The following is a 100,216-nucleotide window of genomic DNA, read 5'->3' on the forward strand; positions in this document are numbered from 1 at the left end:
CAATGCCGTTTAGTTAGCGCTTCAGGCCAGATGTCAAGCCTGTAACACCACCCGCAACCACCCAGCACAAAGAACGGGACCTCCGATAGAAGCAGGAAATCGACCAAGATCCACCTGCGCCCGGAGGCCCCGTTGCCCGACCAGTATGCCACCACCACAACCTCTGCCACCCGCACGATCACCGTGGCCGCTGGAATCTACGCCCCCGGCCACCTGGGCGAGCTCACCCGCTACCTCCCCTTCGACCTCATCGACGCCGCCCTGGAACACACCCGCACCCAGCAACAACGACTACGCCGCCTGCCCTCACGGGTCGGCGTCTACTTCGTGCTCGCCCTCACCCTGTTCCCCCACCTGGGATACGCCCGCGTCTGGGACACCCTCGTCGCAGGCCTGCACGGCCTACCCGTGCCCCGCCCCAGCCAATCCGCCCTCAGCCACCTACGCCGACGTTTGGGAGCCGGCCCGTTCAAAACCCTCTTCGAGACCCTCGCGGTTCCTTTGGCCCAACCCGCGATCCCCGGCACCCGCTACCGGCACTGGCGCACCGTGGCCTTTGACGCCTGCCACTCGATCAAAGCCCCTGACAGCGAACGCAACCTCACCTGGCTCCGCAAAATCCACTACCAGCAAGGCGTGGAAGGCTACCCCCGCCTGCAGATCACCACCCTGTGCGAGACCGGCACCCGCTCCCTGCTGGGCGCCACCCTGACCCGCGCCCCCAGCGGCGAACCCGACCAGGCCCGCACCCTGCTCGACCGGCTCACCCCCCAGATGCTGGTCCTGGCCGACCAGGCCTACCAAGGCAACACCTTCCTGGGCGAGCTCGCCACCACCGGAGCCCAACTCCTGATCCGTTTGCACCCACGCCGCCGCCCCCGGGTGGAAACCCTGCTACCGGACGGCTCCTACCTCACCCACCTGGACGGGCTCAAACTCCGCGTCATCGAAGCCCGCATCACCGCCACCACCCAGGACGGGCAGCAGGCCAGGGGCGTGTACCGGCTGGCCACCACCCTGCTCGACCACCGCACCGACCCCGCCCCACAGCTGCTGGCCCTCTACCACGAACGCTGGGAGATCGAATCGGCCTTCTACTCCCTACGACACACCCTGCTGAACCGTCGCGTGTTGCGCTCCCAGGACCCGGCCGGCCTGGAGCAGGAGGTGTGGGCCCTGTTGGCGCTCTACCAAGCGCTGCGCATGGCCATGGTCGAGGCGGTGGAGTCCCGGCCGGGCACCCACGCCGATCGGGCTGGGTTCACCACTGCCCTGAACACCGCCCGATGTCAGGTCATCACTGCCCAGCAGGTGCTGCCCGACGATGACGATCCCGGCCGGGGCGGAAGCATCGTTCAGGCGGTGTTGGACAACCTGCTCCCGGCCCGCCGTGCTCGGATCAGCTCGCGCAAGGTCAAGTGTCCTCAGTTGCGTTACGGCTACGCCGATCCCGAGCGGCCGCTCGCCACCCACCAGGTGCAGAAAGTGGAGTTGGAGATCTTGGCCCCTGCGCCTGGGGCCGTGGTGGGCCCCAAACAGTCCGCAGCTCAACCGCTGGCACCTGGAATCCGCCCTGGTGGGTCCAAGGAGCGCACGATGCGCCTGTTGGGTTCTGGTCCAGACCGAGGTTGGAGCCCGATCGAGGTGGCTCGGGCTTTGGGTTATCCCCATTACCGGAGTCTGGCCACGCAGATGGGCGTGTGGGTCCAGGAAGGGTTCCTGCAACGGATCGCTCGAGGCCGTTACACCCTGGCGCCACGGTGGGCGAGTTCGGGGTTGACAGCTCAGCCTGTCCCTTAACTAAACGGCATTGCGCTTCGCGCGGTGGGGGAGCTCCACCTTGACCCGCTTCGCTGCGCCGGCGGTTGGCGGCTATCGGGAAACGGGGCAGGAGTGGTCCGGGGTGGCCAACGGGCCCCCAAAGGGGCCCAACAGCAACAACCTCGGCCTTCGGCCGGTCCTCTCCCCACCCCGGAGCCCAACGCCTGAACGTGTCGCGGCCGGTCAAGGAGGGCGACGAACGGCGGCATCGACGGCAGCAGGTTCCTCACCTCTACGCGGACTGGCGGGCCGTGTCGCGGCCGGTCACCCGTGCCAGCGAACACCACCAGCGGCCTGCCAGGCCCCCAGGCCCGGTTTCGGCCCCTGTTTCAAAGATGATCTTGCTACCAGAAGCGAAATCAGCGCCGAACTTGCTTCTGGTAGCAAGATCACCGGGGGTGAGGGGGTTTCGGAAGCAGCGGACAACCCCAGGCGCGGGTTACGGACACCCCGGCTTCCCCAGAGCTGACACCACAGCGCTGAACCCCATCCTCACCACCGCGTATCCGATGGCACGCATGACCGGCCGCGACACGCGATCCGATCTGCGCAGGCCTGGGTAGACCGGGGCCTTCGCTGCCGCTTTTCCGTCCGGGCGAATGACCGGCCGCGACACGTTCAACCGGTGGGCTCAGGGCTGGGGAAGGCACCGGCCGAAGGCCGAGGTCGTTGCCGTTGCTGTTGGGCCCGTTGGGCCCCTTTGGGGGCCCGTCTACCACCCCGACCCCACCTCCCCCGTTTCCCGACAGCCGCCAACCGCCGTCGCAGCGAAGCGGGTCAAGGTGGAGCGCCCCCACCGCGCGAAGCGCTCCGACGGCGACGACCTTGACGCGCGCAGCGCAGACGGCAACCATCGAGCGACGGGAAACGGGGACCGCACACACAGCCCGGACCCCGGCCCGGATTCGCTGACAGCATCCATGTGAAGTGTGGCGGCCCCGCCGTGTGCGCGTCAGCCGCCGATGGTAGCCAGGGTGAGGGGTAGGACCTGCGGGGCGCCCGCTCTGCGGAGCAGGGCGGCGCCGACGGTCAGGCTCCATCCGGTGTCGGCGAGGTCGTCCACCAGCAGGACCGGGCCCGGACGCTGTCCCTGGAGCTCGGCCAGCCGGGCCTCCAGGTCCGCACCGGCCACCAGTTCCGAATACACCTGGCCCAGGCGCATGGCGCTGTTGTGACGGCGCGGGCCCGGTCCGTTCCCGCTCCGGTAGGAAAGCGAGCCGAGCGGGGTCAGGCGGCCGAGTTCGGCGATGCGCGCGGCGAGGTCGCCGACCAGGGTCGGCCGGGTGAGAGAGGGCATCGCGACCACGCCGACCGGGCGGTTCTCCCATCCCCAGGCTGCCAGCACGCGCACCACGCCCTGAAGGAGCCGCTCGTCCACGGGGGCGTCCGGTGCGTCCTCGGCGAGGACGCGGCGCAGTTCGGTGCCCCAGCCGACGTCGGTGAGGCGGGCCAGGGCACGCCCCTCCCCCGCACGCAGGTTCTCCGGGATCTTGCCGGACAGGTTCACCCCGAGGGTGTTCATGCCGGTGGGCCACTGGCGGCGCGGGGTGATGGGGGTGCCCGGCCGGTCCAGGTGGTCGGCGGCGGCCTTGCGGCGCCCGGAGTCGACCTCGGTGGACCAGTAGCGGCCGGTGCACACGTCACAGCGCCCGCAGGCCACCGCCTCGGGGTCGTCCAGCTGCTGGCGGAGGAACTCCATCCGGCAGGTGTCGGCGGCGATGTAGTCGAGCATGGCGCGCTGTTCGCGCTCGCGGGCCGCGCTGACGGCGGCGTAGCGTTCGGCGTCGTAGGTCCAGGGCCGGCCGGTGGCGCTCCAGCCGCCGCGCACCCGGCGCACCGCCCCGTCCACGTCCAGCACCTTGAGCATCTGCTCCAGGCGGGTGCGGCGCAGGTCCACCCGGGTCTCCAGGTTGGCGGTGGACAGGGGTTTGTCGGCCTCGGCCAGGGCCTGGAGGGTCTGGCGGACGGTGTCCTCCGGCGGGAAGGACAGCCCCGCGAAGTACTCCCAGATCTGCACGTCCTCCCGGCCGGGCAGGAGCACCACTTCTGCCCGCTCCACACCGCGGCCCGCGCGGCCGACCTGCTGGTAGTAGGAGATCGGGGACTGCGGGGCGCCCAGGTGGATGACGAAGCCCAGGTCCGGTTTGTCAAAGCCCATGCCCAGGGCGCTGGTAGCCACGAGTGCCTTGACCCGGTTGCCGAGCAGGGCGTCCTCGGCCAGTCTGCGCTCGTCGGGGTCGGTCTGCCCGGTGTAGGGCAGCACCTCCAGGCCCTGTTCACCGAGGAAGCGGGCGGTCTCCAGGGCTGCGCTGACGGTGAGCGTGTACACGATGCCCGAACCCGGGATCTCGGGCAGGTGTTCGGCCAGCCAGCTGAGCCGGGCGGTGGGGTCGGGCAGTTCGGCCACGCCCAGGCTGAGGCTCTCGCGTTCCAGGCTGCCGCGCAGGACCAGGGTGTCGGCGCGGTCGGCCCCGGCCTGAAGCTGTTCGGCAACGTCGTGGGTGACGCGTTCGTTAGCGGTGGCGGTGGTGGCCAGGACTGGGACCCCGTCGGGCAGGTCGTGCAGCAGGGAGCGGATGCGGCGGTAGTCCGGGCGGAAGTCGTGGCCCCAGTCGGAGACGCAGTGGGCCTCGTCGATGACGACCAGGCCCGCCCCGGCGGCAAGTTTGGGCAGGACGCGGTCGCGGAACTCGGGGTTGTTGAGCCGCTCGGGGCTGACCAGGAGTACGTCCACCAGGCCCTGGGAGACCTCGGCGTAGGTGGATTCCCAGGCGGTGGTGTTGGAGCTGTTGATGGTGCGGGCGCGGATGCCCGCGCGCTCGGCGGCGGCGATCTGGTTGCGCATCAGCGCCAGCAGCGGGGAGACGATGACGGTGGGGCCCGCACCCTCGGCGCGGCGCAGGGCGGTGGCCACGAAGTAGACCGCCGACTTGCCCCAGCCGGTGCGCTGCACGACCAGGGCCCGCCGCCGGTCCGCGACCAGGGCGTGGATGGCGGTCCACTGATCCTCGCGCAGGCGTGCGGACTCCCCGGCGAGGGCGCGCAGGTGCTCCTCGGCGCGTTCGCGCAAGTGATCCCGGGTGCCTTCGCGCGCAGGTCCGCCGGGCCGGACAGCCGGGGTTTCGGCCGTCGGATCGGCCGCAGGTCCGTTGGCGGACTCCGGGGAGCCGGTGGGGTCTGCGGGGCCTGTGGAGGCTGTGGCACCGGGGGCGGGGTTCGCGGGATCGGGCGCGGGGGCCTCGGGGTCGGTGGCGGCTGCTGTGTCCGGGGCGGGGACGTCGGGCGGGATGGGTGTGGCCATGAAACCTTGGTACCAGAGGTGACGGGGGTCGGTGCGGTTATCCACAGACCCTCCCTGCCTGCGGTACAAGAACGGCGGAGCGTCCCGCGGGCACCCATAGCCCCCGGTGGAACACGAATACGGTTCGGCACCCGGTTCCACTTTCTCCCCCAAGGCCATCTCGGTAACAGAATGGAAACTTTCCAGATATGTGCCATTGCGCTCTCGCGAAGTCGCCTGAACACTCAGCGTCAAAGCTCACATTTCATGGGAGCGCTCCCGAATGTGAGTAGTTCACCTGAAGACTCATGAAGGGCAAGCGATGGCACAACCACGAGGCCGCCCCTCCCCCGCTCCGACCCCCCACGGGTCCCCACAAGCAGACCCCGGGCACGCACGCCCCCGGACCCGCACCGCCCTGGGCCTGCTCGCCACCGCCTCCGCCCTGGTGGTCGGCGGTGCGACCCTGGCGGTCACCGGTACCGGCACGGGCGCTGTCCCGGCCTCCGCCGACAGTTCCGCCGAGGTGCCGATCGGCTCGGGCAGCTACACCACCACCCGCCCCGCAGGCACCTCCGGCCCTTCCGACCTCAACGGTGCCCCGGTCTCCCCGAAGGTGACCGACGACCACACCGGCCCGGCTCCCACCAACGAGTGGTGGTCTTCGCTGATCTTCCAGCGCTACCCCGACAACCCGCATGGCGAGAACCTCTTCGCCCACCCCCTGAGCTTCAACCCCCACTCGGGCGGGCTCGACATGGGCTACCCCGACTCCCACCGGCTCGTGGGCAACGATCTCAAGTACGAGTACACCGCCGTCACCGACCTCACCCTCGGCGCCGCCGGACTGGACTCCCCCGACACCCGCACCGCCGACAGCGGCGACTGGACGGTCACCGCGCACTGGGAGGGCGGCGGGGCCCAGCTGCGCGTCACCATCGGCCAGGGCCTGCCCTTCGCCTACGCCGAGACCGGAGGTGCCGCCGCCGAGGTGACCTTCCAAAGCTCCCCCGACATCTGGCACGAGGACGGCTCCACCGTCGGCGCCACCGTCAACGGCCGCCACTATGCCCTCTTCTCGCCCTCGGGCTCCCCCTGGACCGTCTCCGGTGACACGCTCACCGCCGACACCGGGGACGACGGGTACTACTCGGCGGCCGTCCTGCCCTCGCCCGAGGACCTGAACGCCTTCGCCCCCTACGCCCACTCCCACGTCACCGGCTCCCTCGTGGAGTACGACTACGACGAGTCCGCGGCCACCCTCACCAGCACCTACCAGCTCCAGACCGAGGCCAGGGAGGGCGAGGAGACCGGCACCCTCACCGCGCTCTACCCCCACCAGTGGGCACATGTCAGCGGCGATCTCACCGACCTCGCCTACGCCTCGCCGCGCGGTGAGATGCGGGTGTCCGAGGGCACCTCCTTCACCACCGAGCTCACCACCCAGGGCATCATGCCCAGCCTGCCCACTGTCGACAGCGCCGACCACGACCGGATGGCCGCCCTGATCGACGAGGTCCTCGCCGGGGAGGAGCTCTTCCCCGAGCCCGGTGACACCTACTGGGACGGCAAGGCTATGGGCCGTCTGGCCCAGCTGATCCCCGTCGCCGACTCCATCGGCCACACCGAGGCCCGCGACGAACTCCTGTCGCTGGTCCAGGGCCGTCTGGAGGACTGGCTGACCGCGGGCGGGACCCGCCAGTTCCACTACGACACCGAGTGGGGCACCATGCTCGGCTACCCCGACAGCTTCGGGGCCGCCACCGAGCTCAACGACCACGACTTCCACTACGGCTACTTCGTCTCGGCCGCCGCCGTTGTCGCCCGCTACGATCGCGACTGGGCCGATGAGGACGCCTGGGGCGGCATGATCCGCCTGCTCATCCAGGACGTGGCCGGAACCGACCCCGACGGCGACATGTTCCCGCGCCTGCGCTCCTTCTCCCCCTACGCCGGGCACGGCTGGGCCTCCGGCCACGCCGGGTTCGCCGCGGGCAACAACCAGGAGTCCTCCTCCGAGGGCATGCACTTCGCCGCCGCCACCGCCCACTTCGGCGCGCTGACCGGCGACGAGGAGCTGCGCGACCTCGGCGTGTACCTGCACACCACCCAGGCCTCCACCGTCGCCCGCTACTGGCAGAACGCGGGCGGGGACACCTTCCCGGAGGACTACCCCGAGGACGTCGTCGGCATGGTCTGGGGCGACGGCGGCGACTACCGCATCTGGTGGGACGGCGGCCACGAGGAGCACTACGGCATCAACTACCTGCCCATCACCGCAGGCTCGCTGTACCTGGGACACGACCCCGAGCACGCCGGTGCGATGTACGAGTCACTCGTGGCCAAGCTCGGCGGGGAGCCCGAGATCTGGCGGGACATCCACTGGGCGCACCGTGCGCTCTCCGACGGCGAGGACGCCCTGCGGATGTTCGAGGAGCAGTGGGACACCTACGAGCCCGAGGCGGGCGGCTCCAAGCCGCACACCTACCAGTGGGTCTCCACCCTCGCCGAGGTCGGCACCGTGGACGTGTCCGTGACCGCGGACACCGCCCACTACGCGGTGTTCGACAACGGCGCTGAACGCGCCTACACGGCCTTCAACCCGGGCTCGGCACCGCTCACGGTCACCTTCTCCGACGGCACAACGCTCCAGGTCGAGCCGGGATCCCTGGGCTCCACCGTGGGAGAGGGCGGCGGAGGCGACCCCGGCAACGGGGACGACCCGGACCCCGGACCCGGACCGGGTGAGGGCAACGTGGGCGAGGGCGCCCTCCACCTGACGGGCACGGCGCTCTCCACCAGCCCGAGCGGCACCGAGAGCACGATCACGGTGCCGGACGCGAGCGGGCAGAACCACGACGGCACCCCGCCTTCGAACAGCGTGGTGCTCGAAGTCGAGGACCTCACCGGGTCCTTCACCGGCGGCTCCACGTCCTTCGCCCTGCCGGTGGACTCCGGAAACGGGATCGGCAACGCCGTTCAGGTGCGGGTCTCCTTCGACTTCGACGGTGACGGCTCACACGACCGGGAGGAGATCTACCACTACTTCGCCACCGACGACCTGCCCGGCTGGGAGAACTACACCCAGGCTCAGGGAGTGAGTTCCAGCGACGGATCATTCGCGGACCTGGACGGCGGATCCGTGCGCGTGGAGATCTGGAGCGCCCTGGGCGGCCAGGCCTCACAGGTCCGCGTCGGCGGCCAGGAGGGCGCCACACTGGGCATTCCCTTCACCGACTGACCGTCAGCGCGTCCACGCGCCCCCGCTTCCTCCCCTTGGGCGGGGCCGCCTCCGAGCGGCCCCGCCACCGCTCGGAGGCGTTCTTCCCCGTCTGGCCACGGGGAGGAAAACCCTCCCCACAGACCGTGCGAAACCCCCCAGTCGCACGACTCACACACGCCCAACCACGCGCCCCCGTACGTTTCAGTCTCTGGCACAGGCCAGAATTACGGACATGGCCCGTACTACTTCCCGTCCCCCCGAGGATCTCGCCGAGAAGATCATCGACATCGACGTCTCCGAGGAGATGCGCGGCAGCTTCCTGGAGTACGCGTACTCGGTGATCTACCAACGCGCGCTGCCCGACGCGCGTGACGGTATGAAACCGGTCCAACGGCGCATCCTCTACCAGATGAACGAGATGGGCCTGCGGCCCGACCGCGGGCACGTCAAGTGCGCCCGTGTCGTCGGGGAGGTGATGGGTCGGCTCCACCCCCACGGCGACTCCGCCATCTACGACGCCCTGGTGCGGCTGAGTCAGTCCTTCGCCATGCGCGTGCCCCTGGTCGACGGCCACGGCAACTTCGGTTCGCTGGGCGGCGACGACGCGCCCGCGGCCATGCGCTACACCGAGGCCCGTCTGGACAGCGCCGCCGAGCTGCTCGTGTCCTCCATCGAAGAGGACGTCGTCGATTTCAAGCCCAACTACGACGGCCAGGAGACCGAACCCGAGGTCCTTCCCGCGGCCTTCCCCAACCTCCTGGTCAACGGCGCCTCCGGCATCGCCGTGGGCATGGCCACCAACATGGCCCCGCACAACCTGGGCGAGGTCATCGCGGCCGCCCGCCACCTGATCGCCAACCCCGAGGCCACCCTGGAGGAGCTCACCGAGTTCGTCCCCGGCCCCGACCTGCCCACCGGCGGCAGCATCGTCGGCCTCGACGGCATCCGCGACGCCTACCGCAAGGGCCGCGGCACCTTCAAGACCCGCGCCACCGTCGCCATCGAGAAGGTCTCCGCGCGCCGCACCGGCCTGGTCATCACCGAGCTGCCCTACAGCGTCGGCCCCGAGAAGGTCATCAGCCGCATCAAGGAGCTGGTGCAGTCCAAGAAGCTCCAGGGCATCTCGGACCTGAAGGACCTGACCGACCGCAACCAGGGCCTGCGCCTGGTCATCGAGCTCAAGAACGGCTTCAACCCCGAGGCGGTCCTGGAGGAGCTCTACCGGCTCACGCCGATGGAGGAGTCCTTCGGCATCAACAACGTGGCCCTGGTCGACGGCCAGCCGCAGACCCTGGGCCTGCGCGAGCTGCTCGAGGTCTACGTCAACCACCGCCTCGAGGTGGTCCGCCGCCGCAGCGAGCACCGCCGCAAGAAGCGCCAGGAGCGTCTGCACCTGGTCGCCGGGCTGCTCGTCGCTCTGCTCGACATCGACCGCGTCATCGCGCTCATCCGCGAGGCCGACGACACCGCCATGGCCCGTGAGTCCCTCATGGCCGCCTACGAGCTGTCCGAGATCCAGGCGCGCTACATCCTCGACACCCCGCTGCGCCGGCTGACCCGCTTCGACCGGCTGGAGCTGGAGACCGAGCGGGACAAGCTCAACCAGGAGATCGAGGAGCTCACTTCCATCCTGGAGTCGGACAAGAAGCTGCGCCGGGTGGTCTCCAAGGAGCTCAACGACGTCTCCAAAAAGTTCGCCACCCCGCGCCGCACCCAGCTGCGCGAGGCCGACGGCGCGGCCCGCGCCGCGGTGATCCCGCTGGAAATGGCCGACCAGCCCTGCCACGTGCTGCTGGGCGTGGACGGCCGCATCGCCCGGACCAAGGGCGCGACCCCGCCGCGCGTGTACGCGGGCCTGCGCGCCCCGCACGACGCGATCGAGGTTTCGATCCCGACCACCTCGCGCTCGGACATCGGGTTCGTCACCGACCTGGGCCGGATGATCCGCGTCCCAGTGGTGGAGCTGCCCGAACTCCCCGAGGACGGCGAGGGCGAACCGGAACGCCCGCCCCTGGCCTCGGGGTTGGACGTGGGTGAGTTCGTCCAGCTCGACGAGGGTGAGCGCGTGGTGTCGGTGGTGTCCATGAACGCCACGGGCCCCGGATTCGCCGTGGGCACCGTGGGCGGTGTGGTCAAGCGCGTCGCACCAGACTTCCCGCCCAACAAGGACGACTTCGAGATCATCACGCTCAAGGACGAGGACCGGGTGATCGGCGTCACCCAGCTGTCCACCGGCGAGGAGGACCTGGTCTTCGTCACCTCCGAGGCGCAGCTGCTGCGCTTCTCGGCCGCCACCACCCGCCCGCAGGGCCGCCAGGCGGGCGGTGTAGCGGGGGTGCGCCTGTCCGACGAGGCCCGCGTGCTGTGGTTCGGCGCGGTCTCCAGTCCCGAGGACTCGGTCGTGGTGACCGTCTCGGGCAGCAGCAGCGCCCTGGAGGGCACGCAGTCCGGATCGGCCAAGGTCACCCCGTTCGCCGCCTACCCGTCAAAGGGCCGGGCCACCGGCGGTGTACGCTGCCACCGCTACCTGAAGGGCGAGGACACCCTGCTGTTCGCGTGGGTGGGACGCGCCCCGGCCCGCGCTTCGCGGGCCGACGGCAAGCAGGTCCGGCTGCCGGACCTGACCGAGCGCAGGGACGGCTCGGGGGAGGCTCTGACGAGTCCCATCGCCACGGTCGGTAGCGGCCAGACCGACTCCGGGATCACCGCTCCCGGGTCGGGCGCCTGAGTTTCGCGCAACATGCCGTGCACACGGGTGTGCTTACCTGTGTGCACGGCATCGCCGCGCACCCGAGACAGACATAGGGAGTTACACGAAGTGAGCGCTAGCACCGACGCCACCCCTCCCCCAGGGCCTTTCAACGACGTCTTCGGCGCCAACGCCGCGTACATCGAGGACTTCTCACTCGGCGGTCTCAAGCCGCTGGCGGCACGCGGCCTCGCCCTGGTGACCTGTATGGACTCCAGGATCGAACCGCTGGACATGCTCGGCCTGAAGCCGGGTGACGCGAAGATCCTGCGGAACGCGGGCGCCCGGGTCACCGACGACACCCTGCGCACCCTGGTCCTGGCCGTGTACCTGCTGGGGGTCGAACGCGTGTTGGTCCTGCCGCACACCCGCTGCAAGATGGCATCGGTGGAGAACGACGACGCCGTGCACGACCTCATCATGAGCGAGTACGGGGTGGACACCCGCAGCCTGGAGTTCCACACCGACAACGACCAGTTGGGCGCGCTCAAGCACGACCTGGAGCGCATCAGGCACCACCCGCTGCTGCCCAAGGGCCTGCCGGTGGCCGGTGCGATCTACGACGTGGACAGCGGGAAGGTCACCCCGGCCGGCCTCTGATCCGGGCTCCGCTCCGTCGGTCAAGGTGTCGTGGCGGTCCGGCGCGGGGATCACTCCTGTGGGTGGTCGAACCACCCGCCCCCGGGCCCCACACCCGCCTCGTCCATCCCCCGGGAATGCGATCACCCCCGTGACCGTTGAGACCCGGGACGGTGTGACACCGTCGAGAGGAGCACCGTGGAAGAGAGCACCTACGACACCTTCAACCAGGCCCGTATGTTCCTGGAGCTGGGCGACCCCATCTACGCCGCCCGCACCCTGGAACCCGTCGTGGAGAACGAACCGGGCAGCCGTTCCCTGTTGGAACTGCTGGGGCGCGCCTATTTCCAGTCCGCGCAGCTCAACAAGGCAGAGTCGACCTTCCGCAAACTCATCGAGCTCGACCCGGTGGACAACTGGGCGCATATCGCTCTGGCCCGCACACTGGAGCGGCAGAGCCGCCACGAGGAGGCGGCCACCTACCGCCGCATGTACTCGGTGATGACCGGCGGTTCCCTGGACTGACCACCGCCGCCGCGAGGCCGGGTCCCCGTGACCCGGCCCTTTGTGTGCGCGGAGCGGTCCGCTCCGGCGGGATCGTCGGGATCGGCCCGGTCGAGTGCCGGATAACCTGCAAGGCATGGCTCCCACCGCAGACAGTCCAGACCCGGGGGTCCCCTGGGTCGACCGATGTTCCGACAGCGTCCGGTCCTGGGCCGACGAGGCCGTCCGGAAGGTGATCGCGGACGACACCCGTTCGGCCGACACCCACCTGCACGTGTTCCCGCTGCCCCCGGAATGGGGCATCGACCTGTACCTCAAGGACGAGTCGGTGCACCCCACCGGCAGTCTGAAACACCGGCTGGCGCGGTCACTGTTCCTGTACGGGCTGGCCAACGGGTGGATCACCGAGGGCACCACGATCGTGGAGGCCAGTTCGGGTTCCACGGCGGTCTCGGAGGCCTATTTCGCCCAGTTGATCGGGCTGGACTTCATCACGGTGGTGCCGCGCAAGACCAGCCCGGAGAAGATCGCGCTGATCGAGCGCTACGGCGGCCGCTGCCACTTCGTGGACAACCCCCCGGACATGTACACCGAGGCCGAGCGCCTGGCCGCCGAGACCGGCGGTCACTACATGGACCAATTCACCTACGCCGAGCGGGCCACGGACTGGCGGGGCAACAACAACATCGCCGAGTCGATCTTCGAGCAGCTCGCCATGGAGCGCCACCCCTGCCCGGACTGGGTCGTGGTGGGCGCGGGCACGGGCGGCACCTCGGCGACCATCGGGCGCTACCTGCGTTACCGGCGCCTGCACACGCGCCTGGCCGTGGTGGACCCGGAGAACTCGGCGTTCTTCCCCGGCTGGGTGACCGGTGCCGCCGACTACGCCACCGGTATGCCCTCCAGGATCGAGGGCATCGGCCGCCCCCGCATGGAGCCGAGTTTCGTGCCCTCGGTGATCGACCTGATGATGCCGGTGCCGGACGCCGCGAGCATCGCCGCGATGCGTCACCTGAACGACCTCACCGGCCGGTGCGCGGGCGGTTCGACCGGCACCAACCTGTGGGGCGTGTGGCACCTGGTCGCCAGGATGCTCCGTGAGGGCCGCAGGGGCAGCGTGGTCACCCTGATCTGTGACGGCGGCGAAAGGTACCAGCACAGCTACTACAACGACGACTGGGTGTCGGAGCGGGGCCTTGACCCCACCCCCTACCGGGCCGCCATCGACCGTTTCTTCGCCGACGGGGTCTGGGAGCCGCCGAAGGCCCCCTGAGGGAGCACTCAGAAACCCCCTCCTCCCCGATGATCTTGCTACCAGGAGCAAGTTCGGCGCCGATTTCGCTTCTGGTAGCAAGATCATCCTCAGGAGGGGGCCTGAGCAGGGTCTAGGCGTCGATGCGCTCCAGATCGAGCTCCTGAGCGCCCTCCTGGATGAACTTGCGGCGCGGGGCCACCTCGTTGCCCATCAGCAGATTGAACACGGCCGCGGCCTCCTCGGCCTGCTCCACCCGGATCCGGCGCAGGGTGCGGTGGCGCGGGTCCATGGTGGTCTCGGCGAGCTGATCGGCGTCCATCTCACCCAGACCCTTGTACCGCTGCACCGGCTCCTTCCAGGAGATCTTGCGCTTCTCCAGGTCCAGCAAAGTGCGCTCGAGCTCGGCGTCCGAGTAGGTGTAGATATAGCGGTCCTCGGGCTTGGCCCCGCGCTTGCGCCGAACGTTGGTCAGCTCGATGCGGTGCAGCGGCGGCACCGCCGCGTACACCCGCCCTGCCTCCAGCATCGGCCGCATGTACCGGTAGATGAGAGTGAGCAGCAGACAGCGGATGTGCGCGCCGTCGACGTCGGCGTCGGCCATGAGGATCAGGCGACCGTAGCGGGCCGCGTCGAGGTCGAAGGTCCGACCCGAACCGGCCCCGATGACCTGAAGGATCGCGGCGCACTCGGCGTTCTTGAGCATGTCCGCGACCGAGGACTTCTGCACGTTGAGGATCTTGCCGCGGATGGGCAGCAGCGCCTGGAACTCCGAGTCGCGGGCGAGCTTGGCGGTGCCCAGCGCGGAGTCACCCTCGACGATGAACAGCTCGCTGTGCTCCAGCCCCTCGCTGCGGCAGTCCACCAGCTTGGCGGGCAGGGCCGAGCTCTCCAGGGCGTTCTTGCGGCGCTGGGTCTCCCGCTGCTGTCGGGCGGCCAAACGCGCCTTGGCGGCGCCCACGACCTTCTCCATGACGGTGCGGGCCTTGGCCTTCTCCGCCTTCTTGGTGGAGGTGAGGAACTCGCGGAGCTCCTTGCCGACCACCTGGGAGACGATCCGGGAGGCCGCGGAGGTACCGAGGATCTCCTTGGTTTGACCCTCGAACTGCGGCTCGGGCAGGCGCACGGTGACGACCGCGGTCAGCCCTTCCTGGGTGTCGTCCTTGGTGACCGGGTCGTCGCTGTTCTTGAGCAGCTTGGTGGCGCGCAGCTGGTCGTTGATCACCCGGACCAGGGCCCGCTCGAAGCCGTTGATGTGGGTGCCGCCCTTGGGGGTGGCGATCACGTTGACGAAGGAGCGCACGGTGGTGTCGTAGCCGGTGCCCCAGCGCAGGGCCACGTCCACGTCCAGGCGGCGCTCGACGTCGGCGGGCACCATGTGGCCGGACTCGTCCAGCACCGGGACGGTCTCGGTGAAGTTGCCCGAGCCCTGGATGCGCAGGACGTCGCTGACCGGGTCGTCCGGGGCGAGGAAGGTGCAGAACTCGCTGACCCCGCCGTCGAAGCGGAAGTCCTCGGTGTAGGCGGGCTCGCCCTCGGCGCGCTCGTCGCGCACCGCGATGGTCAGCCCGGGCACGAGGAAGGCGGTCTGGCGGGCCCGGTCGAGGAGGTTCTGCCGGGTGATCTCGGCGTCCTTGAGGAAGATCTGCAGGTCCGGCCAGAACCGGATGCGGGTGCCGGTGATCTTCTTGGCGACCTTGCGGGTCTGTTCCAGGCCGGAGACCGGTGTGAACTCGGCGTCGGGGCCGTCGCCGGCGAAGCGCCCGGCGATGCCGCGGCGGAAGCTGATGGCGTGGGTGTGCCCCTGGCGGTCGATCTCCACGTCCACCCGGGCGGACAGGGCGTTGACGACGGAGGCGCCGACGCCGTGCAGGCCGCCGGCGGCGGTGTAGGAGGTGGAGCCGAACTTGCCGCCCGCGTGGAGCTTGGTCATGACCAGCTCGACACCGGGCAGGCCGGACTTGGGCTCGGTGTCCACGGGGATACCGCGGCCGTCGTCCTTGACGGAGACGGAGCCGTCGCTGTGCAGGGTCACGTCGATGCGTCCGCAGAAGCCGCCCAGGGCCTCGTCGACGGAGTTGTCGATGATCTCCCACATGCAGTGTGTGAGGCCACGGCTGTCGGTGGACCCGATGTACATGCCCGGCCGTTTGCGCACCGCCTCGAGGCCTTCGAGGACCGACAGGTGCCGGGCGGAGTAGTCCCCGGGATCGTGGACGGCTGCGGTCAAGGCGGTCACTCGGACATCTCCTGCGTATTGAGGGCCATCGTGGCTGTGCGGTGCGTGCCCTTTGTACCGCGCCGCACCGACGGTTGAGGGGGCCAGGCTACGGCCAGCCGGGAGCTTTGCCGTGGCACGGCCGCGTGTGGGCGGGGTCGTGTCCCCCGGATGCGGGTCGCCGGCGTCGTCGCCGGGGCCGCTGTGACGGGCTCCACAGACCGACGTGGGGGTCGGAACGGACCGACGTAAGGGTCGGACGGGCCTGCCCCGCGCGAGACTACCACCTCTGGTGGATGCGACCTGGATACTCCCGTTTTCCGGGGATAGCCGGGCCTTACTTAGGGGTACAACAAGGAGTAGAAACGACGTCCATCAAGAAGGGCCCCAAAGTGCGCCATCCAGGCACGAACCGGGCGGATTCCGCTGTCGGCGTACACGGGACCCGGTTGGGAACGTCTGGGTCGGGTTAGATGTTGTCAGAGGTGACTAACGCCGAGTATTGAGGATGGCGAAGTGACTGGAACCCTTGCCCCCACTCAGCCGCTGACGGCTGCTGACCGCTGCGACCGCTGTGGCGCACAGGCGTACGTCCGGGTGCTGCTTAACTCTGGCGGCGAACTCCTGTTCTGTGCACACCACATGCGTAAGCACGACGACTCACTCCGCAAGATCGCCTCGGACATCCAGGACGAGACGGACAAGCTCATCGAGAGCAAGAAGGACGCGGAAGAGCGTTAGCCACGACGACCACGAAACGTCGACGGCGGTCCCCGGGGTATCGGGGGCCGCCGTCCTCGTTGTGCCGTCCTCATGGTGAGTGTGCGGATGCCCGGCGGGGTCAGGGCCGGTTCGGGGGGTAACCCCCGAGGTCAGTTCGCCAGCACCCGGTTGTGGTAGCGCGAGACCTCCTCGAACCCCGCTCCCCGGTACAGCCGCAGGGCGGGTTCGTTGTCGGCGACCACGCACAGGTAGGCGCGACGGGCGCCCTTGTCGTGCGCCCAGGCCAGCAGGTCGACCAGGATCGCCCCGGCCACCCCTCGGCCCCGTGCGGCGCGGGCGGTGACCATCCCGCAGATCGCCACCGACTCCCCGTCCAGCACCGCGCAGCCGCGGCCGTCCCCGCTCTCGTGGACCCCGTAGGCGGCAGTGACCCCGCTCAGGATGCGCACGACGCCGTCGGCCCACTCCGGGGAGACGCCCGTCTCGGCGAAGAGCTCGGTCCAGCGCTCCGTCGGGCTGTCCGAGATCAGGGTCGTCCCCGGCCCCTGGGGGCGCTCGGTGAGCTCCTGGGCCAGCACCAGGGTGGGCTCCACCACCGCGTAGCCCTGCTCGGCCAGGCGCGCGTCCACGGCCTCCTCCCCTGGCCACACCTGCACGCAGGGACGCAGCCCGTGTCCGCGGTAGAACGTGGTGACCTCCGCGACGTCGGCACCGGGGTCCTCCAGCAGGGCGCAGTTGGCCCGCTTGGTGAACCCCTCCGCGAGCCCGAACCGCCAGCCGCCCCGCGACTCACTGTGGAACGGGGGCCAGTCCCTGGTCACCCGTGCCGCCCATGCGTGCATGTTCGCTCCCTCACTGTCCCTGGTGTCGGAAGCGGCACATCCTATCCAGCCGGGAACGCCCTAACATGGGCACGCCCCCACCGCACACGCCTCATCCCACCCGAGACCGCACCCGCGACCTGGAGAGTTCATGTTCATCCTGCTCCCGCCCTCCGAGGGCAAGGCCACCTCCGGCGAGGGCCCCCGCCTGGACCCGGGGGCGCTGGTCCTGCCGGAACTGGCCCCGGCCCGGGAGCGGGTGGTAACCGCGCTGACCGAACTCTGCTCCGGCCCCGAGGACACCGCACGCGAGGTCCTCGGGCTGTCCGCGGGCCAGGCCGACGCCGTCAAGCGCAACCTCGACCTGACCACCGCGCCCACGCTGCGCGCCGCCGACCTCTACACGGGTGTGCTCTACGACCGTCTCGGCCTGCCCGGGCTGCTGGCCGAGCACGGCGACCGCGCCCGCGAGCGGATCCTGGTCTTCTCCGGCCTGTGGGGGGTCGTAGGCGCCGCCGACCAACTTCCGCCCTACCGCCTGCCCATGGGCGTAAAACTGCCGCCGCTGGGCGCTCTGGGCGCGTACTGGCGCAAGGCGATGACCGCCCCGCTCGGGGAGCTGACGGAGGGGAGCCTGCTGGTGGACTGCCGTTCGGCGGCCTACGCGGCGGCATTCAAGCCCACCGGGGCCGCGGCAGAGCGCACCGTGGCGGTGCGCGTGCTCCGTGAACGCGAGGTGGCGGGCGTGACCAAGCGCTCCGTGGTCAGCCACATGGCCAAGGCCACCCGCGGCGACATCGCCCGGGCTCTGATCAGCGAGAACGTCCAGGCGGGGACGCCCGAGGAGCTGGTCTCGGCGCTGCGCGACCTCGGGCACACCGTGGAGCTGCCGCCCGCGGACAGGCCGGGGACCGCGCGCACGATGGACGTCGTCATCCGCGACTGAGCTCACCCCGGTGATCCCGCACCCGAGCCTCAGACCACGGCCCCGTGCCGGTTCCGGCGGCCGAACCCGTACCAAAAGGGGTTCCCTGGCGCGCGAAACGGGACCCGGGCGACTTTATGCCGCACCTACAGTGCGTGGGGCAGCATGGTTCGCATCGGATGGAGATCGGACTCCGTGCGGGGACAGTGAGTGCCTGATGTCATGCGAGGGACACGCGGGGGTCGCCACACCCGTGAGCAGGCAGGGGGCACAAACGCCAGGCGCGCCCTCCCGAATCACCTTCGGGAGGGCGCGCCTGTTCTGCTTTTCAGCCGTGTTGCTTCTCGGCTGTACTGCTTCAGCCTGGGACGTCAGTCTTCACCGGGACCGGCTGAATCGGTCGCGTGGGGCGGATCGTCGGGGGACCCGCCACACACGTCCTAGTCCAGGTAGTCGCGGAGCACCTGGGAGCGCGACGGGTGACGGAGCTTCGACATCGTCTTGCTCTCGATCTGCCGGATGCGCTCGCGGGTGACCCCGTAGACCTTGCCGATTTCGTCTAAAGTCTTCGGCTGGCCGTCGGTGAGACCGAAGCGCATGGAAACGACGCCGGCCTCGCGCTCGGACAGGGTGTCCAGCACCGAGTGCAGCTGTTCCTGGAGCAGGGTGAAGCTGACCGCCTCGCCCGGCTGGATCGCCTCGGAGTCCTCGATGAGGTCACCGAACTCGCTGTCGCCGTCCTCGCCCAGCGGGGTGTGCAGGGAGATCGGCTCGCGGCCGTACTTCTGCACCTCGACGACCTTCTCCGGGGTCATGTCGAGTTCCTTGGCCAGCTCCTCCGGGGTGGGCTCGCGGCCCAGGTCCTGGAGCATCTGGCGCTGGACGCGGGCCAGCTTGTTGATGACCTCGACCATGTGCACCGGGATACGGATGGTGCGGGCCTGGTCGGCCATGGCACGAGTGATGGCCTGGCGGATCCACCACGTGGCGTAGGTGGAGAACTTGAAGCCCTTGGTGTAGTCGAACTTCTCCACCGCGCGGATCAGACCGAGGTTGCCCTCCTGGATCAGGTCCAGGAACAGCATGCCGCGACCGGTGTAGCGCTTGGCCAGGGACACGACCAGACGCAGGTTCGCCTCGAGCAGGTGCTTCTTGGCGCGCCCGCCGTCCTCGGAGATCCACTCGAGCTCGTCGCGGAGCTCGAAGGTGAGGACGTCGTCCTCCTCGGCCAGCTTCTCCTCGGCGAACAGGCCGGCCTCGATGCGCTTGGCGAGCTCGACCTCCTGCTCGGCGTTGAGGAGCGGGACCTTACCGATCTGCTTCAGGTAGTCCTTGACCGGGTCCGCGGTGGCGCCAGCCGCAACCACCTGCGGGGTGGGCGCGTCGTCGTCATCGTCGTACAGGACGAAGGAGTCGTCGTCCTTGCTCGGCTTGACCGGGGCGCCGACCGTCTCGGGCTTGGCGGGCTTGGTCTCCTTCTCGGAGTCCGTCGAGTCCTCGACCAGCTCCAACTCGGCGCCGGTGTGCTCGAGGTCGTCGTCCAGGCCCTCATCGGCGAACTCGCCGGAGCCCGAAGCGAGCTCCAGGTCCTTCTTCGCCGACTTCTTGGTCGCCGCCGCCTTCTTGGCCGGAGCCTTGGCGGTGGTCTTCTTGACCGCGGTCTTCTTGGGGGCGGCCGCCTTCTTCGCGGTCGCCGCCTTCTTGGCCGGGGTCTTCTTCGCGGTGGTGCCCTCGGCGGAGTCGACGACGGCGGTGACCGTCTCCGGCTGCTCCTGGGCGGCCGCCGCACGGGCGGGCTTGGCGGCCCGGCTCGTGGTCGTGGTCGAGCGGGTGGTGGTCGTGCTGGACCGAGGGGCAGCCGTCTTGCGCCGCGTGGTCTTGCGCCGCGAGGAGGCCGACTCCGGAACGAGGACCGTCACGCCCTCCTTGGCGAGGCTTCGGAGCACGGACTGCGCCTGCGACATCGGAATTTCGGCCTCTTCGAAGGCACGGCGCACGTCCTCGGGCTCAAGAAAGCCCTGGGACCGCCCACGCTCGATCAGCTGCTGAATGACGGGCTCTTGCAGTGACTCGGACTGCTTCGAGCGAGTCGAACTGGCAGATGACACAAACACCTCTCGAACGGACGTGTGGCGAGAATTGATCGGACCCGGTGGTCCGGTTCGGCCGGGACCGGGCACTGCACCCTCTCCCACCTGCGGCCTGGGATCGTCCCCACTGGGCGGGGAAGCCGGATTCACCTCCGCTTCGCGGGGCGCGGCGGCTTCTTCACTGTAGGCAAGGCAATGGACTTGTTCGTACGGTCTACCGCTCCGTCGCGGAATCGATCACCGGAAGCTGAACGGCGAGCAGAGTGACATCATCGTCCTGCTCATACCCTTCGAGCATGCTCTCAACAAGGTACTCCAGCATCTGCTGTGGATCGCCCACCACTTCGGGCTGAGCCGCGGACGCCACCCTGACGAGTTCGTCGAGACCGGCGTCGACGGATCGTTTGCGGTTCTCAACCAGTCCATCGGAGTAGAGGGCGACAGTGTTACCGGGTTGGACGAAGAATTTGTGATGACCCCTCGGAGAGCTGACGCCGAGCGGTGTGTCGGGCTCGGTGTCGAGCAGCGAGGGGCCTGCGTTCCCGGCGACCACGAGCGGCGGAAGATGACCCGCGTTGCTGAGGTCGAGCTGTCCGGTGACCGGGTCCAGGACGAAGTAGACCAGGGTTGTCACCTGGTCCATTCCCTCTGTGGCCGTGAACATGCGGTCGAGTCCGGTCAACACATCGGCTGGTTCGGGCATGGAGAACGCCAGTGCACGCAACGCGTTACGGATCCGACTCATTCCCGCGGCGGCCTGGATGCCCTTGCCCATGACGTCGCCGAGAACCCCGGCGACCCGGCCGTCGGACAGGAGGAAGGCGTCGTACCAGTCGCCGCCCACCTGCACGTGCTGTGAGCCCGACCGGTAGTAGGCGGCCAGCCGCACCCCGCTCACCTGGGGGAGCTCCTCGGGCAGCAGGCTGCGCTGGAGCTCCTCGGCGGTGCTGTGTTCGCGTTCGTAGACGATGGCCCGGCCGATCGCCAGGGCGCACTGCCCGGCGAGCGCCTCCAGGAAGACGTGCTCCTCGTCGGTGACGTCGCGCTGGGCGTCGAAGGAAAAGCGCAGGGCCCCGATGGGGCGGCCCGCGGCCATCATCGGCAGCGCCACCCAGGCGCGCTCCCCGGTGCGTTCGAGCAGGGCCTCGACCTCGGGCGCGTTCTCCGTGAGTTCGCGCAGCTCGGCAGGGCTGGCGGCCAGGCAAGGCGTCTGCTCGGCCACTGCCCTGGCCGCGACGTCGGGGTAGTCCAGCGAGAACCCGCGCTCGGGCAGGCCCACCCAGCCGTCGGCGGAGAGCATCCGCAGGCGCAGCCGGTCCCGGTCGAAAAGGGCCACGGAGGTGTGGTCGGCGCCCACGCCGGAGCGGCCGATCTCGGACATGGCCTGGACGACCTCGTCGGCGGTGAGCGCCTCAGCGAGGTCAGAGGTGGCCTTCTGGAGGCGGGCGGTGCGCATGGCCGCCTCGCTGAGCTGCTGGTTGAGCCGCTGGCGGAGTTCGTCGGCCTCGCGCTCGGTGGTGATGTCGACCAGGGTGCCGACCCACTCGGCGGTCTCCGCGCCGTCCATGATCGGGTTGGCGCGCGCCCGATAGTGGATGTGGCCGCCCGCACGGGTGCGCACGCGGAACATGGCGTCGAAGGGCGTGACGTCCAGGACGGCGTCGTCCCAGGCGCGTTCGACGCGGGGCCGGTCGTCGGAGTGGAGTGCGTCGAGCCAGCCCCGGCCGAGGTAGGCGTCCAGGTCCTGGCCGGTGATGGTCCGCCACTGGGGGCAGTCCTCGCGGATGTCGCCGCCGGGGCCCGCGGACCAGACGATCTGGTTTCCTGCCTGGAGCAGGGCCCGCAGGCGCTGATCCTCGCGGTGGGAACCGTCGTCCTCGTGGTCGCGGGCGGCGATGAGCGCGATGTGCTGGTCCCCGTTGGTGGGGTCGTTGACCGGGAACCAGGTCAGGTGCCAGGTCTGCCCGGAGGCGGTGCGGTGGCGGCCGCGTACGGCGTGGCCGCTCTCACGCACGCTCCGCACCGAGTCGCGGTGGGCGGCGGCTCCGGCGGGGTCGTCGGCCTGCTTCAGAGCTTCGTCGGGGGTGCGGCCCAGGCAGCGGGCGGGGGTGCTGCCGAAGACGGTGGCCATGCGGGGGTTGATGGAGACGAAGACGTCGTCGGGACCCAGGAGTGCGAATCCGATGGGGGCGTCGGTGAGGAGGGATTTCACCGCGTCTGGCAGTTCCGCCACGCTGATCCGGGGTGGGGGAATGGACGTCTCGGCGCTCAACTGCTCGACACCTCCGGAACCGTCGGATTCCCCAGCCGTCTTTCGATGGGGGTTTTTCTGGACCGCGTGGTCCCCTGCGCACCTGTGCCCACCGTCCGTTCGCGACGGCGCTGTGGCGCGGGGTACGCGGCGCCGATTTCGGTCGGGGGCTCCACGGCTCCCAGGAGTCACGCTCCATGACTCCTCTCGGCCGCTGTCACGGCTCAAGCATAAGACACACCGGCTCACACGCAACGGCCGTCGGGGCGGGGGACCTACCGTGGACACGGAAGGTAAATGTTAGGCCACAGGACCCCCTCGACACAGCCGACCGGGGGTTTTGCGGGCGTGTTTTCCCATAATTACCAACGATGAGCAAGGGCGGCCGGTTTGCGGCGAAATCTTCGAAACGGGACTGTTATATGTCCGAAACGTCCTTTTCGTCTTGTTGACCTGCGGTGATGGTGTGACCCGGGTAAACGGCACCTCCCCCAGGTTTTATCAACAGCGTGCCGGGAGAGGGGTTGACAGTCCGTCCAGAACAAGTGGAATGGGTGGAGGTCACCGTCCAGGCCATCTTCAGCTAGGGGTGTGAGCGAGAATGCTCCAGACCTTCCCGGTCCAGGATCTCAGACAGATCTCGGCGAGGCTTCACGACGAGTTCAGCGGGCTGTCCCACCGCTGCGTCGAGCGCTGTGTCAGCGACACCTGGAACTGCGTCGAACACCTGGGCATCACGGTCACACCACACCTCGTCGAGCGGGTCGCCCGCGAGCACCTCGAGGCCATGGTGAACTCCGTGCCGCCCTCAACCGTACGAAAGAGCGTTCGCCGGCCGGGAACCACGCTGTTCACCGGCCACCGAGCGGTTCCCGAACCGCGCTGAGCCAACCGGCACCGAGCCGACGCGCCGAGTCGGGCACGGACCCAGCGGTCCGTGCCCGATTCCGTGCTGTCCGCGGGTTGTCGTCACTCCCGGCTCCGAAGTCACATGGGCCACACGGCCCGATCTCCACAAGCTTTGGTCCCGTTGTCCACAAGCGGGAGCGCACCCTGTTCCAACTGGCATACGCTTCAGACCGTGCCCTCCCCTTCGCCCTCACCCACCGGCCCCGACGTTCCCGCCGCAGCCTTCGAGGAGATGCTGCGCGCGGCCAGAGCGCTGCTCGCCATGCGGCACCCGCTCGACGCCGAGCTGGCCTTCAGCGAACTCCTGGGCACCTGGTGGGGCGAGCGGCTACCCGGGATGGACGTCGAGCGACTGCTCGGCGAGGGGCTGATCACGCACGCCACCGCCTCCGGCAAGCCGGCGGGGCTGGGCGTGCTGGCCGCGATCACCGCGCTGGGCACCTCCGCCTCCCAGCGGGAGCTGGCCGAACAGGGGATGATCGCCCTGCGCGAGCGGGGGTTGCAGGCCCCGGCCTGGGCCGCCCAGCTCGGCGCGGTGACCCCCGTGGCCGTGTACGTCAGCAACGACCGCTTCGGCGACACCGACGACGTCGTGTGCCTGTTCAGCCGGGACGCGCCGGACAGCAGCGGCTCGCTACCGCCCGAGCACGCGCTGATCCTGGTTCTGGACCACAACAGCGGCGGACTGCTGCGCGACGTGTGGGTGACCACCAAGGTGGACCTGCTGCTCGAACAGTGTCGGGAGCGCGCACGCAGCGACGACTTCGCCCACTTCGAACAGCTGGAGCTGAGCGAGGCCAGGGCCTTGCTCTCCCGAGCCCTGGAACGCACCGAACGCGTGGTCACGGGCGCCGCCGCGGATCCTTCCGCCGGGCCCACGGTGGAGCCGGTGGGGATCTCCGCCGCCGACCTGACCGGGGGTTCGCTGGCCGCGCACTTCGCGCTGGTCGCCTCCCGGGTGCAGCGCCTCCCCCACCCGCCCGAGGGAGTGTCGACCTCGCCGGTCCCGGTGTGGCGGCGCGACAGCCGCGCCGTACTGGCCGCCCGGTTCCTCGCCTCGGACCAGGCGGCCGAACTCTCGGACTCCTACGCGGCGAGCCGCTGCGCGGACCACATCATCGCGCACGGCTGCGACGTGGACTCCGGACGGCCGCTGCGGGTGAGCCCGCGCAAGGTGGAGTCGTTCCTGCTGCACTGGCTGCCCGGCCGGGTGGTGCTGCTGCCCGAGGAACAGGAGTCCATGCCGCACGTCCTGGCGGCCTGGGTGCGCTGGGCCGGTTCCCGCACCCAGCTCCCGGAGGCCCTGGTCGGCGCGACCCTGGACGCGGTCTGGGAGACCACCTCGGCCTTCACCAAGACCTACCGCGACCCGGCCCGCCCTCTGGGCCTGCGCCAAGAGGCGGTGCGCCGCCTGCTCCCGGACGGCGACTTCGCCTCCCTGGCCCGCAGGATGTTCGCCTTCCCCCTGTTGGCCAGCGAGATCGTCACGGGTGCGCCGGAGGAGTTCGACCCGGACACCTCCAAGGGCCGCCGGGCGCTGCTAAGGCTGGACCACTACGGCGAGTACGAGGCCGCCACCCCGCACAACGGCCGCCACCACTCCACCGGCCAGGACCGCTGGTACCGCCCGGTCACCGGCAGGGATCCCGAGCGCGAACGCGAACTGGACCGCCACGAACGCCTCGCCAAACGCCTGTGGGACGGCCGCCCGGCCAACCTGTGGGCGGCGGCCCGCCGAATGCTCGACCACGGCCAGGACCGCCCCACGGTCCTGGCCACCCTCACCGAGGTCCTGTTCAGCGCCACCAGCGAAAGCGACCTCCGCCGCCGTCTGGACGCCCTCTGAGAGGCTGCACTAGTTTTCCGGCATGGCGAACTTCGTGTTGGTGACAGGGGCCTGGCTCGGTGGGTGGGCGTGGGACGGGGTGGTTCCTGAACTTCGGGATTCCGGGCACGGGGGCTATCCCCTGACACTGCCCAGTCTGAGTGACGCTCCCGAGCCGGTCGGTCAGCAGGCGCACGTTCAGGACATCGTCGACGCGGTGGAGCAGCGTGACCTCAGGGATGTCGTCCTGGTCGGGCACAGCTACTCGGGCATCCCGGTGGGGCAGGCCGCCGAGCGGATCGGGGACCGGCTCTAGAAACTCCGAGTCGGTTGGCGCCGGGAACCGTATTCTGGACACATTGGCTGAGGTTACTGACTCGACCGGGCCAGGCATGGCTCGTGTCCTTTCAGACACCCACGGAACATGGAGGTCAGACCATGAGTGCGATGCCCACGGAACCCGAGCACGGCCCCAGACTCGGTAGAGACCTCAGCGGATACGTGCTCGTCCCCGCGAGTTGGGTCGAGAACTACGAGAGGCTCCTAGAGGAGCACGACGTAGCCGAAGCCGCACGTATCTCCGAGGACATCAAGCAAGGCCGCGAACCGGTGTTCACCCACGAAGAAGTGTGGGGAACTGATACGTGAACCACCACTACGAACTCCGCTACTCCAACTTGGCGAAGAAGGGATCAAGAACCTCGACAGCCCGATTCGCAAGCGAGTACAGGCAGCGCTCACAGCGCTCTCCAAAGACCCCCGACCTCGCGGATGCGTCAAGATCAAGGGGCAAGCGCTCATGTGGCGCATCCGCGTCGGTGAATACCGGGTCCTGTACGAGATCGACGACGGCGTGCTCACCATCCTGGTCCTGAAGGTGGCTTCGCGAGACGGGTTCTACGACGACCTCTGAGCGGTCAGGCGAGCATCCGGTTCTTGAGGTTCTCGATCGTTCCGCCGGAGATCTTGAGGCCGTTGACGACATAGTTGTCGAAGGAGCCGTAGAGCTCGTCGATGTGGGTGTAGGCCGTGTCGAGGTAGTCGGCGCGGACGCGGGTCATGGGCTGCACGTCCTCCCAGGGCAGGCCGCTGTGCCGGGACAGCTCGCGCATCCAGAAGTCGGTGTTGGCCTGGCGTTCGTTGCTGGTCAGGTAGTCCTTGGTGATCGCCTCGCGCTCCACGCCCAGGAGGTCCAGCAGGAGGGCGGCGCCCCAGCCGGTGCGGTCCTTGCCCGCGCTGCAGTGGAAGACCAGGGCGGTGGGCCCCTTGGCGGCGCGTTCGACCAGGTCGCGGTAGCCCTCCAGGGCCTCGGCGTCGGAGACCAGTTCGCGGTAGACGCCGAACATGAACCGCTCGGCCGCTCCGTCGCTGAACATCGCGCGGGCCCGCTCCGGGTCCGCGAGCGTCTCGACGAAGTTCGCCCCCGCCGCCTCGGCGTTCTGGACGCCCACGGCGGCGTACTCCGCGCCTTCGGGGACCAGGTCCGGGAGGCGGTCGCGTTCGTGGTGGGTGCGCAGGTCGATCAGCTGGCGGATGCCGAAGCCCTGGTAGGTGGGCAGGTCCTGTTCGGAGATGCTGTGCAGGGCGTCGGAGCGGAAGAGGAGACCGTCGCGTACGGTGCGGCCTTCCTTCGTGCGGTGACCGCCGAGGTCACGGAAGTTGGGGGCACTGGGGAGGAGGAAACCGTCATTCTTCACGTCCGTGACGATACCTACCGCCCCGGTGCCCCGCCAGAGCCAGGTCAGGCCTTCCCGCGCATGGCCTCGATCTCGGCCCCCGCCTCCTTGACGTCCTTGGCGGTGTCCACGCCGCGCCAGAAACCGTCGATGCGGTAGGCCGCCAGCTTCCCCTCCTTGGCGAGGTCGGGGAAGGTCGAGGACTCGTGGTCGCCCTTGACCGGCAGGAGCGGGGTCAGACCCGGCTCGAACAGGTAGACGCCCGCGTTGATCCACACCGGTAGCAGGGGGCTCTGGGTGAAGCCCTCGATGCGGTCGTCCCCGTCGACGTCGACGATGCCCCAGGTGGTGCGGAACTGGGCCAGGGCCAGGGTGCCGAGTCCGCCCTTGGCGCGGTGGCGCGCGGTGAGTTCGTCGAGGGGGAACCAGGTGAGGACGTCACCGTTGAGGGCGAAGTACGGGGCTTCGGGATCGCGCAGCCCGGTGGCGGCGTAGCGCAGGGCTCCGCCGCGGCCCAGCGGCTCGTCCTCGACCAGCAGGGTGATCTCTGGACCGCCCTGTCGTGCTGCGAGGTGTTCGCGCAGGACCTCGGCCTTGTACCCGCAGGAGACGACGACCTGCTCGACTCCGTGCGAGGACAGCCACTCCAGCTGGTAGTCGATGATGGGCCGTCCGGCCACCTCCACCATCGCCTTGGGGCGGGTGTCGGTGTAGGGCCGCAGCCGGGTGGCCTGTCCACCGGCGAGGATCAGGGCCTGCTTGACGGGGGACGCGGAGGATGAGGGCGAAGCGGTCATGTACTGGACAGTAGCAGGACGGGGTGCCGGGATCCCTAGCTGTTCTGGGTGGCGTCGGCGTAGGCCCTGCGGACGTCCTCGCTGGTGACCACGGTCAGCTCGGCCGCCGTCGCCGACTCCCCCACCTCCTGGGAGACTCGCAGGTCGCGGTGGGAGCAGGCCCGCTCGTAGAGCGAACGGGCGAAGCGGCCGTTGCCCAGTTCGTCGATCCACCCGGTGGCGCACACGTGCGTGAAGATGCTGTGCAGGTCCTCGCGCGCGGTGTCGTCGAAGACGTCGCCAGTGCGGGCCGCCACGGTGTCCGCGATCTCGGACAGCTCCTCGGGGCTGTAGGACGGGAACCGCACCCGCACGTTGAACCGGGAGGACAGCCCGGCGTTGGAGGCCAGGAAGCGGTCCATCTCGTCGGTGTAGCCGGCCAGGACCACCACGAGGCGGTCACGATCGTCCTCGGCCCGTTTGAGCAGGGTCTGGATGGCCTCGGCCCCGAACGCGTCGCCGCCGCTGTAACCGGGGTTGACCAGGGAGTAGGCCTCGTCGACGAACAGCACCCCGCCCAGGGCGCGGTCGATCAGCCGGTTGGTCTTGACGGCGGTCGCGCCCAAGTGCTCACCGACCAGGTCGGCGCGCTGGGCCTCCACGACCTCGGCCCGGCCCAGCATGCCCAAAGCGGAGAAGACCCGGCCGAGCACGCGCGCGACCGTGGTCTTGCCGGTACCGGGCGGACCGGAGAAGACGAAGTGGCGCATCGGCGGCTGGTGCGGCAGACCCTGTTCCTCACGCAACCGCGCCACCCGCAGCTGCGCCACCAGGGAGCGCACCTGTTCCTTGACCGGTTCCAGGCCGATCATGCCGTCGAGTTCGGCCATCGCCTCCTCCAGGCCCGGGGACTCCCCGAAGCCCGGCAGGCGGGAGGTGAGTTCGGAGTAGGCGGTCTCGACGTCGGTGGTGAGCACGGTGACCAGGGCGTCCGGGCTGGGGCGGAGACCGGGTTCGTCGCCGCTCACCCCCGAGGTGACCACGCGCACGTCACGGGCCTGGGAGGCCTTCTCCACCATGGAACGGGCGAAGCGGCCGTTGCCGAGCTCGTCGATCGCCTCGCGCTGGACCGCCTGTTCGAACCGCTGCCGAAGCGTGCGGGCGGCCTCGGGCTCGAGGAAGTCCCCTCGCTGGGCGACGAGATTCTCGGCGATCCGGAGCAGCTCGGCGGAAGAGTAGCTGGGGAAGCTGATCCGGGTGGCGAACCGCGAGGCCAGACCCGGGTTGGAGGCCAGGAAGGCGTCCATCTCCTTCTCGTAACCGGCCAGGATGACGACCAGCTGGTCGCGGTCGTCCTCGGCCCGCTTGAGCAGGGTCTGGACGGCCTCGTTACCGAACCGGTCAGCCTGGCCGTCACCCTCGTTGACCAGGGAGTAGGCCTCGTCGACGAACAGCACCCCGCCCAGGGCGCTGTCGATGAGCTCGTTGGTCTTGATGGCGGTGGCGCCCAGGTACTCGCCGACCAGGTCGGCGCGCTGGGCCTCCACGACCCGGGATGTGGGCAGGAGCCCGAAGGAGTGGAAGATCGTGGCGAGGGTGCGGGCCACGCTGGTCTTGCCGGTACCCGGCGGCCCGGAGAAGACCAGGTGGCGCAGGGGGCGCTCCACGGAGAGCCCGGCGTCGGCCCGCAGGCGGGCGGCCTCGATGGAGGCGGCGATCCCGCGAACCTGCTGTTTGACCGGGTCGAGTCCGATCATGTTCTCGAGCTCGGCCAGGGCCACGTCGACCGGGACGGGTTCCTCCTCGGCGTCGGCGCCGTCCTCGGCGGTCCTACCCCGGCGGGAGCCGTCGGAGCCGCGGCCGCGCACGTTCTCGGTCTCGCCCCTGCGGCCGGGGCCGGTGCCCTCCCCCGCCCCCGCGGGCCTGCGCTGTGCCCCGCCCGGTTGGGCCCCGCCCGACTGCGATCTGGACGTGCTGGTCCTGCGCTTGTCGTCGTTCTCGCGGCTCTCCTTGGCCACCTGCCCGGAGGCGAGCAGGCGCCACAGCAGGCCTGCTCCCGCGGCGACGTAGAGCGCGGCGATCCCGGCACCGCCGGGGAAGGGTTCGACGATCATGCCGAGCAGTGCCACGGAGAACCCGACGACGAGCCCCGCGGTGAGCGCGAGCAGGGAGGTGTGCCAGACGGGGAACTCGCGGGCACGACTGGCCGCCAGGACCACCAGGAAGGGCAGGGGCAGGACCAGCAGGGTGACCGGCTGGGCGGTCAGCGGGATCTGGAAGAGCGGTACCGCGATGAGCAGCCACACCACCGAGACCACCACGGTGAGAAAGGCGTCAAAGGAACGCATCAGGGCGGAGAACGCCACCAGCAGCAGCACTGTGCCGAGCACGAACCCGAACACGGGCAGGCTCAGGACGAGTGCGACGACGGCGACCACCGTGACGATCACCAGCGCCGCCACCAGACGCCGCCCGAGGGGAACCCGGTGGTAGAAGGCGCGTAGGCGGTCCAGTCCCGAGGCGCGGTCGGCCTGCGCGGCGGCGGAGCGCAGTTCGCGCGTCATCCGTAGCCCCTTCCTGCGTGGGGGTCGCGTGGTCGGCCCGGGGGCGGGCCGAGGTCGGAGGGGACCGACACCCGCGACGCGACCGTGGCTGTGGCCGTGAACGCGGCTGCTCGTGTTCCTTGGGGCAGGTGCGGCCGGCCACCCGTGCGGCAGGCGGGCACACCCCGGAGAACAGCCTTGCCCCAAGTGGGGCCGGATGTCCAGTGCGGAGCGGCGTGTCGCGGGTCCGCTCGGGGCCACTCGGGGCCGCAGGTTCAGGGCGCCCTGGCCGAGGCAGCGGGTTCAGAGCAGCGGGATCTGACCCCCGGGGGCGGGGCGCACCCGGCGCAGGTGGCGCCATCGGGGCAGGTCGTCGAGGTAGGCCCAGCTCATTCGGTGATAGGGGGTGGGCCCGGCCTCGGCCAGGGTGGCCCGGTGCGTGGGCGAGGGGTAGCCCGCGGCCTTCTCGAAACCGTAGCCGGGGTGCTCCTCGGCGATCTCGGCCATGAGGGAGTCCCGGCGTACCTTGGCCAGGATCGCGGCTGCGGCCACGCTCACGCAGGTCAGGTCGCCCTTGACCTGGGTGCGCACCGGCCAGGGTCGGCCGATGAAGTCGTGGCGGCCGTCGAGGAGCACCGCGTCGGGGCGGGGTTCCAGGGCGTCCAGGGCACGGCGGGCGGCCCGGTGCAGGGCCTCGGTCATACCGACCTCGTCGATCTCGGCCGCCTCGGACCAGCCGAAGGCGTGATCGGCCACCCACGGCTCGATCTGCGCGGCGAGCTCGCGGCGCCGTTTGGGGGTCAGGCGTTTGGAGTCGGTGAGCCCGGCGGGCGGTTCGCCCTCACCGGGGACCGCGGCGCAGACCAGGAGGGGCCCGGCCCAGGCGCCCCGGCCCACCTCGTCCACCCCGGCCACCACGCGCGCACCCGCGGCGCGGAGTTCGTTCTCGATCTCGAAGGTGGGCGCGGGCGGCGGGTCGCTCTTGCGGGAGGAGCTGTTCTGCTGGGCGGAGTTGTTCTGTTGGCGAGTCGTCGGCACGCCACAACCCTAGAGCGGGCGGGTGACCTTCCGTGCCGGTTCGGCCGAGGAGCTCCGGGGCCTGCCGGTACCGACGGGCCCAATCCGGTGGGTTTTGCGCGACTCTCCGAGAGTGACACCGGGTAAGTGCACGTTACTTTCGGTAGTTTCCGCTTGTTGGAACCGCCGCGCCGGGTTGCCGGGAGGAATGGACATGCAGCGCACCAGGCCGAGGATGCGGCCCGAACCCCCACCGAAACGCTCCACCCGTCCTACTCGATCCGCCCTGGGCACCCGGTCGGCCAAGCCCGCCATCCTGCGCGGCCGCCTCTACGACGTCATCTCCGCCGCCACCCGTGTGGGCGTGGGCTGGGTGTTCGCCGAGTACGGCCTGGCGCTGCGCGGCCAGGAGGGTCTGGTCGCCGAGCGGCTGTCCGACGCCGGGATGCCCGTCGCCACCTTCGCCGCACCGTTGGCCCCCGCCCTGTTGGTCGCGCTCTCGGTGGCCTTCGCCGTGGGCCTGCTCACATGGCTGACCGGGCCGCTCCTGGCCCTGTCGGCCATGATCGGCACCCTCACCGTCGGGGCCGCGCACCTGTCCCCGTTCGGCTCCTGGGGGGCGACCGCGCTGGTCACGGCGGTGTGCGTCCTGATGGCGGTGGGTGGTGGACGGTGGTCCTGGGACTACCTGGTCCTCTCACCACGACCCAGCGCGGCCCGACCTGTCCGGCGCCGGGCACCATCGACGACACAGGGGAAAGCTCCCGCTATTTCGCCCCGTCGCCCCGAACACGCCCCACCTCTGCTCTATCCTGTGGAACAGGCCGCACAACAACGGCCGTATCGACTGTGACGCGGCCCGTTCGAGCCCTTAGGCTGCCCCGGGGCCCGCGTCACCATGACCCGGATTCGGTGGGGGGAACGTCATGTCCGCCGCAGCTTCCGGCCCGAACCCTGACGGGTCCGTGGCCAAGCTGATAGAGATCGCCGAGAAGCCGACGCTGGCGCAGCGGCTGATCAGTTGGGCCTCGCGCCCGCCCGGTCGGCTCTACATCCCCGCGTGCGGGGTGATCGGACTCGTTCTTCTCTTCGAGGACAGCATGCCAGCGGGGCACCTGCCCACGTTCGTCATCGGCATGGTCGGCGGGCTGCTCCTGGCCGGTATGGGCGCACTGCGCCTGGGGATCGCGCTGGCCGTCGCCCGTCCGATGATCCGCCACTACTGGCTGCGCTGGATCTCCGCGCCACTCATCGCCTTCCTCTCGCTGGGCCTGGCCGTGGCCGACGTGCCCTTGCAGATGCGCGTGCAGGCCTCCGCCGAGCAGCTCCTCGAACTCCGCGACGAGGTCGCTGACCCCACGACCATCCCCCGCAACGGGGAGTGGACCGGGATGTACTCGCTGCGCAGCGTCTCGGTGACCGACGACGTCACCCACTACGAGGTGGAGGACGCCGGACTCTTCTACCCCGCCGGGCTGGCGCACAGCACCGAGGAGATCCCCGTCGGGGTCTTCGTGCCCGGCCAGGGGTCCCGGATCTACGAGCACATCTCCGGTGACTGGTACGTCTGGGTGGACCACTGATCCCCGCGCACCGCGGGCCCTCGCGGCACCCCTGACCCGCCTCTGACTCCACACCGCCTGGCAGCGCTCCTCCCGGAGACGCTGCCAGGCCTCCCTTATTCAGGGCCCCTTTCAGACGGCACCGCCAGACGGCACTGCCCGGGCACCGGCGGCCCGGGCACTTAACCGGCTCTTTGCCGGGCGCTGCCCCGCTCCAACTCTTCTCTCACCCTCGGCGTGTACAGATGGGTGCGTCCCCCGGGAGACACCCCTCAAGGTTCTCCCCCAGGCAGCGCCGCCCCACCCGAGGAGAGGTTCCATGCGCGAGTTCGTGCTCACCCTTCACCTGCGTATCCACGATTCCATCACCGCGCTGCGCCGTGCCCACGCCATCGGCGACGACGACCTGGCCACCTCCCAGGCGGGAGAGATCGAGGACCTGGTGGAGATCGCCGCCCGGCACGGGATCGACATCGCCGGGTACGGTTCCCTGACCCTCAGCGTGTGAGAGCGTTCCCTCCCCAGGCAGACGAGGGGCCCCGCGACACGAGATGTCGCAGGGCCCCTCGCACGTTCCTCCGTTTCCGGCAAGCACCAGGCGGCACGGTCCCGAAGGATCCGGGCGGCACTGAGCTGGAGGTCAGCGACCGCGTCGGCCACCGTCCTGGCTGCCGCCGTAACCCTCACCGCGCTCGAACTGCTGGCGCATCGCGGTGTCCTGCTGGCTCTGGTGCTCCTCGGCCAGCTGCTGCTGGCGGGCGGCGGCCGCGGCCACTGAACCCTGGGCGCTGTCGAAGGCCTCCTGGGCCGCCGAAGCGGCCAGCGAACGGGTGGAGGAGCCACCCCCGCTGTTCATGACCTGCGGCAGCAGCTGCGCGGTGAGCAGGGTGGACAGCGTGGAAGCGTCGCCGGAGCCGCCCTCGGTCTGCACCACGACCGGGCGCGGAGCCCGCCCGGCCAGGATGGCCCCCACGTCCAGGCGGCGTCGGGCCAGCTCGTACTCCAGCACAGCCCGGTTGTCCCGGTAGGCGGTGGCCAGACGCCGCTGTGCCTTGGCCTCGTTCTCGGCGGCGACCAGGTCGGCCCGGCCGCGCGTCTCGATCTCGTACCGCACCCGCTGGGCCTCGGTCTCCTGCTCCTCCAGCATCTGCGCCACGTCCTTGCGCGCCTTGTTGAGGGAGGCGTTGACCTCGACGATCTTGGCGTCGCGGGTCTTCTTGGAACGCTCGATATCCATGAGCAGGGTGTCGATGCGGCGCTTGCGCGTGAGCTCCCACTCCTGCTCGTAGGCGACCAGCTCCTTGGCGACCCGCTCCCGGGTGGCCAGGTGCTGCTGGTACTGGTTGGGCAGCTGCACGTCCGGGATGTTGCAGCCGGTGATCTCGACGCCGTACTTTCTCAACTGGTTGTTGAGCAGGCCGCGCATGTCCTCGACGTTCGAGCCGCGCAGATCGTAGGCGGACTCGGTGTTGACCATGCGGCTGCGCTGACGGATGGCGTCCTGCACCGCGCTGGAGAGCACGAGGTCGAAGTTGCTCGCACCGATGGTGAGGACGAACTTGTGCGAGTTCTTGATCCGGAACTTCAGGAAGAACTCGATCGACTTCAGCGGCACGTTCTCCCGCGTGGGGCAGGCCAGCACCGGGGCCGTGTAAGGGATCTCCGTGCTGGTGTCCACCACGAAGTCCACGCGCTTCCACGGGTGCCACAGGTAGTGCCGGCCCGGGCCGATGACCTCGGTGAACTTGCCGTACTTGGTGAGAATGCCGTCGGTGCCTTGCTCGATCTCCACGATCGCGCCGCGCCACCACCACAGGCCTCCGAGCAGCACGCTGAGCACACCGACGATCAGGGTCGGCACCGCCAGGGCGCCGTAGGCCACGCCGGACAGGCCGCTGCCGAACGCCGCGTTCAGGGTCATCATCAGCGCACTGCTGATCGCGAACAGGCCGAACCACACCAGGATGGTCCAGCGCAGTCCGCGGTTGTCACGCGGTATGACGACCGGGACGATCGCGCCCTGGTCACCGCCGCGCAGCAGACCCGCGAGGTCACCCCACGAGGAGAGGGACTCCTTGATGTTGGAGCCGCCGCCGGGGTTGAAGGACTCACTCATCTACTGACCTCCCGGGTGCTGGCCCTCGGAACCGCCCTGCGGCCACGGGGGCGGCGGCGGGTTCTTCGGGTCCTGCGGGTTATGGAACGGGGCGCCGGAGGGCGGCGGGGCGTCGACCGGGGGCTGCCCTGCCGGTTGGGCCTGACCGCCGTGGGTGGCCGGGCCACCGTGCGGAGCCTGTTCGGCGGGAGAGGCGGGCTCGGTGTCCGGCGACGGAGCGGCCTCGGAGATGCGCTCGTCGATGGCCTCGTCGCTCACCGACTGGCGGATCTCCTCGACCAGGTCCTCGCCCGGGTCCTCGACGGAGGGGCCGCGGCGTGCGTTGGCCTCCTCCTCGATGAGGGCGTTGATCTCCTGCTCGCGCTGGGAGATGCGGGCCTTGATCTCGCCCAGACGCTCACGGACCGCGGCCATGTCCTCATCGGAGAACAGGGCGGTGTCGCTCTGACCGATGATCTCCTGGGCGATGCGCAGGTAGTCGACACTGGCACCGTCGCCCGAACCGATCCGCAGCACCTGCGGCAGGCTGTCCGCGACCGACTCCAGCTTGTCCAGGAGGTTCTCCCGGAACCGGTAGTTGAGGATCTCGGGCGCCTCGGCGGCGCTGACCGCGCGGATGTCCAGGGCCTGGGCCTGCAGCAGCGCGGCGTTGGCGTTGGCCTCGGACTCGGCCTCCACGAAGCGCTGGCGGGCGGTGGCGCGCGCCCGGTTGGTCTCACGCTCCAGGGCGGTGTCCATCTGCGCCTGGTACTGGGCGATGTCGGCCTGGATCGCGGAGAGCGTCTCGTTGAGGGTGGCGAGCTCCTTGTTCAGGTCACCCTCGTTCTGCTCCTTGCGCAGCTGGAGCTCGTACTCGAAGGTGTAGGCGTCCTTGGCCACCCGCACCATTTCCGGCGCCGCCAGGTCCATCCGGTACTCCTGGCTGGAGGGCTCGGCGTGGGTGATGTTGGCGCTGGTCAGTTCGACGATCCCGTTGAACTGGCTGTTCAGGGAGGTCAGCAGTCCCTGGGTGCCCTCGCCGACCATGTCGTAGATCGCCGAGGCCTCCTGCTCGTAGATGAGACTGCGGGTGGTCTCGCTGATGGCGTTGTTGAGCTTCTCCTGGAAACCGTGGACACCGCCCAGGGTGTAGACGAAGTCGTCGGGCTTCTTGATCTTGAACTGCACGAACAGGTCGACCGAGGCCTGGACGCCGCTCTTGGTGGGAGCGGATCGGATCGGCGCGTTGAACGGGTACTCGCGCTCGGTGTTGACGATGTAGGAGACGCGCTTCCAGGGGTTGAACAGCGTGACCCGGCCCGGGTCGAGAAGGCCCTCCATCTTCCCGAACCGCGTCATGATGGCCTTGCAGCCGTCCGGGACCATGACCATGCCCTGGCGCCACCACATGAAGCCGGTGACGGCGAGGGTGATGAGCCAGTAGTGGATCCCGAAGAAGGGGTTGAGCAGTGAGTTGGCGCCGGTGACCATCGCCGTCGCCGTCACCGTCGAGAACCCGATGACACCGATGACCACCAGGGCGATCGCCGGGAGCATCGTGACGAGGGTGCGTCCCCGGGGGGTGACCATCGGACAGATGACGTGGACGGGGCCGCTCCGGCCGCGTTCGTAGTAGCTGCGGTTGAGGGCCTCGCCTGCGTTGTTGAGCGAGGTGGTCTTCTGCTCGATACGGGTGTCGACGGACGCGCCCTGCTCACGTGCGGCGACGAAGTCCTGCGGGTCGAGACCGCTCTCCGAACTCTGACCGGACCGCTGGCCGGCCCCCTGTCCGCCCACCTGGCCCGCGGCCTGTTGGACTGCGTCGGTCACGGCCTGGCGCGGGTCGCCCCCCTGGGCTACCGCACTGGCCGCGCCGCGCACGGTCTGCGCGAACGACATAGGCATTCACTCCTTGTAACGGGACGTCGGGAACTATCAGCTTCGACGTTGCGTACTGTTTTCCGGTTCCAGGTCGGGACGGGAGCGACGCACGAGAAGGCGGTAGTGGTCTGTTCCTACCGTGGCACGTACACCAGCCGAAACCCATGGTTCGTGTCCTGAGCGTGATGCGGAATCAGCCGCTCGGTGACCGGCCGCCCCGGCCGAACCGGACCGGGGAGCACAGCAGCCCTCGGAAACGACCCCGGAGCGGGACACGCGCGCCGAATGGCGCGCCTCTCGGAGCGGAGCTAGCCTCGATCTGACAGATTCACGACAAACGGGGAGTCCTCGATGCCCGCAGTACCCAGCGCTGTCCTGACCACAGCCGGTCTGATCGGCGGCTATTCGGTGGCCCGCGCCACCGGGAACCGCCCCCTGGGCGGGGCGGTCCTGGCCGGGTTCGGCGCCGCGGCCTTCGAGACCACGCGCCGCAGCTCGGGTCTGGGCACCGCGATCGCGCTGACCGGCGTGTACGTGGCCGCCTTCGGCCTGTCGCACCCGCTGGCCAAGAAGGTCGGTTCCTGGCCCGCGGTCCTGGGCGTGACCGCCGCGACCGCCGCCGTCGCCGTGGCGTCGGGCGATCACTGCGACACCTGAGACACCTGAGACACCTGAGACACATGAGACACGGCGCGACGGCGGTCGGAGGAGGCCGGGCCCCGCTACCGGCCGTGGATGTAGGCCTCCAGTTGGGCACGGTCGTCCTCAAGGATCCGTAGACGGCTCTTGACCAGGTCACCGATGCTGACGATCCCCGCCAGCCGCCCCTCGGAGGTGACCGGGACGTGCCGGAACCGGCGCATGGTCATGTGTTCGCTGATCTCCTCGACGGTGTCATCGGGGGTGCAGGTGACCACGTCGGAGGTCATGATGTCGGAGACCGGGGCGGACAGCAGGTCTGGTCCACGGCGCTCCAGGTGTCGGACCACGTCACGCTCGGAGACGATGCCGACGAGCGTGGCGTCCTCCGCGGCGACGACGACGGCGCCGATGTTGTGACGTGCGAGCTCGGTGAGCAACTGCGCGACGGTCGCTTCAGGAGCGACGCTCACCACCTCCGGGCCCTTCGCCCGCAGGATCGCGGCTATCAGCATGGGAACCACCTTCCGCTGGCTGTCACCGGGTGCCGAAGGGTTACCCGCTCCCCTCCCCCGCCAACCACAGGTGTGGACCACGCCCCCGCCAAGAAGCCGTCACGAACTCAGAGGGGCACCACCGCGACCCTTTCTGATCTGGGCCGCTCCGGTTCCTCCACGAGCGCGGCCAGGTCCTCGGGATCGCTCGTCAGTACGAGGACCGGCCTCGGTTGCCGAAGCGCGGTGGCCGCCACCACGGAATCGATCGCGCAACGGTGACCGGACAAACCAGCTCTGCCAAGGAGCTCCCCCGAGGCCCTACCGATCTCTGGCGAGACCGGAACGACCTCGACTCTCGCCAGGACCCGGTGCACGGCGGCGTCCCTCGGACCGCCCCTGAGTACCTCGGTAAGGGTGAGCGCGCTGGTAACCACGCGTGCTCCTCTTCGCCGCGCGGCCTCGAGGTGAGCGCGGGCTCGCTTGTCCCCGTGAGAGAGCTTGGACAGCCCTTCACTGTCGAGGACAAGTGTGCCGCTTCCGGTCACTCGACGTCCGGCCATGCGCCCTCCGCCTCCGCAACCAGATCTTCCGGAACCTCACCGTGCTCCTCGTCGAGCAGCCCGACGAGCTCGGCCAACAGGTCGGACTCCAGTCGTTGGGCGACCGCCTCGGTTACATACTTGCTGAACTCCCCCCGCCCCACTCTCTGCTGGACGGCGGCGCTGAGGTCCTCTGGCATGGAGACGCTGATCTTGCGCGCACGACCGCCGGAGAAACTCGAGTCCTCCCGTGCACCGGACGGGACCAGTTCAGGTGCGGCCCCGCCTAGTTCGCGCAGCGCTTGCGCGAGGGTAACCAGCTGGTCCCTGGACAATCCGCCACCAAGGCTTATAGACCCCGCATGAATCGCCTGAACGGCCGACTGACCGGGCTCCTGCTCGGCGGATCTGTATCCCGATTCCATAAGTTCAGCTCCCATGCAGGTGATGCTACCGGCGGTGGTAACTTCTTTCCCGGTGAATGAGGAAACACACCCGGGCCCCTGGTGCTTCCCGGTTCATCGGTGCCGCCCCAGGACGGCACAGGCTGGATTCGACCACAAAAAAAGGGGCGGCCGGATTGAACTGCTCCCCGGAAGTTGGACTGGGAAATCCAGTTCCATCTACCGGGGAGCAGTCACATCTATCCCACGAGTTCGCTGTCCGAAGATCAACGTCATAGCGCTCTGGCCCTGTTCGAGGCCGGACACGGACCCAAAGCCGTCTCCACCAGACTGGGCGTGTCCAAGCATGCAATGAGACGCTTGCACGATCGATTCAAACTTCGAGGTGCGGGAGCGTTGATGCGCGAGCCGACCAGAGGGTCGTTCACGTTCGAGTTCAAACTCGACCTGGTCCGCCAGGTCATTGACGGGCACGCTTCACCAGCCCAACTGGCCCGTGAACACGCGTTGTCCTCACCCAAACTGGTCGAGAACTGGGTCCGTGCCTACCGAAGCCGGGGAGAACAAGCCCTGCGCCCCCAACGCAAGGGCCGACCACCCCAGGACCCGGACAAGCCCGCACCAGAGCTCAGCGACCTCGAACAGCTGCGCCGTGAAAACGAGCGCTTGGCCGCGGAGAACGCCTACCTAAAAAAATTGCGGGCCTTGAGGGAACAGGGGCGGCGATGAAGGCTGCGGCCGTGGCTACCCTCAAGGCTCACCATCCCCTCACACTGCTGCTTCAGGTCGCGGGTCTGGCCCGCTCCACGTTCTTCTACCACCAGGCCCGACTCCAAGCCCCGGATCCCCACGCTGCGCTCAAAGCCCAGATCAGGCAGCTCTTCGACAAGAACAAGGGTCGTTACGGGCACCGCCGGATCCATGACCAGCTCCTCAAGAAGGGGTGGCGGGTGGCGAAGAAGACCGTACTCAAGCTCATGAACCAGCTGGGCGTGGTCTGTCGGGTGCGCCGCAAGAAGCCCTACAGCTCCTACCGGGGCCAGGCGGGCCAGGTGGCGCCGAACCTGCTGGAGCGTGACTTCACCGCGCAGGGGCCGAACCAGAAATGGGTGACCGACGTGAGCGAGTTCGCCGTCGCGGGCCACAAGGTCTACCTGTCACCGGTCATGGACCTGTTCGATCGGCAGATCATCTCCTACACGGCCGCTCTGTCACCGAACCTGGAGTTGACCAACACCTCCTTGCGGGAGGCGTTGAAGACCCTGCCCCCTGGTCAGAGCCCGCTGGTCCACTCCGACCAGGGGTTTCAGTATCAGCACGTGTCCTGGCGGCGGCTGCTCGCCGGGGTCGACGGTCTTCAGTCGATGTCGCGCAAGGGCAACTGTCTGGACAACGCGGTGATCGAGAGTTTCTTCGGTCACCTGAAGGAGGAGTTCTTCACCCACTCCGAGTTCGAGACCGTCGAGGAGTTCACCACCGGGCTGGATGAGTACATCGCCTGGTTCAACCACGAACGCGTCCATAGCTACCTTGAGGGCCTGAGCCCGGTTCAGTACCGAGCTCAGGCCCTGGCGGCATAACCTTTAGTTAGCCGGTCCAACTATCGGGGACCAGTTCAGATGGCCGCCCCTCGGTTCTCCACCTCTCCCGGTCAGCTGCAGCCGCTGGTGGCTCCGCAGCCCTCGCAGGCGTAGCAGCTGCCGGAGGGCCGCATCTTGGTACCGCAGGTGATGCACAGCGGGGCGTCGGCGATGAACCCCTCGGACGGGGCCACCCGGGGCGCCCGGGGCTCGGAGCGCTCCTCCCGCGGGGACGCCGGGGCCTCGGCCGGGGCCGCGGACTGCGCGTACGACTCCACCTGCACCGCGGTCTGGGCCGGGTCCTCGCCGTTGAGCTGGGCCTCGCGCTCGGCGGCCGACAGCACTCCCAGGGCGGCCCGCTCCTCGTAGGGCAGGTGGTCCAGGGCCAGTCGGCGGAAGATGTAGTCCACCACCGACTGCGCCATCCGGATGTCCGGATCGTCGGTCATGCCCGCCGGGTCGAAGCGCATGTTGGTGAACTTCTCCACGTAGGTCTCCAGCGGGACCCCGTACTGGAGTGCGATGGAGATCGCTATGGAGAAGGCGTCCATGACCCCGGCCAGGGTCGACCCCTGCTTGCCGAGCTTCATGAAGACCTCTCCGAGCCCGTCGTCGGGGTAGGAGCCCGCGGTGATGTACCCCTCGGCCCCGCCCACGGAGAACGAGGTGGTCTCGCTCGGCCGCTTCTTGGGCAGCCTGCGCCGCACCGGCCGAGGCACCTCGATGACCTCGGGGGCCTTCTCGGCCCCGCCCTCGTTCCTGGCCGTGGACAGCGGCTGGCCCACCTTGCAGTTGTCCCGGTAGACCGCCAGCGCCTTGAGCCCCAGGCGCCAGCCCTCGTAGTAGATGTGCTCGAAGTCGGCGACCGTGGCCTCCTCGGGCACGTTCACCGTCTTGGAGATCGCCCCGGACAGGAACGGCTGGGTGGCCGCCATCATCCGCACGTGCCCCATGGATTCGATGTAGCGGCGCCCCATGGCGCAGTCGAATACCTCGTAGTGCTCGGGCCTCAGCGACGGCGCCTCCACCACATGCCCGTTCTCGGCGACGTACTCCACGATCGCCTCGGCCTGCTCGTCCTGGTACCCGAGGTTCTTCAGGGCCCGCGGAATCGCCTGGTTCACGATCTGCATGGACCCGCCGCCGACCAGCTTCTTGTACTTGACCAACGAGAAGTCCGGCTCGATCCCGGTCGTGTCGCAGTCGAGCATGAAGCTGATCGTCCCGGTGGGAGCGAGAAGACTGGCCTGGGCGTTGCGCCAGCCGTGGCGTTCGCCGAGCCTGAGGCACTCCGCCCACTCCCGGGTGGCGGCCTCGTGGACGGGCTCCTCCAGGGCGCCGACGGTACGCAGGTCGTCGTTGGCGGCGGCGTGCTTGCGTATGACGCGCTTGTGGGCCTGCTCGTTGCGCCGGTAGCCCTCGTAGGGACCGACTACCCCGGCCAGTTCGGCGCTGCGGCGGTAGGCGGCCCCGGTCATCAGCGAGGTGATCGCGGCGGCCACGGCGCGGCCGCCGTCGGAGTCGTAGGCGTGGCCGGTGGCCATGAGCAGGGCACCCAGGTTCGCGTACCCGATGCCGAGCTGGCGGTAGGCGCGGGTGGTCTCGCCGATCTTGTCGGTGGGAAAGTCGGCGAAGGTGATGGAGATGTCCATCGCCGTGACCACCAGCTCGGTGAGCCGGGTGAACCCCTCGACGTCGAACGTGTCGTCCTCACGCAGGAACTTCAGCAGGTTGACCGAGGCCAGATTGCAGGACGAGTCATCCAATGACAGGTATTCACTACATGGGTTACTTGCGCTGATTCGCCCGGTTTCGGGGTTGGTGTGCCAGTCCTGAATGGTGCCGTCGTACTGGATGCCCGGGTCCGCGCACTCCCAGGCCGCGCGGGCCATCCGGTGGAAGAGGTCCTTGGCGTCGACGGTGGCGATCACCTCGCCGGTGGTGCGGGAGGTCAGCCCGAACTCCGAGCCGGTCTCGACCGCGCGCATGAAGGCGTCAGAGACCCGGACTGAGTTGTTGGCGTTCTGGTACTGGACGCTGAACATGTCGTCACCGCCCAGGTCCACGTCGAACCCGGCGTCGCGCAGCGCCCGGATCTTGTGCTCCTCGCGGGACTTGGTCTCGACGAACTCCTCGATGTCGGGGTGGTCCACGTCCAGCACGACCATCTTGGCCGCCCGCCGTGTCGCCCCGCCTGACTTGATGGTCCCGGCGGAGGCGTCCGCGCCGCGCATGAAGGAGACCGGGCCCGAAGCCGCACCGCCGGACGAGAGCAGCTCCTTGCTGGAGCGGATCCGGGACAGGTTCACCCCCGCGCCGGAGCCGCCCTTGAAGATCAGCCCCTCCTCCTTGTACCAGTCCAGGATCGACTCCATGTTGTCGTCCACGGAGAGGATGAAACACGCGCTGACCTGCTGCTTCGCCGCTGTCCCCACGTTGAACCAGACCGGGGAGTTGAAGCTGAACAGCTGGTGGGCCAGGGCGTACTTGAGTTCGTGGTCGAAGACCTCGGCGTCCTCCTCGGAGGCGAAGTAGCCGTGGGCGCGGCCGGTCTCGGTGTAGACGCCGACGACGCGGTCGATGAGCTGTTTGAGGCTCCACTCGCGCTCAGGTGTGCCGACGGCTCCGCGGAAGTACTTGCTGGCCACGATCTGGGTGGCGTTCACCGACCAGGAGACGGGGAACTCCACGCCGCGCTGTTCGAAGTTGACGGTGCCGTCGCGCCAGTTGGTCATGATGACGTCGCGGCGTTCCCATTCGAGGGTGTCGTAGGGATGCGTGCCCGCGGTCGTGTTGACCCGCCGCATCTTGAGCCCCTTGCGTGGCCCCTTGCCCTTGCGCCCCACTGGACCGCGCGTGGTTTCCGTCATGGCAGCGTCTCCCCGAAAGTACGTTCATGCGCGGACCGGCGTCGACCGCGCGGGCGTTCATGTGTGTTCGGGGTGGTGCGGGGGTACGGCGGTGTCCTTGGCCGTGCTCCCGACCACCTTCGGGTGGCCGTTCCGGCGTCGCGTGGGCGCCGTTCGGGCTACCCGGTGGAAGCGGTGTCGACCGCGGGTTCGGTGTCGACCTCACGGTCCTTGCGCAGGCTGGCGATCTCCGCCTCGAAGTCGGCAAGGCTCTCGAAGCCCCGGTAGACGCTGGCGAAGTGCAGGTAGGCGACCTCGTCGAGGTCGCGCATCGGGCCCAGGATGGCCAGACCGATCTCGTGGGCGGGCACCTCGGCTACGCCCCGGCCGCGGATCTCCTCCTCGACCTGCTGGCCGAGCTTGGCGAGGGCGTCCTCGGAGACGGGGCGGCCCTGGCAGGCCCGGCGCACCCCGGCGATGATCTTGGTCCGGCTGAAGGGTTCGGTGACCCCCGAGCGCTTGGCCACCATCAGCAGGACGGTCTCCTGCGTGGTGAAGCGGCGCTCACAGACCGGGCAGGACCGGCGGCGCCGGATGGCCGCGCCGTCGTCGGTGGACCTGCTGTCGATCACCCGGGTGTCCGGATGACGGCAGAACGGACAGTGCATCCCGGTTCACCTGGCTTCCCTGTACCCGACCGACAAATCTAGGGGGCCACTAACCCCAGGGGTCTACTAAACCACAACTTCTTGACCGTAGACCCCATTCCAACACCAGATGTTGTGGTCGAACCTAGGCGTCGAGACGGACGCCCGCAACCCTGCCCGCGGCGTGTCCCCGCACCCGACCCGACAGGGACGACCGACCGGCGAGAAACGGGACTCGGGGAGGCAGGGGCGGACAGGTGGGGAATGTGCGGCGGCGGGCGCCGAATCCAAGGATAAGGGGGAGGGTGCCCGTGACTCGCCGGCCGCCACACCCCTCCCGTGACCGAATTCCCTTCCCCGCCGCCCCACCCAGCACCGGGCCGCGGGCCGGCTGTCGCGATGCGGTCCCGGGCGAGACGAACCCCATACCGGAACCCGGCCCGCACACCGCACGCACGCCGCACGAGAGCCCGCCCCGCCCCCTTCCGCGGACTTACAGGCCCCTTCCTCGGACCTCTTCGCACATTCGGGGGACAACGTCGGGTGAACACGTGTACACACATAAGTGGGGACCGCGGGAATCGGGACCCGAAAAAACACAAAGCGAAATCCCCATGCAGCATCGACCACCCGTTCTCGAACGCTTGTTTGATATCACCGTGTGCAACGACTAATGTTGACCTTGATTTCACGCCGGTTTCGCCGCCGGAGTGGCCCACCAGGTCGGCGCGGTCGCGGCCGGTGACTGGCCACACGAACAGGCCCTGACCGAACCGAACACCGAGGAGGCCCGGCCGTGCCGGAGGAGAATCCCGGAGCCGTCGGCTCCGGACCCACCACCGTTCTTTCGCCCGTCGGTGACACGGGCGCGACCACGCCCGAACCCCCCAAACTCACCGCACGCCAACAGAGTGTTCTGAACTGCATCCAGCGTTACGTCCGGGAACGGGGTTACCCGCCGTCCATCCGGGAGATCGGTGACTCGGTCGGCCTGTCCAGCCCGTCCAGCGTGGCGCACCAGCTCAAGGTGCTCCAGCGCAAGGGCTACCTGTACCGGGACCAGAACCGGCCGCGCGCAGTCGAGCTGCGCACGCCGGGCAAGGAGGGCGCGCAGGCCATCACCCGGGAGGAACTGTCCGCCGACTCCACCCGGGCCGCCTCAGTGCCGCTGGTCGGCCGGATCGCCGCCGGCGGTCCGATCCTGGCCGAGGAGGCGGTCGAGGATGTCCTGGCGCTGCCGCGGCAGCTGGTCGGCGAGGGCCGACTGTTCATGCTCACCGTGGTGGGCGACTCGATGATCGACGCCGCCATCACCGACGGCGACCTGGTGGTGATCCGCCAGCAGCAGGACGCCGAGAACGGCGACATCGTCGCGGCGATGCTGGACGACGAGGCGACCGTCAAGGTGCTGCGCCGCGAGGAGGACGGGCACGTCTGGCTGATACCGCGCAACGACGCCTACGAGCCGATCAACGGAGACCAGGCCACCATCCTCGGCAAGGTCGTCACGGTCATGCGCCGGGTCTGAGGCAGCCGCACCCCACGTGCGCACCGGGAGACCGGGGCGGGTGGCGGGCCGATACGCTGAGGGCGTGTCGACACCTGCCTCCGCCCCCGCCTCCCGTACCCCGGGCGCCTCCGGGGCCACCAGTGTTTCCGGGCGTCCCGGTACCCGCGTCCCAGGCGCCTCCGACCGCCGTTCCGCGCTGCTGGCTGTGCTGGCCGCCGGTGCGTTGCTGGTCACCGCCTGCACCCCCACCGACGGTGACGACGGGCCCGTGCTACCCGGTGCTTCCGGGCACGAGCGCACGGTCTCCTTCCAGGGCGGCGGGTTCACCGTGCCCGGCACCTTCACCGTCCCCGCCGGGTCCGGTGACGGCCAGGTCCCCGGGGTGCTCATCATCTCCGGCAGCGGCCCCACCGACCGGGACGGCAACAGCGCCGGACGGCCCGAGGCCGACACCAACCTGAACCTCGCCCGGGTGCTCACCGGTGCGGGAGCGGCCTCGCTGCGCTACGACAAGTTCGGCAGCGGCGACCCGGCGGACATGGACGACGCCGAGGAGGTGGCCCTGGAACGCGACGTGGACCCGCTGGTCTACGACGAGCAGATGGCCGCCGCCTACGCGGAGCTCATCGCCCAGCCCGAGGTGGACCCCGAACGCACCGTCATCCTGGGCCACAGCGAGGGCGCCCTGTTCGCGCTGCGCGCCCACGAGGTCCTGGACGCCGAACCCGCACTGGTGCTGGCCGCCCCGCCCGGTACCCGCATGCTCGACCTCATCGACCGACAGGTGACCGAGCAGGTCCGCACAGCCGAGGCCCAGGGCGGGGTCGGCGAGGTGACCGCCGCACAGCTACTCTCCGACATCCGTGCGGGGCGGGCGGCGGTCCGCGCGGGCACCGAGCTGCCCCGCGACGACAGCACCGGGCTCTTCACCGAGCAGAACGAGGACTACCTGGCCTGGATCGACGCCTTCGACCCGGTGGAACTGGCCGGGGAGCTGCCCGCGACCACCCCGGTACTGGTCCTGTGGGGTGAGGAGGACGCCCAGGTCAACGCTGAGGAGATCGACCGGCTGATGACCGGCCTGAGCGGCGCCGAGCGCGTGGACCTGCCCGGTGTGGACCACATCCTGCGCGAGTATGACGACTCCCCGGGCGCGGCGGCGCTGGACGCCGACCGTCCCTTCGCCCCCGAGGTCACTCCGGCCGTCGAGGAGTTCCTCGACGGCCTCTGGTAACCCTCATCCCCCGTGATCTTGCTACCAGGAGCGAAATCGGCGCCGAACTTGCCTCTGGTAGCAAGATCACCGCTGGAGAGGTGCGGCTAGTCGGTCTCGTCGGGGGCGGGCAGCTGCTCGACGACGGCCCGGGCGAGGATTTCGGCGTCCTCCGCGGCAACGTCGCCGTCCACCGAACCGGTGGCGTCGTAGTCGGTGGCGGCGGTGTAGCAGGACTCCACGTACAGGTTGGAGACCCGCACAGCCACGCACCCGACCTCGAAGGCTCCGTTCTCGACCCACTTCAGGGCCTCGTCACCCAGACCGTCCACCGGCTGGGCGTCGTTGCCGTCCGCGGTGGAGCGCAGGGTGTCGGCGGCGGTGTCCTCTCCGCCCTCGACCGGGGCGGCGACCAGGACGAGGGTGGCAGCGGCCGGGACGGAGTCCCCCGCACCCTCGGGGGTGGCCCAGCGGCACTGCCAGCCGGCGCCGAAGGAGTCCTGGACGCTGCCGACGGTCTCCTCGATCTCGCTCTCGTAGCCGGGCACCAGTTCGTCGAGGGCCTCGGTCTCGCCGATCTCGCACTCGGGCGCGGCCTCGAAGTCGCCGTTCTCCGTGCCGCTGCCCAGCAGGTACCAGGCGAGCCAGCCCGCGAGGCCCAGCACCACCGCGAGCAGCAGGACCAGGAGGGTGACGGCCAGACCGCGGCTCTGCGGCGGGGTGGCCCCGGGATCCTCCCCAGGATCCCTCGGAGCGGGGCCGCCCGGGCCGGGACCGGGGTAAGGCGTGCTCACAGGGCCTCCCCGAGCTGCCCGGCGAAGTCCATGACGGTCTCGCGTGCCCGGTCGAAGGGCACGGGGTCGTCGCCGTCCATCGCGCTGTAGGAGACGCGCACCAGCAGGTTGTCCGCGTGGAAGGCGAGTTCGGCGGTGCCGGGCACCTGGCCGCGCCAGACCTCGGCCTCGATCCCCTCGCCCGCCGCGGCCTCCCCGCCCTCGTCCGCACCCTCGGCTCCGGGCGCCAGGACCACGGTCTCGCCGCGCATCGGGACCACCGCGCTCTGCGCCCGGGCGGCGAACTCCTCGCCCGTCACGACCGGCTCGGCGGAGGCGTCGGTGAAGCGCGCGGCCAGCTCCACCCGCAGCACACCCTGTTCCCTGTTCCCGTTCGCCTCGCCGCCGTCTGCCTCATCGATCTGGCCGGCGGAGGTCCACACGCATTCGGTGCTCTCCCCGCCTGCCAGCGGCCCGCTCTCGGCCGATTCCAGAACCGCCCCGGGCAACGCCTCGGCGATCGCCTCCTCGGGCACCAGCCCGCAGCGGGGCGCCGCGGTGTGCGCGTCACCGCCGTGCGGCTCGTCCGGGTCGTCCCCGGCCAGCCACAGACCGCCTCCCACAGCCGCGGCGGAGACCGCCACCGCGGCTGTAACCACGATCACTGCCCGAACCCAGGGTCGGGGTCCACCACCCGTCGCAGAACCCACCCGGCACCGCCTCCCAGTCAGTCGTCACGCCCAAGGTAAGGGGCGGTGGCCGCCACCGCGACCACCGCCCCGCACAACCGATCAACCGGCGAATCAGCCGACGACGATGTTCACCAGCTTGGGCGCGCGCACGATCACCTTGCGGACCGTCTTGTCACCGATGAAGCTCTGGGCCTTCTCCGAGGCCAGGGCCAGGCGCTCCAGCTCTGCCGGGTCGATGTCGGGCGAGACGGACAGCTTGTCCCGAACCTTGCTCTGCACCTGCACCACGCAGGTCACCGACTCCTGGACCAGCAGCGCCGGGTCAGCCTCGGGCCAGTTGCCGACGGCGACCGTGCCGGTGTGGCCCAGCTTCTCCCAGCCCTCCTCGGCGACGTAGGGCGCGAACAGGGACAGGGCGATCGCCACGAACTCGGCGGCCTCGCGGACGGCCGGGTCGGCGGCGCCGGGGCCGGAGTCGATCGCCTTGCGGGCGGCCGAGACCAGCTCCATGCAGCGGGCGATGGCGACGTTGAAGCGCTTGTCCTCGACCAGGGCGGTGATCTGGTCGATGCTGCGGTGGGTGACGCGGCGCAGTTCGGTGTCACCGGCGGCGAAGTCCACGCCGGGGGCGCTGGCCGCACCGGCCTCGTTCATCACCCGGTAGGCGCGGTTGAGGAACTTCTGCGCAGCGACCACGGACACGTCGGCCCAGTCCACGTCCTCCTCGGGCGGGGAGGCGAACAGCATGGTCAGGCGGACCGCGTCCACGCCGTAGGCGTCGATCTCCTTGCCCAGGTCAACGCCGTTGCCCAGCGACTTGGACATCGCCCGGCCCTCGTTGATGACCTGGCCCTGGTTGGTCAGGCGGCGGAAGGGCTCGGTGAAGTTCAGCATGCCCATGTCGTGCAGGACCTTGGTGAAGAAGCGCGCGTACAGCAGGTGCAGCGTCGCGTGCTCCTTACCGCCGATGTAGTGGTCGACGGGGCCCCACTTGTTGACCTCTTCGGTGTCGAAGGGGGCCGTGTCCAGGTGCGCGGAGATGTAGCGCCACGGGTACCAGGACGAGTCCACGAAGGTGTCCATCGTGTCGGTGTCTCGCTCGGCCGGACCGCCGCAGGAGGGGCAGTCCACGTGCACCCACTCCTTGGCCGCGGCCAGCGGCGAGATGCCCTTGGGGGCCAGCTCTGCGCCCTTGAGGTCGGGCAGGGTGACCGGCAGCTGCTCGTCCGGGACGGCGACCTCGCCGCAGGAGGGGCAGTGGATGATCGGGATCGGGGTGCCCCAGTAGCGCTGGCGGGACAGCAGCCAGTCGCGCAGGCGGTAGTTGACCGTGGCCTCGCCGGTGCCGCGCTCGCCCAGGATGCCGATGATGCGGTCGATGGCGTCGGTCTTGGTCAGGCCGTCCAGCGGGCCGGAGTCGCGCAGGACTCCCTCGCCCGCGGTGGCCACACCGGTCTCGACGGGGTCGGCCTCGCCGGTCTCGACCACGACCCGCACCGGCAGGTCGAAGGCCAGGGCGAAGTCCAGGTCGCGCTGGTCGTGCGCGGGCACCGCCATGATGGCGCCGTGCCCGTACCCGGCCAGGACGTAGTCGGCGGCCCAGACGGGCATGCGCTCGCCGTTGACCGGGTTGATCGCGTAGCGGCCCAGGAACACGCCGGTCTTGGGGCGCTCGGTGGTCTGACGCTCGATCTCGGACAGCTTGGACACGTCGGAGCGGTAGGCCTCGAAGGCCTCGCGCTGCTCGGGCGCGCACAGCTCCTCGGCCAGGTCGGCGTCGGCCGCCACCACGAAGAAGGTGGCCCCGTACAGGGTGTCGGGCCGGGTCGTGTAGACGGTGACCGGCTCGTCGCGGCCCTCGATCTGGAAGTGCACGTCGGCGCCGGTGGAGCGGCCGATCCAGTTGCGCTGCATGGCCAGGATCTCGTCCGGCCAGCGGCCGTCGTCCAGCTGGTCCATGTCGTCCAGCAGGCGCTGGGCGTAGTCGGTGATCTTGAAGTACCACTGGTTCAGGGCGCGGCGCTCGACGTCGGCGCCACAGCGCTCACACTTACCCTGCACGACCTGTTCATTGGCCAGCACGGTCTGGTCCTGGGGGCACCAGTTGACCAGCCCGTCCTTGCGGTAGGCCAGCCCGCGCTCGAAGAAGCGGGTGAACAGCCACTGGTTCCACTTGAAGTACTCGGGGTCGCTGGTGTGCAGTCGGTGCGACCAGTCCAGCGCCAGACCGTAGCGGCGCATCGAGGCGGCCTGCGTCTCGATGTTGGCGTAGGTCCACTTGTAGGGGTGGCTGTTGTTCTTGATCGCCGCGTTCTCGGCGGGCAGGCCGAAGGAGTCCCAGCCGACCGGGTGCAGGACGTTGTCGCCGCGCTGGAAGCGGTAGCGGCCGATCACGTCGCCGATGGCGTAGGCCTCGGCGTGGCCCATGTGCAGGTCACCGGAGGGGTAGGAGAACATGTCGACGATGTAGGAGCGGGGGCGGTCGTCCCCGGCGTCCATGTGCGCGTCGAACGGAAGCTCGGCGGACCAGCGCGCCTGCCACTTGTCCTGAAGGGCATGGGCGTCGTAGGTGTCGCCCGTCGTCTGGTCGCCGTCTACCGCTGTCATCGCTGAATTTTCCTTAGCCGGTTCTGGGTGTGTTGACTTCAGGTTAGCGGTTGCGGTACCCGACCGAAGACCGGTTTTCCACCATGCGAGACACCCCCGAACCCGGCACCCCTCACGGAGAGTGACAACAGGACCGGTCGTTTTACGGGCCCCTCGCCCCTGCACACCGACCGCGCGGTTTGTTACTCTGCCGTAAAAGTGGCGCAGAACACGCGACGCGGGTCACACCTGCGCTCGTTGCACCTGTCTGGATTCACTTGCCTGCGGGAGGCCCCCATGTTCAATCTGTCCGTACTTCTCGAGGACGGCGCCCGATCTGTGCCCGAGAAGGAGTGTCTGGTCTTCGGGGACACCCGACTCAACTACGCGATCACCGACATGATCGCCAACCAGGTCGCCAACCTGCTCGTCTCCCGGGGGATCAAACCCGGTGACCGGGTCGCGCTGGCCAGCCCCAACCTGCCCTACTTCCCGTTCGTGTACTTCGGCGCGCTCAAGGCGGGCGCCGTGGTCGTCCCGCTGAACGTGCTGCTCACGCCGCGCGAGATCGCCTACCACCTGGAGGACTCGGGCGCCAGGGCGCTCTTCGCCTTCACCGGCAGCCCCGAACTCCCGCTGGGGCAGCGCGCCTTCGAGGCCTTCAACCAGACGGACACCTGCGAGATCTTCGTGGACATGCCCGCCTCGGCCGGGGCCACCGAGTCCACGATCGAGGGCGCGGAGACCATCTGGACGGCGCTGGCCGGTCAGGCGGGCACCTTCGAGACGGTGCAGTCCGACGCCGACGACACCGCGGTGATCATCTACACCAGCGGCACGACCGGCAAGCCCAAGGGTGCCGAGCTCAGCCACAACAACCTGATGATGAACGCGGTCGTGGCCTCCAGCCTGGTCAACCCGCATCCCGACGGCCGCGACGTGGCCCTGACCGTCCTGCCGCTGTTCCACATCTTCGGCCAGACGGTGATGCTCAACGCGAGCCTGTACCGCCACGGCACGATGATCCTCATGCCGCGCTTCGACGGCGACCAGGCCCTGGAGCTCATGCAGAAGGAGGGCGTGACCGGGTTCGCGGGCGTGCCCACCATGTACTGGGGCCTGCTCAACGCTGCCCAGAACGCCGAGCCGGGCAAGTACGACCTGGAGGCCATCGCGGGCAACATCGTCGACGCCGTCTCCGGCGGTTCGGCCCTGCCCGGCCAGCTCGCCGAGGACTTCACCAAGATCTTCGGCGTGGGGATCAAGGAGGGCTACGGCCTGTCCGAGACCTCCCCAGTGGCCTCCTTCAACAACCCCGAGACCGGTGCCAAGACGGGCTCCATCGGCCGCCCGGTCTGGGGTGTGGAGATGAAGCTGATCGACCCCGAGTGGAACGAGGTCGTCAAGGACGGCGAGGCGGACCCGGTCGGCGAGATCGCCATCCGCGGCCACCTGATCATGAAGGGCTACCACAACCGCCCCGAGGTCAACGCCGAGGTCCTCAAGGACGGCTGGTTCCGCACCGGCGACATCGCCCGCCGCGACGACGACGGCTTCTACTTCATCATCGACCGCTCCAAGGACATGATCATCCGCGGCGGCTTCAACGTGTACCCGCGTGAGGTCGAGGAGGTTCTGATGACCCACCCGGCGATCAGCCTGGCCGCGGTCGTGGGCGTCCCGCACGAGACCCACGGCGAGGAGATCAAGGCGTTCGTGATCCTCAAGGACGGCGTGGAGGCCACCGCGGAGGAGATCACCGCCTACTCCCAGGAGAAGCTGGCGGCGTACAAGTACCCGCGCCAGATCGAGTTCCGCACGGAGCTGCCGATGACCTCCACCGGCAAGATCCTCAAGCGCGAGCTGCGCGACGCCTAGGTTCCGCGAGCCTGGGAATCCCGGAAGCAACTGAGGGGGCCGTCCCGGCGGGGCGGTCCCCCTTCTCCTGTGTTTCCCTGTGCTTCCCCTGGGCGCTCCGGTCAGCCCTTGACCGCGCCCTGGACCAGTCCGGCGGCCATCCAGCGCTGGACCAGGACGAAGAACACCATCACAGGGATCGTGATGATCGTGGAGGCGGCCATGACGTGCCCCCAGTCGTTGGCGTACTGGCCGAAGAACTGGCGCAGACCCACCGCCACCGTGTAGTTCTGGCTCTGGGTCATGAAGGTCATCGCCAGCACGAACTCGTTCCACGCCACGATGAACGAGAAGATCGCCGTGGCCACCAGACCCGGGGCCACCAGCGGGAACAGCACCTTCCAGAACATCTGCGGCCAGGAGGCCCCGTCGATGTAGGCGGCCTCCTCGACCTCCTTGGGGACCGCCGCCACGAAGCCGCGCATCATCCAGATGGCCAGGGGCAGCGACAGCGCCACGTAGACGACACTCAGTCCGATCAGGGTGTTGAGCAGCTGGAGGTCGCGCACCTGGATGAACAGGGGGATCACCAGCGCCTCCAGCGGCACCATCTGCACGATGAGGATCATCACCAGCACCGCGGTGCGGAACCTGAACCGGAAGCGCGCCACCGCCACGGCCGCCAGCATGCACAGCACACACGCGAAGAGCACCGTGATCCCGGCGACGATCAGGGAGTTGCGCAGGTACGTGCCGAAGTTGCCCTCGGTCATCACGTACACGAAGTTGTCGAAGGTGAGCGAGGTGGGCAGCAGCGCCCCGGTCCCCGAGGTCGTGCTGTCCGAGAACGCGCTCATCAGCATGAAGTACACGGGAAACAGGGTGAAGAGCAGGATCGCGCTCACCCCGGCGGCCCTGGCGACCACGCGGCCGAAGCGGAGCGTGTCGCCCCGGCGCCGGGAAGCCTTGACGCGCGCCTCCCAGTCGGCCTTGGCCGCGCCGGCGGAGCTGTCAGCGGTGAGCGTGTCCAACGGACCTCCTCGTGTGGGTGGCGCGGTGTGCCGGGGCGGGCCGGGCGCCGGGGCCGTGCTCGAAGCGATCAGGGCGCACGGGGCGTTTTCCCGATGCCCTAAAATCCTCCTCGATCCGCCGGGTGAGCAACGGGAACAGGTGATGGAGCGCGTGAACGACCCTGGTTCCCCCTCCCCCACCGAGGTGATCTCCTCGTGGATCCCGCACGACGCCCGGTTCCGGGAGAGCGCACTCCGGCACGCTTTGCGCGACACCAGTGGACGGCGGCTGCACGTGTACGTCGACAGCCTGGTCAACCGGGCCAACGACGACGGCAGCCCGCTCAGCGAGTACGACCTGCGCACCATGGCCGCGGTCCGCGAGGACCTGGACCGGCGTCCGCTGACCTCGGTGGACTGGCGGACGGTGCGGGCGCGGCTGGTCTCCGGCCTGTTCTGAACCCGGCGCGGCGGCCGGGCGTGCGCTCCGGTGCTCGTGTGACCCGCTCATCTCAGCCCGTCCTCCCGGAACAGCGCGCGCAGGTACACGATGGTGATCCCCAGGAGCAGCATCGTGAGCAGGGCAGCGATGGCCGAACCCATGCCGAAGTCGTTCTGGCCGAAGGAGCGCACGTAGGACCACACGCCCAGGTTGAGCATCTGGGATCCCCCGACGTCACCGCCGGGCATCAGGTAGATCTGCGCGAACACCTTGAAGTCCCAGATGGTGGAGAGCACCGTCACCACCGCGAACACCGGGCGCAGCGTGGGGAAGGTGACGTTCCAGAAGCGCTTCCACGCCCCGGCTCCGTCGATCCGCGCCGCCTCGTGCAGTTCCTTGGGGACCGTGAGCAGCCCGGCCAGGACCGTGATGGCCACGAACGGGAACCCGCTGTGCACGATGTTGAGGGTGACGATCGCGTAGAACCAGAGTCGGTCCGCGAACCAGTTGTAACCGGAGGGCTCGATCACGCCCAGGGCCTTCAGGGCCTGGGCCACCACGCCCTGGTCGACGTCGAAGATCCAGATCCACACGTAGGTGCCGCTGACCGCGGGCATCGCCCAGGCGACCATGATGCACGAGATCACGATGACCCGGGTGACCGGCTTGAGGTTGGCCAGCAGCAGGGCGACCAGCGTGCCCAGGACCACCGTCGTGACCACCGCGACCACGGCGAACACGACAGTGTTGACCATCACGATCTGCCACAGGTACGGGTCGGTCAGCAGCCTGACGTAGTTGTCCAGGCCGATGAAGTCCGACTCGCCCGAGACCAGGTTGCGCAGCTTATAGTCCCGGAAGGACAGCCACACGATCCGGCCGATGGGGAACAGCAGCAGGAGCCCGATCACCCCGAGCGGGGGGACGAGCAGCACCCAGGGCAGAAGGGCGCGCCGCCCCCGCATCCCCAGGAGCGGCGCCCGTCGCCCGCCGTTCGGCGACCGGACCGGTGTTCCGATCTGCAATTAACTGCCCTCGTTGAGGATGTTCTCGATGGCCTCGGCGGCGCTGTCGGTGGCCTCCTCCACGGTCGCGTTGCCGTTGAGAATGTCCTGCTGCATGCCGACGATGACGCCCTCGGCCTCGACCTGGGACCAGGCGGGGACGACCGGGGTGACGCGGCCGGCCTCCAGGAGCTGGACCGCGAACGGCTCGACCAGCGGGTCGCCGGCGTCGGCGTAGGCCTGGATCTCCTCGACACCGGCCGGGAAGAAACCGCTCTCCTCGCCCCAGCGGTCGAAGAACTCACCGCTGGTGAGAAGGTCGACGTACTCCCAGCCGGCCTCCTCGTTGCCGGTGCCCTCGAAGACCGACAGCAGGGAGCCGCCAGCGAAGGAATCCATGTACCCGTCGTTCTGGCCGGGCAGCGTGAAGACGCCGAGTTTGCCCTCGAGGTCGGGGTTGGACTCGATGATGGCCTTGGGGTTGGAGCTGTTGGAGATGGCCATGATGGAACGCTCGTCGGCAAGCGTCTCCATGACGTCGATCTCGTTCCAGTTGACCGCGCCCGTGGTGGACAGGCCGTCTTCCAGCGACAGGTTGGTGAAGAACTCCACCCCGGCGCGCCCCTCGGGCGTGTTGATGGTGGAGGTCCAGGTGCCGTCGGCCTCCTGCACGGCGACGTCGCCACCACCGCCCCAGATCCACGGCAGCACCGAGTACTGGGCCTGGCCGGGCACCGGGAAGCCGATCATGTCCTCCTCTGCCTCGGCGAGGTCGAGCGCGGTCTCGCGCAGCTCCTCCCAGTTGGTCGGCACCTCGTGGCCGTGCTCCTCGAAGAGGTCCTGCCGATAGATGATCGACCGGATGGACGCGTACCAGGGAACGCCGTAGGCGGCGTCGTCGATGACGCCCATCTCGTACATCTCCTGGTGGAAACGGGAGGGGTCGTCGATGTAGCCGGACAGGTCGTGCAGGGCCCCGGCGTCGGCGAATTCGGGGGTGAAGGTGGTGCCGAGCTCGATGACGTCCGGGGTCTCCCCGCCCGCGATGGCCGTGGAGATCTTGTCCTGGGCATCGGCCCAGGGCACGAACTCGACGGCGACGTCGATGCCGGTCTGCTCGGTGTAGGCGTCGTTGACCGCGTCGAAGAAGTCCGAGGCGTCGGGGTTGGTGCCCTCCATGATCCACACCTGGAGGGTGTCGGTGGCCCCACCGCCGTTGCCGCCTTCGCCCCCACAGGCGGTCGCCGCAAGCACCAGGGTCAGTGTGGCTGCGGGGAGGGTGACGTACTTGTGTGCTCGTCTGCGGGCCATCGGCTCGCCTCCCGTTCCTTTCGAAGGTCCCCTGAGGGTTGGTAGGAAACCTACGTAATGAACGGCGGCTTGTGAAGTAAACCACTGCGACTTGTGTCTGAGCCGTTAGGGACCGGTTCGTGCTCGGGGTTTCCGGCCGCCGGACCAGGGGCCCGGTCCGGCGGGACCGGGGTTCTCTACTCGCTCAGACCGGAGACCTGGCGCAGGGTGGAGACCAGTTCGGCGCGCTTGTAAACGGCCTGCCCGATGGCCGCGCAGAAGGCGGCGAGCATGTGCGCGTACACCATGGGGTCGCCCTGGGTGATGCGCTCGGCTGCCTCCTCCTCGCCGATCGAGTGGGCCTCCCAGGCGGTGGAGACCGCGAACTCCAGTTCCGGCGGGAGCATCTCGGCGACGGTGCGGGCCACCGCCTCGCGCGAGTCGGCGGGCTTCCAGACGACACCGGTCTCCTGGACGCGGCGGCCGAGGAAGGCCCCGATCACCCTGAGCTCGGACAGGACGTCGTCGACCTCGTCAGAGGCCCGGGGGAGCAGATGGTCCAGTTCGTCCCGGTTGTGGTCGGCGTAGGCGCTGACCATCGAGATCGCGATTTCCTTGACGTGGTCCGGCAGGTCGTGCGCGGGTGTGGAGTCGCCCTGGGGCGCGTTGTCGTCGGAGGACACGGGCTTGGTCCCTTCACTGCTGCTGGAGCTGTCCGCACCATGATGCCGTCTGCGGGCCGCCCGGTGTGGCAGGACGGTGCTTGGGAGCGGGGGTGTCCGCGACACGCGAACACCCCGCCGTCGGAGAGCGAAGCCCGGGGGGGGAGGTAGGGCGGTCACCAAGCAGAGTGGTCAGAAGTCGGGGCGCAGCGGCATGTGCGCGGCGGTGCCGTCCAGCTTGACCCCCAGGATCTGGTGGAGCTGCACGACGTCACGTTCGAAGCCCAGCACGGACCCGGCCATGTAGAGCAGCCACACGCGGGCGGTGCCCTCGCCCACCTCCTCGACCGCCTCGTCCCAGTTGCGCTCCAGGTTGGCGCCCCAGTGGCGCAGGGTCAGGGCGTAGTGCTCGCGCAGGTTCTCCTGGTGTCGGATCTCGAACCCGGCGTCGTTCATGGCGGTCTGGATCTGGGCGGGGCCCTCCAGCTCGCCGTCGGGGAACACGTAGCGGTTGATGAAGCCCTTGGTGTTCATCGGCTTGAGGTTGTTGCGTGGCCGGGTGATGCAGTGGTTGAGCAGCCGACCGCCGGGTACCAGCTTGTCGTTGAGCGAGGCGAAGTAGGCGTCCAGGTTCCTCAGGCCGATGTGTTCGGTCAGGCCGATGGAGCTGATCCGGTCGAAGCTGCCGTCGGGCACGTCCCTGTAGTCCATGTGCCGGATCTCGGCCAGGTCGGTCAGCCCTTCCTGGGCGATCTTCTTGGCGCCCCACTCCGCCTGCTCCTTGGAGAGGGTCACACCGACCACCTTGACGCCGTACTCGCGGGCGGCGTGGCGCACCATGCCGCCCCAGCCGCAGCCGACGTCGAGCAGGCGCATGCCCTCGGTCAGGCCCAGTTTGCGGGCGACGAGGTCGTATTTGCGGAACTGTGCGCTCTCCAGGGCCCCGTCGAAGACACCCACCCGGTCCAGGGCGCCGTCCTCGTCGTCGAAGACCGCGCAGGTGTAGGTCATGGAGGGCCCGAGGACCATCTCGTAGAACTCGTTGGAGACGTCGTAGTGGTGGTGGATGACCTCGGCGTCGCGCTCCTTGGAGTGGCGCAGCCCCCGGCCGAGCAGGGTGCCGCGGCGCACCTCCTGGGGCGGCGGGGCCACCCGGTTGACGAACTTGACCCAGCCCACCGACCGGATGATCTCGATGGCCTCGCGGGCGGTGACGTTGCCCCCCTCCGCGAAGGCGAAGTCCGCCATCCGTCTGAGCAGGGTGTATATGTCGCCCTCGAGTTCGAGGTGCCCGGAGACATAGGCGCGGGCCATACCGACGGCGTTGGGTGACTGGGCCAGGTAGTTGACGGCGACCGGGGTCCGCACGTTCAGCGTGACGTCGCTGTTCGGGTCTCCCGCGGAACTGCCGTCGTAGGCGGTGAAGCGGATCGGCGCGTCAGTGCCGACCACCCGCTCGAAGATCTCTGCAAGCCGCATACTCTTGTCCTTTCCCCTCACGGATGCGGCCCTTCCTCACGGGTCGCCTCCCGGTGGTGTCCACTGCTGACGGTGGGTGGTGATGGGTGGTTCAGCGGTTGCGTACGCACTTGGCGTACAGGTCAAGGAGCCGCCCCCGCGGGTCGTAGGTCTCCTTGAGGTTCTGGTAGTCGGTGCCGTTGTAGAGCGCCCAGAACTCTTCCTCGGTGTAGAAGGAGTCCGAGTACAGGGACTTGTGGCCACCGAGCCGGGTGACCTCCTCCTCCACTGCGCGGTTGTGGTGGGCGCGGCGTTGGCCGGGTTTCATGTCCACCAGCCCCCAGAACCCGAAGTTCACGTACAGGCGGTCGTTCTCCAGCGGGTACAGCGGCCAGACGTGTTCGCCTTCGGCCAGCCCTTCGCGGCGGGGTTCGCGAAGCCGGAGCGGGCACATCCACAAAGGGGTCATGCCGATCTGGTCGTGGAAGAAGTCCAGGAACTCCGCCCCGCGTTCGATCCCCACCTCGATGTCCTGGATGAGGGGTTCCTGCTGGGGGCGGCCCCGGTAGTGGTTCAGGAGCCGGGAGAAGTCGGTGCGCCGGTCCCAGGCGACCAGCCTGCGGTAGACGTCGGAGCGTTTGAGGGCGCGCGGCCACAGCGGGCGCACGAGCGGGTTCTGGGTGCCGAAGGCGCGGGAGCACCAGAACCAGTCGGTGTCCCAGCGCCAGAGGTAGTCGTGGATGGTGAGGTAGTCGCCGGGTCCGGCGGTTCCGGAAGCGGCGGAGCCGGCCACGGAACCGGAGCTGGAGCTGGATACGAAGGCGGGGGCGGGGTCCGCGTAGCGCCGGATGGAGCGGTAGTAGACGTCGTTTCCGGTGTAGTCGCTGGTCCAGGGCGCACGGTCGGTGAAGCGGGCCAGGGTCAGGTAGAGCTCGCCGGGGCCGAAGGCCACCCCGTCCACAAAGTCCACCGGATGCCCTTCGTGGGCCGCGTCGGCGCAGATCCGGGCGAGGGCGGCCATCGCCTCCGAGGCGTCGTGGTACCTGAGGTGGCGCAGGTGTACGTAGGGCGAAACGGGTTCGAGTTCGATGCGCAGACGCAGGCTGTACCCGAGCGTGCCGTAGGAGTTGGGGAAGCCGTGGAACAGATCACTGTGGGCGTTGTCCCGGGTGGCGGTGACGACCTCTCCGGAACCGGTGAGGATCTCCATCTCCTGCACCGACTCGTGCGGCAGACCGTTGCGGAAGGAAGAGGACTCGATCCCCAACCCGGTGACGGCTCCGCCCAGGGTGATGGTGCGCAGCTGCGGCACGACCATGGGCATGAGCCCGTGCGGGAGGGTCGCGGCGACCAGTTCCTCGTAGGTGGTCATCCCGCCCACGTCGGCCAGGCGCTCGACGGGGTCGATGGAGATGACCCCTGAGAAGGCCGACACGTCCAGGGCGGGCGCGTCGGAGGGTTCGCGGAACCGGAAGAGGTTGGAGGTCGGCTTGGCTAGCCGCACCGGTGCGCCCTCGGGGAGCGCCCGGTAGTCGCGCCGCAGCCGCTGCACCGCCGCGATGTGCTCCGCGAGTCCCGTGCCCGTCGCCGCTCGCTGCCTGGACCTGGACTTGGAGCCGGAGTTCGAAGTCGTACCGGGCTGTTTCGGAGTCATGTCCGCAGATCCCCTGACTGTTGACGACTGCTGTTGACGGCGCACAGCGTGGTCGGCCAGGACCGGTGGTGGCGTGCCGCGGCAGGCCGATCCCCTCAGTTCTACCTATCAGTAACGGTTCTCTGCCACCCCATTTCGCTACGTGTCTTACCCACTCCGGGGCAGGAGTCGGCGGGAGTTGAAGGAGTGGCTGGAGCCTGCCGTGGGAAGAAGGGGGACGACACCGCTGTCACCTTGGGTGTTGTCGGTGTTACCGGTTGATCCGCATAGGATTCGGTTCCGTGCGCATCGCTCTCGTTGATTCCGGTATCGGCATGTTGTCCACCGCGGCCGCCCTGCGCGCGTCCCGGCCGGACGCGGACCTCTTCCTGTCCATGGACCCGGACCACATGCCCTGGGGCACCCACACCCCGGAACAGATCATCGACCGTGCCCTGGCCGGTGCCCGCGTCGCCCTGGACACCGCGAGCTCCCTGGACGCCGTGGTCGTGCCCTGCAACACGGCGTCGGTGCACAGCCTCAACCGCCTGCGCGCCGAGTTCGAACCCCGGGTCCCGGTCATCGGCACCGTCCCGCCCATCAAGCCCGCGGCCGCCGCCGGAACCCCGATCGCGGTGTGGTCCACCGAGGCCACCACCCGCAGCGCCTACCAGCGCCGCCTGGTGGAGAACTTCGCCAGGGACGTGTCGGTGACCCCGGTCGCCTGCCGGGGCCTGGCCGAGGCGGTGGAGTCCGCCGACCCCGAGCTGATCGCCGAGGCCGTGGCGTACGCGGCCGCGCTGACGCCGCCTGAGGTCACCGGGGTGGTGCTGGGCTGCACGCACTACGACCTGGTGGGCGAGGAGATCTCCAAGGCGCTGTCCGGGCGGGCGGAACTGTTCACCGCGGCCCAGGCAGTGGCCACCCAGACCCTGCGCAGGATCAGCGCGGGTGGCACAGTTCACACGGAAGGCGGTGGGGCGGGGCGAGTCCGGGTCCTGACCAGCGGCCGCCCCGCGACCCTGCCCCCGGCAGCCCTGGCCTACCCCGCCGGACGATCCCTGCGCGCCGGGGCCGCAAGCATGCCGGACGGTTGGACGTCCTGCTGAGCCGGCAGGTCAGGTGCGCTTCCGCAGCGGCGCGACAGCGGGACACGGTCCCCGGCAAGTCCTGTCCAGGACGGCTGGCTGCTGCGGGCGGACGGCGTTGGCCTGAGCCGGGGCATCGAGCCCGCTGACCGCGATTCCCTGACCCGGCCGAACCACCCCTGTGCACGAGAGGACGCTGAGCGGCCACCGGGCCGGACAACCGAACGCGAGTCCGCAGGGCGGACGACCGGTCCCAGCTGCTCATGGCCCGTCGCCTTCCGTATCGTGCACGGTTTGCACGCGGACCCCCACCACTGACCTCAGCGCATCGCTCACAGGCTGGTGTGAGCGATATGTGAGCGGCGCATGCCACGGTGGTCCGCAGGCGACATTTCGGATGCGCTGCCCGGCTCCGGCCCGGTTGCCCCTGCGCACCGAGCACCGGAGCCGACAGGTGCCGCCCGCACACCCCGCGAGGACAGCGTCGGGTCCGGTACCGGCGCCCTCACCGACTCGGCTGAGGCGCTCGGGGCCGTTTCCCGCCGCCGAACCGGCGGATCGGAAGCCCCCGAAACACCCCCGAAAGGAAGACCCTCTCATGGTGAACACCTCCAGCCCCCTCACATCCGTGACGAGGTTTCGCGGGGCCCGTCCTTGGCTGCTCGTCGCCGGCTTGCTGACCGCGAGCGTCGCGGGTTGCGGCGGCGAAGGCGGTGGAACGTCCTCGGGCGCTTCAGCGGACTCTGACGGCTCCGGAGTGACCGGCACGGTGACCTTCAACGGCACCGACGTCCAGCCCCTGGGCCGTCTCAGCTGCGTCGAGGTCCCCGGCCCCGAGGAAACCCTGCGGATCGCGGGAGACATCGGCGACGACGGCTACCTCAAGCTGCAGGCCGACTCGGCCACCTACGAGGACGGCGAGGTCACCTGGGTGACGACCAGCGGCGACAACCGCGGCTCGATGGACGTCACCGAGGACGGTGCGTCCGGAACGCTGAACATGTACGAGCAGGGCAGCGCCAACGACCTGGGAGAGCAGGAGTTCTTCGAACTCACCGCCGACCTGAGCTGCTGAAGCGGACGCGGCGCTTTGCCGACGGTCCCGAGTCGGACTCCGCGATGAACCCGCCACTGCGCACAGCCCCGAGAAACCACAGGAGACGTCATCAGGCCCCGAACACTGCTCCCCCCATGCGCGGCGGCATCCGCGCTGCTGTTGACCGGCTGTTTCGGCTTCCCGGGGATAACCGATACGACAGCGGACGGCGAGGCCCCGCTCTCGGTCACCGAGGAGGCTCTGAGCGAAAACGACACTGAGGAGGCCCCGGGCGAGAACGACGTCGATCTGGCGGAGGGCCAGCTGGATACGAGCGTCTTCTACGCCGGACTGGAGTACGCGTTCGAGTCGGTCACCGTCAACGACCTCGACGCTGAGACCTCACCCGGGGACCCCCCGGAAAGCCGCGTCCTCGGTGTCGAACTCGTTTTCGAGGTCAACGTGTTCAACCCCTGGGCAGAGACGCTGACGCCGAACACGCCGATCACGCTGCGCTGGGACGAACCAGGCACCGACAACGTGGCCGAGGTCAACGGGCACGGCGACTTCCGGCAGGTTCCCGGCGACGCTTCCGTCTCCGGAGAGGTCACCGTCCCGCTGCTGCCGGCGGATCTGGAGGCCTACCACGAGGACTCCGCACGGCTCGTGCTCGGGCGCGGTGGTGAGGCCACCGCCCAGGTCCCGGTCGGTTCCTCACCCGAAACAGTGACCCGTTTCCCGGTCGCACAGCCGCAGTTGGAGGGTGAGTCGTTCGACGTCGGCCCGGTGAAGGTAACGATCGACCATGCCGCCGTGCAATGGAACTACGGCGACCCCTCGATGGGCCAGGCCGCCGAGGACGAGGCCGTGCTCGTCATGGACTTCACAGTCGACAACGGTCACGGCGGCCAGGTGTGCACGAGCCGCGGCCAGGGAAACACCATGTCCCTGGTCAGTGACGGCGGCGAGGGCCACGTCGACCTCGGCCTAGACGAACGGTGCTTCGGCAGCGGGGACTCGGTCGCCACGTTCACCGGCTTCACCATCGCCGCCGACTACGCGGACAGCTACCTGCTCTCGATGACCGTGCCCGCGGGCTTCGACACTCACGAGGGAGAGCTGCCCCTGTCCCTGGTCGAGGGCGAGGGCACAGCCCCCAGTACGGACGGCGGCACGGGCCCGGGCTGAGCCGCACCAGACGGAACGGGCAGCGGTAAGGGCTCTGGGCAGCTGTAGGGAGCGGGACCTCCTAAGCCGGTCCCGACCAGAGCACCATCATCGGTGTCTCGGCTCTCAGCCGGTCGGCCGAGATCCGGTGGTGCCGTTCACTGAGTCCGCTTCCGTCCTCGTCCACGGGAGTCCGGGCGAGGTGGCGCCAGGTGTCGACGGCCGTGGTCGCCATGCCCAGTTCACGCGCGTTGCGGGCGACCGCCTCCAGCTCCCCGCGGTCGCCCGCAGCGGTCGCCGCCCCGTGGCGGAGGAAGAGGTCCAGCAGGCCACCGCCGGCTACCGACCGCGCCTCGCCGAGGGCTGCCACCGCGCCGGCGAGGCGCTCCCCCGTGCGGACGGCGCAGTGGGCCAGTATGGCGGCGAAGTAGCTGTGCTGCACCGTGAGCAGCCAGCCGGACGCGTCGAGGAGGATACGTGCGGCACTCTCCGGGCGGTCCATGGTGTTCTCCTGCCAGGCTTGGGCCCAAGCACGCAGCATCACCACTTTGGGGTCTCCGTGAGCTGTGGAGGGGATAGCCCCGAACTCCTTCTCCGACGTCGCGGTGTGACCGGTTGCCTGAGCAGCGGCGCCGGTGAGGGCCCGCGCGGCCGGAAGCAGCCCTGTGGTATCACGCCACTCCAGGTGTGCCGAGGCCGCCGCGCCCAGGGAACGGGCCCGCGCCGCGTCCCCGGAGAGCAACTCGACGAAACCGAGCGCGTACTCCCACATCCCCAACGAGGCGGGTTCCCTGGTCTTCGCGTCCGTGATCGCCTGCTCCAGACGGCGGCGGGTCGCCACGATGTCACCGGTGTTGGACAGCGCCATGATCTCCGTGAGGCCGATCAGCGATGCTCCGCCCGGCACGAGCTCGATGGTCTCGCGGGGTACCCGGCGCAGCCGGGCGAGGGCCAGCTCCGCGTCATCGAGCGGACCTGTGATCACGCCCGCGACGCTGACGGTGATCAGTCCGAGCACGGCTGCGGCGTCGGGAGTCTGTGCTGGCGCCTCGAGCATTTCACCACCCTGACCCGCGGTCATGGCCCAGCGCGTCTCATCTCTTCGTAGATGGTCGGCCTCAGCGGGGTCGCCGACCGTGCGCAGCGCCTCCCGGATGACCGTGAGCGCACCGGCGGCGTCATGATGGCGCAACCCGAGGTGCCTGGCGTGAGCAAGGGCCACCGCGGTCTGCTCGGCCGCAGTGACGGCGGTACGGCGAGCCGCCTCGAAATGCGCGTCGGCTGTTTCGGACGCCCCCAGAGCGGACGCTGCGAGCCCGGCGATGCGATGTGCGTGCGCGTTACCGGAATCGTCAGCGGCGACGGCCTCGGCCGCGCGGAGCGCGAGACGCTCGTCAAACGTCCCCAGCGCGTGCTCCGCGAGGGCGAGCACGGCCCGGGGGTCGATCGGCAGGTCCAGGTCGAGGGCCAGGACATGGGCGCGGCGGCGCGCCGCGGGCGGACCGGCGGTCGCGTCGCCGAGCAGCACCCGCACCACCTCGTGCGTGAGATCGCGCCACAGGGCAGCAGAGCACCTCGCCCGCAGGTACTCCGCGTCGAGGGGGTGCGCCAGACGCAGCCAACCGTTGACGGAGTACTCCACGACACCGGCTCGGGTCAGGGCACGGCGCTCCTCCGTGTCGAGCGCGTGCGGCGGGTACTCTCCGGCGACGGCGACCCTCGCCGCGGCTTCCAGACCGGGGTCGTCCAGACCTTCGAACCGCTCACCGACCAGCTGCGTGAGTCGTGAGGTGGAAGCCGGGGCGCCGCGTAGTTCCCAACCGTGTCCGGTGCGTACGAGCCGCCCCTCCTCCAGTGAGGCCGTGATGACCTCACGAAGATGCAGGGGATTGCCTCGGGCCGCCCCGCAGAGGAGCGGACGTGCGTCGGGGGTGAGGGACCCGCCCAGCATCCGGGCCGCGAACTCATCAGCGTCGGCGTCCGGCAGGGGGCCGACAACGACCTCGGTGAGTTCACCGCTGTCGTACAGCGCCTGGACGCCCTCCGGCACGCGGGTGATGTCCCGTGCGGTCAGGATCGTCGGCACCTTGGAGTTCCGCAGGAGCTGGATGATGACGAAGAGCGACGTCTCGTCCAACTGATCCACGTTGTCGACAAGCAGCAGCGTCGTCGAGCGGTGCCGGGCGAAGTAGTCGATCACCGTCAGCGGCGACGCCCACTGCTGCGGGAGGGCACCGGCGAAGACACCGAGGGGGACCGCCCGGGTGAGCGGGCTGGCTGCCAGCAGCGGGGCCAGGCAGTGCCGTGCCTCGAAACGCGCGCCGACGGCACGCAACAGGTGTGTCTTGCCGATGCCCGCAGGTCCGGTGAGGATCACCGTGCGCCGGCCGCGCACGAGCGCGACCAAGGCGTCTGTCTGATTCGACGTCAGGGCACGGCCGGTCAGAGTGTCCGAGCCCTCGTCCGCGTGGTCCAGCCATCCGGGCACCGGGGTGGCCTGTGGAAGGCGCAGCAGGGTTTCGGGCGGCTGCTCCCGCAGAATCCGCGTGTGCAGCCGGCCGAGCTCGCCGTTGGGCTCGGCACCGAGGCGTTCGACGAAGGATGCCCGCGCCCGGGTGAACACGTCGAGGGCCTCCTGGGCACGACCGGCGCAGTACAGCGCCGTCATCAGCTGCCCCCAGTGCCGCTCGGACACCGGGCACCCTTCCACCAGTGCGTGGAGCTCGGGAATGACCGACTCGCTCCGGCCGAGCGCAAGGTCCGCGTCGATCCGGTCCGCGAGCGCGGCCGCACGGAGCTTGTCCAACCTGACCGACTCCAGGTACAGCACGGGGATGTCGGGAAGCCCGGCGAACGCCTGGCCGCGCCAGAGCCCGAGCGCACTGTGCAGGCATCCGGCAGCCTGTACGGGGTTGCCCTCCTCAAGCAACAGGTCAGCCTGTTCGCAGAGCCGCTCGAACCGTGCGGCATCGGTCTGAACCGTCGCCGGTGCCAAGCGGTACCCGCCGTCGAGGAAGTCGATCTGAACGGGGAGAACCGACCTCAGGCGCGAGATCCGGGCTTGGAGGGCATGGACGGGGTCCCGCGGCGGAGCGCCGTCCCACAGATCGGCGACCAACTGCTCCAGCGGCAGTGCGCGGCCGCGGGCCAGGGCCAGACAGGCCAACAGCGCCTGCTGTTTGGGGCCGCCGAGGCGGTGGTCGCGTCCGTTCGTGCTGGCCCTCACCGGACCGAGCACGAGTATCTCCGTCACCACCGGCGACTCCTGAGCAGTTACTTCTCACCGTATGCAGTGTCGTAGAGGTAGCACGGCACGACATCGCCTCACAAGAGCTGTGCCGAGATCATTGAGCTCGGACGGGGCACTTCCGGCCGCTGGTCACGCCCCCGTCGCCCGCATCACCCTTGTCTCACCGCCCCCACTGCCCGGTACAGCCGCCCGGGCACCGCCGTGGTGACCACGAGTCGACTCCTCGTTCCCCGAGACGTATCCACACCCGCCAACGGTCCGGCACCGCCGAGAGCACGGTGGTGGAAGCTACGTGCGCATCAGGCCCGAAGGCGGTGAGCCCTGAGGACAACGAGGGTTCCCGTACCTGCGGGAACAACCTCCAGGCGCCGCCCGGACGGCAAACCGGGGCGAGGGGCGAAGCCCGTAAGGCGAGCGGAGAGTTCTCCCGGTGGTTTCTCTCCGGGCTTTCGCCGACACAGCGAGGTACCCGTGTTGAGCGCGGCGACGGGCGGCCCGGCTGACGCGGTGCTAGGAAGCCCGGTGAGCCGACACCGGGGCCGACTCGGGCTGCAGGGCCCCTGCTGCCAGCGTCCGGACCAGGTTCCGCACACCCGCGGTGTCGTTGTCGTGCAACAGCGTCTCCAGCAGCGACAGGGCGGCTCGCTGGTCCCCCGGCTGCTCGCGGACGTGGCGCCACTGGGGCTCGGTGGCGGCGTCGGACAGCATCAGGGTCCGGCCGACCTGACCGAGCGCGCTCAGCAGGGCACTGTCGTGCGGCTGCGCCGTGAGCGCCACGTTCACCTGCTCGGCCTGCTCCTCGGGGTTGACCTCCTCCGCGGGCTGCGCCCTGAGGAACTCCAGGATTCCGGCGGCCGGGGCCATGGGCTGGATCGACTTCATCCCCCGCACCATGGACCTCACCTCCACCAGGTCACCGATGATCTCCTCCGCGGCCCCGAGATCCCGGATCAGGCGTTCGGCGCGCTGCGCGGAGCACTCGGCCACCCAGCGGGCGCCGCGACCGCTGGCCAGCCGGGTCGCAGCCAGGGCGAGTTCGGCACCGCGCCTGGGCGCACCCACCCGCTCGAAGTAGCGGGACCAGGTCGTGACCCGCACGCCCAGCCGCCAGTCGTTGCGGACACTGCCCTGGCACACCAGGTTCTCCACGGCCTCCACCCATGCCGAACGCAGCTTCGGGTAGGTCTCCGCCTCCTCCACCGTGGGCAGCAGCCCGATGGCCCGGCGAGCGTCGCACAGGCCCAACCGCACCAGCCAGGACAGGAGCCGGGCCCGCTCGAAGCGGATCATCCGGCGCAGCGCGGTCCGGCGCGGGTTGGCGGGGCCGCCCGGCTCCGCCTCGCCCAGGCCGAGCTCGGCCTCCATCCGGTCCAGGGCGTCCAGGGCGTCTGCGTGCCTGTCCTGGTACCGCAACGCCCTGACCAGGGCGAAGATACCTCCGGCGCCGAGCACGGCAGGACCGGTGGCGGTGTGCTCGTAGCGGCGCAGCTCCGCCTCGGCGCGATCCGCCTGGCCCTCGTCGATGAGCAGGTGGACCCGGGCCAGGGTGAAGGTGGGCCAGGCCGGGGTGCTCTCCCAGCCGGACAGGCGCCGAGCCGAGAGCAGCTCGCGACGCTGGTCCGTGGTGCCCCGGGCGTCGATGTTGGCGTGACAGCGGACCAGGGTCTCCAGCGCGGAGACCGGCAGCGGCCCGTACTCGTGCGGTGCCGGTTCGTCCTCCGCGGCTGCCCGGGCCTGTTCGAGCGCGCGACGGCCCTCCGCGAGCGCTCCCACCCGCACCGCCAGCGGCCAGTGTGCCAGGAAGAACAGGGTCGGCGGCCCGAACACTCCCGGCACCGACGCCGGGACCGCCGGGGCCACGGCGTTGTCCCCCTTGGCCGCCTCGGCGACCAGCCGCCGTGCGGTGCGTATCGCCGACCTGGCCAGCGCCTCCACTTTGACCGCGTCGCCCGCCTCACTGAGTTCCGGTAGCGCGGTGACGGCCTCCGCGAGCTCGTCCTGCCCCGCGGCGCGCAGTTGGCGTCCCGTCTCCCCCGCCCATGCCCACATCGTCATGCTTCTCCCCCCGGTGCCGTGTGCGACAGAACGTAGCAGCGTGGTGACAGGCCTGTCCGGAAAACGCTGAAACCGTTGCGTCCTGGGCACTGGCGGCCCTGCTCTGCCGAGTTTGCGGCCGATAGACTCGGCAGTGTCCAGCGAGCAACAGGCACGTACCGGCACTAAGGGGACATGAGCGTCGATGGGATGGCGAGACCGTTTCGGACTTCGCAAGGCCAACCGTAAGGGGAAGGCCCGTTTCGACCGCGCCTCCGAGGATTCGGACATCAAGGCGCTGATCGAGTTCGCCAAGAGCCGGGTGGGGGTCGAGTTCTTCGTCGAGCCCGAAACCTTCGCCACACAGACCACGGCCGTCGCGGTGGCCACGGACGGGGAGTGGATCCGGCGGCGCTGCGGCTCCCCCGAGGTCATCCGCAAGGTCGCCAGCAAGCTCGCCGCGCCCGCCTACGACGTACAGATCGTCGGTTACCCGCAGCGGATGCGGGACTGGACCGCACGGAACAAGCGCGGACTGTCCATGGACGAGTGATCCGCACCCGAAACTCCGGCTCCCGGTTCTCCCGACCGGCTCCGGGTCCCGGGGGCTGGCCCCGGGACCGGGGTCAGGGTCAGCTCCGCGTCCCGGGGCCGCGGGGTGCCCCCGGCGGGCCGCTCGCGTGAGGGCGGAGCATACCCGTCACGAGTGAGTCCGGCCACGTCCGCGCCCCCTCTGAGCACGTCCGAAACCCGTCAGCCGGTCATTTTGGGCATTGATGACGACTCCTTGCCGCGACTTCCTCTCCGAACGGGTTCCCTAACGGCCTCCATTCGTCGCATACTCGCCTGGGAGGGGGGACTCTGATGAAGCAGGATCTCACTGCCTTGTGTTGCGAATGCGGCATGGTTCGCGAGGTGAGCGACCACCAGAGTGTGGGCGAGGCACAGTCGGCCTACGGGCTGGCCCGCTGCGTGGTCTGGCGCAAGTGCCGTCCGTGCGGCTACCGCACCTACCACGCCTATCTGCGGGCCGACGAGGACCGCGACGAGCTGGAGGACGCCCTCAGGCTCGACGGCGCCCTGGCCGCCGAAGCCCTCGACGAGGAAGTGGAGCAGCTCCGGTTGTGCGGGATCGAGGTCGGCCACGCTCCGGTCCCGGCGATCTGGGACGGGCAGTCCGTGGGCATGGTGACCCAGCGGCTCACCGACCACGCCTACTCGATCGTGCTCGACCCGGAGGCCTCGGTGGTCTCCCGGCTCAAGCTCATCGACATGATGTGGAACGAGCTCCTGGTCGGAGAGCACGACGACCGCTGGCAGATCCAGGAACCAGAGGACGACTCCCCCGGGTACGCGGTCCGCCTCTTCGGTTACCGAACGCGGGGCTGACTCGGCGAGGGTCCGGAGTGCCCCGGAACCGGGACCGGCACTGAGTCAGGGCAACACGGGCTCAGAACGACACAGGGTCAGAACGGCACGAGGCCGGGACAACACGAGAGCGCACGGGTGCGGGGCAGGTGCCCCGCCCCGATACCGGTGACAGCAGCGGCCGGGCACCCGTCGAGGGCGCCCGGCCACCGTCGCGTCGGGCGAGGCTCCGCGGATCGCGGGCAGCGCTGGTTTGCCCGGCACACGCGGCACCACGAGATCGTGATACCGCTGCGTCTCAGGCGGCCGACTCGTCCTGGCCCGCCCCGGCCTTCTCGGCCAGGCGGCGCAGCGCCGATCGCGCGACCTCGGGGTCGACCGTCCCCCAGTAGGGCGGCAGAGAGGCCCGCAGGAAACCGCCGTAGCCCGCGGTGGCCAGGCGCGGGTCCAACACCGCGATCACACCCCGGTCATCGGTGGAGCGCAACAGCCGACCGGTGCCCTGGGCGAGCAGCAGCGCGGCGTGCGTGGCCGACACCGACAGGAAGCCGTTGCCCCCGTGCGCGGAGACAGCGCGCTGGCGGGCCGAGGCCAGGGGATCGTCGGGGCGCGGGAACGGGATGCGGTCCACGATCACCAGTTGGAGCGAGGGACCGGGCACGTCGACCCCCTGCCACAGGGACAGGGTGCCGAACAGACAGGCCTGTTCCTCCTCGGCGAAGCGGCGGACCAGCTGCCCGGTGGAGTCCTCGCCCTGGCACAGGATCGTCTGGTCCAGGCGCTCGCGCAGCTCGTCGGCGGCCTGCTGGGCGGCCCGCATCGAGGAGAACAAGCCGAGGGCGCGCCCATCAGCGGCCTCGATGAGGCCGGCGATCTCGTCGAGGTAGGCCTCGGAGAGCCCGTCACGACCGGGTTTGGGCAGGTGGCGGGCGACGTAGAGGATGCCGCTACGGCCGTGGTCGAAGGGCGAACCGACGTCCAGGCCGCGCCAGCGGGGTTCCCCGGCGGCGCGGTGCGGGCCGTCCTCATCGTCCTCCTCTTCCCCTGCCCCTCTCCCGGTACCGGCGTCCGCGGGCCCGGCAGCTTCGGTTCCAGGTGCGGGTTCGGCTGCGGAACCGGCTTCGGTGCCGGTACCCGGTGCCGCCTCGGCGCGAGCAGCGCGTTCGGCGGCCTCCTGCGCGACCTCGCGGCCCAGCCCCCACTGCCGGGCCAGGGCGGTGAAGTCACCGCCCAGGGTCAGGGTGGCGGAGGTGAGCACGACGGTGCGATCGCCGAAGAGCTTCTCCCGCAGCAGCCCGCCCACCCCGAGCGGAGCGACGTTCAGCGCGGGCGGCCGGGCGGGGACCTTGGTGAGCCAGACGATCTCGGTGCGGTCCCGGAGCAGGGGTTCGTAGGACTCCAGGACCCGCTCGGCGGCCTCCCGGACCTCGGTGAGCGCGGCCAGGGCGAGGCGGCGGTCGGAGGCGGTGTCCGGGTCGAGCTCGCCCGGGGAGGGGCCGATCGCCGCGATGCAGGCGGCAGCAGCGTCCCGGGTCGCGGCCACGGCGCCCGCGAGGCCCTCGTCGATGTGGTCCAGGCGCCCCTCGGGGACCTCGGTGAACATCAGGGCCAGACCGTCTGCGCACTCGCTGAGCCGTTCGCTGATACCCGGCTCGACCAGGCGTGCGGCGCGTTTGGCGGCGGTGGTGACGGAGCGTTCAGTGAGGGTACCGGTGGCCACGGAGGTGGCACGGTCGACGAGTTCGTGCGCCTCGTCGATCATGATCGTGTTGTGCTCGGGCAGGATGTGGTAGCCCTGCGCCATGTCGATGGAGAGCATGGCGTGGTTGGTGACCACCACGTCCACACCGGCGGTGGCCTCGCGGGCGAACTCGGCGAAGCACTCCTGACCGAAGGAGCACACGCGGGCGCCCATACATTCGTTACCGCCCACGGAGACCTGACGCCAGGCGAGGTCACTCACGCCGGGCACGAGTTCGTCGCGGTCTCCGGTGAGGGTGTCCTCGGCCCATTCGTGCAAGCGCGCGACCTGGCGTCCCAGGGAGGAGAGCTGGCGGGCGTCGAAGAGCTCGCTGCCCTCGGCGTCGTCGTCCCCGGCGGTCTGCATGCGGTTGCGGCACAGGTAGTTGCGGCGTCCCTTGAGCACCGCGAACGTGGGTTCGCGGGGCAGCAGCGGGGCGAGCGCGGCGGCCAGGCGTGGCAGGTCGCGGTCAATGAGCTGGTTCTGCAGTGCGATGGTGGCCGTGGAGATCACCACGGGTGTCTTGGTCGCCATCGCGTGTCTGATCGCGGGGACCAGGTACGCCAGGGACTTACCGGTGCCGGTACCGGCCTGGACCACCAGGTGTTCGCGTTTGTCGACCGCCGCCGCTACGGCGTCGGCCATGGTCTGTTGGCCCTCTCGGCTGCTACCGCCCAAGGCCTTGACGGCCGCGCCGAGCAGGGTGGGAACGTCGGGGAGATCTGCCACGGATCGACAGTACCCGGCGGTGACGACAGGTCAGGCGTTGTCCACAGGCTCACTTCGCGGGTTCGTGGCCCGCCGACGGGGCCGGGCCACGGTTCCGACGCGGTCTCAGACCAGGGTGCGGATCAGCTCGTCCAGCTGGTCCATGGACTGCCCGGCCCCCTCCTCCATGCCGGAGGCGGCCATGCCGTCGCGGTCCTCCACACTCTGGAAGACGGAGACCGAGGTGTAGTGCGTGCGGCCGTCGACCTCCTCCAGGGTGTGGGTCTCCAGCAGGACGTGCCCGGGCATGCCCTCGAACTCGAAGGTCCCGGTGTAGCCCTCGGGCGCCTTGATGTCGTGGATGACACCGTGGAAGGCGTACTCCTGCCCCTCCTTGTCGTGTTCCACGATCCGCCACGATCCGCCGGGCCGGGCCTCGTACCTGTCGACGACGGTCTCGGTGTCCCTGAGCCCCCACCACCTCGGCAGGAGTTCGGGGTCGGTCATGGCCCGGAAGACCACCTCGCGGGGCGCGTCGAAGGTGCGGGTCATCACGATGTCCTGACGGCCGGGCTCGATGACGACCTTGAGGTCACTCATGGGTCTTCTCCTCTTCGGTACTGCTCTGGATGCCGGTACTGTTCTCGTTCTCGATGCCCTTTTCACGGCCCCGTCCGGTGCTCTGCCCGGTGCCGCGCTGGATGCTGCGGAGTTCCTCGTCCAGGCGGGCGAAGCGCCCCTCCCAGCGGTCCCGGTACCGGCCCACCCACTCGCCGGCCTGTTCCAGGGGGGCGGTCTCCAAACGGCAGGGCCGCCACTGGGCGTCGCGCCCCCGGGTGATGAGACCGGCCCGTTCCAGGACCTTCAGGTGCTTGGAGATCGCCTGGAGGCTGATGTCGAACGGCTCCGCCAGGGTGTTGACGGTCGCCTCGCCCTCGGCCAGCCGGGCGAGGATCGCCCGACGGGTCGGGTCCGCCAGTGCGGCGAAGGTGAGACTGAGCGGGTCGTTCGCCATCCGAGCATTCAACCTTCCAGTTGATTAACCAATAGGTTGATTATTCGCCGCGGTGCGACCCCTGTCAAGGGATCGGCCCGGACCGGTCAGGGCTCGCGCACACCCCGGGGGTCGCTGACCGTGGCTGCCACTCCCGCGTCGGCCAGCTCGGTGAGCTCGGCGGCCAGCAGCCCCCGAGCCGCGTCGCTGAGCCCGGAGACCCGCTCCAGGGCGACACTCACCGACTTCACCCGTGAGTCGTCGATCGCCTCCGCGAGCCGGGACACCACCTGCTCGGCGGCGAGAAAGTCGATCTCCCCGCGCAGCCGCACCTCGAGCCTGGTCCCGTCCCGGGTCACACTGTGCATGGGCGAGGGCGGCTCGGCGGGCATCTGGAGCATGTGCAAGTCGTAGTCGTCGGAGAGCCGCTCCAGGGCGGCCACCCCACGCACGCTGTTGCCCGCGTCGTCCAGCGGCGGACTGAACACCCCCACCCCGAAGGCCCCCGGGGCCGCGGCGAGGATTCCGCCGCTCACCCCGCTCTTGGCGGGGATGCCCACCCGCAGCCCCCACTCCCCGGCGCGGTCGTACATACCGCAGCTGGACATGATGGACAGCGTGTGCCGGGCGGTGCGCTGGGACACCACCTGCTCCCCCGTCACCGGATTGACCCCGCCGACCGCCAGGGTGGCCGCCATGACGGCCAGGTCGCGCACGGTGACGCTGAGGGCGCACTGGCGGAAGTAGTCCTGCACGGCGTCCTCGACCGACCCGACCAGCACTCCCCCGGCCAGGCTCAGGTACCCCAGCGCACGGTTCCGGTGCCCGGTCTCGGTCTCCGAGCGGTACACGTCCTCGTCCACTTCCAGCTCCCGCCCGGCGAACTCCGAGAGCACGGACCGGATGCGATCGAACCGCTTGGCCGGGAGAGCGCTCTCCACCAGCGAGGTGGTCACGATGGCGCCCGCGTTGATCATCGGGTTCTCGGGGCGGCCGCGCTCGTCGAGGCTGATCGCGTTGAACGGCTCCCCGCTGGGCTCGGCCCCCACGTGCCCGTGCACCGCGTCGAGCCCCAACTGCTCCACGGCGATCGCGTAGACGAAGGGCTTGGAGATCGACTGGAGCGTGAAGGTGTGCTCAGTGTCGCCCACGCAGTAGGAACGGCCGTGGGCGCTGACCGCAGCGACCCCGAACAGCCCCGGATCCGCGTGCGCGAGTTCGGGGATGTAGTCCGCCACCCGCCCGCCGGACAGCCCGGCGACCTCCTCGCGGATCTTCTCCAGTACCTGGATGACGGGGCTGCTGTCGTCGGACGCCCGACCCCCGTCTGTGCTGGGGCCTTCGGCCGGGTGCTCGTTCACGGCGTGCTTCATGTGCCCAGTCTAGGAAGGGAGTGGACGGCTCCGGCCAGGCGATACTCGGCGCGAGCCGCTTCCTCATCATCCTCAGCCGCGCCGATCAGCGAACCCCCGGCCCAGGGCCCACCCGGAGGTTCGGGGGTCTCCCCGGGAAACACGAAGGACGAACCGGTGAGCGCGGTGACGCGCGAGCCGGGTCGTCCTGATTCGGTGGACCTTGGGCGACGTAACCACAACCCGCCCCCGTGGGGCGAAGCCCCGCATCGGGGGTCCCGGGGTCGCCCCCAGAAGAAACGACAGAACGACCCGGCGGAGAGGACGAAGTCCCCCGAGCCGGGTCGTTCCGTAATGAAGTGGAGCTATGGGGATTCGAACCCCAGACCTCCTCCATGCCATGGAGGCGCGCTACCAACTGCGCCATAGCCCCTTGAAGCGATGTGAACAGTCTAGCGGAGGTCTGGGGGTGGGTGGTACGTGGTTCAGCGCACTCCGCTGTGGAGGGGGTAGGCGTGGCCGAGGGCGAAGGCGGCGGCGACCAGGACGACGGTTCCGGCGAGGAGCAGGACGTCCCAGTGGTTGGCGCGTAGGTGGGCGAGGCGGATGCGGCGGCCGTCGGGGTGTTCGGCGGCGTAGGTGAAACCTTTGGTTTCGAGGGCTTCGACAGTAGTGCGGGTGCGTTTGGCGGTGTTGAGCATGAGGGGATAGAAGGCCTGGACCAGTGTGGTGGCGGTGCGGACGACGACGCGCCAGCCGAGGAACCCCTTGTCAGGCAGCGGCGCGGTGCGGAGCCGGTGGCCGTCGATGACGGTGTGGAACTCCTCCATGAGGACGGGGAGCATGCGGTAGCCGTAGCTGACGCCGAAGCTGAGCATGGCGGGGGCGTGCAGGCTCAGCAGGCCGTCGGAGAGCTTCTCCGGGTCGAGGGAGACGAAGGCGGCCATGCTGGCCATGCTGATGGTGGCGAGTTTGAGGGTGAGTTCGACGAGGGCCAGGACGGTGGTCATGTCTCCACCGAAGAACCAGGCGGCGAAGAGGACGTAGAGGCTTTCGAGGACGAACCCGATGACGAACAGGCCGAGGATGAGCGGGCCGACCCGGCTGAGGACGACGGCAACGGCGCAGACGGTGAAGAGCGCGGCGAGCACGGTGATGTTGTGGGTGAACCAGGGCACGACCGCGAAGATCAGATACCAGCCGATGACGAACCGGGGGTCGCGGGCGGCGAGCATGCCGCCCCGGGTGGCGTAGGCCGTGCGGAGCAGTTCGAGTTTGACCCATTCGACGGAGATTCCGTCTCGTTCCTTACGCACGGGCCCTCCGGGTGGTCTGGTGCCGGTCGAGGAGTTCGCTGACGGTCAGGGGCGGCGGGTTGAGACCGAGGTGGAGCCCCAGCCGGGTGATCTGCGGGGCGACGAGGCCGACGGCGTCCATGAGCCCGGAGTCGGCGAAGAGCTCGGCGGGTGTGGTGTCGGCGATGATGCGGCCCCGGTCGAGGACGAGGACGCGGTGGGCCCATTCGGCGACCAGGTGCATGTCGTGGGTGGCCACGACAGTGCAGCGGATGGTGTCGGCGAGGGCGTCCAGCATGGTGATGACCGCGTCGCGGCTGGCGGTGTCGAGGCTGGAGGTGGGTTCGTCGAGGAGGAGCAGCGCGGGGCGCATGGCGAGCCCGATGGCGAGGGTGGCACGGCGCTGCTGGCCGCCGGAGAGCAGGCGTCCGTCGCGGTGGGCGAGACCGGTGAGGTCGACCCGGTCCAGGACGTCGGTGACGAGGGTGTCGCTGTCGGGGTGGCCGCGCCCCTTCGGGAACATGGCGACGTCCTCGCGCACGTTGTCCTTGAGGAACATCTGTTCGGGGCGCTGGTAGAGGTAGCAGACCCGGTCGGCGAGGGCGGCGGGGCGGACGGTGCGGGTGTCGGTGCCGCCGACCCGCACAGTGCCCTCGCGCGGCACCTTGAGGCCGGTGAACAGGCGCATGAGCGTGGATTTCCCGGCTCCGTTGCCGCCGACGAGGGCGACGCGTTCGCCGTCGTGGAGGGTGAGGTCGAGGTCGTGCAGGACGACGGCGAGGTCGCCGCCGACCTCGCGGTAGCCGTGCCTGACCCCGGACATCTGGGCGACGGGGGTCCCCTGCGCCTTGACCGGGGCGGCCGGTGCGGCGGAGGCCGCGGCCGGGACGGGGGGCTGAACGGGTACGGGGAAGTGCTCGGGAGCGTGTGCGCGCAGGTGCCCGGCGGCCTCCTCCACGGTGAGCGGGACCGGCGCCTCCGGCACGAGGCTCCGGGTGGCCTGGACGACCTGGGGCGCGGGGATGCCGTGCCGTTCGAGTTCCTCGACGCGTTCCATGGCCTCCCGGACCGGCAGGTGCCACACGGGCGCCCCGTCGGCCATGAGCACGACCGAGCGGGCGTGGCGGGCCACGTACTCGGCGTGGTGCTCGATGACGACCACGGTGGTGCCGAGCCGGGTGTTGAGGTCGGTGAGGGCCTCGTAGATGCCGTCGGCGTGGGCGGGGTCGAGTTCGGCGACGGGTTCGTCCACGACCACGACGCCGGGGCGCATGGCCATAGTCGCGGCGAGGGCGACCAGGTGCTGCTGCCCGCCGGACAGCTGCCAGGTGAAGCGGTCGGCGAGGTGGGTGACGCCGAGCAGCTCCATGGCCTCCTCGGTGCGTTCCCGGTGGTCGGCGAGGCCGAAGTTGACCGGGGCGAAGGAGATCTCGTCCCGAACGGTGGGGCGCACCAACTGGTTACCGAAGTCCTGGTAGACGTATCCGACCTGGTGGGACAGGGCGCCCACGGACCGGGCCCGGGTGTCGGATCCCATCACTCGGACCGTGCCTTCGAAGCTCCCTGACCAGTAGTGCGGGACCAGGCCGTTGAAGGTCTTGCACAGGGTGGTCTTGCCGGAGCCGTTGCCGCCGACCACCGCTGTGAAGTCGCCGTGTTCGATCCGTAGCGCGACTCCGGTGAGCGAGTCGCGGTCGGCCCCCGGGTAGCGGAAGGAGAGCCCCTCGATCTCGATGGCGGGGGTGTTGCCGCAGGAACGGGTCACCGCAGCTCCCCCGCCTTCCGGGTGACGGAGTCCCGGGTTCCTGCTCCCTGAGCGGCACGGCGGCGGCGCGAAGCGACCACGAACCGGACGGTGACGACCAGGGAGACGAGTGCGATGAGCGCGGCCGAAACGCCGATCCACAGGAAACGGGCGCCGTACTGCTCGATGAAGTCGGGCTCCCAGACACCGAAGTTGCCGAAGATCTCCGAGGTGAACGCGACGATCATCGCCACGAAGGAGAGGAAGAGCGCGAGCAGGATGAAGGCACCGGTGCCGCGCTCGGCGAGCGGGATCGGGTGCCGCGGATCGCGCGGCGCCAGGCCGAGAAGGGGCTCGATCTTGCCGTACAGGCGCGGGGCCAGCGCCATCGCGGGCAGGGCTCCGAAGAGGAGACCGCTGATCAGCAGTGCGACAGCGAAGCCGACGCCCTCCAGCAGGAGGATCGACTGCGGCAGGCCGGGCACGAACTCGGCGTCGGCCACCCCCACCCACACCTTGGCGATGTCGACGATGGCGGAGAGCATCTTGTCGATGACCACGACCGTGAGTCCGGCGACGAAGAGCTGGACGCGGCTGCGCGGGTCCCGGACCAGGCAACCGGCGACGTAGATGCCGAGGAACATCTGGAGGTAGCCCTCCAGCTCGCCGATCCCGGAGAAGTCGCCCATGAGCAGGTCGACGAAGACGATCTCACCGAGCGGGGCGCCCAGTGCGGCGTAGAGCGGGTGGAACAGGGCGGCGATGATGACGGGGACGAAGGCCAGGTAGGAGACCTTGAGGGTGACCGGCCCGACCTGGAGGTCGGGGATGATCTCGGTGACGATGTTGGCGAGGCCGAACAGGGTCATCGAGAGCACGAACACCATCAGTTTCTGGGCCGAGGTGAGTTCGGGGGGACCGGCGGGCCCGCGGACGCCGATGGGGTCGGGGGTGGGGGCGGGGGACTTGGCCATGGGATACCTTTCGCCGCAGGGGCAGGAGTTCTCAGGGGGTTGAGGGCAGGGAGGCCCTGTTCCGGGGCACCTCAGTCGGGGAGGTACCGGACGGGGACGCCTCGGACCACAGTCCGAGCAGGTCGCCCATCTCGTCGATGACGTGGGCGGGGCGCAGCTCGGCGGGGCCGGTCAGGGCTGCGTCGATCTGCTCGTCGGAGGCGGATCCGCCGCGGACCACCACCGAGACGCCGACTCCGGACCGGTGGGCGGCGGCAGTGTCGCGCCAGGGTTTGTCGCCGACGAACCAGCAGTCCGCGGCTGCCACGCCAAGGGCTGTGGTGGCGGCGTGGACCGTGGCGGGGTCGGGCTTGCGACGGCCGAGTTCATCGGAGTACACGTGGGCGCCGACCAGCTGGAGGACTCCGAACCGGTCGAGCTCCTCCCGGACAGCCCGGCCGCACACGGTGTTGGACACGACGCCGACGGGGATACCGCGCTCGGCGCAGAACTCCAGGACCTCGCGCACACCGGGACGCATGACGGCATGGCTCTTGGAACGGGCGTACTCGAGCATGAGTTCGGACGACTCCGCGAGCAGGAACGCCCGGGCGCGGGGCGGCAGGTCGCGGCCGACCATGTCGGACCAGAACCGGCGCGGGGTGATCTCGGGGATCGGGCCGTCCTCGGGATGGGTGGCCTTCCAGGCCCGGTAGCGGTCGCGACCGGCCAGGACCAGCGCGAGGACGCTGTCGGTGGTGGTGGCGTACCCGGCACGATCCAGGCGGGTGGCCAGGCTGCGGGCGAAGTCGCGCTGGGCGCCGGGGGTGGCGGTGGAGAGCGCGATCACCCCGCCCTGGTCGAGGAGGAGTGCGGCCGGGGCACGCCGGGGCGCGGGGATCCGGTGGGGCACAGGGATCCGACGAGGCTCCGGGGTCGGCCGGGGCTCCGGAACGGACGCCTCGGTCGGTGCGCTGCTCAGCAGGGGTTCGACCAGGCCCTCGGGGGTGTCGAAGACCGCGTCGGCGTTCTCGCGGACCGGGTAGGGCGGGGTGTCCGTGTGGTGGTGGCGGGTGAGGATCACCGCCCCGGTCCCGGCCCGGCGACCGGCGACGACGTCGCGGTCCTGGGTGTCGCCCACGTACCAGCAGCGTTCGGGAACGGTACCGAGGGCGCGGGCGGCGAGGGCGATCATCTCAGGATGGGGTTTGCGGATGCCGACCTCGTCGGAGTAGACCTGCACACCGAACCGGTCCGTCAGTCCGGCGGCACCGAGGATCCGGCGGTGGGCACGCCCGGAGTGGGCGTTGGAGACGATGCCGGCCCTCACCCCCAGGGTTCGGGCGGCGTCCAAGAGTTCCCGGATCCCGGGACGGACCTCGTGCTCGGAGATCAGCGGCGACATGTCGGCCAGGAGATCGGCGGCGCTGCCCGCGAGGATTTCCCTGGTGCGGTCGTCCAGGTCGGAGGCGAGGAAGTCCGTCCAGATGGTGCGGTGGTCGAGCTCGGCGGGTGTGCGGCGGCGTCCGGCGGCGTTCTTCCAGTCCTTGAGCGCGGCCAACCCGGCGTCCAGGGATCCGCGCAGCCTCTCCGGGGCCACATGGTGTCCGGCGCGGGCCAGGACCCGGTGCAGGTGGAGAGCGCTCTCCGCGCGCCCTTCGGGGCGTTTGCGAGTCTGGAAGACGACCCCGCCGAAGTCAAGGAGAAGCGCGTCGGGTCGGTGTTGGAGTGGTGACGTGTCCAAGGAGGTTCTCCTGCTGTTCGGATCCGTGTTCACCGGTGACGCTAGGCGCGGGTCCCGGACTCCGGGAGGACCTCGGATGGCGCTACGGGAAACGAATCTGGAACGTTCCAGATTCGAGTACGCCCCGCTGCTCACCAATCCCCGCCCCGCGCCACAATGTCCGTGTGAGCAGACGTGAAAGCAAACGCGCGCCGCGCCCGACCATCGTGGACGTGGCGGCCGCCGCCGGGGTGTCCAAGTCCCTGGTGTCGCTGGCCCTGCGCGGCGACCATGGGGTGAGCGCGGCCACGAGCGCGCGCATCCTCGACGCCGCAGAGCGGCTCGGCTACCGGTCCAACACCCTGGCGCGCGGTCTGGTGCAGGGGCGCACCATGCTGCTGGGGGTGCTCCTGACGGACCTGGCCAACCCGTACCACACCGAGGTCGTCTCCGGAGTGGAGGAAAGCGCGGAGGAACGCGGGTTCACCGTGCTGCTGGCGCACGGTCGGCGCGACCAGTCCATGCTGGCCCGGCGGCTGGAAGCGCTGCTCCAGCTCAATGTGGACGCTGTGGTGGTGGTCAGTTCCTGGCTGGAGCCCGACGTGCTGGCGGCCGCGGCGCGGCGGGTCCCCGTGGTGATGGTGGGCCGCCCCGAGACCCCGGCGCCGGGGGTGGACACGGTCGCCAACGACGACCGGGCCGGTGCGGAGGCGGCCGTGCGGCATCTGGCGGAGCTGGGCCATGAGCGGATCGCTCATCTGGCGGGCAGCGGGCGCCCGGCCTCGCGGGTGCGTGAGGCCGGCTACCGGGAAACGGTGCGGGAGTTGGGGCTGGAGCCGTACAACGTCATCCGCGGGATCGAAGGCGGCGACCGGGAGCGGGCCGCGGCCGAGCTGCTCGCCACCGGGCCCACCGCGGTGTTCGCCACCAACGACCTCGCCGCCCTGGCCGTACTCGACCGCGCCCACGAGACCGGTCGGCCCGCCCCGGAGGGGGTTTCGGTGGTGGGCTACGACAACACGGCGCTGGCGGAGACCGTCCGCCCCCGGCTCACCAGCGTGGACCAACCGCGCCTGGTGATGGGGCGACTCGCCACCCGGCTCCTGTTGGAACGCCTGGGCGGTCGTACCGAGGACCGCCACGAGGTCCTCACCCCGAACCTGGTCGTCCGCGACTCCACCGCCCCGCCCCGCGATCGCTGATTCCCACGCCCGGCTTCCTGGGTTCGAGTGAGGTGGGTTCCAGGTGAGATGGGATCGGATGGGGCGGGCCCGGGGAGCACTGGGGCCGTCGCAACGCGGGCACAGGGGCGGGGGAACATCCGGGCAGAGGCCGCCCGGTCCTGCCGGGCGCCAGGTCTGCGGTGATGCGGCCACCGGCATCGCACCACGCGAGTCCGGTGCTGTTCACCACGCCTTCAGCCGGGGTCCCCTCATGTTGGCCACGCCCGTTTCCGGGGTACCGGAAGGTGGCCTGGTCTTGATATCCCCCGAAAGAGAGGCCTCCCCCGGATGCGTGTCCGTTTCCTGATCCCGGCGGTGATCACCGCGCTCCTGGTGGCGCTGGGCGCCTTCCCCGTGTCCGCAGCACCGCAGGGCACCCTGACCCTGACCGAGGGCGACGACTTCACCTTCGCCTACGCAACGTCCGATCCGCACCCCACCAACTGGATCGGGCTGTACCGTTCCTCCGGAGGCGGCCCGGTCGACGAGGAGTACGTCGCGCCCTCCCTGGTCTGGGAGTACGCACCGGAGGCCGAGGGGACCGTGCGGCTGTCCGCCGATTCCCTGGAGCCGGGTTCCCACACCGCCTTCTTCCTGGCCAGGGACGGCTACGAGTGGCTGGCCGAGCCCGTCGAGGTGCGGTTGTCGGCGGATGGGCCGGTCTCCTTCCCGGTTTCGGCCGCCACCCTGCACAACGCCCGCCAGGGTCAGCCCTATGAGGCGCACCTGGGCGGCCTGGCCTCGGGCGGCGGCTCGGGGACGGAGTTCGAGAAAGTCAGCGGGGACGCCTGGATCCAGGTCTCGGCGGACGGCATCCTGTCGGGCACTCCGCGGGCCTCGGCCGCCCGCGAGATCCCGGCGGGTGTGTCCCGCCCCGACCGTTCCTCGGCCACCGTGACGGTCGAGGCCACCGGCGAGGACGGCTCCACCGCGCGCCTGGACGTGACCGTTCCGGTGCGTCGCCACAACCAGACGCTCGTCGACGAGCTGGGCGTGATGAGCCTCAACACCTGGCACGGCGGCACCCAGGTCAACGGCTACCACGAGAAGCAGGTGCGTTTCCTGTTGGAGAGCGGAGCCGACGTCGTCGGTCTCCAGGAGACGCAGGGCAGGCACGCCGCCCGGCTGGCCGACGCCCTGGGCTGGTACCACTGGCAGGGTTCGGGCAGCCTCGGGGTGATCAGCCGCTACCCGATCGCGCAGGAGTACGGCGAGGTCAACGCCTCCGGCGGGGTGCGGATCGAACTGGACGGTGAGGAGTCCCAGGTCAACCTGTGGAACGTGCACCTGGGGTACACCCCGTACGGCCCCTACGACTTCTGCTTCGACGGAATGGACGAGGAGCGGGTTCTGGAGCGCGAGGCCGAGTCGGGCCGTACACCGCAGATCACCGACACCCTCGCCGCGATGTCCGACCAGGTCGACGCGGCCGACGAGGTCCCGGTCCTGCTCCTGGGCGACTTCAACGCGCCCTCGCACCTGGACTGGACCGAGGAACTGCGTGAGAAGAACTGCGGGTACGCCGACGTGCCCTGGCCGACCTCGGTGCTGCCGACGGAGGCCGGGTTCACCGACTCCTACCGGGTGGCCCACCCGGACCCGGTGTCCGCCCCGGGCCACACCTGGTCGCCGCTGTACCCGTTGCACGAAGGGTCGACCGGCCGGGAGGAGCCGCAGGACCGGATCGACTTCGTGTACCACGCGGGTGGCCTCACGGTCCTGGAGTCACACGACCTGGTCGTCGGGGACCCCGCACCGGTTCCGCGGCACGCGGACAACGAGTGGACCACTGACCACGCGGCCGTACTGACCTTCTACTCGCTCACCTCCTGATCCGATCGCTTCGCCGCGCCCTCCCCGGACCTCCCGGGGAGGGCGCCTCGCAGTCGAGTGCCCCAACCCGGGAGACCCTCTTCCTCAGACCAAGGGGCCGGACACCCGTGGACCAGTCAGTCCTCGGACTCCGCGACCGCCCTGATCCCCTCCAGCCTGCGGTCCCAAGCGGCGGCGATACCGAGCAGGTCCCGCCCCACCTCGTCGAGTCGGGCGCTGTCCACTTCGTGCACCACCGACCGGCCGTCGCGCCGGGTGCGTACCAGCCCGACCGCGCGCAGGACTTCGAGGTGCTTCACGATCGCCTGCCGGGACACGGGCAGTTCCCGCGCCAGCTCCGACGCCGAGGCGGGCTCCCCACCGATCCGGACCAGGATGCTCCATCTGGTGTCGTCACCGAGCGCCGCGAAGACCGGGGGCAGCGCTGTGTCCATGTCATTCACCCTCTGCCCGTGTCTCCACGAAGTCCTTGGCCGCCGCGAGCTCGGCTTCCCAGCCCTCGGTCCGCTCCGCGACGTGTCGGCGCAGCTCGAGCTCGGCCAGACCCAACTTCTCGAAACCGCTCTCCACGACCTTGAGCGTCACCCCGCCCGACCTCTCCTCGATCCAGAACTCCACCTGCGTGGACTGCTCCTCATCCGTACGGCCGAGCCAGCTGAACACCGCGTGGTAGGGGGGTTCGAGTTTGTCGGTCCGGATCCGGAACACCCCGTGGGTGGGGTCGTGCACGAGGTGCACGCCGTCGCCGGCTTCCTCGACCCGGTGGTCGACCACGCGACCGTCGTTGATGAACCAGTCCGGCCGCGACACCAGGCCCCAGACGCGCTCCGCGCTCGCCTCGATGTCGATCTGCCGTTCGATCATGTCCATACCAGCCTCCTTTGTGCAACCTGATGATTGCACATCAGCCCCGAGAACTGCAACCCCCTGGCTGCACAAAGCGATCAATCGCCGGCGGGGCAAGCCATTGCAAAAATCAGTCCGATCGGCCTAAAGTCAGACCATGCGGACTGTATTTCTTGCGGAGCCCACCCCATGACGGCCCTGTTGTGGCTCGGCGCGGCCGGGTCCTGGCTGTTCATCGTCGTCTTCCTGCTGGACGGCCTCACCCGCCCCGACTACCACCCGGCCCGGCACCCGGTCAGCGCCCTGGCCCTCGGTCCACGCGGCTGGATCCAGACCACGAACTTCATCCTGTGCGGCCTGCTGATCACGGCGGGCGCGACCGCCCTCCCCCAAGCTCTCGGCGGCCTGTTGCTCCCCCTCGCGGTCGCGGCGCTCGGGCTGGGACTCGTCGCTTCGGGGGCGTTCCGTATGGACCCGATGCGGGGCTACCCGCCCGGCACCCCCGACGAGGACCCGGGGCACTTCTCCCTCACTCACCGGTTCCACGACTGGGCGGGGATGGTCGTCTTCCTCCTCCTGCCCTTCACCCCGCTGATCGCGGTGTTCGCGCTCGGAAGCCCGTCCTGGATGTGGGCATCGGGGATCATCGCCGCCGCGACCGCCGTGTGCAGCGGCGCCTTCGGCCAGCTCTGGGAGAAGGACTCCCCCTACACCGGCGTGGTCCAGCGGGCGACGATCATCCTCGGCCTGGCCTGGCTCGGAGCCCTGTTCCTCCACGGAGCCGCCTGAGTCCTATCGACGGTGTCCGCTGTGATCGCTATCCGAAAGCGGCCGCGTGGTCACGCGCCCACTCCCCGAAGGTCCGCGCGGGGCGCCCGGTGGCCTCCTCCGACGTCGGCACCGGCCCCTGCGCCCAGGTGCCTTCCCCCTGCTCCCCGGAGTCCGCCTCCGCCCCCGAGTAGTCCTCGAACCCCAGGAGGAAGTCGGCGTTGTCCGCCGCGAACCCGCCCTGGGCCAGGTAGTACTCCCGGGCGACTCGGGACTCGACCACCTCGAAGTGCACTGCCTCCCCGATCGCCGCGGCGATCGCGTCGACCTGTTCACGGTGGCTCACCAGTGCGGGGCCGTTGAGGGTGTAGGCCTTCCCGGTGTGCCCGTCACCCAACAGAGCCGTGACCGCGACGTCGGCGATGTCACGCTCGTGGACGGGATACCCGGCTGCCTCGGGCTGTGGATCCCTGACCACCCGCTCGGCCCTGATGGACGGTCCCCACAACCAGAGCTTGTTCAGCGCGAACTCCCCCGGACGTACATGGGTCCACTCCAGCCCCGAAGCCTCCACCGCCCGTTCGACCGGCAGGTGGAAATCGGTGTCGAACCCGGTCGTGACAGCACCGGAAGAGAGCGTCACGATCCTGGTGGCACCAGCCGCCCGCACCAAGTCGACCACCCGCTCCGCCGTCTCCGGCACAGGGAAGAGGAAGACCCGGTCGACCCCGCGCAGGGCGCCCTCCAGACTCTGCGGCCGCTCCAGGTCACCGATCACGCCCTCGACCCCTTCGGGCAGGTCATCCCGCCTCCGCCGGGAGAGCGCTCTCACCTCAATGCCAGCTTCCCTCAGGCCGTCGACCACCAGCCGACCAATGTTGCCACTCGCTCCGGTCACCAGAATTCGCACTTCACAACCCCCATTCGACACCTTCAAATATATCCTTGAACCACTTGTGGAGGGTTTTTCTGAAAAGAAAAGGGAAATTCACCGAAAACCCTCAAGTCGACGTCATCCACTAAGATGGCCAGAACATACATGCAAGCTCGTATGTGCACACTTCTGGAGGTCTGGTGGACAAGGAACGTCGAACGCAGGCCGATCGGCGCACCGCCAGCCGCGATGCCATCCTCGCGGCCGCCGCACGCGGTATCGCCCAGCACGGCTACAGCCGCCTCACCCTCGAAAGCGTCGCCAGGGAAGCCGGATACACGCGCGGGGCGCTCTACCACCAGTTCCCCGGCAAGGAAGCCCTGGCCCTCGCCGTCATCGAGTGGATCAGCCAGACCTGGATGACCGAGGTCGGCCGCCCGCTCGCGGAAACGGGCGACGCCGCACAGGTCCTTATCGAGGTCGCGCGCCAGCACACGGTCTTTTGCCGGAACCACAACGCCGCGACCGTGATGCAGATGCTCGCGATCGAGTTCAAGCACGACAACCAGGCCCTGGGTCGGGCCACCGCTGACCTGACCGAGGAACTCACATCGCGGTGCCGCGAGCAGATCCTCACCGGCCGCCGACAGGGGACGATTCCCCCCGGACCTCCGGCCACGGACACCGCCAGGGCCTACATCAGCGTCCTCGAAGCGGTCGCGATCAACAGCCGCGAACCGCACGACGTCGTCCTCACCGAAAGAGCGGCCCGCGGCGTCCTGGGCCTATGACGCCACAGCCCTGCGCAACGCACTGACGGCCACTCGCCGGGGCAGCTGGGACATCGGTGGCCAGACCCACGCGGCCGCATGCCGCTCGTACCGAACGAAGAAGCCGAACGAAACCCTGCCGTCCCCCACCTGGCACACGTACTGGGCGGTGATCAGGGAGTCGGCCTCCTCAAGCCGAACCCACCCCTCATAACAAACATACGCGTCTGCATGTTTCAAGCACGTGCTGGCCCCCCGGAGAGCTCTCCCAAGAGAACAGAGGAGCCAACCGCCTGAACCTCAATCACGAGCCGGCCGAGTACCCGCCGTCACCCAAGACGAGCCGCCTCGGAGAACGCGCCCGCGCGCGAGCAGAGGCGGTGAGGGGCGTGAGGGGCGTGAGCGCCAGCAAGCGCGCACCGGGGGTCTGGGGGTCGTCCCCAGAAGGAATGACGAAGGCGACCCGGTGAGCGCGTGAACGCGCTCACCGGGTCGCCTTGAGTCTTGTGGAGCTATGGGGATTCGAACCCCAGACCTCCTCCATGCCATGGAGGCGCGCTACCAACTGCGCCATAGCCCCTGGTAGGCCGGGCGGTTTCCCCGCTCGGCACGTGAATACTCTACAGGAAGTCAAGGGCGGGTCGAACCAGCTTGAAACCTCGGGTGACTTCTCGGTGACCCGGGTCCGGGGGAAGGCCCCGAGCGGGGCCGAATACCCTGGTGTGGTGGCCGAATCAAAGCTTGAAATCCAGATGCTCCATGACCGGTTGTTGGTGAAGGCGGTCCCGGACAAGAGCGAGCGGCGCAGCAGCGCGGGTCTGGTCATCCCCGACACGGTGAAGCTGGCGACCCGGTTGGCGTGGGGTGAGGTCCGTGGTGCCGGGACCGGCGCTCGGCATGTGAAGACCGGCGACCGCGTGCTCTTCGACCCCGAAGAGCAGGGCGAGGTCGAGTTGAACGGCGAGCGGTACGTGATTCTGCGGGAGCGGGACGTACACGCGATCGCCAACGAGGCTCCCGAGCGGGGCACCGGCCTGTACCTCTGACGCCCTCTCGACCGTTTCGTTCCGGGCTCCGGTAGTTCCCGGGGCCCGGCCTTGTTTTGTCCGGTCAGTCCGTCTTCTCGCGCCCGACGGCCTTGACCAGTGACAGCAGGCACATGTTGTGGGCTTCGAAGGCGGGGACCTTGGCCGCGCTCACGTAGAGCCAGCCCGCGTAGAGCGAGGACCACAGGAGCTGTTGCGCCCACAGCGGGGTGATCCTGGGGTCGATGGTGCCGTCCTCGTGTCCGCGTTCGACGAGTTCGTAGAGGGCGAGGTCGCTGGGCCCGCACGTCTCCTCGTTCAGCTCCTCCGCCGTGTCGTCGCCAGCGAAGGCGATCATGGTGACCTTGCGTAGCGCGAAGTACTCGGACACGAGGCGGGAGAACGCCTCGATGGCGGTCCCCTCCGTGGTGCACGCGCGCTCGGTGGCCTCGTTGGCCAGTTCGTCGGCGTAGTCCGCCAGGGCCGTGATGAGCTCGGCGCGTTCGGGGAAGTAGCGCTGCAGCGTACTGCGGGCCACCCCGGCGCGCACGGCCACCTGGGACAGCGGCGCGGCCCGGTTCTCGCCCAGCACGTCGACCGCCGCGTCGAGGATCGCTCGGCGGGTTCGCGCGCGGGTCCTCGTCTCTTCCTCTGAGGGAGCGCTCTTCACCATGCCTTCATCGTAGGGGTGTAGGCACTTGGTTGACAATAATCGGTCACGTGTGACCTAATTTAAATCATGACTGATCATCCATCGGCAAGACATGACCCATCTATCCCGTCGAGCGAAACCACCCAGACCACCTCGGAACCGCACTTCGCTCAGCTGAGGGTGCTCTGGTCCTTCGTCCGTCCGCACCGACGCAAACTGCTGCTGGGTCTGGTTCTCGCCCTGTTCGGCTCCGCTCTCGAGCTGGCCAACCCGATGGTGGTCAAGCTCGTGCTGGACACCATCTCCGAAGCGGGCAGCCTCGCGATGCCGATCGCGATCCTGCTCTGCCTGTTCGGTGTGGGTCTGGTGACCGGGCTGTGGCACTGGATCGTGCTCGGCACCGTCGCGGAGAAGGTCGTCCTGGAAGCGCGCACCTCCCTGGTACACCGCTACTTTCGGGCCGCCCTGATCCCGCTCTCCAAACGCTCCTCGGGCGAGCTCGTCACCCGGGCCACCTCCGACACCGTCCTCCTCAAGGAGGCAGCTTCCAGCAGCATCGTCAGCCTGGTCAACGGCGGTGTCCTGCTGGTCGGCACACTGATCATGATGGGTGTGCTGGACCTCGTCCTGCTGGGGGTGACCGCCACGGCGGTGGTCATCGTCACGATCCTCTTCTTGACCCTGATGCCCGCCATCGCCAAAGCCCAGGAGAAGGCGCAGAACTCCCTGGGCCTCATGGGCGGGGTACTGGACGGCTCCCTGCGCGCGATCCGCACGGTGAAGGTGAGCCGGGCCGAGGAGCGCCTGGGTTCGCGAATCCTCGAACACGCCGAGGAAGCGGCCCGGCACGGAATCCGCTCGGTCCGCCGCGAGGCCGTGGCCTGGACGATCGCCTTCGGCGGCATCCAGCTGGCGATCATCGCCATCCTCGGTGTGGGTGCGCTGCGGGTGGCCTCCGGGGAGATCGGGGTCTCCACGCTGGTGGCGTTCCTGCTGTACGCGTTCACCCTGATGAACCCGGTCATGGAGCTCTCCCAGAGCGTGACCACCCTCCAGTCGGGCATCGCCGCCGCCAAGCGCATCCGCGAGGTGGAGGCGGTCCCGCTCGAACCCGCCGCCGAGGGCCCCGACGGCGTCACGTCGCGAAACGGCGCCGACCCGCACGGCCCGGACGACGCGAGCGCGCTCTCCCACAAGGAGCTCTCCACCGGGGACCGACCGGCACCGGGTGGCACCGGAATCAGCGTCTCCGCCAACGGCTTCGGAGGCGGGCTCGCGGCCGACAACGGACACGGGAGCCCGCTGCTGGAGCTGCACGGAATCACCGCCAGGTACGCGCCCGGCGCGGCAGCCGCTGTGAAGGGGGTCGACCTGGCCATCCCCAGACGCGGCCACACCGCGATCGTGGGCCCTTCGGGAGCAGGCAAGACGACAGTGTTCTCCTTGCTCCTGCGTTTCCTGGAGCCTGAGCACGGCCACATCACGCTCGACGGGACTCCCTACCGGGAGCTGTCCCCGCAGCAGGTGCGCGAACGCTTCTCCTACGTCGAACAGGACACCCCGGTGGTGCCCGGGACCATCCGGGACAACCTGCTGTTCACCAACCCCGAGGCCGATGAGAACGGCATCCGGCGCGTGCTGGACGAGGTCGTGCTCACCGAGAAGATCGAGGCTCTGGCGGAGGGCCTGGATACCCCGCTGGACGCCACCTCGTTCTCCGGCGGCCAGCGCCAGCGCATCGCCCTGGCCCGTGCCCTGCTCGGTTCCCCGGACGTCCTGCTGCTCGACGAGGCCACCTCGCAGGTGGACGCGATCACCGAGGCCGCCATGACCCGGAGCGTGCGCGCCCAGGCCGACCGGGCCGCGGTGGTGACCATCGCGCACCGGTTGTCCACCGTGATCCACGCCGACCGCATCCTGCTGATGGAGGACGGCGGTATCCGCGCCCAGGGCACGCACAGGCAACTTCTGGAGCAGGACACCCTGTACCGGGACCTGGTCTCGGCCCTGTACATCGGCAAGACCGAGGACCGGGGCGAAGAGGTGACCTCAGGGGCCTCCCGCGTGTGAGCACCGAGGTCATCCTCGACGCGGCCGCCGAGGCCTTCTCCGCACACGGCACCAGGCGCACCACCATGGAGGACGTAGCTCTGCGCGCGGGGGTGGCCAAGGGGGTTCTCTACCTGCGCTTCGACAGCAAGGAGTCGCTGGCCCGGGCCGTGGTCGACCGTGAGATGGCACTGGCGCTGGCGACCAGCCGGGCCGAGGTGGCCGCCGACCCGCGCGGGGGGCTGTTGTCCCGCCTCTTCGTCCACTCCCTGACCGCCCTGCACACACGGCCGTTCCTGATCGCGCTGTACAAGGGTGAGGTCGGACCGGGGGGACGCCCGTCCGACCAGGACTCCCAGTACCGGGACCGGCTGCCGATCAGCACGGACTTCGTCCGGCGGATGCGCGACGCGGGTATGGTTCGGGCCGACCTGGAGCCCGGGCCGCTGGCCGCCAACCTCGCGGTCTGGAACGTCGGCCTGGCCCTCACCGCTCCGCACGAGGACCCTGGCGCGCTCATCCTGGGAATGGGTGAACTGGTGGCGCGCGCCGCCGACGCCGACGTCACCAACACCACACCCGGCAAGGAGTGCTTCGCCCGCCTCGCCGACGACCTCGAAGCGCTCTGGAGCAGACCATGACCTTCCTACCGCCTGCCGCTCGCGCCGAGTACCTCGACCTCGACGGGGGCCGAGTGCGGGTACTGCACAGCGGTCCGGCCGGGGCTCCGCCGCTCCTGCTGGTGCACGGCGGCAGCAACGACAACGCCACGATCTCCTGGTACCGGCTCTTCGAGGAGTTCGGTGCCGACCACCGCGTGATCGCCCCTGATCTGCCCGGGTTCGGCGGTACCGAGGGGATCGACCCGCTGGGCGGACCGGTGGCCCAGGCCGGCTTCCTCTCCCGGGTCCTCGCTGGGCTCGGAGTGGAACGGGCCGTGGTGGTGGGTGTGTCCATGGGCGGTGACGTGGCGATGAACCTGGCTCTGCACCACCCAGAGCTGGTCCGGGGGCTGGTGCTGATCGCACCCGGCGGCCTGGTGGAACGGGTCGGGAACCGGTTCACCCACAAAGCCGCCTGGTGGTCCACGCGGATGCCCGACGGGATCCTGTTTCCCGTCGTGGCTCTGGCGAACCGGTTCGTGGGGCTGGCGCTGCGCGCGGTCGTGCACGACGTTTCGACCCTGCCACCCGAGGTGGTGGCGGAGTTCCGCCGGGAGGCTCTGCGGCCAGGCGCCGCACGGGGTTACATGCGCTACAACCAGGCCACTCTCGGCCCGCACGGAATGCGGAATAACCTGCTTCCCGTGGTCGGTCGGATCACCGCCCCCGCGCTCTTCTTCCATGGCGAGCGGGATCCGATGGTGCCCCTGGAGGGGTCGCGGCGAGCCGTGCGGGTGATGCCGAACGCCCGGCTGGTCACGGTTGCCGACTGCGGCCACTGGGCTCAACTGGAGGCGCACGAGAGGTTCGTCGAGGAAGTGCGGTCCTTCCTGTCCGACGTCCGCGGCTGAGCCCGCCCCGGGCAGGCCCAACCGGGGGGATCTTCCCCTGGCGGCCTCAGCGGGGTCGCGGGGCAGGGCCGCGGGGCGGGCTGAACTACCGGTTCAGCCCTGTCGTGCTGATCCGGTTGAGGAACCGGGAGGCCGCCACGATCCGGCGGGTCGGTCCGCGGCGGGCGCGGTCGTAGCGGGTCAGGGCCCGGGCGACGGTGGGTTCCTCGTTGAGGGCATCGGCGAGCACGGCCGCGTCCACCACGGACTCGCAGGCGCCACGGCCGAGGTTGGGCGCCATGGCGTGGGCGGCGTCGCCGATGAGCGCGTGCCGCCAGCGGACGTAGGGGCCGAAGGAAGGCAGGTCCAGGAGCTCGCGGCGGTCCACGCCGTGGGCTTCCAAGCCGGACAGGATCCGATCGGCCTCCCCGCCCCAGCCTCCGAACTCCCTTCGGAGTACCCGCGCGTGGATGCCGGGGTCCCGCGCCACGTGTTCGGCTGCGGTGAGCAGGCGCTGGTCGATCGCCGCGTACCAGTTGGTGGTGTGCGCGTCGAGCGGGGTGACCCCGAAGATCCTGCGCCCGCCCCAGATCTCGGTGACCCCCTCGACCCGGCCGGGCAGGGTGCCCCGATAGGCGACCGACCCGAGAGCGCGGGGAGGACTCGCGTGCGGGAAGACGGTACGGCGGACCAGGCTGTGGATGCCGTCGGCGCCGATCACCACGTCAAAACGCCCTCCCGGAACGAGTTCCGCGGCGGTGACAGGGGTGTTCCAGTGCACGAGACCGTCGGGGAGCCCGTCGACCAGGATGTCGAGCAGCGCGGACCGGGAGATCAGGTGGCCTCCGGCCCGGCCGCCGACACCGACGAGCTTCCTACCGTCCGGCCGGAACAGCGCCGCGTCCGAGCGGTACTCGGCCCGCTCGCGCAAACGCTCTCCCAGTCCGAGCCGGTCGAACGCGCGCATCGCCCCCGGCCACACGGCCAGGGCTCCGCCGATGTCGGGCGGGCCGTCCAGGCGTTCGCGCACGTCGACCTCCCAGCCGCCGCGCACCAGCCCTCGGGCGACCGCGAGCCCCGCGATTCCGCCGCCCACCACCAGCGCTCTACCGTTCATAGCCGCCAGACTACTACGATCCTAGTAGCCCGTCACTATGATCGTAGTAAAATTGCCGCGTACAAACCCCACGCCGGCACCACGAACACCGGCACTACGAATACAGTGATCGGATGTCCCAGACCAAGGCCCGAGCCGTCGACGCGGCCATCGAACTGTTGGGGACCCGCGGCCTGCACGCGCTCACCCATGGCAAGGTCGACGCCGCGGCCGGACTGCCCAAGGGGTCGGCATCCAACCACTTCCGCACCAGGGATGCCCTGGTCAGAGGGGTCGTGGAGCGCTTGGAGGAGCTCGACCGCCAGGACTGGGCCCGGCTCTACGACGTCACCGTGGCCTCGGCCGACCACCTCGTGGACGCCGTGATCGGGTTCGTCACCGCCATGACCACCACCGACCGGATCCGCACCGTCGCCCGCTACACCCTTGCCATGGAGGCGGCGCACAACCCCGAGGTACGCGTCTCACTCAACCGCGGCCACGACCGGATCCGCGAGTGGAGCGCCCAGCTCCTGGCCGACCTCGGCGCCCCCGATCCGGAGGCAGCCGCACGGACCCTGCTCGCCTATGCGGACGGGCTCATCATGCACGCGCTCACGCGGCCCGACATCGTCGAGCCGCGTGAGCAGTACGTCCGCGTCGTCCGGGCCTGTCTGGAGCCCTGAACCCGCAACGGGCCCGGGCACGCCTGCGGGCCCGGCCCTCAGCCCTTCACCGCTCCCGAGGTCAGCCCCGCCACGATCCTGCGCTGCAGCACCAGGGCGAAGATGATCAGCGGGACCGAGACCAGCACCGAGGCAGCCATGATCTGCCCGATCGGGTTCTCGTAGCCGACCCGCTCGAAGGTGCCGACGAACACCGGCACCGTCTGCACGTTGAGGTCGCGCGGGGCGAACGAGAAGGCCAGCAGGAACTCGTTGGTGGCGTACACGAAAGTCAGGATGGCCGCGGCACCCACACCGGGCGCGGCCAGCGGCGCGACCACCTTGAGGAAGGCCTGGAAGGGCGTGGCCCCGTCCACCTTCGCCGACTCCTCGATCTCCTTCGGAATACCCGCAAAGAACGTGGCGAGGATGAAGATCGACAGCGGCAGGGTCAGCGCCACGTAGGGGATGATCATGCCCGCGTAGGAGTTGAGCAGATTGATCCCGGTCAGCTCGTTGAGCTGGAGGTACATCCGGTACAGCGGGTTGACCAGTGCCACCGGCGGAAACAGCGTCGCCACCAGGGTCGCGGCCAGCAGGGCGAACTTGCCCGCCAGCGGCAGCCGCGCGAGCGCGTACCCGGCCAGTGCGGCCACCGGGATGCAGATCAGGGTGGTCACCGACGCCACAATCAGCGAGTTACGCAGCGCGAAGTGGAAGCCCTGGTTGACGACCTCCTCGTAGTTGCCGAAGCTGAACGGCCCCTGGAAGATGTTCGGGTCGGTCAGCGCGACCGATCCCGTGCGCAGGCTGGTCATGCCCATCCACAGGAACGGGAACAGGCACCATCCCAGGACCAGGAGCAGCCCCAGCAGCTTGAGCAGGTTCACCAGTGCGGGCGGCGTCTTGGGCCGCGGCCGGTGCGCCCGCCGGACGGAGGCCCGGCTCTCCCGGGTGGTCATCGCTTCTCCTTCCGTGCCACGTCGCCGACCATGTGGCGGCCCATCCTGCTGATGAAGGCCAGGCCGACGAGCATGACGATGACGAACGTGACCGTGGACAGCGCGTTGGCGTAGCCCAGCTGCGGTTCGGCGACCAGGAACCGCTGCGCGTACACCGACAGTGTGGCTACCGAGTTCGAGTACCCGGCGAACACGTACGCGAAGTCGAACATGCGCAGCGCGTCCACCGTGCGGAACAGCAGCGCCACCACGATCGCCGGGCGCAGCAGCGGCAGGGTGATCAACCAGAACCGTTGGAGCGCGTTGGCTCCGTCGACCTTGGCCGCCTCGTAGTAGTCCTTCGGGATGGTCTGGAGTCCGGCCAGGAGCAGCAGGGCCACGAACGGCGCGGTCTTCCACACGTCGGCGCTGATGATGCCGACCATGGCCCAGGCGGGGTCCCTCAGCCAGTTGATCTCCGTGCCCAGCACCGCGTTCACGAAGCCGGGGTTGTGGTCGAACATGTACCGCCACACCTGGGCGGCGACCGCGGTCGGGATCACCCACGGCACCAGGATGACCGCGCGGGTCAGCCCTCGGCCGACGAAGACCTGGTGCATGATCAGCGCGAACGCCATGCCGATCACGAACTCCAGGGACACCGAGGCCACGGTGAAGATCAGCGTGTTCTTGGCGGCGTTCCAGAAGTTGGGGTCGGTCAGCGCCCGGACGTAGTTGTCACCCCCGATGAACTCCTGTTGGAATCCTCGGATGTTGTACAGGCTCATCCCGACGGCGTAGAACACCGGGAAGAGCGCGATCAGCGCCATGAACCCGAGCGACGGGGCGAGGAAGATCCGCCCCATCGCCCGTTCGCCCAGGCCCCGCTCGCGTGTGCTTACCCTGACCCACTTGTCAGTGGTGCTCGGCTGGGCCATCGCGCTCCTAGTCCTGTTCGAGCGCGTCGCCCGCCGCGTTGTCCACGGCTTCCAGGGCGATGTCGGCGTCCTGCTGTCCCAGGAACGCGGGGTGCAGGTTGTCCTGGATCACCAGGGACAGCGAGTTGTACCCCGGCACCGGCGGCCGCGCGTGGGCGTCGGCGAGGATCTCACCGAGCAGCTCGAGGTTGGGGTCGTCGGCGTCGTCGTAGGCGCTGAGCATGGTCGGTGGCAGGCTGTGGTCGGCCAGGACGGCCTGGGCCTCGGGGTCGGTGGCGGCCCACAGCACGAACTCGCGCGCCAGGTCCTGGTTCTCGCTCAGGGTGCTGACGGCGTTGTTGAGCCCGCCCAAGGCGCTGGTGGTGCCCTCACCGGTGAAGGTGGGCAGCGGGGCGACAGCGAAGTCGCCCGCGACCTCGCTGTCCTCGCCTTCCTCACCTTCCAGGAGCGGCACGGCGTAGGGCCAGTTGCGCATGTAGACGGCCTCACCCGCCTGGAACAGGGCGCGGGCGTCGTCCTCGACCATGGAGTCGAAGCCCTCGGCGAAGAAACCGCTCTCCTGGCCCTCGGTCATGAAGTCCAGTGCGGTCTGCGCGGCGTCGCCCTCCAAGAAGGTGGAGTTCTCCTGGGCGTCGTCGAAGAGCTCGCCTCCGGCGGACCAGAACATCTCCAGGTAGTTGACGACGAAGCCCTCGTACTGATCGCCCTGGCCGACGTAGGCGGAGATGCCCTCCTCCTCGGCGGCGGCCGTGCCGGTCTCGTAGAGCTCGTCCCAGGTCGTGGGCGGCTCGTCGATGAGGTCGGTGCGGTAGTAGAGGAAGGCTCCGTTGGAGGAGTAGGGCAGGGCGTAGAGCTCCTGCTGCCACTGGGAGCTGTCGACGGCCCCTTCGAGGCTGACGCCCTCGATCTCCGGGCGCAGGTCCTCCAGGCTCTCGATGTAGCCGAAGTCGGCGAACTCGCCGGTCCAGATGACGTCGAGGCCGAGGACGTCGAACTCGCCGGCCTGGCTCTGGAGGTCCTGGAACATCGCCTGGCGCTGTTCGTCCGCGGTGGGCGCCAGGAAGAAGACCTCGACCTCCTGGTCGGGGTTGTTCTCGTTCCACAGGCGGGCGACGTCCTCGTGGATCTGGCGGTCGGCACCGGTGACCGCCCAGACGAACTGGGGGTCCTCGGCGAGCCCAGCGGGCTCGCCCTCGGCGTCGGGTTCCTCGCCCGGCGGTTCACCGCACGCGCTGGCCAGGGTCAGGACCAGGGCCGCGGCCACCGCCCCACCCGCCCGCCATGAGTGCCTCCGGTGCCATGGAAGTTCTGGCATGACTCTCTCCCTTCGCGCTCTTCCAGGGGGTGGAGCGCGGCGTCGAGGTGTCTTGGGGCCTTCCCCAGGTCATCTGAAAACGATGCCATCGACAGTGTGATGTAGTCAACACAAATCTTCGAACCAACTACACCAGGCAGGAAAAAGACGCCCCAAGCATGGGGAAAAATGCTGAGAACGTTGCCATGAACCAGGTCACACTCTTAACGTAGACAGCATGTCCACCCGTCCCCCGAGCATGCGCGATGTCGCCTCTCGCGCCGGGGTCTCCCTGTCCACCGTCTCCCGGGTCATGCGCGGCGCACCCGGAGTGGCTCCCCAGGTCCGCGAACGCGTACGCAGCGCCGCGGACGAACTCTCCTACGTGGTCTCGCGCAATGCCTCGGGGCTGGTCACCGGGCGCACCGGCCGGGTCGCGGTCGTGGTCCCCCACCTCAAACCGTGGTTCTTCGGCTCCGTACTCGCCGGAATCAGCGAGGTACTGCGCGAGGCGGACCTGGACATGCTCGTCTACCAGGTCGGGGACCTGCGCTCCCAACCTGGTTGGACCCGCACCCTGCCCCTGCGGCGCAACTGCGACGCGGTGGTCACCGTCTCCATGGACCTGTCCGAGGAGGAGTGCCACCGCCTGGACGACGTCGGCGTACCCCTGGTCCTCACCGGGCAGCGCGTGCCCGGGCGCGCCAGCGTGTTCATCGACGACCGGGCCGGCGCAGCCGGCGCCACCCGCCACCTGCTGAACCTCGGCCACACCCGGATCGCCTACATCGGCTCGCGGGGGGAGTCCTGGTACAGCCGGAGTTCGATGCAGAGGTTGCGGGGGTACCAGGCGGCCATGGACGAGGCGGGCCTCTCCCCGTGGAGCCTCATCAAACCGCCCGGGCACGAGGGCGGCGAGCACGCCATGGGCGAACTGCTCTCCGACCTCGATCCGCCCACCGCCGTGCTCGCCGAATTCGACGACATCGCCATGGGAGCCCACCGAACGCTGCGCCGCTCGGGCATCAGCGTCCCCGAAGCGATCTCCCTCATGGGCTTCGACAACCACGAGGGCGCCGCCATCCTCGACCTCACCACGGTCGACCAGTCCCCCGCGGACATCGGCGCCACCGCCGGTCGGCTCGCCGTCGAGATCACCGACGGGACGCGACCGCGCGACACCCACCTGGAACTGCCCACCCAGATCATCCCCCGTCAGTCCACATCGGCTCCGAGGAGCGTCCGAGGGCTGTCCTGAACGAACCGACGAAGGAGCGAACATGCGGCCGTGGTGGCGTGACGCCGTCCTCTACCAGGTCTATCCGCGCAGCCTCGCCGACTCCGACGGGGACGGTATCGGCGACATCGCGGGGATCACCTCCCGTCTGGACCACGTGGCCGCCCTGGGCGCGGACGGGGTCTGGCTGTCGCCCTTCTACCCCTCACCCTGGGCGGACGGCGGCTACGACGTGACCGACTTCCGCGACGTCGACCCCTCACTGGGCACACTCGCCGACTTCGACACCATGGTCGCCGCCACGCACGAGCGGGGACTGCGGGTGATGATCGACATCGTCCCCAACCACACCTCGCAGGCGCACCCGTGGTTCCAGGCAGCGCTGGCCTCACCGGACGCCCCCGAGCGCGACCTATACGTGTTCCGCCAGGGGCGCGGTCCCGACGGCGCGGAGCCGCCCACCAACTGGCGGTCCACGTTCGGCGGCCCGGCCTGGACCAGGGTCGCGGACGGCGCCTGGTACCTGCACGTGTTCGCCCCCGAGCAGCCCGACCTGAACTGGGATCACCCGCGGGTACGCGAGGAGTTCCGCGACATCCTGCGGTTCTGGAGCGACCGGGGCGTGGACGGCTTCCGCATCGATGTGGCGTACGCCCTGGTCAAGGACCTGGATCCGCTACGCGACCTGGTTCTGGTGGCCGGCGGCAGGTTCGAGGACATCGCGGCCAACCCGGACCACCCCTTCCTGGACCGGCCCGAGGTGCACGAGGTGTACCGGGACTGGAACCGGGTGCTGTCCGCCTACGATCCGCCGCGCGCCACCGTGGCCGAGGTGTGGCTACCCGGTGAGCGGCGGGTACGCTACACGCGCCCGGACGAGCTCGACCAGGCGTTCAACTTCGAGTTCCTGTCTGCGCCCTGGGACGCGGACGCCTACCGGCAGGTGATCGCCTCCTCACTAGCCGAGGCGGCCCAGGTGGGCACCGTCCCCACGTGGGTGGTCGGCAACCACGACGTGGTCCGCAAACCCTCCCTGCTGGGGCTGCCCGAGGGCACCGACCCGCGCGCCTGGCTGCTGACCGACGGCCGCGACCCCGAGCCCGACGCCGCGCTGGGCCGGGCCCGCGCCCGGGCGCTCGCACTGCTGGAGCTGTCCCTGCCCGGTTCGGCCTACGTCTACCAGGGCGAGGAGTTGGGCCTGCCCGAGGTGGCGGACCTGCCTGCCGAGGCGCTGGAGGACCCGCGCTGGCGGGACAGCGGCCACACCGACAAGGGCCGGGACGGCTGCCGGGTGCCGCTCCCCTGGACCCGGGCGGGGAGTTCCTTCGGGTTCGGGTCCGACGGGTCGTGGCTGCCCCAACCGCCCTGGTGGGGTGACTTCTCCGTCGAAGCCCAGGAGGAGGATCCGGGTTCGACGCTGCGGCTCTACCGCGAAGCCCTGCGGCTGCGCCGGGGCTTCGCGGCCGACGAGGTCCTGGTCTGGGACGACGCCCTGAACCGGGGCCCGGTGGTGGCCTTCCGACGGGGGGAGGTGCTGGTGGTGGTCAACACGGGCCCGGACCCGGTGCGTCTACCCCGCGGCGAAGTCCTGCTGGCCAGTAGTGAGCTGGACGGGATGGTGCTCCCCGGGGACACCGCCGCCTGGCTGCGCATGACCTGACCTGGACTGGCCCTCTGCCCGGGCCCCTGGAGGAAGACGGGGCCGCTCGGGGCCCCGAAGGGGCCCAACAGCAACTACCAACTGCGCGGCCTTCGGCCGGTGCCTTCCCCAGCCCTGCGCGCAATGCCTGGCCGTGTCGCGGCCGGTCAAGGTCAGCGACGAACAGCGGCAGCAAGGGCCCCAGAATCCCCACCCCGGAGCCCAACGCCTGGCCATGTCGCGGCCGGTCATTCACCCGGACGGAAAAACGGCAGCGAAGGCGGCAGTCTCCCCAGGCCTGCGCGGATCGGGTCGCGTGTCGCGGCCGGTCATGCGTGCCAGCGAACACCACCAGCGGCCCGCCAGGCGCCCGGGCCCGGTTTCGGCCCCCTTTTCAAAGATGATCTTGCTACCAG

82 protein-coding genes, 2 tRNA genes and 1 pseudogene are annotated in these 100,216 nt (G+C 69.6%); 40 read left to right on the forward strand and 45 right to left on the reverse strand.

Annotation, left to right across the window (positions count from 1 at the left end; all coding sequences use genetic code 11):
• Positions 1-132 precede the first annotated feature (132 nt).
• Positions 133-1,800 (forward strand): IS4 family transposase, encoded by a 1,668-nt coding sequence (locus D457_RS33325; RefSeq protein WP_017583379.1) that lies wholly within the window; start codon positions 133-135, stop codon positions 1,798-1,800.
• Positions 1,801-2,773: 973 nt separating this feature from the next.
• On the opposite strand, the gene D457_RS0124805 is transcribed toward D457_RS33325, so the two are convergent.
• Positions 2,774-5,122, reverse strand: a complete 2,349-nt coding sequence (locus D457_RS0124805) for a RecQ family ATP-dependent DNA helicase (protein WP_239646214.1) — start codon at positions 5,120-5,122, stop codon at positions 2,774-2,776.
• Positions 5,123-5,423: 301 nt separating this feature from the next.
• Between D457_RS0124805 and D457_RS0124810 the strand changes: the two genes are divergently transcribed.
• The 5 genes from D457_RS0124810 to D457_RS0124830 all read left to right on the forward strand — a co-directional run bounded on the left by D457_RS0124810 (position 5,424) and on the right by D457_RS0124830 (position 13,429).
• Positions 5,424-8,342 carry a glycosyl hydrolase gene (locus tag D457_RS0124810; RefSeq protein ID WP_017583381.1) on the forward strand — a complete coding sequence of 973 codons (2,919 nt, stop codon included), beginning with the start codon at positions 5,424-5,426 and terminating at the stop codon, positions 8,340-8,342.
• Between the two features lie 214 nt (positions 8,343-8,556).
• Positions 8,557-11,052: a DNA gyrase/topoisomerase IV subunit A gene (locus tag D457_RS0124815; RefSeq protein WP_017583382.1), complete on the forward strand. Its 2,496-nt coding sequence runs from the start codon at positions 8,557-8,559 to the stop codon at positions 11,050-11,052.
• A gap of 90 nt (positions 11,053-11,142) precedes the next feature.
• Positions 11,143-11,673, forward strand: coding sequence for a beta-class carbonic anhydrase (locus D457_RS0124820; RefSeq protein WP_017583383.1), 531 nt, complete (start codon positions 11,143-11,145; stop codon positions 11,671-11,673).
• A gap of 177 nt (positions 11,674-11,850) precedes the next feature.
• A complete protein-coding gene (locus D457_RS0124825; protein ID WP_017583384.1) occupies positions 11,851-12,177 on the forward strand; it encodes a tetratricopeptide repeat protein in 327 nt (108 codons plus the stop codon).
• Positions 12,178-12,292: 115 nt separating this feature from the next.
• Positions 12,293-13,429, forward strand: coding sequence for an L-cysteine desulfhydrase Cds1 (locus D457_RS0124830; RefSeq protein WP_017583385.1), 1,137 nt, complete (start codon positions 12,293-12,295; stop codon positions 13,427-13,429).
• A 112-nt stretch (positions 13,430-13,541) separates the two neighbouring features.
• Here D457_RS0124830 and D457_RS0124835 read toward each other — a convergent pair whose 3' ends face one another.
• On the reverse strand, positions 13,542-15,647 hold the full coding sequence (locus D457_RS0124835; RefSeq protein ID WP_017583386.1) for a DNA gyrase/topoisomerase IV subunit B: 2,106 nt from the start codon (positions 15,645-15,647) through the stop codon (positions 13,542-13,544).
• Between the two features lie 495 nt (positions 15,648-16,142).
• Here D457_RS0124835 and D457_RS0124840 point away from each other — a divergent pair, with 495 nt between their 5' ends.
• Positions 16,143-16,367 carry a DUF7455 domain-containing protein gene (locus tag D457_RS0124840; protein ID WP_026116999.1) on the forward strand — a complete coding sequence of 75 codons (225 nt, stop codon included), beginning with the start codon at positions 16,143-16,145 and terminating at the stop codon, positions 16,365-16,367.
• 131 nt (positions 16,368-16,498) lie between these two features.
• Here D457_RS0124840 and D457_RS0124845 read toward each other — a convergent pair whose 3' ends face one another.
• Positions 16,499-17,191 (reverse strand): GNAT family N-acetyltransferase, encoded by a 693-nt coding sequence (locus tag D457_RS0124845; protein WP_026117000.1) that lies wholly within the window; start codon positions 17,189-17,191, stop codon positions 16,499-16,501.
• Between the two features lie 130 nt (positions 17,192-17,321).
• Here D457_RS0124845 and yaaA point away from each other — a divergent pair, with 130 nt between their 5' ends.
• Entirely contained in the window at positions 17,322-18,116 is a 795-nt protein-coding gene (gene yaaA, locus D457_RS0124850; RefSeq protein WP_017583389.1) for a peroxide stress protein YaaA, read from the forward strand.
• Between the two features lie 419 nt (positions 18,117-18,535).
• Here the strand turns inward: yaaA and D457_RS0124855 are convergent, their stop codons facing one another.
• Both D457_RS0124855 and D457_RS0124860 read right to left on the reverse strand, forming a co-directional pair.
• Positions 18,536-20,203 (reverse strand): RNA polymerase sigma factor, encoded by a 1,668-nt coding sequence (locus tag D457_RS0124855; RefSeq protein WP_193374541.1) that lies wholly within the window; start codon positions 20,201-20,203, stop codon positions 18,536-18,538.
• Positions 20,204-20,399: 196 nt separating this feature from the next.
• On the reverse strand, positions 20,400-22,457 hold the full coding sequence (locus D457_RS0124860; RefSeq protein WP_017583391.1) for a SpoIIE family protein phosphatase: 2,058 nt from the start codon (positions 22,455-22,457) through the stop codon (positions 20,400-20,402).
• A gap of 580 nt (positions 22,458-23,037) precedes the next feature.
• Here D457_RS0124860 and D457_RS0124865 point away from each other — a divergent pair.
• From D457_RS0124865 to D457_RS33335, 5 genes are all read left to right on the forward strand, one after another.
• On the forward strand, positions 23,038-23,322 hold the full coding sequence (locus D457_RS0124865) for a hypothetical protein (protein ID WP_017583392.1): 285 nt from the start codon (positions 23,038-23,040) through the stop codon (positions 23,320-23,322).
• A 255-nt stretch (positions 23,323-23,577) separates the two neighbouring features.
• Entirely contained in the window at positions 23,578-25,191 is a 1,614-nt protein-coding gene (locus D457_RS0124870) for a hypothetical protein (RefSeq protein WP_017583393.1), read from the forward strand.
• Positions 25,192-25,213: 22 nt separating this feature from the next.
• Positions 25,214-25,486, forward strand: a complete 273-nt coding sequence (locus tag D457_RS33330) for an alpha/beta fold hydrolase (protein ID WP_017583394.1) — start codon at positions 25,214-25,216, stop codon at positions 25,484-25,486.
• Between the two features lie 131 nt (positions 25,487-25,617).
• Positions 25,618-25,818, forward strand: coding sequence for a hypothetical protein (locus tag D457_RS0124880; protein WP_239646215.1), 201 nt, complete (start codon positions 25,618-25,620; stop codon positions 25,816-25,818).
• A 64-nt stretch (positions 25,819-25,882) separates the two neighbouring features.
• The gene (locus D457_RS33335; protein WP_239646218.1) at positions 25,883-26,083 is read left to right on the forward strand and encodes a type II toxin-antitoxin system RelE family toxin; all 201 of its coding nucleotides are present in this window, start codon (positions 25,883-25,885) and stop codon (positions 26,081-26,083) included.
• Between the two features lie 4 nt (positions 26,084-26,087).
• On the opposite strand, the gene D457_RS0124890 is transcribed toward D457_RS33335, so the two are convergent.
• The 4 genes from D457_RS0124890 to D457_RS0124905 form a co-directional block, all read right to left on the reverse strand.
• Positions 26,088-26,867, reverse strand: a complete 780-nt coding sequence (locus tag D457_RS0124890; RefSeq protein WP_017583397.1) for a tyrosine-protein phosphatase — start codon at positions 26,865-26,867, stop codon at positions 26,088-26,090.
• 44 nt (positions 26,868-26,911) lie between these two features.
• Positions 26,912-27,643 (reverse strand): nucleotidyltransferase family protein, encoded by a 732-nt coding sequence (locus D457_RS0124895; protein ID WP_017583398.1) that lies wholly within the window; start codon positions 27,641-27,643, stop codon positions 26,912-26,914.
• A 35-nt stretch (positions 27,644-27,678) separates the two neighbouring features.
• Complete coding sequence (locus D457_RS0124900) at positions 27,679-30,186, reverse strand: AAA family ATPase (protein WP_026117002.1); 2,508 nt, start codon at positions 30,184-30,186, stop codon at positions 27,679-27,681.
• A 282-nt stretch (positions 30,187-30,468) separates the two neighbouring features.
• Positions 30,469-31,203, reverse strand: a complete 735-nt coding sequence (locus tag D457_RS0124905; protein ID WP_017583399.1) for a ribonuclease HII — start codon at positions 31,201-31,203, stop codon at positions 30,469-30,471.
• Positions 31,204-31,390: 187 nt separating this feature from the next.
• Here D457_RS0124905 and D457_RS0124910 point away from each other — a divergent pair, with 187 nt between their 5' ends.
• The 3 genes from D457_RS0124910 to D457_RS0124920 all read left to right on the forward strand — a co-directional run bounded on the left by D457_RS0124910 (position 31,391) and on the right by D457_RS0124920 (position 33,252).
• A complete protein-coding gene (locus tag D457_RS0124910) occupies positions 31,391-32,035 on the forward strand; it encodes a DoxX family protein (RefSeq protein ID WP_017583400.1) in 645 nt (214 codons plus the stop codon).
• 73 nt (positions 32,036-32,108) lie between these two features.
• Positions 32,109-32,765, forward strand: coding sequence for a hypothetical protein (locus D457_RS0124915; RefSeq protein WP_017583401.1), 657 nt, complete (start codon positions 32,109-32,111; stop codon positions 32,763-32,765).
• 298 nt (positions 32,766-33,063) lie between these two features.
• On the forward strand, positions 33,064-33,252 hold the full coding sequence (locus D457_RS0124920) for a hypothetical protein (protein ID WP_017583402.1): 189 nt from the start codon (positions 33,064-33,066) through the stop codon (positions 33,250-33,252).
• A gap of 132 nt (positions 33,253-33,384) precedes the next feature.
• Here the strand turns inward: D457_RS0124920 and D457_RS0124925 are convergent, their stop codons facing one another.
• Positions 33,385-34,860, reverse strand: coding sequence for an SPFH domain-containing protein (locus tag D457_RS0124925; protein WP_017583403.1), 1,476 nt, complete (start codon positions 34,858-34,860; stop codon positions 33,385-33,387).
• Complete coding sequence (locus D457_RS0124930; protein ID WP_017583404.1) at positions 34,861-36,738, reverse strand: SPFH domain-containing protein; 1,878 nt, start codon at positions 36,736-36,738, stop codon at positions 34,861-34,863.
• 333 nt (positions 36,739-37,071) lie between these two features.
• Here D457_RS0124930 and D457_RS0124935 point away from each other — a divergent pair, with 333 nt between their 5' ends.
• Positions 37,072-37,377: a hypothetical protein gene (locus tag D457_RS0124935; protein ID WP_017583405.1), complete on the forward strand. Its 306-nt coding sequence runs from the start codon at positions 37,072-37,074 to the stop codon at positions 37,375-37,377.
• A gap of 65 nt (positions 37,378-37,442) precedes the next feature.
• Here the strand turns inward: D457_RS0124935 and D457_RS0124940 are convergent, their stop codons facing one another.
• From D457_RS0124940 to D457_RS35435, 3 genes are all read right to left on the reverse strand, one after another.
• The gene (locus D457_RS0124940; protein WP_017583406.1) at positions 37,443-37,874 is read right to left on the reverse strand and encodes a CBS domain-containing protein; all 432 of its coding nucleotides are present in this window, start codon (positions 37,872-37,874) and stop codon (positions 37,443-37,445) included.
• A 107-nt stretch (positions 37,875-37,981) separates the two neighbouring features.
• On the reverse strand, positions 37,982-38,416 hold the full coding sequence (locus tag D457_RS33340; RefSeq protein WP_026117004.1) for a type II toxin-antitoxin system VapC family toxin: 435 nt from the start codon (positions 38,414-38,416) through the stop codon (positions 37,982-37,984).
• Entirely contained in the window at positions 38,398-38,730 is a 333-nt protein-coding gene (locus D457_RS35435; RefSeq protein ID WP_193374542.1) for a hypothetical protein, read from the reverse strand. Before D457_RS35435 ends, D457_RS33340 begins: the two co-directional genes overlap by 19 nt.
• A gap of 264 nt (positions 38,731-38,994) precedes the next feature.
• Here D457_RS35435 and D457_RS37840 point away from each other — a divergent pair.
• The 3 genes and pseudogenes from D457_RS37840 to D457_RS35945 form a co-directional block, all read left to right on the forward strand.
• A pseudogene (locus D457_RS37840) lies at positions 38,995-39,177 on the forward strand (helix-turn-helix domain-containing protein); the annotation flags it as partial.
• A gap of 21 nt (positions 39,178-39,198) precedes the next feature.
• The gene (locus tag D457_RS37290) at positions 39,199-39,528 is read left to right on the forward strand and encodes a helix-turn-helix domain-containing protein (protein WP_239646216.1); all 330 of its coding nucleotides are present in this window, start codon (positions 39,199-39,201) and stop codon (positions 39,526-39,528) included.
• 11 nt (positions 39,529-39,539) lie between these two features.
• Positions 39,540-40,379, forward strand: a complete 840-nt coding sequence (locus D457_RS35945; protein ID WP_239646217.1) for an IS3 family transposase — start codon at positions 39,540-39,542, stop codon at positions 40,377-40,379.
• A gap of 71 nt (positions 40,380-40,450) precedes the next feature.
• Here the strand turns inward: D457_RS35945 and D457_RS0124960 are convergent, their stop codons facing one another.
• Both D457_RS0124960 and nrdR read right to left on the reverse strand, forming a co-directional pair.
• Complete coding sequence (locus tag D457_RS0124960) at positions 40,451-43,249, reverse strand: vitamin B12-dependent ribonucleotide reductase (RefSeq protein ID WP_026117006.1); 2,799 nt, start codon at positions 43,247-43,249, stop codon at positions 40,451-40,453.
• 158 nt (positions 43,250-43,407) lie between these two features.
• Entirely contained in the window at positions 43,408-43,896 is a 489-nt protein-coding gene (gene nrdR / locus D457_RS0124965; protein WP_017583411.1) for a transcriptional regulator NrdR, read from the reverse strand.
• A gap of 775 nt (positions 43,897-44,671) precedes the next feature.
• Here nrdR and lexA point away from each other — a divergent pair.
• Together lexA and D457_RS0124980 are read left to right on the forward strand one after the other, a co-directional pair.
• A complete protein-coding gene (gene lexA / locus D457_RS0124975; RefSeq protein WP_017583412.1) occupies positions 44,672-45,403 on the forward strand; it encodes a transcriptional repressor LexA in 732 nt (243 codons plus the stop codon).
• A 178-nt stretch (positions 45,404-45,581) separates the two neighbouring features.
• The gene (locus D457_RS0124980; protein ID WP_039831894.1) at positions 45,582-46,619 is read left to right on the forward strand and encodes an alpha/beta hydrolase family protein; all 1,038 of its coding nucleotides are present in this window, start codon (positions 45,582-45,584) and stop codon (positions 46,617-46,619) included.
• A gap of 86 nt (positions 46,620-46,705) precedes the next feature.
• Here D457_RS0124980 and D457_RS0124985 read toward each other — a convergent pair whose 3' ends face one another.
• From D457_RS0124985 to leuS, 3 genes are all read right to left on the reverse strand, one after another.
• Positions 46,706-47,392 (reverse strand): hypothetical protein, encoded by a 687-nt coding sequence (locus D457_RS0124985; protein ID WP_017583414.1) that lies wholly within the window; start codon positions 47,390-47,392, stop codon positions 46,706-46,708.
• Positions 47,389-48,036 carry a hypothetical protein gene (locus tag D457_RS0124990; protein ID WP_017583415.1) on the reverse strand — a complete coding sequence of 216 codons (648 nt, stop codon included), beginning with the start codon at positions 48,034-48,036 and terminating at the stop codon, positions 47,389-47,391. Before D457_RS0124990 ends, D457_RS0124985 begins: the two co-directional genes overlap by 4 nt.
• A 138-nt stretch (positions 48,037-48,174) precedes the next feature.
• Positions 48,175-50,670 (reverse strand): leucine--tRNA ligase, encoded by a 2,496-nt coding sequence (gene leuS, locus D457_RS0124995; protein ID WP_017583416.1) that lies wholly within the window; start codon positions 50,668-50,670, stop codon positions 48,175-48,177.
• A 276-nt stretch (positions 50,671-50,946) separates the two neighbouring features.
• Between leuS and D457_RS0125000 the strand changes: the two genes are divergently transcribed.
• Positions 50,947-52,527 carry a long-chain-fatty-acid--CoA ligase gene (locus D457_RS0125000; RefSeq protein ID WP_017583417.1) on the forward strand — a complete coding sequence of 527 codons (1,581 nt, stop codon included), beginning with the start codon at positions 50,947-50,949 and terminating at the stop codon, positions 52,525-52,527.
• 101 nt (positions 52,528-52,628) lie between these two features.
• Here the strand turns inward: D457_RS0125000 and D457_RS0125005 are convergent, their stop codons facing one another.
• The gene (locus D457_RS0125005; RefSeq protein ID WP_017583418.1) at positions 52,629-53,537 is read right to left on the reverse strand and encodes a carbohydrate ABC transporter permease; all 909 of its coding nucleotides are present in this window, start codon (positions 53,535-53,537) and stop codon (positions 52,629-52,631) included.
• A gap of 142 nt (positions 53,538-53,679) precedes the next feature.
• Between D457_RS0125005 and D457_RS0125010 the strand changes: the two genes are divergently transcribed.
• Positions 53,680-53,976 (forward strand): hypothetical protein, encoded by a 297-nt coding sequence (locus tag D457_RS0125010; protein ID WP_017583419.1) that lies wholly within the window; start codon positions 53,680-53,682, stop codon positions 53,974-53,976.
• A 47-nt stretch (positions 53,977-54,023) separates the two neighbouring features.
• Here the strand turns inward: D457_RS0125010 and D457_RS0125015 are convergent, their stop codons facing one another.
• The 5 genes from D457_RS0125015 to D457_RS0125035 all read right to left on the reverse strand — a co-directional run bounded on the left by D457_RS0125015 (position 54,024) and on the right by D457_RS0125035 (position 60,026).
• Complete coding sequence (locus tag D457_RS0125015; protein ID WP_026117007.1) at positions 54,024-54,923, reverse strand: carbohydrate ABC transporter permease; 900 nt, start codon at positions 54,921-54,923, stop codon at positions 54,024-54,026.
• Positions 54,924-54,983: 60 nt separating this feature from the next.
• Entirely contained in the window at positions 54,984-56,273 is a 1,290-nt protein-coding gene (locus D457_RS0125020) for a sugar ABC transporter substrate-binding protein (RefSeq protein ID WP_017583421.1), read from the reverse strand.
• A 176-nt stretch (positions 56,274-56,449) separates the two neighbouring features.
• On the reverse strand, positions 56,450-56,935 hold the full coding sequence (locus D457_RS0125025) for a hypothetical protein (protein WP_017583422.1): 486 nt from the start codon (positions 56,933-56,935) through the stop codon (positions 56,450-56,452).
• A gap of 171 nt (positions 56,936-57,106) precedes the next feature.
• The gene (locus D457_RS0125030; protein WP_017583423.1) at positions 57,107-58,393 is read right to left on the reverse strand and encodes a class I SAM-dependent methyltransferase; all 1,287 of its coding nucleotides are present in this window, start codon (positions 58,391-58,393) and stop codon (positions 57,107-57,109) included.
• A gap of 91 nt (positions 58,394-58,484) precedes the next feature.
• Entirely contained in the window at positions 58,485-60,026 is a 1,542-nt protein-coding gene (locus D457_RS0125035; RefSeq protein WP_026117008.1) for an FAD-binding oxidoreductase, read from the reverse strand.
• 314 nt (positions 60,027-60,340) lie between these two features.
• Between D457_RS0125035 and D457_RS0125040 the strand changes: the two genes are divergently transcribed.
• The 3 genes from D457_RS0125040 to D457_RS0125050 all read left to right on the forward strand — a co-directional run bounded on the left by D457_RS0125040 (position 60,341) and on the right by D457_RS0125050 (position 63,317).
• A complete protein-coding gene (locus D457_RS0125040; protein WP_017583425.1) occupies positions 60,341-61,114 on the forward strand; it encodes a glutamate racemase in 774 nt (257 codons plus the stop codon).
• 736 nt (positions 61,115-61,850) lie between these two features.
• Positions 61,851-62,168 carry a hypothetical protein gene (locus D457_RS0125045; RefSeq protein ID WP_204367474.1) on the forward strand — a complete coding sequence of 106 codons (318 nt, stop codon included), beginning with the start codon at positions 61,851-61,853 and terminating at the stop codon, positions 62,166-62,168.
• A gap of 141 nt (positions 62,169-62,309) precedes the next feature.
• On the forward strand, positions 62,310-63,317 hold the full coding sequence (locus D457_RS0125050) for a hypothetical protein (protein ID WP_017583427.1): 1,008 nt from the start codon (positions 62,310-62,312) through the stop codon (positions 63,315-63,317).
• A gap of 61 nt (positions 63,318-63,378) precedes the next feature.
• Here D457_RS0125050 and D457_RS0125055 read toward each other — a convergent pair whose 3' ends face one another.
• Both D457_RS0125055 and D457_RS0125060 read right to left on the reverse strand, forming a co-directional pair.
• Positions 63,379-66,549: a BTAD domain-containing putative transcriptional regulator gene (locus D457_RS0125055; protein WP_160167416.1), complete on the reverse strand. Its 3,171-nt coding sequence runs from the start codon at positions 66,547-66,549 to the stop codon at positions 63,379-63,381.
• A 507-nt stretch (positions 66,550-67,056) separates the two neighbouring features.
• The gene (locus D457_RS0125060) at positions 67,057-68,601 is read right to left on the reverse strand and encodes a hypothetical protein (RefSeq protein ID WP_051073032.1); all 1,545 of its coding nucleotides are present in this window, start codon (positions 68,599-68,601) and stop codon (positions 67,057-67,059) included.
• Between the two features lie 184 nt (positions 68,602-68,785).
• Between D457_RS0125060 and D457_RS0125065 the strand changes: the two genes are divergently transcribed.
• On the forward strand, positions 68,786-69,133 hold the full coding sequence (locus D457_RS0125065; protein WP_017583430.1) for a hypothetical protein: 348 nt from the start codon (positions 68,786-68,788) through the stop codon (positions 69,131-69,133).
• A 311-nt stretch (positions 69,134-69,444) separates the two neighbouring features.
• Positions 69,445-69,969 (forward strand): DUF6315 family protein, encoded by a 525-nt coding sequence (locus D457_RS0125070; protein ID WP_026117010.1) that lies wholly within the window; start codon positions 69,445-69,447, stop codon positions 69,967-69,969.
• 277 nt (positions 69,970-70,246) lie between these two features.
• On the opposite strand, the gene D457_RS0125075 is transcribed toward D457_RS0125070, so the two are convergent.
• From D457_RS0125075 to D457_RS0125115, 9 genes are all read right to left on the reverse strand, one after another.
• Complete coding sequence (locus D457_RS0125075; RefSeq protein WP_026117011.1) at positions 70,247-72,418, reverse strand: ATP-dependent DNA helicase; 2,172 nt, start codon at positions 72,416-72,418, stop codon at positions 70,247-70,249.
• Positions 72,419-72,523: 105 nt separating this feature from the next.
• Positions 72,524-72,997 (reverse strand): SRPBCC family protein, encoded by a 474-nt coding sequence (locus D457_RS0125080; RefSeq protein ID WP_017583433.1) that lies wholly within the window; start codon positions 72,995-72,997, stop codon positions 72,524-72,526.
• Positions 72,990-73,412, reverse strand: a complete 423-nt coding sequence (locus tag D457_RS0125085; protein ID WP_017583434.1) for an ArsR/SmtB family transcription factor — start codon at positions 73,410-73,412, stop codon at positions 72,990-72,992. The genes D457_RS0125080 and D457_RS0125085 overlap by 8 nt, the downstream gene beginning before the upstream one ends.
• Before the next feature lie 86 nt (positions 73,413-73,498).
• Positions 73,499-74,764, reverse strand: a complete 1,266-nt coding sequence (glsA, locus tag D457_RS0125090; RefSeq protein WP_017583435.1) for a glutaminase A — start codon at positions 74,762-74,764, stop codon at positions 73,499-73,501.
• Positions 74,765-75,103: 339 nt separating this feature from the next.
• Positions 75,104-75,176 (reverse strand) — tRNA-Ala (locus D457_RS0125095).
• Between the two features lie 52 nt (positions 75,177-75,228).
• Entirely contained in the window at positions 75,229-76,059 is an 831-nt protein-coding gene (locus D457_RS0125100; RefSeq protein WP_017583436.1) for an energy-coupling factor transporter transmembrane component T family protein, read from the reverse strand.
• On the reverse strand, positions 76,052-77,803 hold the full coding sequence (locus D457_RS0125105) for an ABC transporter ATP-binding protein (RefSeq protein WP_017583437.1): 1,752 nt from the start codon (positions 77,801-77,803) through the stop codon (positions 76,052-76,054). Before D457_RS0125105 ends, D457_RS0125100 begins: the two co-directional genes overlap by 8 nt.
• The gene (locus D457_RS0125110; RefSeq protein WP_017583438.1) at positions 77,800-78,756 is read right to left on the reverse strand and encodes a hypothetical protein; all 957 of its coding nucleotides are present in this window, start codon (positions 78,754-78,756) and stop codon (positions 77,800-77,802) included. The genes D457_RS0125105 and D457_RS0125110 overlap by 4 nt, the downstream gene beginning before the upstream one ends.
• A 31-nt stretch (positions 78,757-78,787) precedes the next feature.
• Positions 78,788-80,479 (reverse strand): HAD family hydrolase, encoded by a 1,692-nt coding sequence (locus tag D457_RS0125115; RefSeq protein WP_026117012.1) that lies wholly within the window; start codon positions 80,477-80,479, stop codon positions 78,788-78,790.
• A 206-nt stretch (positions 80,480-80,685) separates the two neighbouring features.
• On the opposite strand from D457_RS0125115, the gene D457_RS0125120 reads away from it, so the two are divergent.
• On the forward strand, positions 80,686-81,660 hold the full coding sequence (locus D457_RS0125120; protein ID WP_017583441.1) for a LacI family DNA-binding transcriptional regulator: 975 nt from the start codon (positions 80,686-80,688) through the stop codon (positions 81,658-81,660).
• Between the two features lie 309 nt (positions 81,661-81,969).
• Positions 81,970-83,514, forward strand: a complete 1,545-nt coding sequence (locus D457_RS0125125; RefSeq protein ID WP_017583442.1) for an endonuclease/exonuclease/phosphatase family protein — start codon at positions 81,970-81,972, stop codon at positions 83,512-83,514.
• A 116-nt stretch (positions 83,515-83,630) separates the two neighbouring features.
• Here D457_RS0125125 and D457_RS0125130 read toward each other — a convergent pair whose 3' ends face one another.
• A complete protein-coding gene (locus tag D457_RS0125130) occupies positions 83,631-83,948 on the reverse strand; it encodes an ArsR/SmtB family transcription factor (RefSeq protein WP_017583443.1) in 318 nt (105 codons plus the stop codon).
• A 1-nt stretch (position 83,949) separates the two neighbouring features.
• Entirely contained in the window at positions 83,950-84,384 is a 435-nt protein-coding gene (locus tag D457_RS0125135; protein WP_017583444.1) for an SRPBCC domain-containing protein, read from the reverse strand.
• Between the two features lie 165 nt (positions 84,385-84,549).
• Here D457_RS0125135 and D457_RS0125140 point away from each other — a divergent pair, with 165 nt between their 5' ends.
• Positions 84,550-85,149: a DUF998 domain-containing protein gene (locus D457_RS0125140; protein WP_017583445.1), complete on the forward strand. Its 600-nt coding sequence runs from the start codon at positions 84,550-84,552 to the stop codon at positions 85,147-85,149.
• 28 nt (positions 85,150-85,177) lie between these two features.
• Here the strand turns inward: D457_RS0125140 and D457_RS0125145 are convergent, their stop codons facing one another.
• Positions 85,178-86,026 carry an SDR family oxidoreductase gene (locus D457_RS0125145; protein ID WP_026117013.1) on the reverse strand — a complete coding sequence of 283 codons (849 nt, stop codon included), beginning with the start codon at positions 86,024-86,026 and terminating at the stop codon, positions 85,178-85,180.
• A 176-nt stretch (positions 86,027-86,202) separates the two neighbouring features.
• Between D457_RS0125145 and D457_RS0125150 the strand changes: the two genes are divergently transcribed.
• Positions 86,203-86,793, forward strand: a complete 591-nt coding sequence (locus D457_RS0125150) for a TetR/AcrR family transcriptional regulator (protein ID WP_017583447.1) — start codon at positions 86,203-86,205, stop codon at positions 86,791-86,793.
• A gap of 486 nt (positions 86,794-87,279) precedes the next feature.
• On the opposite strand, the gene D457_RS0125160 is transcribed toward D457_RS0125150, so the two are convergent.
• Positions 87,280-87,352, reverse strand: a tRNA-Ala gene (locus D457_RS0125160).
• 172 nt (positions 87,353-87,524) lie between these two features.
• Between D457_RS0125160 and D457_RS0125165 the strand changes: the two genes are divergently transcribed.
• Positions 87,525-87,818, forward strand: a complete 294-nt coding sequence (locus D457_RS0125165) for a GroES family chaperonin (RefSeq protein ID WP_017583449.1) — start codon at positions 87,525-87,527, stop codon at positions 87,816-87,818.
• A 64-nt stretch (positions 87,819-87,882) separates the two neighbouring features.
• Here the strand turns inward: D457_RS0125165 and D457_RS0125170 are convergent, their stop codons facing one another.
• On the reverse strand, positions 87,883-88,470 hold the full coding sequence (locus D457_RS0125170; RefSeq protein WP_017583450.1) for a TetR/AcrR family transcriptional regulator: 588 nt from the start codon (positions 88,468-88,470) through the stop codon (positions 87,883-87,885).
• Positions 88,471-88,629: 159 nt separating this feature from the next.
• Between D457_RS0125170 and D457_RS0125175 the strand changes: the two genes are divergently transcribed.
• Genes D457_RS0125175 through D457_RS0125185 form a run of 3 tightly spaced genes read left to right on the forward strand, consistent with a single transcriptional unit; the run spans position 88,630 to position 92,011 of the window.
• Complete coding sequence (locus D457_RS0125175; RefSeq protein WP_017583451.1) at positions 88,630-90,519, forward strand: ABC transporter ATP-binding protein; 1,890 nt, start codon at positions 88,630-88,632, stop codon at positions 90,517-90,519.
• Positions 90,516-91,139, forward strand: coding sequence for a TetR/AcrR family transcriptional regulator (locus D457_RS0125180; RefSeq protein ID WP_017583452.1), 624 nt, complete (start codon positions 90,516-90,518; stop codon positions 91,137-91,139). The genes D457_RS0125175 and D457_RS0125180 overlap by 4 nt, the downstream gene beginning before the upstream one ends.
• A complete protein-coding gene (locus D457_RS0125185; protein WP_017583453.1) occupies positions 91,136-92,011 on the forward strand; it encodes an alpha/beta fold hydrolase in 876 nt (291 codons plus the stop codon). Before D457_RS0125180 ends, D457_RS0125185 begins: the two co-directional genes overlap by 4 nt.
• 85 nt (positions 92,012-92,096) lie before the next feature.
• On the opposite strand, the gene D457_RS33350 is transcribed toward D457_RS0125185, so the two are convergent.
• Complete coding sequence (locus tag D457_RS33350) at positions 92,097-93,107, reverse strand: flavin-dependent monooxygenase (protein ID WP_051073033.1); 1,011 nt, start codon at positions 93,105-93,107, stop codon at positions 92,097-92,099.
• A gap of 113 nt (positions 93,108-93,220) precedes the next feature.
• Here D457_RS33350 and D457_RS0125195 point away from each other — a divergent pair, with 113 nt between their 5' ends.
• On the forward strand, positions 93,221-93,772 hold the full coding sequence (locus D457_RS0125195) for a TetR/AcrR family transcriptional regulator (RefSeq protein WP_017583455.1): 552 nt from the start codon (positions 93,221-93,223) through the stop codon (positions 93,770-93,772).
• A gap of 38 nt (positions 93,773-93,810) precedes the next feature.
• Here the strand turns inward: D457_RS0125195 and D457_RS0125200 are convergent, their stop codons facing one another.
• The 3 genes from D457_RS0125200 to D457_RS0125210 all read right to left on the reverse strand — a co-directional run bounded on the left by D457_RS0125200 (position 93,811) and on the right by D457_RS0125210 (position 96,945).
• Positions 93,811-94,713: a carbohydrate ABC transporter permease gene (locus D457_RS0125200; protein WP_017583456.1), complete on the reverse strand. Its 903-nt coding sequence runs from the start codon at positions 94,711-94,713 to the stop codon at positions 93,811-93,813.
• Positions 94,710-95,558 (reverse strand): carbohydrate ABC transporter permease, encoded by an 849-nt coding sequence (locus tag D457_RS0125205; RefSeq protein ID WP_026117014.1) that lies wholly within the window; start codon positions 95,556-95,558, stop codon positions 94,710-94,712. The genes D457_RS0125200 and D457_RS0125205 overlap by 4 nt, the downstream gene beginning before the upstream one ends.
• 79 nt (positions 95,559-95,637) lie before the next feature.
• Positions 95,638-96,945: an ABC transporter substrate-binding protein gene (locus D457_RS0125210; protein ID WP_026117015.1), complete on the reverse strand. Its 1,308-nt coding sequence runs from the start codon at positions 96,943-96,945 to the stop codon at positions 95,638-95,640.
• A 217-nt stretch (positions 96,946-97,162) separates the two neighbouring features.
• Between D457_RS0125210 and D457_RS0125215 the strand changes: the two genes are divergently transcribed.
• Positions 97,163-98,182: a LacI family DNA-binding transcriptional regulator gene (locus tag D457_RS0125215; protein ID WP_017583459.1), complete on the forward strand. Its 1,020-nt coding sequence runs from the start codon at positions 97,163-97,165 to the stop codon at positions 98,180-98,182.
• A gap of 22 nt (positions 98,183-98,204) precedes the next feature.
• Positions 98,205-99,821 carry a glycoside hydrolase family 13 protein gene (locus D457_RS0125220; RefSeq protein ID WP_017583460.1) on the forward strand — a complete coding sequence of 539 codons (1,617 nt, stop codon included), beginning with the start codon at positions 98,205-98,207 and terminating at the stop codon, positions 99,819-99,821.
• Positions 99,822-100,216: the final 395 nt, after the last annotated feature.

The sequence above is a fragment of the Nocardiopsis valliformis DSM 45023 genome (assembly GCF_000340985.1).
In the GTDB taxonomy this organism is placed as follows: Bacteria; Actinomycetota; Actinomycetes; order Streptosporangiales; family Streptosporangiaceae; genus Nocardiopsis; species Nocardiopsis exhalans.

Bases quoted from the DNA above. Each gene is read 5' to 3' on its own strand.
- D457_RS0125210 (WP_026117015.1), bottom strand. From the start codon at position 96,945: ATGCCAGAACTTCCATGGCACCGGAGGCACTCATGGCGGGCGGGTGGG.
- D457_RS0125170 (WP_017583450.1), bottom strand. From the start codon at position 88,470: ATGGTGAAGAGCGCTCCCTCAGAGGAAGAGACGAGGACCCGCGCGCGA.
- D457_RS0124865 (WP_017583392.1), top strand. From the start codon at position 23,038: ATGCTCCAGACCTTCCCGGTCCAGGATCTCAGACAGATCTCGGCGAGG.
- D457_RS0124805 (WP_239646214.1), bottom strand. From the start codon at position 5,122: ATGGCCACACCCATCCCGCCCGACGTCCCCGCCCCGGACACAGCAGCC.
- D457_RS0124845 (WP_026117000.1), bottom strand. From the start codon at position 17,191: ATGCACGCATGGGCGGCACGGGTGACCAGGGACTGGCCCCCGTTCCAC.
- D457_RS0124900 (WP_026117002.1), bottom strand. From the start codon at position 30,186: ATGACGCGCGAACTGCGCTCCGCCGCCGCGCAGGCCGACCGCGCCTCG.
- D457_RS0124815 (WP_017583382.1), top strand. From the start codon at position 8,557: ATGGCCCGTACTACTTCCCGTCCCCCCGAGGATCTCGCCGAGAAGATC.
- D457_RS0125185 (WP_017583453.1), top strand. From the start codon at position 91,136: ATGACCTTCCTACCGCCTGCCGCTCGCGCCGAGTACCTCGACCTCGAC.
- D457_RS0125125 (WP_017583442.1), top strand. From the start codon at position 81,970: ATGCGTGTCCGTTTCCTGATCCCGGCGGTGATCACCGCGCTCCTGGTG.
- D457_RS0125220 (WP_017583460.1), top strand. From the start codon at position 98,205: ATGCGGCCGTGGTGGCGTGACGCCGTCCTCTACCAGGTCTATCCGCGC.
- leuS (WP_017583416.1), bottom strand. From the start codon at position 50,670: ATGACAGCGGTAGACGGCGACCAGACGACGGGCGACACCTACGACGCC.
- D457_RS0125215 (WP_017583459.1), top strand. From the start codon at position 97,163: ATGTCCACCCGTCCCCCGAGCATGCGCGATGTCGCCTCTCGCGCCGGG.
- D457_RS0125135 (WP_017583444.1), bottom strand. From the start codon at position 84,384: ATGGACATGATCGAACGGCAGATCGACATCGAGGCGAGCGCGGAGCGC.
- D457_RS0124930 (WP_017583404.1), bottom strand. From the start codon at position 36,738: ATGTCGTTCGCGCAGACCGTGCGCGGCGCGGCCAGTGCGGTAGCCCAG.
- D457_RS0125080 (WP_017583433.1), bottom strand. From the start codon at position 72,997: ATGAGTGACCTCAAGGTCGTCATCGAGCCCGGCCGTCAGGACATCGTG.
- glsA (WP_017583435.1), bottom strand. From the start codon at position 74,764: ATGAAGCACGCCGTGAACGAGCACCCGGCCGAAGGCCCCAGCACAGAC.
- D457_RS0124810 (WP_017583381.1), top strand. From the start codon at position 5,424: ATGGCACAACCACGAGGCCGCCCCTCCCCCGCTCCGACCCCCCACGGG.
- D457_RS0125205 (WP_026117014.1), bottom strand. From the start codon at position 95,558: ATGGGGCGGATCTTCCTCGCCCCGTCGCTCGGGTTCATGGCGCTGATC.
- D457_RS0124915 (WP_017583401.1), top strand. From the start codon at position 32,109: ATGTCCGCCGCAGCTTCCGGCCCGAACCCTGACGGGTCCGTGGCCAAG.
- yaaA (WP_017583389.1), top strand. From the start codon at position 17,322: ATGTTCATCCTGCTCCCGCCCTCCGAGGGCAAGGCCACCTCCGGCGAG.
- D457_RS0125015 (WP_026117007.1), bottom strand. From the start codon at position 54,923: ATGCGGGGGCGGCGCGCCCTTCTGCCCTGGGTGCTGCTCGTCCCCCCG.
- D457_RS0124830 (WP_017583385.1), top strand. From the start codon at position 12,293: ATGGCTCCCACCGCAGACAGTCCAGACCCGGGGGTCCCCTGGGTCGAC.
- D457_RS0124880 (WP_239646215.1), top strand. From the start codon at position 25,618: ATGCCCACGGAACCCGAGCACGGCCCCAGACTCGGTAGAGACCTCAGC.
- D457_RS0125130 (WP_017583443.1), bottom strand. From the start codon at position 83,948: ATGGACACAGCGCTGCCCCCGGTCTTCGCGGCGCTCGGTGACGACACC.
- D457_RS0125010 (WP_017583419.1), top strand. From the start codon at position 53,680: ATGGAGCGCGTGAACGACCCTGGTTCCCCCTCCCCCACCGAGGTGATC.
- D457_RS0125000 (WP_017583417.1), top strand. From the start codon at position 50,947: ATGTTCAATCTGTCCGTACTTCTCGAGGACGGCGCCCGATCTGTGCCC.
- D457_RS0125035 (WP_026117008.1), bottom strand. From the start codon at position 60,026: ATGACTCCGAAACAGCCCGGTACGACTTCGAACTCCGGCTCCAAGTCC.
- D457_RS0125195 (WP_017583455.1), top strand. From the start codon at position 93,221: ATGTCCCAGACCAAGGCCCGAGCCGTCGACGCGGCCATCGAACTGTTG.
- D457_RS0125040 (WP_017583425.1), top strand. From the start codon at position 60,341: ATGTTGTCCACCGCGGCCGCCCTGCGCGCGTCCCGGCCGGACGCGGAC.
- D457_RS33330 (WP_017583394.1), top strand. From the start codon at position 25,214: ATGGCGAACTTCGTGTTGGTGACAGGGGCCTGGCTCGGTGGGTGGGCG.
- D457_RS0125085 (WP_017583434.1), bottom strand. From the start codon at position 73,412: ATGGCGAACGACCCGCTCAGTCTCACCTTCGCCGCACTGGCGGACCCG.
- D457_RS0124935 (WP_017583405.1), top strand. From the start codon at position 37,072: ATGCCCGCAGTACCCAGCGCTGTCCTGACCACAGCCGGTCTGATCGGC.
- D457_RS0124895 (WP_017583398.1), bottom strand. From the start codon at position 27,643: ATGACCGCTTCGCCCTCATCCTCCGCGTCCCCCGTCAAGCAGGCCCTG.
- D457_RS33340 (WP_026117004.1), bottom strand. From the start codon at position 38,416: ATGGCCGGACGTCGAGTGACCGGAAGCGGCACACTTGTCCTCGACAGT.
- D457_RS0124925 (WP_017583403.1), bottom strand. From the start codon at position 34,860: ATGAGTGAGTCCTTCAACCCCGGCGGCGGCTCCAACATCAAGGAGTCC.
- D457_RS0124920 (WP_017583402.1), top strand. From the start codon at position 33,064: ATGCGCGAGTTCGTGCTCACCCTTCACCTGCGTATCCACGATTCCATC.
- D457_RS0124910 (WP_017583400.1), top strand. From the start codon at position 31,391: ATGGACATGCAGCGCACCAGGCCGAGGATGCGGCCCGAACCCCCACCG.
- D457_RS0125020 (WP_017583421.1), bottom strand. From the start codon at position 56,273: ATGGCCCGCAGACGAGCACACAAGTACGTCACCCTCCCCGCAGCCACA.
- D457_RS0124960 (WP_026117006.1), bottom strand. From the start codon at position 43,249: ATGACGGAAACCACGCGCGGTCCAGTGGGGCGCAAGGGCAAGGGGCCA.
- D457_RS0124940 (WP_017583406.1), bottom strand. From the start codon at position 37,874: ATGCTGATAGCCGCGATCCTGCGGGCGAAGGGCCCGGAGGTGGTGAGC.
- D457_RS0125200 (WP_017583456.1), bottom strand. From the start codon at position 94,713: ATGACCACCCGGGAGAGCCGGGCCTCCGTCCGGCGGGCGCACCGGCCG.
- D457_RS37290 (WP_239646216.1), top strand. From the start codon at position 39,199: ATGCGCGAGCCGACCAGAGGGTCGTTCACGTTCGAGTTCAAACTCGAC.
- nrdR (WP_017583411.1), bottom strand. From the start codon at position 43,896: ATGCACTGTCCGTTCTGCCGTCATCCGGACACCCGGGTGATCGACAGC.
- D457_RS0125070 (WP_026117010.1), top strand. From the start codon at position 69,445: ATGAAGCAGGATCTCACTGCCTTGTGTTGCGAATGCGGCATGGTTCGC.
- D457_RS0125065 (WP_017583430.1), top strand. From the start codon at position 68,786: ATGGGATGGCGAGACCGTTTCGGACTTCGCAAGGCCAACCGTAAGGGG.
- D457_RS0125140 (WP_017583445.1), top strand. From the start codon at position 84,550: ATGACGGCCCTGTTGTGGCTCGGCGCGGCCGGGTCCTGGCTGTTCATC.
- D457_RS0125110 (WP_017583438.1), bottom strand. From the start codon at position 78,756: ATGGCCAAGTCCCCCGCCCCCACCCCCGACCCCATCGGCGTCCGCGGG.
- D457_RS0125030 (WP_017583423.1), bottom strand. From the start codon at position 58,393: ATGCGGCTTGCAGAGATCTTCGAGCGGGTGGTCGGCACTGACGCGCCG.
- D457_RS0125165 (WP_017583449.1), top strand. From the start codon at position 87,525: ATGCTCCATGACCGGTTGTTGGTGAAGGCGGTCCCGGACAAGAGCGAG.
- D457_RS33350 (WP_051073033.1), bottom strand. From the start codon at position 93,107: ATGAACGGTAGAGCGCTGGTGGTGGGCGGCGGAATCGCGGGGCTCGCG.
- D457_RS0125060 (WP_051073032.1), bottom strand. From the start codon at position 68,601: ATGACGATGTGGGCATGGGCGGGGGAGACGGGACGCCAACTGCGCGCC.
- D457_RS0124870 (WP_017583393.1), top strand. From the start codon at position 23,578: ATGCTGCGCGCGGCCAGAGCGCTGCTCGCCATGCGGCACCCGCTCGAC.